Origin of the sequence: Enterococcus crotali, assembly GCF_000633635.1 — a bacterium.
In the GTDB taxonomy this organism is placed as follows: Bacteria; Bacillota; Bacilli; order Lactobacillales; family Enterococcaceae; genus Enterococcus_L; species Enterococcus_L crotali.
In genome coordinates this window covers 1-115,343 of the sequence record NZ_AYPQ01000007.1, presented here as the reverse complement: position 1 = coordinate 115,343, position 115,343 = coordinate 1, and the positions used below count along the sequence as shown (strand labels likewise).

The window sequence follows — 115,343 nt, the reverse complement described above, 5'->3', positions numbered from 1 at the left end:
TTAACTGGTACAAACTTTGCCGAAAGTTATTTGCGGGATTGTCTCTTTGAAGATTGTTTAGCAGACTATACTTCTTTCAGTGCAACCAATCAAAAAGTGGTTCAATTCAAACAAACAAGTTTAAATGATACAGAATTTGTTGAAGTTGCTTGGAATAACCTTTTGCTTGATGGCTGTTCAGTGACTGGTAGTAATTGGTTTCATACAAAATTAGCTGGTCTTGATTTGACCAAGAGTACCTTTGAAAGAATTGCTTTTTCTCAAGAGTTACTCAAAGGGTTAAAAGTAACACAAGAGCAAGCAATTACGATTGCTGCTGGCTTAGGCTTAGTTATTGAAGAATAAGAGAAAGTATACTTAGAGCTAAATTTAAGATTTTTGCTCTAAGTTATTTGTTTACAGATATTAATAAGAAATTAATTTTTTCCTTAATATAGAAACTATAAATTTTACTTCATATCTTTTTTTGGTAAACTAGTGTAGGTTGAGAACATTTCTCAGGTACATGAACTTCCATACTACTACATACTTTATTATCATGAACTATGACCGCCAAATGCGGATCTTAGCTAAAAAAATATTTCTCATAGGGTACTACCAGGTTTATTTGTTGGTTTTATTCTACTATTTGCTTATAACTAGACTGTTTTGGGTGTTTTACTGGTAAGAATCGTTTATAGTACTCTTAATAAAATAAACGTAAATTAAGGTGTTCAATCCATGATTTTTTATCTTATCCCTTGGATCATCACGCATCTGATATTTTAAATAAAAGGACTGTTTATTAAAATGAATAAAGAAAAAATCGGTCATGGGCAAGCCTCTGGAAAAATTATATTGATGGGGGAACATTCTGTTGTTTACGGTGAACCAGCGATTGCTTTTCCGTTTCAAGAGACCTTTGTTTCAACAAAAGTTGAAGCTAATCCTACCATGATTTTAGATTGTGATTATTTTTCAGGGAGACTTTCGGAAATTCCTCCCCAATTAAAAAGTATCAAAGAAGCCATCAGCCAAACCTTGATGACACTTCATCAAGAAGATGCGACGTTAAAGATTACTATTACTAGTACGATTCCCGCAGAGCGTGGTATGGGATCGAGTGCTGCAACTGCTGTTGCTATCGTTCGTGGACTATTTGATTATTTCAATACTTTTTGTGCGCCAGATACCTTGCTACAGTTAGTCAATCGTGCAGAAAAAATAGCTCACGGCAATCCTAGCGGAATTGATGCAGCGGCCACTAGCGGAAATGAACCACTATTTTTCATAAAAGGCCATCCATTAGAAACGTTCCCAATGAATGTTTCCAATGCTTTTTTGATCGTTGCTGATACGGGCATCAAAGGTCAAACAAGAGCTGCTGTTCGTGATGTTGCTCATCTTTTTGATGAAAATAGACCAGCAGTCGCTCGACATATTACTGAGCTAGGCCGCTTGACTAAACGTGCCAAACAGGTTATTTTAGCAGATGATGTTCATACATTAGGAAATGTCATGAATCAAGCACAAGAACAACTTAAAGCATTGACCGTTAGCAATGACCAATTAGATCAATTAGTTGCCGCTGCTCTAGAAAACGGCGCTTTAGGAGCAAAATTAACAGGTGGCGGCCGTGGCGGTTGTATGATCGCTTTGGCTGATTCTAAAGCATGCGCAGGAAAAATTGCTGCCGCATTAGGAGCAGCTGGCGCAAAAGCCACTTGGATTCAATCATTAGGAGTGAAAAATTAATGTACGCTGGAAAAGCACGAGCCTATACAAACATTGCGCTAATTAAATACTGGGGTAAAAAAAATGAACAGTTGATACTACCAATGAACAGCAGTCTTTCTTTGACACTAGATGCTTTTTATACGGAAACCAGTGTTCATTTTGATGAAACATTAACTGAAGATATCTTCTTTTTAGATGGGAAAAAACAAGATTCTAAGCAAACAGAAAAAATTTCCAACTTTTTAGATATGGTTCGCAAACAGAAAAATTTATCGTTATTTGCAAAAGTTGACAGTCAAAACTTTGTACCTACAGCAGCAGGACTTGCCTCTTCTGCTAGCGGTTTAGCTGCTCTAGCTGGTGCCTGTAGCGAAGCATTAGATTTACAATTAACTGAAACAGAGTTATCTCGCTTGGCTAGACGCGGTTCAGGATCTGCCTGCCGCAGTATTTTCGGGGGATTTGCCGAATGGCAAAAAGGCGACTCCGATCAGACCTCATTTGCTCAAACGGTTCCTTCGGATAATTGGGAGGATGAACTAGCCATGATATTCGTTTTAGTCGATGATGGTGTAAAAGATATTTCCAGCCGCGATGGTATGAAACGAACAGTTGAAACATCAAGCTTTTATTCTGGTTGGTTAGACAATGTTGAACCCGATTTAACAGCAGCCAAACAAGCAATCAAGGAAAAAGATTTTAATACGTTAGGTGAAGTTACTGAAGCCAATGGGTTACGCATGCATGGCACTACTTTGGCGGCCGTTCCACCATTTACTTATTGGTCACCTGAAAGTTTAAAAGTCATGCAATGCGTACGTTTAGCTCGTCAAGAAGGTTTGCCTTGTTACTTTACGATGGATGCTGGACCAAATGTTAAAATTTTAGTCGAAAAGAAAAACCTGACTGCTTTAAAGAATTTTTTAGCAGATCATTTGTCTGAGCAAAAGCTGATCACAGCGTACGCTGGACCAGGAATTACCTTGATGCCTATAGAAAGGTCGGAAGAATTATGATAGAAGTTTCTACACCAGGTAAACTGTTTATTGCTGGCGAGTATGCTGTTGTTGAACCAGGACACCCAGCGATTATCGTAGCCGTGGATCAATTTGTAATGGTCACTCTAGAAACAGCAGAAAATGTCGGTAGTATTCAGTCTGCTCAATACAGCTCGCTACCTGTGCGCTGGACTAGAAGAAACAACGAACTAGTTCTTGATATTCGAGAAAATCCTTTTCACTATGTTTTAGCAGCGATTCGTTTAACTGAAAAATATGCGCAAGAGCAAAATAAAGAGTTGTCTTTTTATCACTTGAAAGTTACTAGTGAGTTAGATAGTTCAAACGGACGCAAATACGGTTTAGGTTCCAGCGGTGCGGTCACTGTGGCAACTGTAAAAGCATTGGGGCTCTTTTATGGTTTAAATCTCACGGAAGAAGAGATCTTCAAACTTTCTGCACTAGCTCATTTAGAGGTTCAAGGAAATGGTTCTTGTGGTGATATCGCAGCAAGCTGCTACGGAGGATGGATCGCTTTTTCAACTTTCGACCATGACTGGGTTTCAGAACAAGTCCAAAAACAAGCGCTAACAGCGTTGCTTCAAGCAACTTGGCCAAAATTAATGATCCAACCGTTGACTGTTCCAAAAAAACTACGTCTTTTAATTGGTTGGACAGGCAGCCCTGCTTCCACTTCTGATCTAGTAGATCAAGTCAACCAGTCCAAAGAAGTGCAAGAAACAGCCTATCAACAATTTCTAGATGACAGTAAAACGTGTGTCGAAACAATGATTACAGGTTTTAATACGGAAAATATTTCTTTGATCCAAACGCAAATACGAAAAAATCGACAATTACTCCAACAGCTAACATCGATCACAGGCGTTACGATCGAAACACCTGCCTTAAAAAAATTATGTAATTTAGCACAAACTTGTGGTGGTGCAGCGAAATCTTCTGGTGCAGGTGGCGGTGATTGCGGTATCGTCTTGTTTAAACAAAAATCCGGCATTTTACCTTTGATGAGTTCTTGGGAAAAAGAAGGAATCACTCCTTTACCATTGCATGTATACTTTTACGGAAAGCAGGAAAAAGATGAATCGAAAAGATGAACACATTTCGTTAGCAAAAGCCTTTCATAAAGATAAAACCAACGACTTTGATCAAATTCGTTTCGTCCATCATTCCTTTCCAGAAATAGCAATGGATGATGTCGATATTTCAGCGTCTTTTCTTGGTTTTTCCTTGAAACAACCTTTTTATATCAATGCTATGACAGGCGGCAGTGAGCGTGCGAAAGACATCAATCAAAAGCTTGGCATCATCGCAAAAGAAACTGGCGTGATGGTGGCCACAGGATCAGTCAATGCAGCTTTGAAAAACCCTGACTTAGCAGAGAGTTATCAAATCATGCGCAAAGAAAATCCAGACGGTGTGATTTTGGCAAATATTGGTGCTGGACTTTCTTTAGAAAAGGCCAAAAGAGCGGTCGAGCTTTTTCATGCTGATGGACTGCAAATTCATGTGAATGTACCACAAGAGTTGGTCATGCCAGAAGGAGATCGAAATTTCCATGGCTGGCTGGACAATATTGAAGATATTGTTTCGCAATTGTCTATTCCAGTTATTGTAAAAGAAGTTGGCTTTGGCATGAGTAGTGAAACGATCGAACAATTAGTCTGGCGCGGTGTAAAAGCGGTCGACGTCAGCGGTCAAGGCGGAACGAGCTTTACACAAATTGAAAATGCCCGTCGAAAAAAACGAGAATTAGGATTTTTAACTGATTGGGGACAATCTACTGTTCTTTCCTTGTTAGAGTCAGTGAACTGGCAACGAGACATAACTGTTTTAGCTTCAGGTGGTGTTCGTCAGTCGTTGGATATCGTCAAAGCTCTTAGTCTTGGGGCTAAAAGTGTGGGCGTCGCAGGAACTATTTTAAATCACCTGATGACAAATGGGGTAGATGAAACAATCGAGCTTGTTCAGCAATGGGAAGATGAACTTAAAATGTTATATACCTTGCTTGGCAAAACAACCACAACTGAGCTTACCACAACGGATATTATTTTTTCTAGTGAGATTATTCATTGGTGTGAAAGCCGTGGAATTGCTTATCAGCCATTTGCTAAGAGAAGTAAATAAAGAAAGAGTGAGTGGGACATAACTCTTCGAGTCATGTCCCACTCATGTGGAATCTGGATAAACGGTGGGAGCAGAAGCAATCCTTTCGGAAATAAGTGAGAACGAAACCAACCTCTAATCTTAGAATATTTCTTATCCTTCATACGCTTTCTTCAACGCAGATATATCGATTCGTTTCATTTTATACAATTCTTGCATCACGCGATACGCTCTATCAGGATCAGAATTATCCAATAGCTCTTCTAAATCATTGGTCACTGTCTGCCAACAGACACCATACTCATCTTCCATCCAGCCGCATGGCCATTCTTTTCCTTTGGCAGTGACTGCTCCCACAATTGATTAATCTCTGTTTGATCCTTACAATAGATGTAAAATGACGTCGCCATCGTAAAAGTAAAATCATGTGCTTCACCACTATCCATGACACGAAACGGTTGTCCATGCATCGTAAATAAAGCTTGGGCTAGCGTGCCATCAGGATTTTTTTGAACATATTCTACCTGCCCTTCACCGAAAATATCGATCCACTGATGCATCGCTTCTTCTGCATTGCCAAATTGTTCTCCAGCAAACAAAAAGCTAGGAGCAATCGATTGCGGTGTACCTGCTAAAACTAATTGCCATGAAACACCATATCGATCATTCAACCAACCATATTTTTTGCTAAATGGGTACTCACCAAATTCCATCAAGACTTCACCATTGTGACTTAAGGTTTCCCATAACTTATTGATTTGCTCTTCTGTCTCACATTCTACGAAAAATGAAATTGCAGGGGTCAACTGGAATTCTGGCCCACCATTTAGTAAAATAAATTCTTGTCCTGCAAGTGTCAAAGCTATCGTCAGTACTGATCCTTTGGGCTGATGTTCACTATCTACATAGTAATCAATCTTATTAACTTTTCCCTCTTCAAATGCATTCACATAAAACTCAGCTGCTTCTTCTACTTTTCCATCAAACCATAAACAGGGAGAAAATTTAGGCATCTTCGAACCATCCTTTCTTAAATAGGCTTTTCTATTTCAGTAAACACTGATACTGTCCCCCCATTATATACATCAAATGATTTTTTTGAAAAAGCAACGCTTTTGATCATGTCAACCCTAAAATTTTCTCTCATTTCGTTCTTTTGAATAAAACTATCTGTTCAAATCCACGCCTCTTATCCTTTAAAATTATACAAAGGACGGATCACCTCTTGAATATCCATCGTATCCTTCACATCTTTCATTAATTGTTTCATCGGCTTATACGCTTTTGGTGCTTCGTCAATCGTTTTTTTTGAAACAGAAGTCGTCCATATATGCTTCATAGCATGCTGATAGCTTTCTAAACTGATTTTTGCTTTGGCTTGAGAACGGCTCAATAAACGTCCCGCTCCATGAGGGCCAGATTGATTCCATTCCGGATTCCCTTTCCCTGTAGCTAAAATACTCCCGTCTTTCATATTTAACGGCACAATGATTTTTTCACCTAATTTTGCCGAAACTGCCCCTTTTCTTAAAAGATGATTTTCTAAGTCAATATAATTATGAGGGCAATCGAATACTTCTATCGCAGCCTTTTTCCATTTCATCCCTTTAAGTATGGTTTCAGCCATTATTTTGCGATTCATAGCAGCATATTCTTGAGCAATTTTCATATCCTCTAAATACCTACTTAGATTATTCGCCGTTACATAAGAAAGCTCATAAGGTATTTTCACTGCTTCTCGTGCGGCTTGTAACTCTTTTGCTTGCTCTATCTCTTTATTTTGCTTGGCGTGCGTTGCAGCTATTTTTAGTTCTTTTCTTTTTTGTGCTAATGCTTGGTAGGCAACTTCCTGATGATATTCAGCAATCTCTTTACCTAAAACGCGACTGCCGCTATGGATCACTAAATATAAACCGTCTGTTCCTTCATTGACTTCAATAAAATGATTTCCACCACCAAGTGTCCCTAAGCTTCTTAATGCCCAACCTTTATGGATAGGCGCATGGATCATTCCTAATTCAAATTCATGTAAGCTTTTATCATGAGACTGAGAGCCGCTTGGAATTCTCGTACGAATAATTCTATCTAGTTTATCGAAATTAGTTTTAATCGATTTTTTTAACTTTACAACGTATAAACCACAACCAATATCCACCCCAACTAAGTTTGGTACAACTTTGTCCGTGATCGTCATTGTGGTTCCGATCACACAACCTGATCCACTATGGGTATCCGGCATGATTCTGATTTGGCTTTCTTTGGCAAATTCTTGATTACATAAAGACATGATTTGTCCAATTGTACTGTCATCTAACATATCCGTAAATACTTGTGCTTCGTTATATTTTCCTTTGATTGTTAACATTCTGATTCCTCGTTCTTTTTTATAGTTTGGAATGCAAAATGTCGGCCACATTCCTTAGCCGGTTTGATTTTTTCCTTTTCTTCCACTCATTGGGTTCACCTCCAAAAAAATTAACAAAAAAACCACCAATCAAAAATGATTGATGGCTTATCTTTTAAAGAACCTTGCTTAAATAGTTCTATATACTGAAAGAGAGAACAAAAAAACATGATTTTTGCAATTGTCTCAATCTAAGATAACGTTCTACAACCCATTTTTGACTATTACTTGCTTTGAATTGATTCATTGTCATTTTGCTCCCTCCTTTCTTCTTTGTTATTTTTCTATGGTATCATTTTATAATTTCATTTGTCAACATACAATTTTATTCTTTACGACTGATATTTTTATTCAACTATTTTTCTGAAATTAACTTGATTCTTCACTCTTACATAGCCTTGATGTTCGTAAAATTTATGTGCTTCAGTTCTTTCTACACCTGAATTTAATCGAATTCCTTTCGCACCTTGTTCCTTTGCCCATTGCTCAGCATATTCAAGTAAAGCTTTTCCTATCCCTTGACTATGAAATTCCTCAGCTACTACAAGTGCCAATACATTCATTAATTTCGGAGCATACGTACAAACATATTCACTTAGTTGAATATAGCCAACCACCTTTTCATCTAACTCTTTCACAAACAATTTATTTACTGGTGAGGATAATAAATAGCTCAACTGGTTTTGGGCTTCTGCCAATGGATATTCATGATTCAACGGACTAGTATTTAACTGATTGATTGCCTCTACATCTTCTAATTTCGCTTCTCTAATGGTCATTTCTATCGCTCCTACTTTTTTACCTTTATTATAACTCCTAAATAGAAAAAAGAAGAGCAACTTTTACGCCGCTCTTCTTCATTTATTCAATTAACCATTATAGGCATCAATGATGATTTGTTTTAATTCACTGATCAATGGTTCTTTTGGATTTGCTGTAGTACATTGATCTTCATAAGCAAGTTCTGCCATGTGATCAACTGTAGAATCAAGAATTTCTTGTGTAACACCTTGTGCTTTCAAGTTCATATCGATTCCAACAGATACACCTAAATCATAAACAGCTGTTGCTAATGCATCCACTAATTCTGCTGTATTTTTTCCTTTAAGACCTAAGAATTTCGCAATATCAGCGTAATCTGTGTCTGCACGGAAGTAGTCATATTTAGGGAACATTGCATGTTTTGAAGGATCTTTGGCATTGTAACGGATGATATGCGGCAATAAAATCGCATTAGTACGTCCGTGAGGAATCCCATATTCTCCACCAATTTTATGTGCGACTGAGTGACAAATTCCCAAGAATGCGTTGGCAAAAGCCATACCAGCCATTGTTGATGCGTTATGCATTTTTTCACGACTTTCTGCATCTGGACGTTTCACTGAGTTTTCTAAGTGTTCAAAGACTAATTTGATTGCTTGTAAACTTAATCCACGGGTGTAATCAGAAGCCATTACTGAAACATAAGACTCGATTGCATGTGTTAATACATCCATACCTGTATCCGCTGTTACAGAAGCTGGAACTGACATCACAAATTGAGGATCGATGATCGCAACATCTGGCGTCAATGCGTAATCAGCTAATGGATATTTTACATGAGTTTCACTATCTGTAATAACCGCAAATGGTGTTACTTCTGATCCCGTACCTGATGTTGTTGGAATACATACGAATTGTGTTTTAACTGCTTTTTCAATTTTGTACGTACGTTTACGGATATCTAAGAATTTTTGTTTCGCGCCAAAGAATTCTGTATCTGGGTGTTCATAGAACATCCACATGCCTTTAGCCGCGTCCATTGCAGATCCGCCACCTAAAGCGATGATTGTATCTGGTTCAAAATCAACCATGACTTTTGTTCCAGCGTAAACTGTGTTTGTAGATGGATTTGGTTCTACAGCTGAGAATACTTCGATTTGAACGTCGTTTTTACGTTTTTGTAATTCTTTACGAACTGTATCAGCATAGCCAAATTGAACCATTCCTGGATCACAGACGATCATCACACGTTCAACATTTTCCATTTTTTGTAGATATTGTAATGAATTTTTTTCAAAGAAAATTTTTGGCGGTAATTTAAACCATTGCATATTATTTCTCCGTTTCGCTACAGTTTTGACATTGATCAAGTTTACAGCAGATACGTTTTTAGAGACTGAGTTTTTACCGTAAGATCCGCAACCTAATGTTAATGAAGGAATCATTTCGTTATAGATATTACCGATTCCACCTTCTGCTGATGGAGAGTTCACTAAGATACGGCAAGCTTTCATGCGTAAACCAAATTTCACTTGTAGATCTTCATCTTCTGTATGGATCACAGCAGTATGACCTAAACCACCTAATTCAAGCATTGCTTCACATAAATCAAATGCGTGATCTGTATTTTTCGCTTTCATCATCGCTAATACTGGAGATAATTTTTCACGAGAAAGTGGATATTCAGCTCCTGCACCTTCAAGTTCAGCAATTAGAATTTTTGTTCCTTTTGGTACTTTGATTCCTGCTAAGTCAGCGATATGTTCAGCTGAGTACCCAACGATTGCTGGATTAACTGCATATTTGCCTTCATTCATCACAGCATCTTCTAATTTTTGTAATTCGTTTGGTTTAACGAAGTATACTTGATGTGCTTCAAATTCTGCTTTTACAGCTGCATAAACTTCTTTGTCTACGATCACAGCTTGTTCAGAAGCACAGATCATACCATTATCGAATGATTTAGAAACAATCAAATCGTTAACTGCACGTTTGATTTTTGCTGTTTTTTCAATATATGAAGGAACGTTACCTGGTCCAACACCTAAAGCTGGTTTACCAGTTGAGTACGCTGATTTTACCATGCCGGCACCACCAGTGGCTAAAACAATGGCGATTCCAGGATGATTCATCAAACCTGATGTAGCTTCCAATGAAGGTTGTTCGATCCATTGAACACAGTTTTCAGGAGCACCTGCTTTGATTGCCGCATCACGAACGATACGAGCTGCTTCTGCAGAACATTTTTGTGCACTTGGATGGAAAGCAAAGACGATCGGGTTACGTGTTTTGATTGAGATCAATGCTTTAAAGATTGTTGTTGATGTTGGGTTTGTTGTTGGTGTAACACCACAAACCACTCCAACTGGTTCAGCGATTTCAATCAAGCCAGTTTGATCATCTTTATTGATAACTCCGACTGTTTTATCGTGTTTAATGCTGTTCCAGATATATTCAGAGGCATACATATTTTTAATTGCTTTATCTTCATAAATTCCGCGGCCAGTTTCTTCAACAGCCATTTTTGCTAGAGGCATATGTTGATCTAAAGCAGCCATTGCCATTTGGTGCACAATATGGTCAACTTTTTCTTGATCGAAGTCTTCCATTTCTTTTAAAGCAACATTTGCTTTTTTTGCTAACTCGTCGATCATTGCTGATACATCAGTTGTTTTAGTATCTTCTTTCTTCATTGTTTTAGCCATTGTGATCCTCCTAGAAAAATAAGTTATTTATTTTTGTTTGTTAACTATTTCACATACACATCATACAACATTATTTTTTCCTTGTAAATAGTTTTATTGTGATTTTTTTCACATTTAAATAATTTTTTTTCTCCAAAACACAAACAAGCGCTTTCTATCTTACAAAAAGAAAAAAAGGACCTATTCACTATTAGAATAGGTCCGTTAAATCATGCCAATCTTTGATCTTTAAACTACTTGTTTGCGCAAGTAATTGTTGATAATCAAAAAATTCATTTGGCTCAATATGTAGAATATCTTCCTTGCACTTTTTGATCGATGCTGGAGATTGCTTTTTCCAACGATAAGAAACCAGATAATTCATCAATTCCGTCTCGTTGACAGATGAATACCCCAGTTGCTGAAAAGATCGGCACTTCGTCTTTAATTCTTTTTTTAATAAGAACTTTTGATGCCACGACAGCTTTTCGATGGCTCTCCCCTTCTTTCTGAAGAATGATCTATGTATATTTTCCTGATAGGTTAGAAAGAAAAAATCCCAGCAAGCTGGAATTTATTCTTTCGTTTCATCGTTTTCAGAAGTTGTTGGTTCTTCAACAATTGTTTCCTCTGCTTCAACTACAGTTACATCATTGTCATTTGTAACAACTGTTCCTGGTTTCACTGTTTTGATCGCTGCACGATCAAATTCAAGGATAATTCCTTCACAATCGATCAATACAGTTCTCTTGTCAGTGTCAATTTCAGAAATCACGCCGTGTAAACCACCGATCGTTACAACTCCATCGCCCACTTTCATTGCATCTAAAAGTGTTTGACGTTCATTTTGTTGTTTCTTTTGCGAACGTGTCATAAAAAACATCATTCCCGCTAAAAGAATTAATGGTAAAATAAACGAAAGTCCTCCGCCCATTATCTATTCACCTCTCTATCGTATAATCACTAGTTTACTGTAACAAAATTTCTTGTACAACACTAGTCTTTTGATCATTTTTTTAGAAACTTTTCGCATTCTCTTTATTGAAGCCATATTCTTCAAAAAAGGCTTGTCTAAATTCTAGTAAATTATCATCCATGATTGCTTGACGAACTTGTTTCATCAGATTCAATAGGAAGTATAAATTATGGTAAGACGTTAAACGAATCCCAAATGTTTCATCCGCTTTGATCAAGTGGCGAATATACGCTCGAGTATAGTTTTTACATGTATAGCAATCACATTTCTCATCCAATGGACGGAAATCTCTTGCATACTGCGCATTTTTAACAACCAGACGACCTTTTGAAGTCATACACGTTCCATTTCTAGCAATTCGAGTTGGCAAGACACAGTCAAACATATCGATCCCACGAATCACCCCATCGATCAATGAATCCGCAGTTCCTACACCCATTAGATATCTTGGTTTATTATCAGGAATCAACGGTGTTGTAAAATCTAGCACACGGTTCATTTCAGCTTTAGGTTCACCAACTGATAAGCCACCAATAGAATAGCCTGGAAAATCCATACTGATCAAATCTTTTGCGCTTTGACGGCGTAGATCTTCATATCCAGCACCTTGAATGATTCCAAATAAGCCTTGACGGTCTGGATTAGCATGAGCTTTTAACCCACGTTCTGCCCAGCGTGAAGTACGCTCGATCGATTTCTTCACATAATCATAGCTTTCATCAAACGGCGGGCACTCATCAAAACTCATCATAATATCAGAGCCTAGATTATTTTGAATGTTGATTGCTTTTTCTGGTGAAAGGAACAGTTTAGATCCATTCAGATGATGTCTAAAATGAACACCTTCTTCAGTGATTTTACGCATATCACTTAATGAGAATACTTGAAAACCACCAGAATCTGTTAAAATCGGTTGGTCCCAATTCATAAATTTATGTAAGCCACCTGCTTCTGCAATCAAATCGTCTCCAGGTCGAAGCCATAAATGATAGGTATTGCTTAGAATCACCCCGGCTCCCATCTCTTTCAAATCTTCTGGTGACATTGTTTTTACTGTCGCTAACGTTCCTACAGGCATAAACATTGGTGTTGGAAATGTTCCGTGAGGTGTGATGATTTCTCCTAAACGGGCACCAGTATGTTTTTCTTTCTTTATTAAACGATAACGAATGGCTGGTTCTGTCATTCATTCTCCTACTTTCTTTTGTAAATTTACACTTTCCTCATCATACTTTTTTTTGTTTGTATTTGCAAGGTTTTACAGGCTTTCTTTAGGATATCCTTAGACAATAAAAACTGGAGATACGAGTTCAACGTCTTCGGTCTCCAGTTCTTTTATTTTTTTCAGCTTCACTTATCTACTGCTCATCGCCTCTTCAAGTTCGATCATTGCTGTTTTGACAATTTCTGGTGTAATCTTTTCTTTCATATAATGAATAGTTTCATGCGGCTCAGCAGCACGTTCAGCAACACGCTGATAATCATCCTCTGATAAATCCATCTTCATTTCTTTTAAAGAAATTGGTAAATCTAAACTGTGGTAAAACGGAATGAGTTTCTCGATTTCCGACCATTTATTTTCGATCACTAACTGAACCAAAACACCATACGCAACTTTATTGCCATGAAGTTGGTGGTGGCTCTCTGGTAAAATAGTCAACGCATCATGAATTGAATGGGCCCCGGACGTTCGACCATAGTCATCACCGAATCCGCCAACCATTCCGCCAAGTAAAATATTCGTTTCTATAACATTTAAAAAGGCTTGATTGATTTCTTTTTTCTTGATGGCACTAAGCGCTTCTTGGCTATCTGCAAGTAAAACATCTCTACATTTTTTCGCGGCAAATGCGGACACTTGGATTTCAATCGGCTGTACCGCTAATTGCGAGATCATCGCATCTGCTTCGTACCATTTAGCCACAGTATCTCCGATTCCTGCAATCATCAGCTCGATCGGTGAATCCAAAATAACTTTAGGTTCAATTAAAACTAGCGCATTACTTCGAGCAAATACATCATAGCGATCCATTGAGCCATCCTTATTATAAATCACACTCAGTGGTGTATACGCAGCACACGTCGCAGCTAAGGTTGGTAAAATCAAAATCGGTGTGCTGCATTGATCAGCAACAGCTTTCCCCAAATCCGCAATTTTCCCACCGCCGACAGCTATAATTCCTTCTAGTTGTTCTTGCTCAAATAAGCTTTTTAATTCCAGCGTCTTCTCATCTGTACATTCTCCACCATAATAAACGAAATGTGCATCTATATTCACTAGTGTAGGAAAATAGGGTTTCGCTGCTTCCCATGACTCTTTCCCATGTAAAACCATTACTCGTTTGATTTTTCTTCTATTTAAATGTTCCTCTAAATCATCCCACGCACCAACTCGGCATTCATACTCTTGCGGTGCTCCTCTTACTATCAATGATTGATTCATTCTTCTCGACCTTTCATTTTTTACTAATTTTTATGCAAAAGTGAACTTTCGTAAATTCTTTGATAAAATTCACTTTTCCTTTCCCTTAATCTATGATATGATAAAACACATCCAAAAACAATAAATTTTTATACATTTATTCATGTTTTTTAGAATATTTATTGAAAAAATAAGCAGTTGTACTTACTCAACTGTTATCATTCTATTATAAAGGAGAAGAACAAATGAAATTATGTAAAAAAACTTTAGCACTTATCATTCCCGTATTGCTGGTACTACTCACTTTTATCCCTGTAGCTACAGTAAGCGCAGAAGAACCAGATCCTGTCTATGACAGCATCATGAAACGAGGAGAACTTATTGTCGGTTTATCAGCGGACTATGCGCCGTATGAGTTTCACGCAGATGTTGATGGTAAAGACCAAGTCGTTGGTTTTGATATCTCGATTGCACAAAAAATTGCAGATGATCTTGGCGTGAAATTAAAAATCGAAGAATTGGGTTTTGATGCATTATTAGGTGCATTGAAAACAGGCAAAATCGATTTGATCATTTCAGGTATGGCACCAACACCTGAACGACTACAAGAAGTTAATTTTTCGACTCCTTATATGACGGTTCAACAAAAAGTTGTCGTTAGAAAAGCAGACAAAGATCAATTTCAATCAACAAAGGATTTTGATGGTGTAAAAGTTGGCGTTCAAAAACAAACGACACAAGAGGAATTGGCGAAAACAGAACTTGTTGGTTCAATTCCAACTTCTTTACAAAAAGTACCAGACATCATCATGAACTTAAAAAATAAAAAAGTGGATGCCGCTGTTTTGGAAGGTCCTGTTGCTGAAGCTTATGTTGATCGTGATCAAGAATTAACATTTGCAGACGTTTCATTTGAACAAGGTCAAAAAGATGCTGCTGTTGCGATTCCTAAAAATGCCCCTATTTTAGAACAAAAAGTCAACGCTTCGATCAAAACGATCAATGACAATAATTTATTAGATGGTTATAAAAAAGAAGCGGGTAAATTAATGTTTACAGACGATGAAAGCTTCCTTGGAAAATACGGAAAATTTTATATCAGCGGTGCTGGTTATACGATTTTCTTAGCCTTTATGGGCGTATTGTTTGGCGCGATTCTTGGTGGTTTATTGGCCTTGATGAAGTTGTCTAAATCAAAGATTTTGCGTGGTATCGCTATTTGCTATATCGAATATGTTCGTGGTACACCTCTATTAGTACAAATCTTTATCGTCTATTTCGGTACAGGTGTTCTAGGTCTTGATTTATCGAAAATCGCTGCTGGTTGTATCGCTCTCGCATTGAATAGTGGTGCTTATGTGGCTGAAATCGTTCGTGCTGGAATCAATGCGGTGAACAAAGGACAATTAGAAGCCGCTCGTTCTCTTGGTATGAATCAACCACAAGCAATGCGTTACATTATTTTGCCACAAGCAATCAAGAATATCTTACCTGCTTTAGGTAATGAGTTTGTAACGGTCATCAAAGAATCTTCTGTCGTTTCAGTTATTGGAGTTTCGGAATTGATCTTCCAAGCTGGCAATGTTCAAGGAGCTAGCTTTAAACCATTCTTACCATATCTTGTGGTATCATTGATTTACTTTGTTTTAACCTTTACTATTTCTCGCCTGTTAGGTGTTGCTGAAAGGAGAATGAGCACTAGTGATTAATATAAAAAACTTACACAAAACTTTCGGAAAAAATGAAGTCTTAAAAGGTATTGACTTAGATGTAAAAGCTGGAGAAGTAGTCGTAATCATCGGCCCTTCTGGCAGCGGAAAAAGTACCTTCTTGCGTTGCTTAAACTTATTAGAACAACCAACAGACGGAACGATCGAATTTGAAGGTAAAAATTTATTGGATAAAGATACAGATATCGATGCTCTTCGCCAAAAAATGGGTATGGTATTTCAAAATTTCAATCTATTTCCTCACAAAACAGTTTTAGATAATTTAACGATCAGTCCAATCAAAGTCAAAAAAGAAACAACCGACGCTGCAAAAGAAAAAGCGCTAGCTCTGTTAGAACAAGTTGGCTTAAAAGATAAAGCTTCTAGTTATCCTTCCAGTTTATCTGGCGGACAGCAACAACGGGTAGCAATTGCACGTGCCTTAGCAATGAATCCTGATGTGATGCTCTTCGATGAGCCAACATCTGCACTAGATCCGGAAATGGTCGGTGAAGTTTTAGCAGTTATGAAAGCTTTAGCAGTTGAAGGGATGACGATGGTCGTTGTAACACATGAAATGGGCTTCGCTCGTGAAGTTGCCGATCGTGTGATTTTCATGGATGCTGGCATCATTCAAGAAGAAGGAACCCCTGAAGAGATCTTTGGTCAACCGAAAAACCCAAGAACGCAGGACTTTTTAAGAAAAGTTTTATAAAAATCGAAAGAGGACAAAACAAGTATAAACAAACTTGCTTTGTCCTCTTAAAAAATAGTATAGAATGAATAAAGCAACAAGTAATTGGAGGTAAAAACATGGATCGTTCAAACATTGCAAAAAAACATCAACAACCCGCTGAGAATATCTTAATGGACATTGCTACCTTAGCGAAACAAGTACCAGATTTACTGGATTTATCGATTGGTGATCCAGATTTGATTACTAACGAAAGAATCATTGATGCCGCTTTTACGGATGTCAAAAATGGGCATACTAAATACACTGCTTCTGGTGGCAGTCAGGAATTTATCGATACAGTCGTTGCCTTTTATCAAAAACAATATGGATTATCCTTTGAACCTAACCAAGTTCGGGCAACTGTTGGTGCCTTACATGGCATGTATTTAACGTTACAAGTTCTATTAGATCCAGAAGATGAAGTTATCATTCACGAACCGTACTTCTCACCTTATAAAGACCAAGTGATTTTTGCTGGTGGCAAACCAGTATTTATCCCAACTTATGAAGAAGATGGTTTTCAAATCAATATCGATGTATTGAAAGCAGCTATTACAGATAAAACAAAAGCGCTTATTATCAATTCACCTAACAACCCGACCGGTGCTGTTTTTTCTCCTGAAACGTTTAAAGCAATTGCTGATTTGGCGATCAAACATAATTTTTATATTCTTTCTGATGAAGTATACGAAGCCTTCTGCTTCTATGATGACTTTGTACCAATGGCAACTTTTGCTCCTGACAACACAATCACATTCAGCAGCTTCTCAAAAGCCTTTGCGATGACTGGTTGGCGAATTGGCTATATGATTGCGCCTGATTATATCAACGATGCGGCCAAATTGATCAATGAGAGTATTACCTACTCAGCGCCTAGCCCTTCTCAACAAGCAGGTATCTACGCTTTAACCCATGCTGAATCCCTAGTACCTACTGTGGTTACTGTCTTTAAAGAACGACTGGAATATCTTGAACAACGAATTTCTACTATTCCGTTTCTTTCACTTCACCCCGTCAAAGGCAGTATGTATGCCTTCATTAATATTTCTAAAACAGGTCTTACCTCTGTCCCTTTTGTTGAGAAAGTCTTGAAAGAAACTAATGTATTGATGATTCCTGGAAAAGCTTTCGGTGAGACGACAGGTGATGAATATGTACGTCTAGCAGCGACACAAGATATTCAAATTTTGAAAGAAGCTTTTGATCGAATAGAAAAGATGACTTTTTAAGCTAAATAAGAATGTTTTTTGATGTTCAAAGATTCTTTTTAGTGAGAAAACGCAATAAATGAACGACTTATAGCTAAACGTCTGTCATTGATATGAGCAGGAGTTAGTTATAAGTCGTTCATTTTTATTCTATCGCTTATTTCTATGAGTTTTTCCTTCTCTAATGAATAAGCCCAACTAATCTAACTTGATTAAATAATTTTTTGATACTATTGTTGATCCTTCGGCATCTAAAAAATCTAATCTCAGGTCTTTATCTGAAACTGTTTTATAGACAGTGGCCATCGGAACTGCTTGCCCTTGTTCTTGCTCCTTTGTAGATTCATCCGAAAGCTTTTTAATCTGTTCACTAATTTCAGGATGCTCTATAAATAACGTCTCCATATTGTCTTTATTTGATGCCTGATTCGCTAACAAATACTTTTCAAATACCTCTTGACCTGTTTTAAAGACATTCGTTTTATTCGTAAAGGTATAAAGGACGACAAGATAAGTTATATTATCATCTCCTTGAACAACATTTGATCCTGTCAACTTTGCTTCAAAGTCTGGTGTAACAAAATTTTCATTGTTTACAGTAAATGAATTATCGGCTGAAGCATAATTATTTTCTGATACTTCTTTCTTTTCAGTTTTTTCCTGATTGTCTTTTTTTCCCTTTGATTCACTCTCAGTATTTGAACTACATCCAGCCAGCAGTATAGAACATGCAAGAATTGCAAATCCTGTTAGTTTCTTTTTCATTTAAGTTCCTCCTATTTCACTTGAGTCAAACGACCTAGCTCATTTGTTTTATAGTCCCAACTATACGGTCGAGGTTCTTTCTCTTTTTCCTCGCTAGAGGTGGTTCCCATTTTTGGCTCGATAAAAACAGTTACCCAATATTCACTCGATTTACTATAATCTACTGTAATAGGATTATTTTTTTCTATTTCAGAAGAATTATCAAAAGAGTGTTTTTCTCCAAGATTAATATCATCTATTGTTGCAATAGCTCCTTGATACGTATAATATTCTGGTATCAAATCAATAATCTGAAGTTTATCCACTCCAACAGGAATGTTTACTGTTGTAAAAAGTTCTTTTGTAATCTCTGTTGGTTTATTCTTTATAGTTGAACCAGTTACCAATTGATACGTGTTTATTGTATTGCCAGAATTTTTAAATTGATCCAACTTGAAATAGCCTGAGCTAGGAATGACTAAAGCTTCATTCTGATTTAGTACAACTTGTCGTAAGTGAAGCCTGATAGGTCTATTCTCGACTTGATATATTGTTGTTTTTCCTTGAACCACAGTTAATGGTATCCAACCTTTTTTTATGATCTGATAGCCAGCTGGGGGAGCTGTTTCTCGGATATAATACGTGCCAGTTGCAATAGTTGGAATCGATATTTTACCTTCTGAATCAGTTTTTTGGTTTCTGTATAGGATGTTTATTCCTTTCTCATCACTCGCTATATCAAAAACAGCTCCTTTTAATTTTCGTTCTTTGTTTTCTTCATCTACTTTGATGATCTGTAGTCCGCCTTTTTGACGCACATTTTCAAACTCTACAATTTGAGGATTGTCACTCATTTTTAGGTTGATCGTCTTACTTGATGGCGATGCCAATTCATAATTTGTCGGGGCAGCAGTTTCGATTATCTTGTATTCTCCTGCTGTGAGAAAGGCACTCGTTACCCAACCGTTACTATTCGTTTGTAATTTTTTTTGTACTTCTTTACCTGTACTATCAAAAATACTATACTCTGCTCCAGCTAAGGCTGCTTTGCTTTCTTTATCGATTTTATGAATGGAGATCTTTCCCTGGCGATTATTGGTGAATGTTAGGGTCGCTGTTTGATTTTTGACTATATCAATGGATCGATTATTTCCTTCTACAGGTGTTCCAACATGACCTGCTGGGGCAGCGGTTTCCATAACGGTATATTTTCCAGTTGGTAAGTTTGCCACTGTATATAGACCATTAGCGTTGGTTTTACCACTTCCTACTTGTATTCCTGATGCATTTTTTACGATATATTGGGCGTTAGCCAACCTTTTTTTTGTATCATCTTGTTTGATGATCTGTAAACTACCTTTTTGGCGTTGGTTTTCAAACACGACTTCTGGCGTGGTTTCTCCCATTTTTACCGTTACTTCAACGCTTGACGGCGTCGCTAATTCATAGTTTGTTGGGGCGGCACTTTCTTGGACTCGGTATTTCCCTGCTGGCAAGTAGCCTGTTGTCACCGTTCCATCCGCTCCTGTTTTGATACTCGCTATGACTGGTTTGCCTTGACTATCGCTGACGCGATACTCCGCTCCTGACAAGACTGCTTTACTTTCTTTATCCAGTTTCTTGATTTTTATACGCCCCTGGCGATTATTCGTGAACGTTARCGTCGCYGTTTGGTTTCTTACTACTTCTATCGTTCGATTATTTCCTTCCACGGGGGTTGCCACGTGCCCCGTTGGGGCCGCTGTTTCCATAACGGTATATTTTCCAGTCGGCAAGTTTGCCACTGTATAGAGACCATTGGCATTAGTTTGACCACTTCCTACTTGAGTGCCTGATGCGTTCTTTACGATGTATTTAGCCCCAGCTAGTCTTTTTTTCGTGTCATCTTGTTTGATGATCTGTAAACTGCCTTTTTGACGTTGGTTTTCAAACACGACYTCTGGSGTMGTTTCTCCCATTTTTACYGTTACTTCAACGCTTGATGGCGTCGCTAATTCATAGTTTGTCGGCGCAGCACTTTCTTGGACTCGGTACTTCCCTGCTGGCAAGTAGCCTGTTATCACCGTTCCATCCGCTCCTGTTTTGATGCTCGCTATGACTGGTTTGCCTTGGCTGTCGCTGACGCGATACTCCGCTCCTGACAAGACTGCTTTACTTTCTTTATCTAGTTTCTTGATCTTTATGCGTCCTTGGCGATTATTCGTGAACGTTAGCGTCGCTGTTTGATCTTTAACTATATCAATGGATCTATTATTTCCTTCCACGGGAGTCGCCACATGCCCCGTTGGGGCCGTTGTTTCACTTACCGTGTATTTCCCCGTTGGTAAATTCCATACTGTATAGACGCCAACGGCGTTGGTTTCTCCTCTTCCTACTTGGGTTCCAGAAGCATTTTTTACGATGTATTCGGCCCCAGCTAGTCTCTTTTTCGTATCATCTTGCTTGATTATTTGGAGTCTACCTTTTTGGCGTTGGTTTTCAAACACGACTTCTGGCGTGGTTTCTCCCATTTTTACCGTTACTTCAACGCTTGACGGCGTCGCTAATTCATAGTTTGTCGGGGCGGCACTTTCTTGGACTCGGTATTTCCCTGCTGGCAAGTAGCCTGTTGTCACCGTTCCATCCGCTCCTGTTTTGATACTCGCTATGACTGGTTTGCCTTGACTATCGCTGACGCGATACTCCGCTCCTGACAAGACTGCTTTACTTTCTTTATCCAGTTTCTTGATCTTTATGCGCCCCTGGCGATTATTCGTGAACGTTAGCGTCGCTGTTTGGTTTCTCACTACTTCTATCGTTCGATTATTTCCTTCCACTGGTGTCGCTACATGCCCCGTTGGGGCTGCTGTTTCCAGAACGGTGTATTTTCCGGTCGGTAAATTCGCTACTGTATAGAGACCAGTGGCGTTAGTTTTACCACTTCCTACTTGAGTACCTGAAGCGTTTTTTACGATGTATTTAGCTCCGGCTAGCCTTTTTTTCGTGTCATCTTGTTTGATGATCTGTAAACTGCCTTTTTGACGTTGGTTTTCAAACACGACTTCTGGCGTGGTTTCTCCCATTTTTACCGTTACTTCAACGCTTGATGGCGTCGCTAATTCATAGTTTGTCGGAGCGGCACTTTCTTGGACTCGGTACTTCCCTGCTGGTAAGTAGCCTGTTGTCACCGTTCCATCCGCTCCTGTTTTGATACTCGCTATGACTGGTTTTCCTTGACTATCGCTGATGCGATACTCCGCTCCTGACAAGACTGCTTTACTTTCTTTATCCAGTTTCTTGATCTTTATGCGCCCCTGGCGATTATTCGTGAACGTTAGCGTCGCTGTTTGGTTTCTTACTACTTCTATCGTTCGATTATTTCCTTCCACTGGTGTCGCCACATGCCCCGTTGGGGCTGCTGTTTCACTTACTGTGTATTTCCCCGTTGGTAAATTCGCTACTGTATAGAGACCAGTGGCGTTAGTTTGACCACTTCCTACTTGAGTACCTGAAGCGTTCTTTACGATGTATTTAGCTCCGGCTAGCCTTTTTTTCGTGTCGTCTTGTTTGATGATCTGTAAACTACCTTTTTGGCGTTGGTTTTCAAACACGACTTCTGGCGTAGTTTCTCCCATTTTTACTGTTACTTCAACGCTTGATGGCGTCGCTAATTCATAGTTTGTCGGGGCAGCACTTTCTTGGACTCGGTACTTCCCTGCTGGCAAGTAGCCTGTTGTCACCGTTCCATCCGCTCCTGTTTTGATACTCGCTATGACTGGTTTGCCTTGACTATCGCTGACGCGATACTCCGCTCCTGACAAGACTGCTTTACTTTCTTTATCTAGCTTCTTGATCTTTATGCGTCCTTGGCGATTATTCGTGAACGTTAGCGTCGCCGTTTGGTTTCTTACTACTTCTATCGTTCGATTATTCCCTTCCACCGGAGTCGCCACATGCCCCGTTGGGGCTGCTGTTTCACTTACTGTGTATTTCCCCGTTGGTAAATTCGCTACTGTATAAAGACCAGTGGCGTTAGTTTGACCGCTTCCTACTTGAGTGCCCGAAGCGTTTTTTACGATGTATTTAGCCCCAGCTAGTCTTTTTTTCGTGTCATCTTGTTTGATGATCTGAAGGCTCCCTGTTGCTTGTTTCACGCTTAACGTAGCCGTTGCTTTTAAAGAATCATAGAGCTTTCCTTTTTCTACTAGATTCACTTTATTTAAATCATATTTTCCACTACCTATTGCTGTATTCACCAAAGAAGGTTTCCCCACTGTGGACGCATCAGCCACAGCAGTAAAGCTAACTACCAATTTCCCCTTTTTTTGGCTGATAATAGGCGACTTGGAAGTTGAGTCAGGTAATCCTTTTGTATTTAATACTGTTCTTGAAGTATTCCATACCAAAGTGTCTGCAACTTTATTACTTGTACCACCATTCAATGAGTATGTTGTTGTTCCTGCTTTTGCTACAATCCCAGCTGGCAATTTATCGTCAATAATCATTGAACTGTATAATGTATCATCTCTAGTTACATTTTCCATCGCAATGGTATATACAAACTCTTCTCCATTTACAACTGAAGCTTTATTTACTGTTTTAGTTATTTTAAGTTCTGGTTTTAGTACGACTATATCAGCAGTACTCATAGGTACAGTTCCTTTCAAATTAGACCCATTCACTGATCCTTCATTTCTTCTTACCGTCCCATCATTTGCTTGACCAACGATCGCTTGGATTTTTATAATATATGTTTTGTTTCTTTCGTGATTTTTTCCTGGTGCATAATTATAATTAGTAAGATTATTTCCTACCCATGCTGAATTTGGTTTAGCTTCATTATTTATAGACCACGACTTTAAAGTAACTCCTGCTGGTAACTTATCTGTAAATGCTGCATCTTTCAAACTAGACATATTCACATTTGTACTTTCATTTTTCAATACAATTTCATACTCTACTACATCATCATATTTTGCTTTCGCACTCTTTTGATACACGGTCTCTCCAGTAGTTATATTTCTCACTTTCTTTTGAATCGTTGGCTTTGGAGAGTCAAGTGGAACTTTTGTCGTCACTGTATTCGATACTTCATTACGCTGACTATTATCAAAAGTTTGAGTAATAATGGTCGCCTTATTTGTTATTTGTGCAAAACCATCTATTACTGGGTAAGAATTCAAATCTATTTTTGAATTTAACTTTACAGGAACAGTTACTTCAAGAACTCTATCATAAAAATTTGCTTGCTTTGTATTGATAGCCTTCACTGTCAAATTATTATTCACATCAATACTCGAAGTGAACTGAGAAGTCAAATTTTCATTCCGCACACTGTCTCTTACAACAACAGAACCGTTTGTTTCAATACCATTGGGTAATTTATCGGTAATTTGAAATGAGTTATACCACCACTCTTTACGTTCATTAGGGATTCTAGTTTCAAAAGTATAAGTGAAACTTTCTTCTTTTGAATTTAGCGTATTTGTTGTTGTTTTTGTTTCATTACTATCGCTGACCTGTTTTTTTATCACAGGTGTTTTAAACGGACGAGCATTGGTCGTCATTAGTATAAAAGTGTATCCTTGCCCTCCATTACCTGTCGGCCATTTCGTTACAACATTTCTATGTTTATCCTCATATTTGATTGAGACAGAGGTTCCTTGAAAAATACCCGTGGCGAATGCTTGAGGAGTATTTTCTTTCTGTGCATCCTTTCCCCCACCAACAAAACGTAATTCGTTCCCTGTCATTCCGTACCCTAATTGGTTTTGATGATGAACGTATGCTTTATGCCAATTTGAAGTATCAAAATTCGGAAATACTAATTCTTCTGCATAATCAATATCCCCAAAAGTAAGTGCCCCTTTTACATTGATTGGAGTTGAAGTTCCGCTTTTATAGAAACTAAATGTTTCGCTAATATCATAAATACCAAAAATATCCTGTGTCATTTCTTTTTCAAAAAACCTAAGTACCCCAAACGGCTGTGAGCCTGTCCCTAAATTCAAAGTATAAGAGTCCAATGTTACTTTTATATCTATCCGTTCACCATTATACATTCCTATATTTCTGTACCATAAACCCAATGCACCTTGTTTATTCTTAGGAACTTGCATGACCTTTTGATTGGGCGCCTCTGTAGCAACGACTCCTCCCCAACCTTCAACTTTGGTATCAGGTGTAAACTTTATACTTAAATTATAATCAGATGGTATCCATGTATTGTAATCTCCTAAACCACCACTTGTAACTCTATTTCCAGAAGGTCTTAATGTGCCTCCAACAGCATAGCTTTGCCCATACACGCTGTTTCGTTTTCTTAATTCAGAGAAAAACATTTTTTCTTCTTCTGTAAATTGCTCTGTTTCATCATCTGTTTCTTCAATAGATTCAGAAGGTTCTTCTTCATCCCCAGAGTCTTCTATCTGCTCATTTATTGTTATATCTTGCTCTTCAGCTTTTATATTACTTATATTTTTTAGAAATAGTACTATTCCTAAACTTCCTAATAAGAAACCAACCACAGCTATTACTTTCACCCATTTATTTTTCATTTTGTATCCTTTCTAAAAAAAAATGAATCTATCTCACAGAATTATCGCTTTAAATTTGCAGTTTCAATTGATCATCTATTTTTTTTCTAGGATTTTGTGTAGGACTAGTACCTTGCCACCACGCATCGCGATAAGCATAAGCTGTTGAATTTACTCCTTCTAGTTTAATTTCAATCTTTACTTCTGCATTTAAATACTGCTGATCTAAATTCTTTGAAATAATCGTCACTTGCTTGAACAAACTGGGACTTGTTTCATTTTTTTTCAATTTCCTTATATAATAAAAGTAACCATCGTCACCATCTATCCAATTAGCTGTATCAAAGGGAATCGCTATCTGAGCATCTTCTCCTTTAAATTTAGCAGGAAGTACTAAGTCCTCTCCTCCAGAACTCGTTGCTAAAATTGTTGGTAGGACCAATACTCTAATAAACATATCTTGATTTTGGTCATTTTTGATTGCAACATTTTTGGTGATCGGAGTGTCTATTTTTAATTCCTTTGATGGGGTAAATGTTTCTTTGATTGTCCCTCTTAGATCGCTCCATCGAAAATTGTTCACTTCTTCATCGATCGATTTATTCGCTGCATAAACATCACGCAAAAACATTCCAATTGTCACTAACAGAACTAATGACAAAACGATCAACATCCACTTTTTAGAGTAACTGATTTTTTTCCCTTTATTTTTTTTCGTCCTCATTATTTCCTCCATCTCTCACTCAAAGTTGGCATCATTTATTATTTAGTTTAGCTTATCTTTAAATAATCCATAAACTAAACTATTCGTTCCAATACCCCATTCTTTAATAACCGTTTTTACAGGGTCATGCGCTTCTAAATAGGGATTCAACTGATATAATGCCCCTTTATAAGTATTTGATGCACTTGAGGAAAGTGATACATTATCTACCAATGGTTCACTTATATTTCCAGGTGGTAAAACTTCAGAGTAGTAAAAATAACCATCTTCATATAGCCAATAATTCTTGACTTCTGGTTTGGGAAGTGACGTATTCAGATATGCTGAAAAATTGATTTCAATGAAGTGAAATGGTAACGCCTTTCTTGCGGGATCATTTAACTTATATCGATCTTTGCCATTCTTTTGATCTGCTATATAAGCTTTATTAGCTACATAATGAAGTGAGCCATCCTTATATGTGCCACCTCTTTCTGAGGCTGGTTGCCAAGTAGATAAATCTTTCCAATTAACAACTGGTTTTTGTTCACTTGAAACGGTTATTAAATTTCCATTACCTATTTTATCTCTGACGTCTATTTTGAAAGTTAGCAAATATTCATACAGAGAAACTCTCACAAGAGCAGGTGATTGTCCTGTGTTTTGAACACGAATTTGTTTTGTAGTATCTTTCCCAGGCTGCCAAGCTAAATTCGGTTTAAAAACTTCAGTTAATTCAGCTTGAAAACGTCCGCTTTCAAATTTATTTGTAACTGAATCAGCTGATGTAAACCACGCATAGGTACTTCCAAGAATCAACAGGCTAGAAAATAATAACGCAAAGAGCGCTAAATATAAGCGGAAACCTCTTTTAGCAACTCTTGCCTTCTTTTTATATTTTACAGATCTACGTTTCTTCTTTTTCAAGAGGTGTTCCCTCCTAACTTCCTAATTCAACCACTATTTGATCAGTCATTTTATTTATGAATGTTTCTTTTGATCATCGTATTTCTTTTTCAAAATCAGAATGACTATCAACACTATAAATAAACCTAAACAAATATAAATCAATACCTCCCGCCATTCTTCTCCTGTCTGTGGAAAAAGTTGCTTTCGCTTTGTTCGTTTTTTGTCTTTTATTTGTTCAGGCTCTTGATTTTTGATTGCCCGAAATTTCCAAACATTCTCCATCATACTTTTTACCTGGAAATCATTTTTAGTGTATGTGTGATCCATTTCGAAAAAAACACGTAAACGCTTACTATCCCCTGGTTCAAATGTTCCTAAAAAATATTCAGATTCTTGTAAATTCGTTTTACTACTAATACCAGAAGCTGGGCCATCATAAATTTTTTTTCCTTCATAATTCATCACCATATGAATGGCTTTGGAAAGGTCAATCGGGCCGCTTAATATCGGCTCAAAAATTTGCATACTTAAGTCATACGGCGCTCCCTTATCTACGCTCATTAGATCAATGTCAATCGTCCACTTTTTTCCCGGTAGTACATCTTTGACTTCAACTAGATATTTTCCATCGGATTGAACTTGGATCCCTTTATTGTCACCAATGACAATACCAGAAGGCAATGGTTCTCCTTCAGCCCCATGGGCAAAATACGGAGAACCACTGATGATGGATAAACTTATAATAATCAAACTGAATAGCTGACAAAGATATTTTATCTTTTCCATTCTATATCACCATTGTTTTCTATTTATTAGTAGTCACAAAATTCCACTAATTTATTGTACAAATCTGGGTTACTTTCATCTGTTTTCCATGAGTCTTTGATTGATTGTTGTGCATTTTGAATTCCATTGGCATTTACTATCAAATCAAATTGAAGTAAGCTATAGCTATTGTCTGCTTTCTCCATTAATTTCACACTATCCAAAAGTTGAGGCGTTTGAGTGCCACGTAACACTTTTCCAACAAAATAAAAATACCCATCCGCTATATTGTAATACCATTTGTTGTTAGTAATCTCTTTTGCTAACTCTGTAAACCCTAACTGAATAAGATCATCTGCAAATGCTTTATATGTTATTTCATCCACAGCAGGTTTATTATATAGTTTACTAGGATCGGCCCAGTTTTCCTTTATTTCATTGTAAGTTGCATCAATCATAGAAAGATATGCTGGATTTACTAATGTTAATTTTTGAGTAGTTCGATCACGTTCGATACTACCTGACGTGTTGCCAATATATGCTTTTGCTTTAGTACCATCAGACGCTTCCCATTGTGCCACATAGGAATATTCTTCTGGAATAGGCTCCCCAGATGGTTTGTTTCCAGCTGCTTGTACTTCTTTTTCATATATTTTAAAATGATATTCTTTATTAGCAACTGTAATATTTTTTACTTCAGTTGATAAATTTGCAGTTACGTCTACATAGCCTAAACTTACATAGTCTGATTTAGAAGGCATAGCTTTAGGTACTACTGGGGGATTTGATAACTCATTCCCTTTATTTGGTCCAGATGCCCAAATATATTTCCCTGTTCCATCGAAATAAATCTCATTGTTATCTCTTAGCTTTTTGAATATTTCTTCAAAACTTACGCGAATCAATGCGTCATATTCCGACACATTTGCTACAGAGACTTTCTTTGCGACTCCTTCGCCTGGCGTCCAATTCTCTTCAGGTGTAAATGTCTCAACTATCTGAATATCATTTCCGGCAATTTCACCCTCAAAATGATTGGTAACTGAGTCCTCACTAGTAAACCAGGCAAAAGTCCCAGCACCCAAAGCTAGTAAAGCTAATAAACCTGCAATAATCAACAACTTTTTATTTTTCATTTTTACTTCCCCCATATAATTTTTATCTAACACTAATCAGTAAATTAAGAAGCTATTTTGAGAATATATACATCTTAATTACCAATATAAAACCAAAGACAGACAGCATAAAAATAACAGACACAGCGAAGTTTTTTCGAATGAACTTTAGAACTGCTCCAACTTTTGGAAAAACAATTATTTTTTTCCCTACTACTTGTTTTTCACTAATCGGCAAATCTTCCGTATCGTTGTTATCCCCTTTGGTAATATAATAAGTTCCTTTTACTTTATCCAAATGATCTAATTTTTTAACCACTCGATGTGTTAAAAAAGCTTCGCTTTTCATTGAAGGCCGATAGGTAATCACCTCACCTTCTTTTGCGGTATCTCCTTGGATATCTTTTACAATGATGACATCACCAGCATAAAATCCACCAGATTTCTGATCACGTTCATTAGGTGCCATTGAATTTGTTAAAACATTAAATATCCGATAACCAAAAATAGTCTTGTTCTGATCATCACTAAATGCAAAAAGAATCGACATGCAAATCAACCCTAAAGTAATGATATAAAATAGCAGATCTAAAAATTTTTTTAACCTCTTACTTTTTAGAGAAGACCGATTTTTTTGTACATTCGAGCGCTGTTTCTTTTTTTGCGTCTTCTGTCGCGGCAGCGATTGAAGACTTTTTTGATTTCTTCCATTTACACTTGATTTGTTGTGTGACTTCTTCTGTCTGCTTTTAGAACTAGAAGAAGGCTTCTTCTTTCTTGGTCTCTCATCAGATGAGCTCCTATGTCTTTTTACTCTTCGCTGTTCCATGTTATACCCTTTCCTTCAATCAGTTCAGAAACTTACTAAATAACAAATCAAGTACCTTTTAAAACAGAATGAATCTTTTTTTTTTGGAAAAAACATTAAAAAAAGCACTAAATCTACTTTTTTCATTTGAAATTTCCTAATAAAAAAACACAAAACCAATATAAATAATCCTAACTATAAAAATACAAAAACCAACCAAAAGAATTATATTCTAACCATTTTACAAACTTAAGACTATAGTAAATAATAACAGCGTAATGTGTCAACCTCACAAAACACTACCATTTTCACCTTTTTTTTATATTATTTTCATATTTAAACCTATATATAAACAGTTGAAAAAAATGATAAATATTACCTATGAAAAATAACGAGAAAAACCGATAAAAATATTATTATTCTCTTTAAAATCAATTGTTACAAATATATTTCTTTCGCAAAAAAACTTGTTTATATAATTTCTCGCCATTTTTGAAGCATTTCTTTTACAAGTAAGAGGCACTAAAAGGCATACTAAACAAAAATATCATTGACTAAAAAACAGCCTAGATTCAGACTATTTTTAAATCAATGATATTTAATGACCAGTCAGTGAGACCTAACTCTTCGAGTCAGATCCTCCTCACGTGGAATTCCTATAATCGGCGGGATCAAAAATACGCCCTTCGAAAATAAACGTCTCCGTCCACCTATTTAATACTTCCTAGCTATGCGTCAAATAAACTACGAGTTGCTTCTCTGATTTTTTGCGCTACATAAGGGTTGTTCATGGTGTATAAGTGAATACCATCCACTCCTTGTGCAACCAAATCGACTATTTGGTTGATTGCATATGCAATACCAGCATCCCTGATTGCTTCAGGGTTGTGTTCATAACGTTCCATCATTTTTAAAAACTTCATTGGTAACGTCACATTAGACATTGTTACCATCCGCTCAATTTGCTTTTTATTGACTACAGGCATGATCCCTGCCTGAATCGGTACAGTTATATCCGCAATCTCACACTTTTCTTTAAATGTATAAAAATAGTGATTGTCAAAAAATAACTGTGTGATCAACTGATTCGTTCCAGAATCGACTTTCCTTTTCAAATTTTTGATGTCATCTACTGAATTGACTGCGTCCCCATGCGTTTCAGGATAGCAAGCTCCGATAATATTGAAATTTCCTTGTTCTTGAATAAAAGCAACGAGATCATTTGCATACATAAAATCTTTTTTAGGTTGCTTATCCGGCAAGATATCCCCTCTTAAAGCTAAAATATTCTCCACCTTTTTTTGTTTTAGTTCCTCTAAAATGACAATGACTTCCTCTTTTGAAAAATTCACAGCAGGCAAATGCGCCACACTTGGTAAAAATTGTTCTTCTTGAATTTTCTGAGCAATATCTACGGTGCTTAAGTTTGCGCCTATACCGCCAGCACCTAAAGTCACACTGATAAAATCAGGCTGCTGTCCTTTCAAACGATCCAAAGTATGGTAAATGGTATCGACTGGTGCAGTTCGTCTAGGAGGAAAAATTTCATAGGAAAAGACGGTTTTTTCTTTGAACAAGGTATCTGTCCTCATTTACACCCCTCCACGTACCTTTTTAGCTGCAAGTACTAGATTTTCCAAACTAGCTTTTGTTTCTGGTACTCCGCGTGTTTTTAACCCACAGTCGGGATTGACCCACACTTTTTCAATCGGTAACTTCCTTAAAATATTATCAATCGTTGTCTCGATTTCCTCCACTGATGGCACACGCGGTGAATGAATGTCGTAAACGCCTGGTCCAACTTGCGTTTGAAAATCAATGGCCTTTAAAGCATCTAAAATGTCTAAATTTGAACGGGACGCTTCAAATGAAATGACATCTGCATCCATCTTATCGATATCTTGAATGATATCAGCAAACTCGCTATAACACATATGCGTGTGGATTTGAGTTGTCGGCTGCACTTTACTATGAACTAAGCGAAAAGCAGGTATCGCCCATGCTAGGTATTCAGAATGCCAATCTGTTTGGCGTAATGGTAATTTTTCCCGTAATGCCGCTTCATCTATTTGAATAATTTCAATTCCATTCGCTTCTAAATCCAATACTTCTTCTTGAATCGCTAACGCTAACTGCAATGTCGACTCTCTTAAGCTGAGATCTTCACGAGGAAATGACCAATTCAAAATCGTCACAGGACCTGTTAACATCCCTTTCATTGGTTTATCCGTCAAAGTCTGAGCATATTTTGAGTACGCTACGGTGATTGGTTTTGAGCGTGAAACATCCCCCCAGATAATTGGTGGTTTTACGCAACGAGTCCCATATGACTGAACCCAAGCTTTTTCAGTAAATAAATACCCATCTAAGCTCTCACCAAAGTATTCCACCATATCATTACGCTCAAATTCACCATGAACTAGAACATCTAAACCAATGTCTTCTTGAAAAGCAACGCATTCTGCAATTTTCTCCTGATTAAAAGCTGTATATTCTGCTTCTGTAATTTCACCTTTTTTAAATTTTGCACGATTTTGCTTCACTTCTTTTGTTTGTGGAAAAGAACCGATTGTAGTTGTTGGTAAAATCGGTAACTTCAATCTTTCTTCTTGAATAGTTGCCCGTTCAGCCAACGCCGGTAGTCGAATAAAATCTTTTTCTGTCAACGCTTCGATTTGTTGGGCAACGTACTCGTTTTTAGAAAAACGCTCCTGAGCAAACAATGCAGCATTGACGCTTAGCAACTCATGATTCGTCTGTTTGTCCGCAACTATTTTCTTTAATTCATTTAATTCAGTTAATTTCTCAACAGCAAAAGCAAAATGACTTGTTACTGTTTTTTCTAATGCAGATTCATTCGCCAGTGTAAAGGGCACATGGAGTAATGAGCAGGATGTATTCAATACGATATTGCCAAATGTTTGAATCTTTTCAAGAAGTGACAGCGTTTCTTGGTAATTATTTTTCCAGATGTTTTTCCCATTCACAATGCCCGCAAACAACAGTGTCTCTTTTGGAAAGCCATACTCTTCAAGCAAACTTAGCGTTTTTCTACCTTCAACAAAATCCAATCCAATTCCATCAAATGGCAATGCAATCAATTCTTGGTACGCATCTCGAACGTCTCCGAAATACGTTTGCACCAATAGATTTAAGTTGCCTTTTTTTGCCAATAATTGCTGGTATAATTCTTTAAATTGTCGAACTTCAGCTGGTGATAAATCCAAAACTAAAGCTGGCTCATCAATTTGAAGCCATTGGCAACCTGATGCAGCTAATCGATCAAAAATTTGTGCATAAGCTATAATTGCGGCTTCATAGAAATCAGCTGCCTGCTTGGAACCATGATACGTCGCCAATTTTAATAAGGTAAATGGTCCTAAAATCGTTGGTCGAGTAATGATGCCATGCTCTTTCGCTTCATCAAATGATTTAAATATGCTCTCTCCAACAAGTTTAAGTTCTGTCGTATCATCAATTTCAGGAACCATATAATGATAATTGGTATTGAACCACTTTTTCATCGCTAAGGCGGTAACATCACCTGCATCGCTTGATAGCCTCTAGCTAATGCAAAATATGTTTCTAATGGGGGTAACTGTAAAGACTGATATTTTTCAGGTACAAGGTTCAATAAAAGTGCTGTATCTAACGTTGTATCGAAGAAAGAAAAATCCCCGCTCGGTATAAAATCGATTCCCTGATCGACTAATAGCTGCCAATGCTTCTGTCTTAATTCTTTGCCCTTTGCTTCTAATTCTTCTGCTGTGATTTCCTTTCTAAAATAGCTCTCTGTTGCAAATTTTAGTTCTCTTGATTCTCCCACCCGCGGGAACCCGATAATCGATGTTTTCATACTTTTCCTCCCTCAATAAGGTATTTCAACTACTTTACCACGTGAAAGGAATATAGAGTAGAACTTATTTTCTATCAATATATATAGTTTGAAACTATATTAAAATGTCTTTTAGCAGAAAAAAAATCGGAATATAACTCTGTGAGTCATATCCCAATCTCGTCTTTTTTATCATGTTTTTGTTCTGCTAAAAATTCTTTTGCTTCTTTATTTACAGTTTTTAGGTCAACACCTTGTTTAGTTGCTGCAAACATACAACCACAATAGCATTGACGGTACACATCATATTCTTTACATAACTCAATCGAGCGTTTGTAGCCGTTATTTTTCTTAAAATCACTTGGTAGGTAATTAGTCGCATAAAATTTTTGAATATCGATTCCGATCTCATTGATCAATTGACTATTTTTCTTTGGTGACAGCGTTAGCGCACTTCCAAAATAATCATAGCCTAATTCTTGTGCTTTTTCCGCAACGATATCTAAGCGCATTTGAAAACAAGCGGAGCATCGTTTGCCACCCTCTGGTTCTTCTGCCAATTCTTTTTCCTGCACCATTTGGATAAATTTATTTGGCTCATAAGGAGCTGCTAAAAATTGGACCTGATTCTTGGTCTGCTCATTAAAATCCTCTACAAATTTTTTCTGAACAATTTCTCGACGCTGGTATTCAGCTCTGGGATGGATATTGGAGTTGGCAAAGAAAATCGTAACATCTGCATATTGTGTCAAGTACTCAAGTGAATACGTACTGCAGGGCGCACAACAACTATGAAGTAAAATTGTAGGTCGGATATCTGATTTTTCCCATGCAGCAATAACTTTTTGTAAAACACGATCATAATTTATTTTTTGATTTGGAGACATCTTCTCCGTTATTTCTGTTAAATTTATCAATAAACTGCCTCCATGTTTAGTCGAATCATACATCTTATTTTACTGCTTAAATGGGAGATTAGCCAGTCCATTTTTGATAATGTCAATCGAATGTGCTAGGGAATCATTTTCTTTTTCAGTCAGCGGGCAATGAACGAATGCCTCTATCCCATTTTTTCCGATCACGACTGGTTGTCCATAATATACATCTGCTTGTTTGTTATATGCCGAAACGGGCACGATCGTTTTAGAGTCATTTAAAATCATCCGAATCAGACGAGCCGCACAAGTTGCGATACCATAACTTGTATAGCCTTTCCCAGCAAATGCATTCCAGCCTCCTGCTCGAACAGCTTCATCTAATATTTCTAAATCCAGTTCACGATCCCAAGACAAAAGCGGGCGATCTCCAACAGTCACACTCGACCAAGCAACAAATTGGGAGTCCCCATGTTCACCATAAACATAGCCACCAACATTGCGGCTGTCGATGGATAGATTGCGGCTTACTGCCTGTTTCATCCGTGCTGTATCCAACATCGTGCCTGTTCCAAAGACTTTATTGGTTTTGAAACCTGTTAATTTTTGCATATAAGCTGCAATGACATCACATGGATTTGTGATCGTCACTATAATTCCATTAAACCCAGACTGCTTGATTTGAGGTGCCGTTTCTTCTACTATTTTACTTGTGATTTCAAGTTCTTTAAAACGATCTCCATCATCTCCCAGCGCACTGATTTGTCCTGCGCAAAAAACAATGACTGATGCATCTTTTAATGCTTGATAGTCCTGAATGATGATCGTTGTTTTGCCTGTTAAAAAAACTTGTGCATCTAATAAATCATATTGTTCAGACATTGCTAATTTTTCATTCTTATCGATCAAAACAAGTTCGTCAACTAAATTTTCAGTGACTAATGTATAAGCAAGCGTTGCACCAACATGACCTAACCCAATGATTCCTACCTTACGCATTCAAACACTTCCTATTTTCATTTTTTCTTAATCCTAGCTGAATAATTAGTTTCCGTCAATCTTATTTACCACTTCAAACTAAAAAATCGAGATTGTGACATCACTCTTCGAATCATGTCCTAATCTCGATTTACTCTTTTATTCAGTTGTTTTTTTACTTTAAAATAATCAATATGTGCATGTTCATAGTCCATCACTTCAAAAGTAAAATCATCGATCTCGATTTGATCTCCTACAGCAATTTGATTATTTTTTCTTTCTACAATAAAACCAGCTAATGTAGACATTTCTGATTCCTCAAAAGCAGCAATTTTGACTTTAAAATACCGTTCGAAATCATCCAGCGTAATCTTTCCTGAAACAATATATGAATGATCCGACTCCTTAGCAATCAAGGCGTTTTCCAAATCCGTCTCATCCCGAATGTCTCCAACCAGTTCTTCTAGAATATCTTCGATCGTGACCATTCCGGTGGTTCCACCATATTCATCCTTCAAAATCGCGATATGCTTGCCTTCTTTTCTCATCATCGTCAATAGACTTTTGATTGGAATAGTCGCTAACGCAATAATCGGCTCTTCTACAAGTTCGCTGACTTTTCTTTGGCTGTCGATAAAGGATTCTTTGATCAAGGCAGGTAGCGTCACGTAGCCTAATACATTATCCTTAGATTCTTCGATCACAGGATAACGTGTATGTCCCCGTCTTAACGAATGCTGAATCGCTTGCTCTACGGTTTCATCTGCTTCAAATACTTCCATAGAAGTACGATCGACCTGAATCTCTTTAGCTAAAGTATCATCAAATTCAAAGACATTCTCCATATAATGATATTCTTCTTTTGTTAATTCACCTTTTTTATAGGAATCCACAGCTACAAATAATAACTCTTCTTGGGTCAACGTTTCTTCCCCTTCAGAAACCAATTTTATTCCTAATAGCTTCCCTAATTTTGCGGCGGAGTGATTCAATAACCAAATAAAAGGATACATCACTTTATAAAAATAGTGCAAAGGTTTAACGATTGCTAGAACTACTTTCTCAGTTTGCGCGATGCTATAACTTTTCGGTAATAATTCCCCGACAACAACATCGACATAGGTCACAATGGCAAAACCTAAAATAACTGAAATCGTTCGACTAAGGGCTGCGCTAATCGGCAAATTTCCAATCAATGGATGTAACAGTGCCGCCACAGATCCTTCACCGACCCACCCAATAATTAGTCCAGTCAAGGTGATCCCCAATTGACTAGCAGACAGATAGGCATCTAAATGATGGGTAACATGGATGGCTAATTCCGCATTTTTCACATTATCCTTTTTCAATTGTTCCAATCTGGACATTCGAATTTTCACTAAAGCAAATTCACTTGCTACAAAAAATGCCGTGATCGCAATCATTAAAAATAGGATTAAAAAATTTATTGCAAGCATAGTTTACACCTCGTTTTTCTTCTCTTCTTATTTATTATACTTGTCCTAATGCAATAGAGCGAATATGAACTATTGACTAATAGAAAAAATGAGACCGGCATATAACTCTTCGAGTCATGCTCCAGTCTCATGAATATAGCTAATCAGTTGGATCAGAAACCACCTTTGCTCAAATAAATACTTCCGATCCAACTTCATTTTCCTTTATACTAAAGTTTTTCTTTCTCTTAACCTTGTCTTACGGGCATCTCCAATAATCAACGGAACAGATTCATATTTCACTTCACTATATTCCAAACCAAACCAGTTTTCTGGAGTAGTTGTTCTTTTTTTGATTGCTAATTTCAGCTGCATGATTTGGCGATCCCACTTCTTCAATTCCGTTACTTTCGATAATTCTTCACGAATAATAATGAATTGGAAGTCACCAACTTCACGTCCAGGCGTTAATGAATATTTCTGCGGCTGCTTAGGTAAGCGTCCTTCTTTCATTAAATCATAAACGATCTGACGAATGTAGACATTCACTTCCTGTGCTACATGAAACCCTAGATATAATTGTACTTGGACAATAAAATCAGTGCCCATCATGTCTACAGAATATTCCTTCGTAAAAGGCTCATCCGTTACTTCAACATTGACAAACCAGTACACATTGGCTCTTTTTGGCTGTTTATCTAAAATCGAATAAATAATTTGACGGCCGATTTCATCCCCGATCGTATCTGGTGTCATGAAAACGACGTTGGTTTGAGATTTTGGAACTGTTGTGTCATCTTTTAACATTCGTAATTGTTCAACATATTGATTCAATGGAACTGTATCAGAGGTTTTCTCTTTGATGATATTGCCCCATTCCCAAATCGTCATAACGGCCAAAATCAACAGAGCAATCCCAACAGCTACATAACCGCCATGGAAGAACTTCGCAATACTTGAAACAAAGAAAATCGATTCAATACTACCAAAGAATAAGGTAACCAAATATGCAACCCATCTTGGCGCACCTTTTTGTAATAGATAAAACATTAATAATATCGTTGTCATCAGCATGGTCACAGTAATCGAAAGGCCATAAGCGGCTTCCATATGCGTAGATGTTCTAAAGGTGATCACGATCAATGAGCAGACAATCCATAACATCATATTAACTGCTGGAATGTACATTTGCCCAATATTGGCACCTGGATAGATGATTTTTAATCTAGGCAAAAGCTTTAATTTGATAGCTTCAGAAACTAATGTGAATGAGCCTGAGATCAATGCTTGAGAAGCGATAACGGCCGCAACTGTGGCAAAAACAACACCGATCAGCATAATACTATTTGGCATCATTTGGAAGAATGGATTTAAGTTTTCAATGGCTAAAATCGATGGATCATTTTTTGCACTCAAGATCCATGCTGCTTGTCCTAAATAGTTAAGGATCAAACAAACTTTAATATAAGGCCAACTGGCACGAATATTGTGTTTACCAACATGACCTAAGTCAGAATACAAAGCTTCTGCACCAGTCGTTGCTAGAAAGACATTTCCTAAAACAAAAATCCCTAATTTATTTTCTGGACTAAGCAATAGATGAATTGCATAATAGGGGTTCAATGCACGAAGAACCGTCCAGTCTTGTCCAAAATTGATCAGCCCCATCACACCTAGAAATGTAAACCAAGCGAACATAATCGGCCCAAAAGCTTTACCCACAGCATCCGTTCCAAAACGCTGAACAGAAAATAAAATAAGAATAATGACTAAAGTAATCATCACAATAATGTTTTGATCACTGCCGAACCGATCAAAAAACACTGGAATTCCCCGCAGCCCTTCAATCGCCGTTGTTACCGTTACAGCAGGCGTTAACACCCCATCAGCTAATAACGCTGCTCCACCGATCATTGCTGGAATGATCAAATATTTTCCTTTTTTACGTACAAGCGTATACAAAGAAAAAATTCCGCCTTCGCCATGATTATCCGCATTTAAAGCAATCACCACATATTTGATCGTTGTCAAAATCGTTAATGTCCAAAAGATCAATGATACCGCACCAATAATGAAATTCTCTGAAACATTTTGAAGACCACCATTGTCCCCAACGATCGCTTTCATTACATAAAGCGGACTTGTTCCGATATCACCATAAACGACACCCATTGCTACTAAAAGACCAGCAGCGGTCAATTTCTGATGATGCGAAACTTTTGACTTCTCTACCACAAAATTCTCCTCCAATTTAAAAGCTGAACAGGCTCGGTCAACCTTGACAGGAAACCCACCTAACCCAGATCTCACTTTTTAAGTAAAACAAGAGACCTAAGTGAAACGACACTCGGCCCTTACACTTAGGTCTCGCAATTTCATTCTTAGACCAGTGTTTACACACTTGCTGTTGATCTAAAAACATAGATGAACTATGCTGCTACTCCCCTAAGATTTTTATTTGGGCATCCAAATAAAAATATCGGTTGTTAGTTATAATTAAATTTAAAAAATACCAGCTAAAAAAATAAAACAACTGATTTTGATAACAACTATAATACTCCTTCATCATTTTAGCAAGTCTTTTATGTAAATAAATTCAATAGTATTTTCAAGATAGTTTTTCAATCTATCCAAAGTGATGAAAAAGAACGCTTGACGTATAGATTTCTACTAAGAAATCAACACGTCAAGCGTTGCCTTTAAGCTGATTTTATTCTGTGTCTTCTTCCACTGAATAATGGAATTTGATCATTTCATTAACAAAAATCGGTATGATCGATAGTCCCATTACTAATAACCAATGATTCATTCCAATCGGAACTAAACCAAATAGCTCTTGCGTGAATGGTAACAACGCAATCACTGTCGTAATAATAACAGCTAATACAGCCATTTCAAACAATGATTTATTTGTCGATAATTTTACTCTAAAAATGGATTCTGTACTTCTTACATTGAACACATGCAAAATCGATGAATAAGCTAAAATCAAGAATGCGACTGTTTGACCAATTTCATGACTTGCTTCAAAAAAGTAAGAAACTGAATCAACATTTGCGCCTAAATAGAATCCAAACAACGTAATTACTGTAAAGACAAAAGCATTGATTCCGATTTTTTGCCATAAACCACGTGCAAAAATTCCTTCATTCCTTGGAATCGGTGCTTCATCCATGATTCCATTTTCAGCAGGTTCTTTCCCTAAAGCAAAACCAGGCAGTCCGTCCGCAACAACGTTTACAAACAATAATTGAACTGCTGTAAACGGTGCTCCCCAGCCAAGCAGCATAGCAATCAATACAATAAAGATCTCCGAAATATTACAGCTTAGTAAAAAGTTTACCGCTTTACGAATGTTTCGGTAAACCGCTCGACCCTGAGCAACCGCATCAACGATTGTTGCAAAATTATCATCAGTCAAAATCATGTCTGCTGCTCCTTGAGCAACATCTGTTCCAGTAATCCCCATAGCACAACCAACATCACTTGCTTTTAGGGCAGGTGCATCATTAACACCGTCTCCTGTCATCGCAACAACAGCACCTGTCCGCTGCCAAGATTTAACGATACGAATTTTGTCTTCTGGTGTTACTCGAGCATAGACAGAGAGTGATTTCACACGTGAATCTAACTCGTCATCAGACATTTTTTGCAATTCTGATCCTGTCAACGCTTCGCTTTTATCTGTTAAAATCCCTAATTCTTTGGCAATCGCTCCAGCGGTCACGACATGATCTCCTGTAATCATGACTGTTTTGATGCCTGCTTTTTTCGCTCTCGCAATAGCGCCTTTACTCTCTGGTCTTGGTGGATCGATCATACCAACCAATCCTAATAGGCGCAGGTTCTTCTCTAAGGCCTCTGAGGTGATATCTGTGGGTTCTTCATCATAGATGGCATAACCCACTGCAATCACTCTTAAAGCACGTTTTCCAAAGCGGTCGTTTACTACTGCAGCTTGCTCAACATCACCAAAACGGAAGCGAGTCAATAAAACATCAAACGCACCTTTGGTTACAGAAATATATTTTTTCCCCATTTTATGAACAGTCGTCATCATTTTACGTTCAGAATCAAAAGGAATTTCTCCGATTCTTGGGTATTTTTCTTCTAGTTCAGCTTTCGTGTGATAATTTTCCTCCACTGCACGAACAATCGCAGCTTCTGTCGGATTTCCTTGGATGACTAAATCGTCTCCATCTTTATCTACGATAACATCTGTACAAAGCGAAGCCATTTTTAAGACTTCCATTGCTTCATCGGTCATCGCATCCTCTGTATCTGTTACTTCATCGCCACGAGACCAAACTCGTCTAACGCGCATTTTATTTTGTGTCAAGGTTCCCGTTTTATCAGAACAGATCACGTTGGCAGTTCCAAGTGTTTCAACAGCTGGTAAACGGCGAATGATCGCATGTTTTTTCGCCATTTTTTGTACCCCGTAAGCCAATGTCAAAGTCACGATCACCATCAATGTTTCAGGTACCGCTGCAACAGCTAATGATACCGCCGTCATAAACATTTCCAATATCGGCTCGCCTTGTAGTTCACCAATGATAAAGACTAACGCCGCAGCGCCTAATGCAATAAAACTGATTCGCTTTCCTAATTGGTTCAAACGTTTTTGTAAAGGCGTTTGCTGAGTTACATCGTCATTTAACAAGCCAGCGATTTTACCCATTTCAGTTTGCATCCCAGTTGCAGTAACAATTGCTCGCCCACGACCATTTGCCACTGTACAGCCTTTAAAGACCATATTGATTTGATCGCCGATCGGTGCATCTTGTTTCCCTATGTACTCCGAATCTTTTTCAATAGGTTCACTTTCTCCAGTAAGTGCTGATTCTTCTACTCTAAGTTGTGATGCTTGGATCAAACGGGCGTCAGCTGTGATCATCGACCCTGATTCTAATACAAGTATATCCCCAACAACAACATCTTCTGCATCGATGGTCTCCACTTTGCCATCACGTAAAACCGAACTACTTTGTTTGTTCATATCCTGCAGTGCTGCCAATGATTTCTCAGCATTTCCTTCTTGAACGATTGCTAAGACTGCATTGATGACCACGATGGCGATAATCAAAATCCCTTCAAAATAATCCCCATGATCTGTAGCAATAGCTGTGTAAAAAGAAATGGCTGCAGCAACTAATAAAATGATTGTTGTAAAATCAGATAAGCTATGAAGAAACTTCTTTACTATCGATTCTTTCTTGGCTTCATGGAATTTATTGGCACCATGTTCAGCTAGTCGCTTCTTTACCTCTTGTCCGGTTAAACCTTGCTCTTTATTTGTGTTCACTTCTTTGATAATTGTCTCGATAGGTTGTTTGTATGCTTCCATCCTATCCCCCCATTCTTATTTTTTCCTTCTATTAATATAGTATCTATATTCACTATACCATGTTTTTTTTTCAAACTTCAATAAATATGGCTAAATTTTCATTTTTTTCTGGCAATTTCTTTCAATAAAAAAGCTGTCGTTCATCAAAAAGAAATTGTAAAAAGCGAAGTCTTTTAATTTGAAAACGCTTACCTTATATGTTACTATATTTATAGAAGGAAGGAGGAAATGTCAGTTGTATTGAAGAATTTCTCGAAGTAGACAAGAGTAAACACAAAATTGTTAGCAGAACACGATTCACCTTTCATCAAGATATATGTGTAAAGTATATAATCATAAAAACATCTTTAAAAATAGTGAATATGTGTAAAAAGTTGGACAGTCGATCCAAATAAAACAAAAAAACACGTATAAAGATAGTTTGATTGAAAAAATTTTAAGAAAAGAAATGTAGAAAATGTAATGAAGACAAGATTTGGTTTATGAACAAGAAATTCAACTAATTACTTTACATGTATAACGAAAAGTAAAAAATCATCATTCAATACACTGATTCCTTCCAGTAACAAAAGCCAAGCTAGTCGAGAAGCTTGGCTTTTTTCTTTATATTTTATCTGCATGATATTTGTAAGTGAAAGTAAGATATGGTATATTGACTATGCGCTTTTTATTTTATACATAAATTAGACTATTGGAGGGATTTGCATTGCCAAAAAAGAAGAACTCATCTTTTGAGAGTTCCATTCACGTCTACAGAGCCATGAAACGCATGACCCAACAGGAACTTGCTGACAAGGTGGGAGTATCTAGACAAACAATTATTCAGTTAGAAAGAAATAGGTATAATCCTTCCCTTTTACTGGCTCATGACATAGCGGACGTATTCGAAGTGCCGATTGAACAAATCTTCACTTTCAAAAAATTAACAGAAGACGAGCAAGCAAACGACGAAACCGACTAACGGAAGGAAAGGATAAATTATGACTGAATCACTTAAATCTTTTTTTGATAACTTGCCTGTAAATCACTGGAGCAGTTTACTGATAGTTATACTTTCTATTGTATTTATTGGATACTCTGTTTACTTTTTCTTTAGCAAAGAGGGAAAAGACGAACGCGGAGAAAAAATAATGTCCAAAGCTAGTTTCGTAACTTTCATCGTTACATTTATTTTATTAGCAGTGTTAAATAATGTTTTTTATGATATCGCTACTTATAGTGCAACATCATACTCTTGGCTATTAAACTTAGTAGTATTTTTAATATCAGGAACTCAAGCTGTTGGCATACTTATTTTAAGAAAAATAAAATAAAATAGAAAAAGCTGAAAAGAAAACAATTAAATTGTTTTCTCTTCAGCTTTATTTATTTTAGTCTACCAACAAATAAAACGAGACCAACCTGCTAGTGAATTTGGTGTAGCTTCCTCAAGTCGATTAAACATCTCATCAGTCTCTTCATTTCTTTCGAAAGAAGTACCTACAAACTTATCCATTTTTTGTGTGTCAGTTCTTGCTTCCATTTTTTCAATCGATAATTTTCTCATAATATTATTTCTCCCCCTTGCATTAATACCTAAATTATAAAGCGTTCTCTCAAATAAGTAAAGTTCTTTTTTCAGATTGTGTTACTTAATAAATAACAAGGAGTGGACATTGAGTGGATCGTATGCTCTTAAGACTTGATAACCAACTCCAGTTAATCCGCAGAAAAGTCCCACTGGAATACTTTCTGTATCAGCTTTCAGCCGAATAACATCGTCAATTAATATATTAATATCATTTAAATGGTTGTCTTTATTTCCATAGGTTCCATGACAAAGACAATCATCTTCCCTATTCTTATCCTCTATTTTTCTGTCTCTTTCATTGAATCTTATATCCAACAATTGACAGACTGTTTCGAGTCCAATTATTCCTTTACACCAAGAGTGATTAAGTGTGTCGTTTTTTTCAAGTTTTTTTTCAAATGCTTTTTGATACCATTTTAGTTTTTCTTTAATTGTGGTCTCTTTAAGAACCTGATCAGCTTTGCTTAATCCGTAGCAAACACCCGCGTAGCCATGAGCAAAACTATTGTCTGTCATTTCTTGGTAAGTCACTGCTTTTGCACAAGCTAAAAGTACTTCATAGGCCTCTTCACTAGCATAGGTTTGATAGATAGCTGCTAAAACAGCTAATAAACTAGCTTTGCCGTAAAGCCATTCATTCGACTGATTTTCTGATACTATTTGACGTGTTTTTAAGGCTTGTAAACTAGTTTCCATATAAGAACGATGCTTGGTATCATTGAGCAGTCTTGAGACGTAAAAGGCAACGGTCAAACGCATCCCTTCATCAAAAAAAGCACTCTCGTAAACTTGTTTTTTCCGCTCACCGAAAAAGATTTCTTTTTCCAATAAATCGATGACTTCCTGATAGCTCTCTTTCGGGACAAAATGATTTAGATAAACGAAAAATAAATACACACCTGCACTGCCTCCGTAAAGATCTGTATCTGGATAAACAATACCGATTTCACCATCAGACTCTGGAAGAACAGAGAGCCAATCTACTTCACCATGCTCAGGCTCCAAAACAAGCTGATCAAGGATGTTATCTCCAATATCAGCGGCCTTTTGTAAAAGTGGCTCTTCAATCGATTCGTTTTTCGCTGGAATTGTGATTTCTTGCGTATTATATTTTAGAGTAGCTAAACTTTCTTTTAATAAAAGATAGGAAAAATGACTCGTTTTCTCTGTTATTTGCTCCATATGCTCCACCGTATCCTGTAAGGGCGACTTTGCCAAAACTTGATGCAGCTCATGACCATTTGTATAGATATTCGTTAAAGAGGTATTCGCCGTAATCAATGGAACATCATGATCTAACATCGCTTGAATTTCAAAGGGAATCAGGCTTCCGGAATGATTTGGCTGGCCCATAAATTTTCAATGATTTTTTCTCGCTCAATATAATTAGCCATGCTATCGGTGTGTAAGGTAAAGTTCAATAAATTGCCATAATCTTGTGTATCTCTATAGATCAGCCGAATCGTTGTATCCGTAAATAGCTCTTTAACCTTCTGGATAAATCCAGCTTTATTTTTTAATAATAACTGATTCATCTCTTTAAAGGCATCTTGGATTTCATGACGGTAGACTTGATAATCCACTTCTTTTCCTGCTAGGCGCGGAATATTTTTTGCACCATCCATATAGGCTTCTTCTAGTTGAAAAGCAATATCACTAGAACGATCGTTTCTCAGTCTTCTGACCTTTTTAGGCAATTTCTGTTTAGTACCAGATAAAGCATCCATTTCCAAATCACGTTTCCATTGTTTTTTTTGAGGCAACAAACCTGTAGCAATGACCGAATGCTTTTCTATTCGAGTTTGTCTTGTTAATTTTTTGGACAGTTTAAACATGTCCGGGCGAATCAACGTCTCAACATCGATCAACACAGGATAAGAGCCGCTAGCAATCAAATTTTCCATATGCAAATCCGTTGATCCTAACCAATAAACGATTGCCAACAACTGACCATAATTGTGATAAAAAGCTGTTACGTCACTTTCTTCTAGACACTCTTGATAAGCAACTTCTTCCTCGATCGTAAAGGTTGGTTGTACAATCCGCTTGATTTTATAAAAAGACGAAGTTGGATTTAATTCTTCAATATACGTCAATAACGCATTAAACCGCTCACCAATCTCAAGATTTTTAAATTTAAAAATCAATGCCTTGTCTTGTATTTGAAACTGAATCACCGTTTTCCCACGCTCATGACTATCCCCTTGTCCCAGCTTGATTTGAGTGAGATGCATTGGAGTAGTGATAGCAAATACCTCCGCCAATTGTTCAGTAGAGTCATTCAAAGAAGAAACAAACGCTTCGATCATTTCGCATGCAAATGTCAACCTGACAGCAAGAATTCTAGCAAGTGTAGGGTATTCGCCATAAAAAAGATAGGTTCGTTGTTTATCACCGAGAAATTCCTTGATATAGTTAGCAAATTCTTCTTCTTTTGATTCGGCTTGTAATTGATACTCTTCGATCATCTGATGTACATCCCAAACCAGTGTCTTTTGGGCTATGAAAAAGAACTCATCAGATAACTGAGCGATCAGATCCTCCATTACTTCTGTTGAGATCTGGATGGATGGATATTTTTGTATCAGCGTCTGAATATGCTTCTCATAGTAATCTAGATGAAAACGTAATGCAGCGCTTAAGCTAAGGTCTTTGATCGGAATCTCAGCTATAAATAAGCGTCTATGTAATTGAAACCAGTCACTTTTTTCGATCATCGGTAATAATAATTGTGCTCGTTCTTCAGTAAACGGCATCAGTCCCACACTAAAAGTCGATTCGTCCCAATGGTAATGCTGCAACATTTTCTGATAATCAGGGGCTTTCAACAAGCTTTTACGTGCTCGCCATTGCTCTAGATAACTTTCTTTATCTACTTCTATCGTTTGATTTTTCCAACAATCGATTCGTTCTGACAGTGTTGCTGCATAACTGTATGTCACTTCTTCAATCATCACACGTTCTCCTTTGGCATTCTTTGTACCTCCTCTTTATAATAATAAAAAAATAGCAAAAATACTATGTTATTTTTATTTTCGCTTTTAGAGATCGATCCGGTATCCTTTGATCCTAAGGCTAAAATTTAGTGAGATCAAACGATTGTCTACTCTACTAGCTATTTTTGATCTCACTACATTTATTCCAGCCGCTCACAGAATCTAAATAAATAGAAAAAAACAAATATGTCCTTCTTTTTTCGCAGTTGAGCCTTTTATACCTGTCTTACTCACAGTTTTTCTACTGACAAATAACATTGCCGTAAAAACGATTTATTCATTAAAAAATCTTTAGGAGCTAACAGATAAGTTCCTATCGTCACCCATTCAGATTGGGCAACAGTTGAAGAAATCATACTGTGCGCTGCGTCTTTAATCTTAAAAACGGTCAACAATTCTTTAGGAATTTTTTTTGAATACGTTTTTTCAGTTTCTAAAACATCGACATTTTCATCATGATCAGCAAGGAATACATCCACAGGGACTTCAATCTGTTCTAAGTCCAATTGAGCATCTGAATATAGGTTTTTTTTAACAAAAATCCAACGATCTTTTGACATCGGCTCTTGTTCCGGTGTATTTGCTAGATATTCTTGATAAGATGTGTTCTTTTTCAGCAATGAGACAATTTGTTGTTCTTCTTCTAAAGATTGTTGGATTTGTCTTTGCGTCTTACCTTCACGCTTTAATTTTTCAGTTGTATAATAATCATTTTGACTCAGCCAGTTAATTGCTGGGGAAACTAAGATCACCTTAGATATCGGCACCTTCTTTTGCGCTGCTACTTTTGGCACGACCCAGCCACCTTGGCTTACTCCCCATAAAATAATTTTTTCTGTATTTAACTCTGGTTGATCCATGGCCCATTGAATGACTTCGGTCACTTCTGCCGCTCGTTCATCCATCGATTGATGTAACCAGTTTCCATAAGAGCCAGCTACTCCAAGTTTTGCCCAGGAAATTGTCGTAAATCCGGCTTTAGCAAACTGTTCCATCATTGGTCTATAGCCGCCCTCGTTCGTAGCATCAACTGGTGCATCACCATGGACAAGTACAACGATCCCTTTTGAACGCTGCTTCACGGGCTCTATCACTACAGCTGAGACCTTCCCTTTAGACAATGGGATCCATTTGCTCGTCTCTTGCATCTCGTAACAATGTTCATACCAAACAAATATTCCTAAAGCGATCATCACACCTAGTAAACAAACTAAACGTTTTCTACCTCGCCGCATATTATTTGCTCCATTCCATAAAAAGCCAATTTGCTTCATTCACTAACAGACCTAAAATAAGCTTTCTTTTCTTTTTGACGATGGTAAAACCACACTTTAAGTACAAACGTAGTGCCTGATGATTATTCGCTGAAACTAGTAATGTGAGCTTCTCTCCTTTTTTTACTTCTGCTTGTGCGGCCTTGATCAAAGCTTTAGCAATCCCTTGTTTTTGATAGCTTTGATGAACAGCAATATTTTCTATATAATGTTCTTTTTCACCTGGTGAATACTCCAAAGCTGTCAATAATACAACATATTTAAAAATAGTAAACAAGCCATACTTCTTAGATAGCTCAAACGGATAGGCAGTTTTTTTAGGTATCGCTGGTTTTCCAGAAACACTTAAAATACCGATAATTTCATTTTCATCTTTCACGATGTAATCAGTGGGACTTGCTTGAGGTAACGCATAATGTTGCTCAAAATAAAGCAGTGTAGCTAACTTGTCCTTTGCCGCTAACCGAATTCCGGAAAATTTATCTGCAAACGAGGTCAGAAGCAACTGTAGAAGCTGTCTTACTTCATGTTCAGGCAACTGATTTCGAGCAACTAACTCTATTTTATGATCCATGGGGTACTCCTTCTTTCACCGAAATAAAGTATTGTAATTCATATAAAAGTTTATTATTCATCAAAATCGAAGAATAAGCAGTCTCTTTAACAATGATTTCAGCTCCCTCAAAAAACGGAATGTTGACTTCTTTACTAAAAACGTTGATTGCTTCTAACAACTCCTCTTCTGTTGCAATCCAAACTCTTTTCACTAGATAATCCCCGGCTTGTAACATTCGCTGACCCGTTGAACCCTCACCTTCGACATAAACCTCGATTTGTTGGGCATTCACTAAATAGTAAAATGATTCCCCAAATAGTGAACGATTTCTTTGACTATTTTTTATTGCTTTATAGAATTCCGAGATATTCAACTTCTCCGTCATTGGATACGAATAAATTTTATTCAATGTTCTTTCTGGTAAGTTAAGATAGCTTTCATCTTTTTGCTCGATTTCTGGTAGCAAACGCTCGATCTGCTCTTTGGCTGAGAGCAGCTGTTGTAATTTTACCTCTGTTGCTTTCAAGGTTTCCTTTAACGTCTCTTCTGCCCAAACATCATCCTGATTCGTCATAAACTGCGCTATTTGAGCTGTTGATACCCCTATATTACGCAGTAAGAGAATGTTTGACAGCTGATACACCTGATCCATGCCATACTTATGATAGCCATTCACATCGATCAACGCTGGTGTTAGCAACCCTTTTTCCTCATTGTAACGAATCTGATGTTTAGAGATAGACATCAACTCCGCTAATTGTCCCATAGTTAAATACGTTTCTATTTTCCTCTCCTCCTCACTGTGATTGTGTTCTAGCATAAACTATCAGGTCACCCAACAGTCAAGTTGTATCTTATGAAATAAAAAGGAACGTCTCAATTTTTTTTCGATCCACTTTTTTGAAAACGTTTATAAATGATCGTAGAGAATATCCTGATGACGCTAAATTCTTACATAACAAAGTGAATTACTCATCATCATCATCGATATTGTATTTTGTTCAACAAAAATAACAAAAGTTTGTGAATTTTTAGCTATTTCTACCTTTTGATAGAAATAAACAGCTATTTTGTAAGCATTTATTTTGTGATTTTTTTACTTTTCGTATATTATAGTTATTAAGAGGTATGTACCAATATTTTCGAAAGGACTGAAAAATATGTTAAAATTGTATACGACAAATAGCTGCACATCATGTAGAAAAGCGCGGAGATGGCTGATCGATCATGAAATTCCATTTGAAGAAAAGAATTTTGGCACTACTCCTATTACATTAGATGAACTAAAAAATATATTGATCCTTACTGAGGAAGGAACGGAAGATATCATTTCGATTCGTTCCAAAGTTTTTCAAAAATTAGATATAGATATCAACGAATTGCCGTTACATGCTCTATTGGAATTGGTTAAAGACAATCCAGGACTGCTTCGTCGTCCAATCATGATCGATGAAAAAAGATTACAGATTGGTTTTAATGAAGATGAAATTCGCTGTTTCCTGCCTAGATCAGTTCGTAAAAGAGAATTATCTCAAACATTACTTTTAAGCGGTTTATAACTGTTACTGCCTCGAATCCAAACTAATCAAAAAACTCATTCTCTTCTAATCTTGAACGAGTGGGATAAATGTATTAAAAATGCATTTATCCTACACTCCGCTCGATTAGAGGCAGAACGAGTTTTTTATTTTCTGCAATTACTTCACAAACATGGCATCACCAAAGCTAAAGAAGCGATAGCGTTCATCGATTGCATGCTGATAAGCAGTCAGGGTCAAATCTCTACCCGCAAAGGCACTGACCAACATTACCAATGTCGATTTAGGTAAATGGAAATTCGTTGAAAACGCTTGGACAATTTTAAATTCATAGCCCGGCGTAATAAAAATATCTGTCCAGCCGCTATCTGCTTTGATTTGTCCGTCAAATTTCGTTCCGATCGTTTCTAATGTACGAATCGATGTTGTACCTACGGCAACGATTTTTCCACCATTTTGACGAACATCATTTAATTGAGCCGCGGCTTCTTCTGTTAACCGATAAAATTCACTATGCATTTCATGTTCTGATATGTTATCTACACTAACCGGCCGGAATGTGCCTAAACCGACGTGTAAGGTCAAATAAACGAGCTTCACGCCCTTTGACTGGATTTTACTAAGTAGTTCCTGCGTAAAGTGTAAACCCGCTGTAGGGGCAGCAGCAGAGCCATTTTCTTTTGCATAGACTGTTTGATACCGGTCAGGATCTTCTAGACGTTCTTTAATATAAGGTGGCAAAGGCATTTCTCCTAGTGATTCTAAAATTTCCAAAAAGATGCCGTCATATTTAAATGTCACGATCCGTCCGCCATGTTCTAGTTCCTGAATAACAGTTGCGGTTAGGCGACCATCACCAAAACTGATTTGGGTACCGACTTTCGCCCGCTTAGCAGGTTTAATCAATGTCTCCCAAGTATCACCTTCTGTATTTGTTAAAAGCAGCACTTCTAAATGCCCGCCGGTTTCAGGTTTTTCTCCATATAATCGAGCTGGCAACACCCTTGTATCATTCATGACCAAAGCATCTCCTGCATTTAATTCATCAATGATTTCATGAAAATGTTTGTCTTCTATTTCTTTTGTTTCCCGATTTAAAACTAAAAGACGGGAACTTGTCCGATCTTTCAAAGGCGTCTGAGCAATGAGTTCCTCTGGTAAATCAAAATCAAAATCTTCTGTACTAAGCATATTTGTCACTCTTTCTACTTGATTTGTCTTGGCTATTCTACCATTTTTTATGCTATCTGGCTATGAAGAAAACCCCTGTTAAAAAGCGAAATACTTGAACTATTTATTTATACACCTTATACTTACTTTTAGTAAGTGAGTTAAAAATGTAAGGAGGCTTTCCAATGTTCGCACCTATTCATCATGTTTCACTATTAACAAGATTTGCTGAGGAAAATCATTTCTTTTATACAACTATCCTTGGATTGCGTTTTGTAAAGAAAACCGTTAATCAAGATAATCATAAGATGCTGCATTACTACTACGGTGACTATGCTGGCACACCTGGTTCCGTTATTACCTTTTTTGTGGTTCCATCATTAGCACAACGCTATGATAAGATTAGTTTTTTAAGTACGATCGGATTAAAAATCCCTAAAGGTAGTCTGCTTTTTTGGGAACAACACTTAACTGATGCTCAGATTGAATTTACTAAAAAACAAAATAGACTTCATTTTACAGATAAGGATCAAGTAAAGATCCATTTGGTTGAAGTTGAGCAAGAACCACTACCACAAGAGCTGCAGGTGGATAATGCTATTCCAGGCGACAAACAAATTCTAGGGCTTTTATCTACTGAATTTCACGTTGCCGATCCTAAAAAAACGGCTGATTTCTTTTATCAACTAGTAGGCTGGAAAAGCGAACAAGGAAAAATCCAACTCAATAAAACGGATCATATTCAACTTCTGCCAACCGCAACAGCAGATAAAACACGAATGGGCCGAGGAAGTATGGATCATGTTGCTTTTTCAGTTCAAGATGAAAAAAAATTGGATGAACTATATGAAAAAGCGAAAGAACAAGGATGGGACATTGAAAAAATCGTCCATCGCGGTTATTTTAAAAGTCTCTACATCAGAGAACCAGGAGGCACTCGAGTTGAGTTTGCAACCTTGACACCTGGATTTACGATTGATGAACCATTAAGCTCCTTAGGCGAGCACCTTGCCTTACCGCCATTTTTAGAAGAAAAACGTTCTGAAATCGAAGCAACTATCTATAAAGAAACATAACTTATCCAACAATTAAAAGCTGAATTAAAAACGATGATATACTATCAAAGGGGGTCTTCCTTTGCATCAACGCTCTTAGTTCAGCTTCTCTATATCTTTCATTTAATTATTCTCACTCAACGGTTCACAGATGAACTGTTCCCAACTAAAAATACAAACAGGCGCTCAAGCTAAAATAAATTGACTTGTCTAGAATTCATCAATTTCTCTATGCTCTCACTCCCGTTTGTATCCTTTGAACCACCAAAGACTACTTTTTACTAAACAGAACATTACCACCTTAACGATTCTATAAGTATTTGTAGGTCTTTGGCTCTTCAGTCTGGCAAAGTTCCTATTTACTAGCTAGCTAAAGCATGTCGGCTTCATTCATCAGCCAGCAGCTCATACAAATCTTTACCTTCAGATAGAAACAAAATAAAAAATGGTGTTGGCAAAGTACACCAACACCATTGCATGTTCAACAAATAGACATCACATTATCCATCTTCAACTCTGACAAAGAAAGTTCTAGATATTTCTCCCAAAATTGAGTAAAATGGAATATGTCGATGTTACGCATTGACACGGGCAACTTGATTGGTCAGCATTCTCTGACTTCTCAGGGCTTCATGGATCAGCGCCAACTGATCTGTGAAGTGCCTTTTTTTATTCTATTCGTTTCTATCTATTACTCATTTTAAAGAAAAACAATTTCATAGTCAACAAAGTGTCAGAATCTTTTTTGTTTATCTGGTTTTATTGTGAAAATACAATAACGTTTTCTAACTTTTTTGTAGCTTAACTAAAAATTTTGTTGTTTGTCCATTGAAGCAAAAAACAGAGCGAAATTCGAGAAAATCGATTTTCAAACCCTGCGTTTTATTCCCTTTGGTTGTACTATTTACATACTAGGTGAATCTAAATACTCTTCATACATCCACAAAGACTCCACATCAAATTCCTCTACTGTTGCCTTATTTATTTCTTTAGAAGAGGTCCTTCTTAGATAATTGATTTCTCCTTCTTCGATGAGGAATGTCCAATTTTTGCTGTCACTCGCTTGGATAATATCTGTGGAATCGATCATATTTTTTTTCAGCCATTCTTTTCTGTCTATTTCATAGCTTGAATCATCATGAAATAGCTCTTTTTTTAGTAAAACAAATTTTGCTGAGAAATCCATTCCTGCAGCCATTCGATACAGTTGGTCTGCTTCTTCAACGCATTGTTCCTCGTTATAAATATCTCCCAATAAAACAAACGAACTAAAACATTCATTTAATTGGATACCACCATTTTTGATGCTTGTTTCAATAACCAATTTGAAAAAGTAGACAGCTTGCTGCAGCTGATTTTCATTCAAAGCTTGCTGAGCATGTTCAAACCATTTTTTTATTTTCCTTTTTTTAAACATTTTTTCTCCTTTAAAAACCTTTTTTCTAGAAAGTAGTGAGCCAACGTCCCTCTTCCTACTCAATCATTTCATTTTTAAGGAGAGCTAGACAAAACTTGTAGCGTTTCGCCCAACTCTCCTTTTGAATAATTCAAATCAACGCAACATTTACCAGCATCGCTCTAAATATTATCTTCGATTGATTTTATTCAACTTTCTTTAGAATCTTGACATCTCCCGATTTTGATTTTACGTCAATGCTATATTTTTCGTTCCCTGATACATCAGAGAAATCATTTTTCAATTCACCCGTCTCTGTATTTACAGTAACTTTAACTAGTTGGCTAGGATCTTGCAGCCATTTGATGAAACCTGATTGACTAGAGACACGTGCATTTAATTTGCTGCTTTGGACAGCGATTGTTGGACCGGAACCATTTTTCAACTCTAACGTTCCTTTATTTTCTTCTGAGACAATCTTCCCACTATCATTGACTAATGAGAGGTCGCCATTTGTTCGTTTGACAATTACTTGACCGTTTGTTGCAGTCGCTGTAAGTTTTTTTGTTTCAGAATCTTCTAAAATCATCCGCCCCGAATGATTATTTAATACGACATTATCTGAACGCAAGAATTTTAAAATAGAGAGACCTTGATCCCCCTCAATTGTCAGGTCTCCTAACATTCCGGTGATAACCGTTTTTCCAGAAGTACTCTTAACATCTAAGTTCATAGCAGATTCCTCTATGATTACATCACCATAATCACTTCTGATCTTCCCTTCATCTGCGATAATATTTTTCGCATAAACATCACCTGAAATCAAATCTAAATCGAAATTCTTTGTTTGAATATCCAACAGCCGCAAATCTCCCCGACTTAGCCCTAAGTGGAAATCATCCAAGATCGTTCCTTTTGGTATAAAGAAAATCACTTCTGAACGTCCTGTTCGAGTGAATGTATCAAAAAGATTTTCTTCATCTAAACTCAAGTTGACCTTGTTATCATACAGACCTTCTTCAATTTTCTTAATATCACTCTCTTTAAATCTGCCTTTGACCATCAAACTTGGTTTATCTGCACTAGATACTTCTACAGTCGTGATTTCAACATCTGCATCTGAATCAAAGCTAAATGCAGCATGATCGTTAGAAGAAAGACTGATTTCTTTATAATATTGTCTGCCCGTATACATTAATTGACCTGTGACAGAAAAAAACAATAGCATCATAGTTCCTATTAGCAGTAAGCCAAGCGATAAACCATTGATCAATTTCCTTTTTTCAAAGACCCAGCCTTTTATGACTTGCAAAATAAGTGCTAGCGATAAGAAACATAAAATCGTTGGAATCCCAGCTAAATTTCGTTCTTCATTCAATTCTTTAACCGTATAGATCAAGAAAAAAGCAAACGACGCTACTAATAACAAAAGTAGTAACGGTTTCAATACTTTAAGCGTTGCTTTTAGAAGCTTCTGCATTCTCTTTTTCTGGGATTGAATGAATACCTCTTTAATTTCTTCTCTGGGAACAACAGAGGTTTTGGCATTGATCGCAGCATCTAAGCTTAAGTCTGCATAATAATCTGCTGCCACCTCTTCTGGCGGGGCAAGCCCGGCAACGACTTCAGCTTCTGTCTGTCCTTCTTCCAAACAGATATCTAGCTGCTCCAACAAGTATTCTTTCAACTCATTAAAATCTTCTATATCCTCTTCCGCAAAAGCAGCCTTTAGTCGGTTTAAATATTCTTCCATCGTGTTCACTAATCTGCCTCCCTCAGTTTACGTACTTGTTCAACGAATTCATCCCAATCATGCTCTAAAAGTTCCAAATATTCTTTTCCTTTATCTGTCATTTGGTAATACTTTCTGGAAGGACCATCAGGCGATTCTTTTGTGTAGATCACACAATATTCTTCTTTAACTAATCGACGCAAAACTGGGTAAAGCGCCCCTTCGGTAATTGGTATAAACTGATTCACTCGCTGTGTTAACTCATAACCATATCGATCTTCTTTTTCTATAAAATGAAGTACACACATTTCTAAAGCACCTTTTTTAAATTGGCTGGAAGCCCTCATTGCTCAATCCCCTTATCACAGTTTTGATTGACAAATTACCCACCGTTTTTATAAATGTCCACTGAAATAAAATGACGATGAAAAGAGCAATTATGACCAAGTTCATCTCTATGCTGCCCGTCTGAAACAGACTACTTTACTGTAACCTTAAAAATCTGTTTTTAGTGCATGCAAAATCAGCCACGTACAGAAGTACTTTATGCTTTACAATAAAATATTGTTTCGTCTTTTATTAGTGGTTATTTCGGTTGTAATTCTTTTTCTCTTGAATGATACCTTGACGCTCTTCCGGTGTCAAATTAGGATCTCCCAATTGCTCCCCCCATTCGCGATTTTTTTGACCTCTTTCCTGACCATTAGCAGAAGCTCCCGAAACAACCTCAGGGGCAGCCGCATTTTCTGGTGTCTGAGGTGCTTGTCCTTCTACCGGTGGTTGAACTGCCGCTTGCTCTGCTACTACTGCTTGGGCTTCTTCAGCCGCTTGAGCTTCTTGAGCTACTGCCTGACTTGCTGTCGTTTCTGCTTCGGCTTTTTTAGCAACTTCTTTTTGACTTTTCTCTGCTTCTTGTTTTTGGACTTTCTTTTTTTCTTGGTCTTTTAGTTTTTTCTTGATTGAGTTTTCAACATGAGCGATCTTTTTTGATACGACCTCAGCCAATCGTTCTCTTTTTAATGCAAAACGTTCTCTAACAGCTTCATCTTTAGAAAATGCCGCATCTGCAGTATTTATTGTCTGAGTCGTCCCAATACCGATCATTAAAAAAGCTATGCAAAATACTATAAATTTTTTCATTCTAACTTCTCCTTAATCAACATATTTCTTTTCTATTGGTTATCCTTGAAAAGCATCTAGCAATTCATTAAACCGTTTTTCCTCGTCTACAATGATCCAATATTTTTTCTCTTTTTTATCCGGCTCCAATTCTAAATGAATTATTCTCGGTTCTTTCGCCGCTTTCAACTCTTTAAATGTCTTCTTTAGTGCTTCAAATTGAATTTGATTAAGGTCTTTGTCTGTTAATGCATTTAATTCTTTTAAAATCCCGTTTAATTGCTTTTCATCAGTGATTTTATCAATATCATCTAGCTTTTTGATGGTATCATAGCCTTTATTCTTTAACCATTGTACCAGTTCTTCATCGGTTTTTTGATCAATGATTTGATCGAATTTAGTTTGATCCAATCCAATGACCGCAACCTCAGCTTCTTGCTTTTTTGCCTGACTATCTTTCATCTTTACTGTAAAACTGGTTTCTTTTTCTAGTCTTTCCTGATAGATCGTTACTACTTCCTTTGCTTGCTCTTTTGAAAGCTCGAACAGCTCAGAGAAATCTTGAATTAAATCCTCCTGACTTGGTGCATCTAATTGATAAAAATATTTTTCTGCTTCTTCTTTATCTCGCTCGTAAATTACATTATTGATGAAAGCTGTAGCAACTTCTTTAGGATCAGCGTTCTTTGCGCATCCTGTAAAAACAACAACTATAAAAGCTAACATGATAATTATTCTCTTATTTTTCATACGTCTAATTGGCTCCTTTTATGACAATAACTGTTGATTTTTTTGTGCATCTTTTCTATTTTTGAAGATATACTTGAAAATCGTGTAAAACTTAACTCTGATGGAATGGATATCCCCCACACCATATTTTGGATCTGAATAAATCAACCCTAACCAACGGTAGTGATTTTTACGTGAAAACTTCTGGGTTTTGAAGGTAATTTCAACTTTCCCAGTTAAATTAATTATACGCGAACGAACCATTTTTACATTTTTTATTTTTTGAAAAGAAAGAAATCCCTCTTCTTGATTCAGCAATATACTTAAAAATGGATCGTTTTGATCGGCTATGATCGTTACACTTCGTTCACCTAGGTAATTGATTTTAACAGGGATCACTTGATCCTCTTTGACTAGTTTCCCATCGTAGTCAACTGGTATGATCATTGGTAAACGTGGACGTTCATATGCCACACTTACTGCAACAGTCAAGCTAACAATATTGTAGAGTAGCCAATAAATATTGATAGAAAAAATATTCCACCACTGCAGATGAGCAAAATCTAATTGCACGATATAATAAATCAAGGCAAAACAATTTGCGCTCAATAATAAGATCTGAACTTTACAATTGCGCCAATCAAAATAGCCTTTTTCCCCCTGGATTCCTTTGATCGTTACATGGAACTTTTTATTCTTTTTAGGACTAAACAGTGTCTCTTTCCAAACAGCCCAGGAAACTTGAGGTGCAGTCACTAATTCATAAATATTACTGATAAATGAATTGTATTTTTTTCTGGCAACTGATTTATACATCAAACTACCTGATAAAAAGGCCGGTAACCAGAACACCACTAGATGTGGCAGTGTCGTCTTCAAGCTTGAAATATTAAAAACTAAATATAAAAATGGGCAAAGTAAATAAATCAGTTTATACATACCCGAATACCAATACATCACACCATCCAGATAAAACCATTTTTGAATAAAGGTTAAATTCTTCAACGTTTTCAACGTATACTTTTTAGCAACTTGCACATTGCCGCGTCCCCATCGGTCCCGCTGCTTTACATAATCGGCTAACGTTTCTGGCGAAAGACCTGAAGCCAGGGCTTCATTAACGAATACACCTTGCCAGCCATTGTTTTGCAGCAATAAACCAGTAGCCATATCTTCTGTGATCACACCCGTCGTGAAGCCACCGATCGAATCTAATGCTTCACGTTTAAACAAGGCATTGCTTCCTACATAAAGAACGGCATTGAATTGATCTTTGCCTTCTTCTAAACTACGCATAAAAAAGTCTTGCTCATTATTGATTTCACTATCTAAATATAGATTATGCTGAAAGATATCCGAATTAAAAAATGTTTGTGGTGTTTGGATAAACCCTACGTTCTCCTTCGCAAAATAGCCCAGCGTTCGTTGCAGAAATTCTCGTTTAGGTACCATATCCGCATCTTGCGTTACGATGATTTCTCCATTCGTTTTAGTTAAGGCATAATTCAGATTGCCTGCTTTAGCATGCTCATGTGTAGGACGAGCAATAACTTGTATATGATGTTTTTCAGCTAGCTTTCGTACCATCGAGCGGTCACCATCGTCACAAAGATAAATGTTCAGTAATTCTTTCGGATAATCAATCGATAAACAACCAACAACTGTTCTTTCTAAAATCTCAATATTTTCATTATATGTAGCGATTAAAATATCAACTGTAGGCAAATTCTCTAATTCATCCAGTGATTTTTCAGTCCGTTTATATGGTTTCCAAAATAAGACGACCAAAGTAAAAGCCTGAACAAATCCCATAAATTCTGCCAAATACAATAAACTTCCTGCAATCAGCTCGGCAACATTTTCAGTAGGAATCGTATAAAAAAATCGCCAAATCAAGTAAACAAACTGGATCACCACAAAACCCGTCAATACAAATTTTCGATAACGTTCCATTTTCTTTGAAATAAGATAAAACAAAAATAAATAACTTAAACTAAATACCAAATATCCTAACCCAATTTTTTCCATTTCGTTCTCCTTTTCACTCCCTATTATTCATAAAATAGTAGCAACTAGTCAACAATATACTAAGGTTTCCTACTATTGTCAATAGAATAATAGTTATTTCGAAGATCTTGTCCGACTTTTTCAGTGTTTTTATTATGAAACCGTTACTATCCCTTTATTATTTTTGACCTTAAAAAACGAAAAAAAACATCTGATTTGTCGAAATCATTGTTTTGTAGCATACTAGTAGTAGAAACATTTAGTAGGAAACACTAAAATCGGTTAGAAAATGAGACACAGAAAAAAGAATTTGGGGTGAGAAAGTTGATCGAATTTCAACATGTTTCAAAAATTTACAAAGGCGGCAAAATCGCTGTAGATGACATCAATCTGTCTTTTGATAAAGGTGAATTTATCTGCTTTATCGGAACCAGTGGTAGTGGTAAAACAACTTCTATGCGGATGATTAATCGAATGACTGATCCATCAAAAGGAAAAATCTTGATCAATGGGGAAGATATTCAAACCATCAATCCAGTCGAATTACGCCGAAAAATTGGTTATGTTATTCAAAGTATTGGCTTGATGCCGCATATGACCATCAGAGAAAATATCGTATTAGTACCAAAGTTATTAAAAGTTGATGTAGAAGAACGGAATAAAATTGCTGAAAAAATGATCGATCTAGTTGAATTACCAAGAGAAATGTTGGATCGTTATCCAAATGAACTTTCCGGTGGTCAACAACAACGAATCGGAGTTGTTCGAGCTCTTGCAGCAAATCAAGATATTATTTTGATGGATGAACCTTTCGGGGCGCTTGATCCGATCACCAGAGACTCTTTACAAGATTTAGTAAAAGATTTGCAGGAACGTTTAGGGAAAACTATTGTTTTCGTTACACATGATATGGATGAAGCATTAAAATTAGCTAATCGAATTGCTATTATGAGTGAAGGAAAAGTTATTCAGTTTGATACACCAGATAATATTTTACGTCATCCAGTCAATGAGTTTGTTGAAGAGTTGATCGGAGAAGACCGCTTGATTCAAGCGAAACCAGATATCACAACAGTTGGTGAAGTGATGCTAAATAACGCGATCACGATCACACCAGAAAAATCATTATCAGAAGCGATCAAACTAATGAGAGAAAAACGTGTTGATACACTGCTAGTTGTCGATGGAACAGGTGTATTAAAAGGTTTTATCGATGTTGAAACGCTTGACCGTCGCAGAAAAGCTGCTACAAGTGTCAGTGATATCATGAATCCAAAAGTATTCTTTGTAAAGAAATCTTCTTTATTACGCGACACGTTACAACGAATTTTAAAACGTGGTTTAAAATATGTCCCTGTTGTGGATGATCAACAAAAAGTCGTTGGTATTTTAACTCGTGCTTCTTTAGTAGATATTGTTTACGACGTTATCTGGGGTGAAGAAGAAACACCAGAAGACGCTCCAAGTGAAACAGAAGCAACAGATGCGCCACAACCTCAAGCGGGGGTGTAAGAAAATGAATCAGTTTCTTTTAGAAAGAGGAAATGAACTTGTTACTAAAATCGGAGAACATATTTTTATCTCTAGTGTAGCACTCATTTTAGGCATTTTGTTTGCAGTCCCGATCGGGATTTTATTGACAAGAACCAAAAGAACGGCAGCAATCGTCATCGGTTTAACCAGTGCGCTACAAACCGTACCTTCTCTAGCTTTGCTCGCCCTAATGATTCCAATTTTTGGCGTTGGAAAAATTCCAGCGATCATCGCATTGTTTATTTACTCCTTGTTACCTATTTTACGAAATACGTATATCGGGATCAAAGAAGTCGATCCTAACTATAAAGATGCAGCCAAAGGCATGGGCATGACCAATGTACAGTCGATTTTCATGGTAGAACTACCAATTGCAATGCCGACCATCATGGCAGGGATTCGATTAGCAGCTGTATATGTTATCGCTTGGGCAACGTTAGCCTCTTATATCGGTGCCGGCGGGCTTGGAGATTTTATTTTCAGCGGGTTAAACAATTATCAGCCAGATCTAATTTTCGCTGGAACGATCCCTGTTACTATTTTGGCTTTAGCAGCGGACTTATTATTAGGCCTGTTGGAGAAAAAATTAACGCCTAAAGCATTAAGGGAGGCGGAATAAGCATGAAGCAAAAATTAAAATTGTTCTTTATCGCATTTTGTAGTGTCTTGTTATTATCAGGCTGTTCTTTGCCTGGACTAGCTTCTAACTCAGATGACTCGACCATTTCCATTACTGGAGGAATTACCTCTGAAGCGCAAATATTAGCGAGTTTAGTTGCTGGAATGATCGAACATTATACCGATGAAAAAACTACGATTATCAACAACTTAGCTACAACTACAATCAACCATCAAGCGATGATGAATGGCGATGCGCAAATTTCAGCTGCTCGCTATACCGGAACTGATTTGACTACTACGTTGAATCTAGAGCCGATCAAGGAACCAAAAAAAGCCTTTGATGTTGTACAATCTGAATTTCAAAAAAGATTTCAGCAAAAATGGTTCAATTCTTATGGATTTGCCAATACGTATGCCTTCATGGTTACTCAAGAAACCGCTAAAAAATATAATTTGAAAACCATCAGTGATCTAAAAAAAGTTGGTGATCAATTAACTGCAGGTGTGGATACTTCTTGGATCGACCGCAAAGGAGATGGCTATAAGGGCTTTACTGAAACTTATGGTTTTGACTTTAAACGTGTTTTTCCGATGCAGATCGGTTTAGTTTATGATGCTGTTGCGGCTAACAAGATGGATGTTGTTTTAGGTTATTCAACAGATGGTCGAATCGGCAGCTATGATCTGGTTATTTTAGAAGATGATCTGCACTTCTTCCCACCTTACGATGCCTGTGCTGTTGCAACAGATGAAGTCTTAAAGAAACATCCTGAATTGAAGGATGTCCTTGCTAAGCTATCAGGAAAAATTTCAACAGAAACCATGCAAAAACTAAATTATCAAGCGGACAACGATTTAATGGAACCTGCAACTGTTGCTGATAATTTCTTAAAAGAACACCATTTCTTCGAATCTGAAGGAGGTGGAAAATAATGCAGAATTTACAAGATATGAATTTACTGCAGCAGTTTTTCTATTATTTTGAGCAAAACGGCAGTTATGTATTAAGTCAGTTTGTTCGGCATTTTCTAATTTCCATTTACGGTGTATTATTTGCTGCAATCATCGGCATTCCAATTGGTATTTTCATCGCTCGCAGAAGAAAGATGGCTGGTTGGGTCGTTAGTATTGCTAACCTGATCCAAACTGTTCCATCCCTTGCTATGCTTTCGATCTTGATGCTGGGCCTTGGTCTTGGAGTTAATACTGTGATTGTTACAGTCTTTCTCTATTCTCTTTTACCGATCATCAAAAATACCTACACTGGCATGATCCAAGTCGACCGAAATATTTTAGATGTAGGTAAAGGAATGGGTATGACGAAATGGCAACGTCTTTATATGGTGGAATTGCCGCTATCCGTTTCTGTAATCATGGCTGGGATTCGCAATGCCTTAGTTGTGGCGATCGGAATCACAGCGATCGGTGCTTTTGTTGGTGCTGGCGGTCTTGGTGATATCATTATTCGCGGAACCAATGCAACAGACGGTACAGCGATTATTCTTGTTGGTGCTTTACCGACTGCTTGATGGCGATCATTACAGACTGGGTATTAGGCATGATCGAACGCCGCTTAGATCCAGCGAGTAAACATTCAGCAAATTGATATTTAGACAGCTTACTCTTTTGTCTTTTTAACCAGAAAGCATTCCTTGTTTTGTAAGTAAATTAGATAATTAAAGAACGACCTTCACGACTTTTCTGCAAACTAACTGCAAAATAGTCGTGAAGGTCGTTTTATTAAGTTATAGCTTTCAATTATTTGTCTTTCCTTATTACCAAATAATTCTTCAGTTTTAATCGTTGATTACACAGCTTTTTCTATCACTTCTTCAAATGATAACTATACGTTGCCACAACAATATTCTCTCGCCAAGATAATCGTAGACGTAAACGCAAACTCGTTTGATTATGCAAGATATTTTGCCAGCGGCGATTAGGGACAAACTGGGGAATCAAGACCGTCGTTGTATAATTTCGTTTTGCTGAATTCTTACTCACCAAATCGACATAACGGAGAATTGGATTCGTGATCGACCGATAAGACGAATGAACGACTGAAAAACGAATATCGGGAAAATGTTGTTTAAATTCCGCTTCGATTTCCTTTTCTTTTTTGACATTTTCATCTAATGACACATGCATCGCAACCACGTAATCGCCAATTGAGCGAGCATAATTGACCGCTCCCACATTCGCTTGAGTTGCATTACCTACTAGAACGATGACTGTGTTCCCATAAAATTCCTGCTGCTTAACAGTTTCTTCTAAGCGCAGTTGTTCTGCAACATTTTGATAATGAGCATGAATACTGTAAAAAACAAAAATCAACACAGGCATAATAATGAAGAACGGCCAGATATCCCCTAAACGATACATGAATAAAATAACGATGATCGCATAAGAAATGAATGCTCCCACAATGTTAGCTATCGATTTTGACAACCACTTTTCAGTCTCTTTCCGCCATTTAATGACCATTCCTGTTTGAGATAACGCAAATGGAATAAATACACCAATCGAGTAAAGCGGAATCAAGCGTTCAGTCGAGCCTTGAAAGATCAATAACAACACTACAGACCCAGCAGCCAATGTCAAGATCCCATTTGAATACCCCAAACGATCTCCACGATCCATATACATATGCGGCATAAATTTATCTTTTGCTAAATTATAGGCTAGCACAGGAAAAGCTGAAAATCCTGTATTAGCAGCAACAGCTAAAATCAAGGCTGTTGCGAATTGCAGAACATAATAAAGGATATTCTGTCCAAAGACTGCCTTTCCAATCTGAGCTAACACAGTCACCTCTGTTTGAGGAACGATTCCATACCAATAGTTTATGAACGTGATCCCAACAAAGAAAAAGCCTAATATTCCAGCCATCCAGGTCAATGTCCCAGCAGCATTTTTTGCCCTAGGCTTTTTGAAAAAAGGCACCGCATTACTGATGGCTTCCACCCCTGTCAATGAAGACGAACCAGAAGAAAATGCTCGTAAAATCAAGGCAATTGTAATGCCGGGCACAACTGTCCCGGGTATTGCCGTTGCATGTAATGGTACGGCACCCGTAACGATCTTAAATAAACCTGTTGCGATCAATAATGTAATGACTGCAATAAAACTATAGACAGGAAACATCAAAAAGCTAGCAGACTCTCTTAATCCCCGCAAATTCATCAGCATGATCAATAAAACAATAACGATCGAAATCGCCACCTGGTGACCGTACAAAGCAGGTACTGCTGAAATAATCGCCTCAGCTCCGGCTGAAACTGAAACAGCAACGGTCAACATATAATCAACCAACAACGAGCCACCAGCTACTAACCCTGCATTCTTCCCTAGATTCTCACTACTGACAACATAGGCTCCGCCGCCATGAGGATACGCATGAATAATTTGCCGATAAGATAAGGTTAATGAAATAAGCAAAATAATAACAAAAGCAGCAATCGGTAACGAATACCAGATGGCAGCCGCGGATAGTGTAACAAGTACAACTACGATTTGTTCTGTACCATAAGCAATTGAAGATAATGCATCGGATGATAATAACGCCAGCGCTGCAAATCGACTCAGCTTATGCTCATCATTTTCAGTAGATTTTAACGGTTTTCCGATAAACAGTCGTTTTAAATAGTCCACTTTTTACTCTCCCTTTCTCTATTTTTTTCTGCTTCATTTTCAGAAAAAGTATGTTTTTTTCGCAAACAATCACATATGCTACGCTTCTAAATTACGTTTGTCAATTATTTACCTGTTAAACTATTCAACTATTTATTCCCTCCTCTTTATCTATTAAAGAAACTCTTAGACTGTAACTTTTCTCCATTTTAGCAAGATTATGTTGTCAAAAAAAATATTTCGTCCTACCTTAGTTTCCCAACCAAAAAGAGGTGATCAGCTCATAACTCTTCGAGTCATCCCCTGATCACCTGGAATTCATATATACAATAGAAATAGAAACAACTTCTATCTATGTCTAGCCTTGTCTTTTAATTATTCTAGTGTTTGCCAAGTACGATGTTCATCAAAATAATCAGCTTCTTTTTTCGCTTGCTCAACGACCATTTTAGGATAATTCAATACATGTAACAGTTGAATTGCATTTCTAGTAGTAGAAGGCCCTTCCCTCAAATAATAATCAAACGTCACTCCTTGTTCTTCGGTCACTTGTTCTTCAAAATGAACATTTGAGCATGATTCTTTTAAAATTTCTGTCAACTCGATATCATGTGTTGCAACAAAAGCTAGTGATGGATAGGACTTTAGCCAATCAACTATACTGGACGATGCTGCTATTCGTTCAATTGTATTTGTCCCTTTTAGGATTTCATCAATAAAACATAAGCACGGCACGCCTGTTTCGACGAAGTCCAGCACCCGTTTGACCGATTTCGTTTCTGCAACAAAATAGCTATCTCCTTCAAAAATATCGTCTTCGACCGCCATCGAAGTTAACACATGTCCAAACGGCAGTTGAAACTTGGTTGCTAAAGCTGTATGGATCGTTTCAGATAGGATACAGCTGATTGCTACACTCTTGACATAGGTTGACTTGCCTGAGGCATTAGAACCTGTTACAAGGGTGTTTTTGACCCAATTCACATCATTTGGCACTGGTGTTGCCAATAAGGGATGATACACTTCTTCTCCTAGTACTTGAATATCCTCAGAAAAAATGGGCTGGCTGGTATCAGGCATCACTGTTCTAAAATTCAACACAGCAGCAGCCACTTCCAATTCACCAAGCAAACGCCACATCTCTTTGGCCTGATTCTCGTAGTTTTTTAATTTTGCCAAAACAAAATTATACGAAATAAACGGCAGCATAAAAATCATAGCTAAATAATCAAACATCAACTCAGCATCACTGTTAGACTTCATTCTAAAAGAAATACCGAATTTTGTCATTGAAGCAAGCGGCTTGAGATTTTTCGTCAGCTCTTCTTGAAAGGGGGTATTTATTTTCGCTAATTTCTTTGCACAAGCTACCGATTGGACCAAATACCCCATTGAAGCCAATTCACGCTGCAGTTTTTCCTTTTTTACCATATAATAAACAACATTGAATAAAATCGATCCTAACAATAGTAAAATCGGCAGTGTGGATGGAAATAGCACGAACAAAACCAATGCAACGAGCGGTAACAAGCCTAAACATAAATACAATTTAGTATTCGGCAATTTTTGACTTCTTGTTTCACTCAAATAGCTTTCCACATGATTGCTATCTTTTTTGCCTAAACAAGCAAATTGAAATTGGATGTTTTCCCTGATAGCAGGATTTTGCTGATAATACTCAATCAATAGCTCCAAACGCTCATGGCTTTTTTCAGAGAAATTGAAATTTCGTAGCCGCTGATACAACGCCTCTGAACCTACACTTGAATAGGTTGCATTGATTCGTTCAAACAAAGCAAACCCATCTAAATCATACCAAGTAATATCATCAATCTCACTATCATACGTTCGATATTCTTTAGCCTGCTTCCACGCTTCTTTTAAACTTTTTTCTTTATCAAAAAAACGAGCACTAGGAAAAGCACCCCACTTACTTTTGACCATCGCTCTTAATTTTAAGCGGTTGTAAATCTCCATTGCTGTGATAATCAAAGTAATCAGTCCAACAAAGCCAAGTACAATCAATTGAGCTTCCACATAGCATCCCTCTTTTCAGTTTTAGTATATGGTTTTATCGCTCCACATTCAAGAAGAAATTAGCGAACGACGGGCTTTCACTTTGAAAACAAAAAAGTAACTGAAAGAGAACTATCACGCACTCTTTCAATCACTTTGGTTTTGATTATTGATTCTTTTTTATGAATGGTAATACTCTCGATTCATGCTCTCATACTGGTCTAGATCCCACTCCTGTACGATTGGCTCTTCTTGCATATTCTTTTCTGAATAATTGATCCCGATCCGTGTAGTTGTGCTCAGCATATGCGCAATCGTTTCATCTTGCATCTTGATTATATGTTTCAAACGGACTTTTTCTAACATCAGCTCCGTGATTTCTTCTTGCTGTGAATCTTTTTTGTTCAGTAGACTTCGCAAAAACTGTTTATCTCTGACTATAACTAATGTTAAAACAACGATAATCACAACAAAAAAATATAAAACAAGCAGTAAGTTTTCATCCATCCTTTTAACTCCCCCTAACATTCAATACCTATGTTACCACGTTAGAGAGCTATATTTTTTCATCTTTTTAGTTAAAACAGCTAGTTTTATACATTTTTTTGAGAAAATTTTTGGTTAATATGTTTTTTCTATCTTTATTTGCATATATTTAAAGAAGATAATTGTGATCAAAAACGATGTCCACCATGTAATCCCCAATTTTTCTATAGACTTGCTCTTGAATGCGAATCTTTAATTCTTGATCTGTTGCTTTAAAATGGTTAGGAACAACCAAATCAAATAAAATACGGGGCTTCTCACCATGGTCCACTAGGCGAATATCGTGTCCTCTTAATTCACCGTTGATTCCCTTAATGATTTTTTTAAGCTCTTGATGAATAAATTGCTGTCTTTGGTCATGCAAGTTCACAGGATCAATATGGCAAACCAGATCCACACCTAATTTCTCTTTAAAACTCTTTTCAATCCCGTCGATCGTTTCATGCGCTTGTGTTAAATCCCAGCGGTCGTCAATTTCAATATGCACAGAAGCAAAGGTTTTATTTGGACCATACTGATGGATCAACAGATCGTGGTAACCGATAATCTCTGAAACCGATGATAAATATAGCTTCATCTCATCAATAGCAGCTTGATCTGGTCTTAGCCCCATCAACTCATTTACAAATTCTCGGATCAACTGTAAGCCGCTGAAAATAATGTAACATGCTATCAGCAAGCCGACAATTCCATCAATTTTTAATCCAGTCATTCCTTCAACCGTTGCCGATACTAAAACAGCAATGGTTGTAAACACATCATTTAAGCTGTCCTTGGCTGTAGCAATAAGCGTATTAGAATCGATCTTTTTGGCAACACGCTGATAAAAAACACTTTGCCAGACTTTGATTAAGATAGATAATAACAACACGATCAAGATGACAGGCGTTACCTTAATACTTTGCGGATCTTTGATTCGTTCGATCGATGTCATAAAAAATTGAAAGCCGACAAATGTGATCAATAATGAAACCAACATACCACTAATATATTCAAAACGCTCATGTCCATATGGATGTTCTTTATCTGCTGGTTTCCCAGAAATGTAAAAACCAACCAAGGTCAAAACCGACGACACTGTATCTGACAAATTATTCATTGCATCTGCCATGATCGACACACTACCAGAAATCAATCCAATCAATAGTTTACTGACAAAAAGCAGTAGATTGGATATTAAGCCAACAATTCCAGCAAAAATCCCAAATCCTGTCCGAATATCCGAATTTTTTTGTTGTCTTTTTTCAAAACGATTTATTAAAAAATTTATCATCTGTAATCCCTACCTCGTTTTTTAGCATATCTTAAGACTATAAAATGATTTCACGGATTTGTATAGTAAAATAGTGCTTTTTTTAGTGACTTTTTATTGTTTAGAAAGACCCAAGTTGATTGATTGGACTCATTTGTTTTTTTGTTAGGGATACCTTGAAGTGACTCCCCTTCAGAAATAGACGCAAAAACAAAGCTGGAACATAACTCTATGAGTCGTATCCCAGCTTTCTTGTTCATCTTATTATTTTTTAATGGAAAATATGGCTCTCATGTGAAACCTTCGCTAATTTTTTCGTTTTTTCTTCGATATAAGGATACAAAAGAATCCCTAGTACACAGAAAACAATCGAAATACATGTCAAGATGATGATCGCCTTCCAAGCGTTCGGCCAATAAATCCCGCCAGCTGATTCCCGCAGTAAATTCACCGCATGTGTGAACGGTAAAAACGGATTGATAAGCTGGAAGAATTTACCAGAGACTTGGATCGGATAATTTCCTCCACCGCCGGAAATAGACAAGACTAGGATAATGATCGCCGCACCTTTTCCGACATTCCCAAACAATGCTACGAGCACATAGACCATCATCATAAAGGCAAAAGCGATCAACAATGCGAACAAGACACTATAAAATGGTTGTCTTACATCTACGCCTAATAAAAAATAGTTTCCTAGAGTAACGATCAATCCTTGAGCTAGTCCCATAACTAAGAATGTTAACATTCTTGCTGAAAATTGTTCTCGTTTAGAGTATTTTCCACGGTCTTTTTCATCTAAATAGAAATCGGTCGTCGCCACACTTGAAAATAATACTGCCCCGACCCACAGACAAAGTGCTGTATAAAATGGGGTACTTGCTGACCCATTGTTGGCAATTGGATAAATTTTATTTTCAGAAACTTCAACTGGTTTAGCAAAGAAGTCACTTTCCGCATTTGCGTCTAATTTAAGCAATTTTATCACTTGCCCAAGATCAACATCCTTTTCGCCTTTGCGGATCGCTTCAGCCGCTTTATGAAGCCCTATTTTGATATTAGGCCAATCGTTTTGAACTAAATCATTCGCTTTGTTTAAAGCATCTTCTAAATCCGGCATTTTTTCATTGACCGTTTTTAAAGTCCCTGTGATATTTTCTTTGATTCCTGGATAATCATTTTTAATAAAATCTGCTGCTAAGCCGAGTTTTTCATCTATAATAGGTAATTCATTATTATAGAGTTCTGCCCCTTTGTTAATACCATTCACAATCGTCTCCATATGACCGTTCAGTAATACATTTGCATCATGAACTTCTTGTTTGATCGCTGGTAATTCTGCTTGGTATTTTTCTAAGATGCCGATTGCATTAGACACAGTTGCCTCTGTGGAACTTAGTAGAGAAGTAAAATCGATTTGTTTCGCTTGATTGAGTAGTCCTTGCGCTGTTGATATCGTATTGATCAGTTTAGTCAAAATATCCTTTACATCCGTTGCAACTGCATCGACATTGATACTGCCTGCTATTGAAGCAATGTTACTGGCCATACTTTCAATTTCACCTAAAACAGCTCTTAGCTGATCAACAGAGATCGAGTCTGCATCGATACTATCTACTCGAGCTTTTAAGCCACTAATCAAGGTACTAAGATTATTTAGGTTATCAATGATCGGTTGAAGCTCTTGATTTCCTGATGAATTTTGAATATCTGTCAACATCACGGCTAACTGGTCGATCGCTGCTTGTTGCTTCCCTAGGCTGTCGCTAAATTGCTGCAGCAGTTGTTTTAATGCTGCACGTTCTTCTGGTGTCAATTCGTTGTCTGCTAACAATTGATCGATTTGTCCTGCTATAGCTGATACATTTGAACCGATTGTTTGAACAGACTCTAAAGTTACTTTGATACTACTTGTAATACTTGGTAGTGCTTCTTGTAGTTTTACTGCACCTTCGTTCGTTGCAGTCGCTAATTGATCTGCTTGGTTGCCAAGTTTTTCAATGTCTGGTAATGCTGTTTGAACTTGCTGAATAATCGTTAAACCTTGTTTGGCTTCATTGATTCCTTCAGTCATCGTTTGTTCGACTGATGCAAAATCTTCATCGATCATTGCTAATTGTTTTCCGGCATTTTGAATTTCTGGAATTTTCTCTTGCAAGGTTAAAATAACTTTTGCTTGTTCCTTGATCGTCGGCATCTTATCATTTAAATCGACTAGTTTTGCACCCAAAGCATCGACTTGGGGTAAATAATCGACAAATTCATTAGCCTTGGCCAATTTCGTTTTCAATTCTGGCATTTTGCCGTGTAGCGCAACAACTTCTTGCGTATACTTATCGATTTGGTCAATATTCTCATCGGTTGAAAGAATCATGTCTTTTACTTTAGTGATACTAACTAAATTAGAATCTAAATTATAGCCAATGTCATTGAAAACACCAACGAGAGTGCTACTTGCTGTCTTAGTAAATTCGTCTGTGATTTGCGCTTGTAAAGAAGATGCGCCTTTTTCAGCGATTTTTGGTGCGATCGCGTTGATTTTCTCATTGATGGAATAGTCTATTTTAGGTTTGGTGATCTCTCCTGTTGTAAAGCTTAATAAGTCTTTAGAGAAATCCTTAGGCAAATAAATACCTGCATAATATTTACCTGATTTTACCCCTTTGTCTAATTCCTGTTTAGAGTCGACAAAGCGCCAGCCCAATTGCTTATTCTCATGGAGATTTTTCAGGACTTCCTCTCCGATGTTAACTTTTTTGTCTTTGAAAGTCGCTGCTTGATCATCGCTATATACTGCGATCGGCAGCTCTCCTGTATTCGCATATGGATCCCACAAAGCTTTGATATTGAACCATGCATAAAGTGATGGAATAATCATCAGTGCAATAATCAAAAATGTTGCGATTGGGTTTTTAAAAATGCGTTGCCAATCTAATTTAAATAACTTCAATGTATTTTTTATATGTTTCATCCTGCTCACCCACTCTTTTTAATGACTGATATACTTTAGCATAATTTTTTTATCAATAACAAATGAAAAATGCTTTTTGTGTCTATTTCTACGACAGGTTTCTTAAACTGTCGTAGAGATTTCCTTTTGGTTTTATTAACTAACTGGCTAACTGATTTTTTCCACTTTTAATTCGCTACTTTCCAGCACCTAAAAAAAGACAAACTCATCCGATTGAATCAGCTTGTCTTGATTTTTTTGCTTATAGTTTTGCTGAAAACTCTGATACGACTTTTTTTACTTCATTTACTGAATCAGGATCTAAATAAGAAAGCGCTCTAGGAACCACACTCATAAGATACATCTTATCAAGTTTATCCGTTGATTTTCTTTCCATCAATTCTGCTAGCAAATGTTTCATGTCTTCTTGATGATCCGATTTTGTTCGGTCCATTATAAAGTCATAAAATTTCTTTTCTTCTGCTTTCATCAGCGATGCCTCCTAGAATTTTATTCTATTATAAGCTTAAATAACAATAAGTTGTAGTATTTTGCTTTTTATTCCAAAAATGAATATCTATATAAAAAACAGTAAAACAAAAAAGACTTCGTTTCACTGTTTTTATTTCTAATTAAACCTTCTTCAGGTACACTATATGTCGTATTTTCTTAAACTAAAAGATCTTTGCGCAACCTTATGTCAAAGCTCATCTTCTGTTATGCTTTATATTTTCCAATCAGAAATTCATAGGCTGCTCGACTAATGATGCCCATCGGCTGATTGATTCCTGGATTAAAATAAAAATCCATCGTGACTAATTCTTCTAATGTTGTCTCTTTATCGATCGCTAAAGATAACGTGTTGATTGATTGTGTGATATCTTTTTCTGACATCAATTGACCGCCGATCAATTTGTGCGTTCCTTTTTCGAAAACCATTTTAATATGTACTTCTTCTTGAAGTTCAAGATAAGGTAATTGACATGGTAACGTTAAAAAGATGCTTTCAACTTCAAGCCCTTCAAATTTTGCTTCGACTGCCGTCAAGCCCGTACTAGCAACATAGTTATTGAAGATTTTAGTAGCTGTTGTTTTTTGTGTCATATTGTATTTCATCGTATGACCTAAGACGTTCATCGCAGCGACCGTAGCACTTCTTACCACATTGTTCACTAACGGAATAAATGACTTGCGGTAGCTGTTACGCACAGGATAGGAAATCACATCTCCTAAAGCATAAATATTAGCATCACTTGTTTGCATATATTCATTGACACGAACCGTTCCATTGGTATTCAAATCTAAAAATTCTTTGACTAAAGATGTATCTGGTCGAGCATTCACAGCGATGATCACGCAATCATTTCTGATCTCTTCATTTGTTGTTTTTGTAATAAATAGCTCTTCCTCTATTTCTGAAAAACCAATCACACTTTCGCCTAAATGAAGTTTCACTCCAGAATCTACAATTTTTTGTTTGATCAGTGAAGAAATTTCATCATCTAGATAACGGAAAAGAACAGAGTCCGCACTTTCGATTAGATGGACTTCCTTCCCTAGTCCTTTTAACGCATCACACAACTCTACCCCAATATATCCACCGCCAATAATTGAAATGGCTTGCGCTTTTTCCAATTTTTCCAATACTTCTAGGGAACTGGGATAACTTTTAAAAACCTTCACCTTCTCTTCACTTGGCAATGTCAGATTTGTTGAAAATTGATTTGAACCTGTTGCAAGAATCAATTTATCATAATTTACTTCCCCTTTTGTTTGGGAAGCTCCTTCATAGATAATTGTCTTTTGATCTGGATTGATGGTGGTAACTTCTGTATTCAGTAAAACCTCTACACCTTTATTAGCCAATTCTTCTACGGTAAGATATCTCACTTCGTCCAACTCATTGACTAATTGATTCATTTTCAAAACGATCCCACTTGAAACGAAGCTAATTTCACTTCTTTTTTCAATTAGCACTACCTCAGTCTGAGAATTTAATTTTTTTAATGTTAATGCGGCATGAAGCCCACCATGTGAGGCTCCGATAATGACTACTTTCACTAAGGTTCGTTCTCCCTTCACTCAACTAGAGCATCGTTATAATTATATAAACACAAAATAAAAATAACATTCCATTCCATTATATATAAAATTTCGCTTTTTTTAAATAATAATAACTAGTAAATTTCTTTTTATAAGTTGCGTATTGCCATTTTCATGTGAATCAAGTATCCTTAAAGTGAGGTGTCTATTATGCTAAAACGAGATTTTTTAGAAAAGCCCTTCGATTATATGAATGATATACTATTATTTTTATACAACAATCAAGGCAATGCGACAAAAAACGAGCTAGTCAGTGAATTTCAAATTAGCTTGCCAACATTAAATGAATATTTGTCTTTCTTACAAAGTTTTCTTGAAGAAAACCATGTAAATGAACAAGTAAAAATAACCCTGCAAGGTGAAAATATCTCTTTGAAAAAACAACCGACTTTTCCATTAAAGAAAGTTGTGGTCCTTTTTCTAGAAAAATCAATCAAATTCCAGATGGTCAATCAATTATTTACTAAAGGTGAATTGACTTGCGATTATTTCCAGTTGAATTATGCAATCAGTTCTGCGACTTATTATCGCAAAATAACTGAACTTAATGACCTGCTAAAAGAGTTTCGCCTACAAATCAAACGTGGAAAACTTCTTGGAGAAGAAAAACAGATCCGCTATTTTTTCTTTAGTTTCTTTTGGTTTCTTTTTGAAGATAAAACCAGTTTGGAAAAAGAAACTGCGAATCAATATCTTGGCTTTGTGGATATTTTAAAAGATTCTCTTAATTTGGTTTTTGATCCAACTGAGGTATTGCAGATAAAATTATGGATGAAAATATCCTTCCGGCGACTGACTAGTGAATACAATCCAGTCATCAGCCCTAACTATGATTATCCAGATCGTCCTTTATTTGAAGAAATCAATTTAGCCTTACATACATATATGAAAAAAATCGACCGTCCATACACTATTTATGAAGCTTACATGTTTTATGACTTTTTTTGTTCTATGCATAATTTTTCACCTAACTCATCTTTTGCTTTTAGATTGGCTGAAAAACAACGTAGAGAAAGTTCTTACTTAAATTATATGAATAAAGTTATCTTAAAGTACCTAAAGCAACAAGGCTATCTCTCGAGTTACGCTTCATCAGCTAGATTGCTTTACATCGAAAACCTGTTGTTCCAGCTTCATTCACAACTCTATTATTTCGATGGTTTCATCCTGCCTTTTGACAGTTGGACCATAAGATCTATTGTTAATGCACATCGCCATCCATTTTCGGGTAATGAAGTGTTTGAATTAATGGATATCGCTACTAAAAAGTTTGATCAAGATGGCGATAAGGGGAGCTATAAAAATAAATTTACTGAGATTCACTATACGATCATCTTAAATCATATTGCTGAATTAAATGAAGAAAAAATTGCAATCGGTGTTTATCATTCACTAAATCCTTCTATCGGTGAATTAGTTATCCAACATTTAACGAATGTTTTAGGGCATAAATACCCAATCAAAGCAGAAGCGTTCAAAGAAGACAGTCATTATGATATCTTACTTTCCAATATTTACAGTGAGTTGATTTCTGAAAAACAAGAACTAGTTTATATTTTTTCCGACATTGGCAATAGCTATGATATGGCTGAGGTCGAAAACTGATTATTCAGTTGATCGATACAAAATAACTAGCATTTATGATTTGTGCTACTATCTGAAATTATAACAGAGAACTCCCTCTTGATGTTCTCTGTTTTCTTTGCGTCTAGTAAATTTAATGAGAATAGTAATTATGATAATAATAAAATGATAATGATTTTTTTATGCTCTTTTTATCATTTATAATAATTAATTATAAATAAAAAAACGATAAAAAATTATCGTTTTTATTTAATCCAACCAATATTGTTAAATGGAGCAAATCGGAATGAAACAACTCCTTCGATCGCCTGGCCATCGACTAAACCAAAAGCTCTACTGTCGCTGGAATTATTTCTGTTGTCTCCTAAAACAAAATAATACCCTTTAGGAATTTTTTTTAATTGTGACATTTGAGCCAAACTATCCTCAGAGATATTTACTTTGATCGTTCCATCGGGCAATTCATTTGCAGCAGATAATTCTGAGGCTTTTGGCAAAGCTTCAGCTTGATGATTGATGAATAAGTCGCTGCCTTCAGTCCAAACTAAGTCCCCGGGCATCCCGATAATTCGTTTTACATATTGAAAATCACTTTTTACAGGCGGCTTAAATGTGATGATCTCATATCTTTTTGGTTCCTTCGTACGACGGACAATGACCCGATCACCATTTAAAAGTGTTGGCTTCATTGAATCGCCATCAACCATATGAGGGGAAGTATTTAGGATAAAGAAAAAAACAAAAATGGCAAACAATACAACTGGCAGCATAAATTTAACGATTTCGACAATACTTTCTTTTCTTTTTTTCTTTTTCTTTTCTCAAACTCTTCCTTCGTTAATTTCTTCTTTTTTCGCTTTTTATTCGTTGGTGTTGCGTTTCTGATCTGTTCTTCTTTTGGTCTTGGTCTATTTCTTGGTTCTTCTCTAGTTGGTTCAATTCGCTCTCTTGGTTGAGGCCGTTTCTTTTTGACTCCTGATTGGGGGCGTTTTCTATTCGTATTTGTACGTTTATTTTTTGATTTATTATTTTTACTGAATTTCCTTTTTAATTGTCGTTTTAATCTTTCAAAACGCTCTATTATTTCATCCATAATACACCTCATTATACCGATTAATACTCTCCATTAAGAATAACAGACTGCTGTATATTTTTCCATACAAAAGAAAAATCAACTCACTAGAAGAAAATTCTACCTCTTAGTTTCCACAGACTTCTCTTATATTGAAAAAGTGAGCAAAGCAAAACATTTATTGTTTTGCTTTGCTCACCTAAAATCCGCTCTGTAACTTCTCACTAACGATCGAATACTAATTCTTGTCCTTCAACGATGACGCTACTACTAAGCTGATTTTTATTCATTAATGTTTGAACTGATAAGCCAGAATCTTGAGCAATCTCCCATAACGTCTGACCATCTTTTACAACGTAGACTTCTTTAGGAACTTCTTTTGCTTTGCTTTGGGTAGTAGCACTATTTTCGGTTGTTTCCCCCGTAGATTGTTCTACTTCCGGAGCTACTGGAGCCGATTCAGGTGCGACTGTCGTTGTGTCTGCTACCGGTGCAGTTCCAGCCTCACCGCCTACTGATGCCCCTAATACTAATGAATCAGACATGAAATAGCCCGCAGTACTAAACAATATTATAGAAAAAACCAACGGTATCAGATGTTTTTTTTTGATTCGTTTTTTCATATTGTTCTTCCCTTCATTTGTTTTATGATCGTTTAGTTTCCAGTTTTATCTAAGCGTGATAATTTACTTAAACGTTCTTCTAGTTCACGGTAAATCGTCATTACTTCATTTTTAGACTCTTCTACTTCATTAGAAATATTTTTCGCACGATTGCCAATGTTCAGCATTTCAAGTTCGGCTGAATTGACCATGTGTTTTGCTTCAACTTGTGCTTCACTGATGATACGATTGGCTTCTTTCTTAGCAGAAACCATTACTTCACCGATCTCTTGTTGTGATTTCAATGCTTCTTCTTGTAAAGATTGATTTTTCAACAATAGGTCGTTGATTTGTTGTTTCGCTTGTAACAGTTCAGCTAATTGATTTCCTGTAGCTTCGCCTGTTGCAGACATGCTGCGCATTGTTTCAAGTTCAGCATTTAAGTTTTCTAGTTCTTCTTCTTTTTCTTTATAGATGCTTCTTAAGCCAGCTAATTCAGATTCAAACACATTTTTTTGAATAGAATATTTATCGTTTAAGCCTTGGATACGTCCTAGGTTTGTTTCCAATTCGCTTTTTTCTGTTAGAACTGTTTCTAATTCTTTTTTCAATTCTTCAACGCGGCTGTTATCAACCGAAACATCACTATTTGTTGATAAAGTGATTTCTTTATCTTTCAATTCTTGATTTTCTTGTTGTAAACGACGCATTTGTTCTTGAAGATCAGCAAGTTTTTGTGTTAATTCTTGATTTTCTTTATCAGTAGTTTGAAGTTTTTCATTCAATGATTCTAATTCCATCTTCACCGTCTCCAATGCTTCTTGTTTTTCTCCGATTGTTCCTCGGGCTGCTAAATCAGCTTTTAACTGCTGTATTTCTTTTTCTTTTTCAAGAATTTGTGTTTCCAATGCTTTATCTTTTTCAATAAGTGCCGTTTCTAGATAAGCAATCTGTTCTTGGCCACTCACGTTTTCTTTTTTCAGTTCTTCGATTTGTGCCTTCAAGCGAGTGATTTCTTCTGAAGAATCAGCTGCTTCAGTTGCTTCTTCCAGTTCAAAAATTTCTGTTTCTTTTTGATTAAGCTGTGTTGCTAGTTCATCGTTCTTCTCTTTCAATAATTCAAGTTCATCTTGATTGCTTTCAACCTTGATTACTAATTGTTTATTTTGTTGAGATAAACGGAAATTTTCTTCTTTGTTTTGTTCAAATTCAGATTCCTGCATTCTGTATTCTTTGATCAATTCTCTTAAGCGCGTAATCTCTTGTTCTTGTTCAGCCAGTAGGTTGCTATTATTTGTAGTTGTTACACTAACAGGCGGTTGTTCATTATCTGAATTGAAATCTACATCTTGTGTTAATTCTTCTTCGGAAACTTCATTTATTTTTTTTATTAGCCGTCTCTTTGCCATGCCTTTTACACCCCGTCTTTTTGTTCTTTCTTACTCTATTTGTTCAGTTCTACTTTTTCTAAGTTACTGTCTTTTAATTCTCTTGTGTAAACGATCGATTTTTTAGATAGTTTGTTTGATTTATCTCGATATGTAAAGTTAAAATCCATCATTTTGATTTCTTTCACTGGCTGTAATTCTTTGATAAATGGCTCGATATTTTTTTCAGCCGTTTGGAAATCACTAAATGTCAAAGCTGTTGGAAAGACTGAAATTGTCAATGTCTCCGTTTTTTGACTAATCAGGATCGTTACATTTGCTTCACCAAAAAAGGGCTGCCAATCTCTTACAAATGAAAGTTCGTAGTTATCTAAACTTTGTGCATCTCGGCTTTCGACAACTTTTTTCCAAGGAAATTCGGCCAGTTTCAAGGTGTTTTCTTTGTAACTCTCAATCTCAGCGCCAGAAGCTCCGCCTCTGGCCTCCTTGATTTCTCCTATCTTCAATTCTAAGTCTTTATTATCTTTTCTTAAAGCATCTTGATTATACAATATCCCAAACAATATTAAGCAAAAAATAATTGCAGCAATCATCAAAAATAATATTGATCGGTTGTTCTCTTGGTACTTATAAAAGTTAATTTTACGTTTCATCTTTGGACTATCAGAATCCAAGCTCTCCAATTGGAATCGAACATAAAGCTGATAGCAGAAAAAAAGAAACAGCAATACTACTAACACGAACATGAAAATCGTCATCAAATATAAACTCCTTTATCCCTTAATAAAAAAACACTAAATATATCTATTTTTTTGAAAGTTATCCACTTTCCACCCAATTATACATAGTTTATTGTAACATTACGTTGAGCTATTGCCAACTTTTTTTTATAAACGCATGAAAAAGTCAATAAAAATAGCCGCTCACTTGATAAATTTTAGTATTTTTTTATTATTGGAATCGAATAAAGTCATTTATATTTCAGCTGTTTCCCTTATGTTTGTAGTAGGTATCAGTATTTTGGCGACTATTTACTAAAGAATGAAAAATAACAATATAAGTAAGTAACAATGTGACTACAAGGATAATTTCATTGTCTCAGGCATCTTTTTTTGCGTTGCTGACAAAAATCGACTATGTCTTATGTTCTTTCACTAATACCCGATACTTTCAACGATATGTACCAAGATTTTCTTCTTCTAGTTCTGTTTCATGAATTCCTACGCTGACTCCCAAAGCTCGGTCAACAGAATCCATGATTTCTATTCCTAAATGACAAACTTTTTCTTTTAATCGTATTTTATCAATGGTGCGGATCTGTTCTAATAAAATGACTGAGTCACGTTCGATCCCAGTTTCTTCGGAATTAATTCCTATGTGTGTCGGTAATTTTGGCTTAGCCATTTTTGCTGTAATCGCCGCTACGATGATCGTCGGACTAAAATGATTTCCTAAATTATTTTGTATGACTAGTACTGGACGTACTCCCCCTTGTTCTGATCCTACAACAGGGGATAAGTCTGCAAAATATATGTCACCCCTTTTGACCATTTGAAACCTCCTATTCTATTTGTATTCCCTTGGCATACGTTCAGAAAACGTACATGCTACTTCATAGTGGATCGTCTCTAATTTATCTGCCACCATCTGCATTGTGATATTTTCCCCATGATCCTGTCCGATCAGTGTGACGCGTGTTCCTATTGTCATTTGTTCCGGTAAGCGAATCATGCATTGATCCATACAGATTCTCCCGATAATTTCGCATTTCTTACCATTTACTAAGACTGAAAAACCTTGTAAATGCCGCAACCAGCCATCTGCATAACCAATTGGTACAGTGCCGACCCATTCATTTCTACCTGTCGTATACGTATTTCCATAACCAATTCCTTCACCAGCTGAAAGTTCTTTGACCTGAATCAATTCAGATACTAGGCTAAGTGCAGGTTTTAACGGATACACCTCAGGCAATACTTGTCCCGATGGATTTAATCCATACATTGCTATACCAAATCGAATCATATTCCCCACATTTTCAGGATGCCAAAGCGCTGTTGCACTATTGCTGACGTGAACATATTTTGGCAACTCAAAAAGTACTGCTAAGACTTCCTTAAAACGCTGTGCTTGTTTTTCAAAATAGCTTGTATCTTTTTCATCAGCTGTAGCAAAATGAGTGAATAAGCCTTCCCAAAAAAGTGATTCGGTTGATTGTACCAATTCAACGATTTGTTTTACAGCCATCGGTGTAGTAAAACCAATGCGTCCCATACCTGTATCGACTTTTATATGTATTTTCAATGGTGTTTGTATCTCTATATGCTTCATCTGCTCGATTGCTTGTTCCAGCCATTCCTGTGTTGCTACTGTGACGGATAAATCGTATTTCAGCAGCAAATCTATGTAAGAAACATCTACAACACTCAAAATGAGTATCGGCTCTGTAATGCCGGCTTCACGTAGTTCTATTGCTTCATCTAAGATTGCTACACAAAAGCCAGTAGCACCTCCCTGAATGGCCGCCTTAGCCGTTTGAACAGCTCCATGTCCATATCCATTCGCTTTGACTACCGCAAATAATTCTGTCCCTTGCGGCATTCGTTTGACCTCATTGTAAACATTCTCTTTAATCGCCTGTGTATCGATCACTAATTTTGTGGGACGATGCCATCCTACTGCCATATGTATTGTGTCCTTCTTTCTTTTATGATCGAAACGGAAATAATTTTGCTATCGAAGTTTACCTTTCACATCGTATAAATTCTAGTAAACGCTGAACGACAGCTTTCGTTTCAACCTTTATTCCATAGCTTTTTAATCAACTTCTAAAATAATTTGTGCAACTGCAAAAGTATCCGTGTGTGAAATTGAAACAAATACCGTGCCTTCATGTGGAGATTTTGTCACCTTAGGCGCTCCGCTGGCTTCTTTTAGGATTTCGATATCCTGTAATCCCACACTGCCGATTCCAGTGCCCCATGCCTTAGAGAATGCTTCCTTACAAGCAAAACGTCCGGCTAAAAACTCAACTTGACGTTTATGCGGTAATTGTTGAAAAAGGACATATTCATCATTGGTGAGAACCCGTTGGATAAAAGAAGGCTTATTGTTGATAATTTTTTCGATTCTTAAAAGTTCTACCATGTCTATACCAATTCCTTTGATCATTCTTTCAAGCCCTCTCCTTTATTTTATAAATTACTCTTATTCTATCAAATTTTAACAATTTTTCCACATAATAATGTAAAAATTAATAAAAGAAGGGAAAACAAAGCATAAAAGCTTTGTTTCCCCTCTTAAAATCCAATTATTAGTAAAACGAAAACCAATTACTTTTCATTGCTACTATCTATAGATTTATTAATTTGAGTTGTCTCTAATAACAAAGCTACGTTTTTTATCGTTGTGACGTTTTGCTGAACGATTGTCTTTGCTCTTATTGTAACCGCCGCCGTTTCCACTGCCGCCAGCTCCAGTACCTTTGTTATTTTTGTTGCCACGGTAACCGCCGCCACCGTTTTTATTACGGTTACGGCTATTTCCACCGCCACCGCTGCGATTATTTTTATTGAAGCCTTTTTTATTTGATGGTAATGGACGTTCCGGTGTAATTTTCACTGGTACAGCATCTGATGGGTCTTTGGAAATTGTTTTTAGTAATAATGCTGCTAAATCTTCAGCAGAATATTTTTCTAAAAGACTTTCAGCAGAAGGTAAGTAATTTTCTAGACCATTTTCTGCTAATTTTTCTTCAACCGTTTCAAGCGCTGCTCCTAATTGTCCTTTGAACGCTTCTTGTTCACTTGGTGGACGTAATGGTGTCATGCGTTTTTTCGTTAATTCTTCGATGACATGCAAGTAGCCCATTTCGTTTGGTGTAACGAAAGTCACTGACATTCCGCCTTTACCAGCACGACCAGTACGGCCGATACGGTGAACATAGCTTTCTGGATCTTGTGGGATATCGTAGTTATATACGTGTGTAACACCTGAAATATCTAGTCCACGAGCTGCTACGTCTGTTGCAACTAAAATATCTAAGTTACCGCTCTTGAATGAACGTAAAACGCTCATACGTTTTTGCTGTGATAAATCACCATGAATTCCTTCAGCTTTGTATCCGCGTGCTTCTAGGCCGCGTGCTAATTCATCTACACGACGTTTAGTACGACCAAAAACAATTGTTAGCTCCGGTGTTTGAACGTCAAGTAAACGAGTCATGATATCGAATTTTTCGAAATCTTTTGAGCGTACGTAGTATTGATCGATCAAATCAGCTGTCATTTCTTTCGCTTTGATTTTCACGTGTTCTGGTTCTTTCATGAATTTCACGCCAATGTTTTTGATTGCTGGCGGCATTGTTGCTGAAAATAGCAATGTTTGACGAGTTGACGGAATTTTAGAGATGATTTTTTCGATATCTTCTAAGAATCCCATGTTCAACATTTCATCTGCTTCATCTAAAACTAACGTTTCAATTGTATCTAGTTTTAGTGTACGACGATTGATATGATCTAATAAACGTCCAGGTGTTCCGACAACCACATGTGGATTTTCTTTTAGTCCACGGATTTGGCGACTAATGTCTGCTCCGCCGTATACTGCTTGCACACGAATTTTTTTATCGCGGCCTAAACGGTATAATTCTTCTTGCGTTTGGATTGCTAACTCACGAGTTGGAGCAATAACGATCCCTTGTAACATACGTTTTGATGTATCGATTTTTTGTAACATTGGAAGACCAAAAGCAGCTGTTTTACCAGTTCCTGTTTGTGCTTGTCCAATTACGTCTTTTCCTTGTAATGCTAGAGGGATTGTTTCCTCCTGGATTGGTGTTGCTTCTTCAAATCCTGAGCGCTCGATCGATGCCAATAAGTCTGGTTCTAAGCCTAGTTCTTTAAATTTCAAATGATATCCTCCTAAATAGTGTTTGTTGCAGAAGAAAATTTTTTTCTTCTAAAAATGATGTTACAGGTGATTTGACTTTCACTAACTTCGAAAATGTTCATGGAATCAGTAACCTTTCAACATAGGTTTTGCTTATTTTCTCATTAGTGTTACCGAAAAATCCACCTTATGAAGCTACAGGCACTAGAAAAGCCAAACGAGTTCGTTCAGCTTTTTTAATCTTTATATGATAGAAAAGTATCTTCAATAGGTACTTTCGATTTATCTACTTCGATCTTCCGGCAATAGGTTATTTTAGCATAGTTTTATATTTTCAGCAAGTTTTATGAAAGCTCGCTACATTTCGAGAAGTTTCGTAACAACTTCATTTAAACCCATGCCATTACTTGCTTTTAAAACAACCATATCTTTAGGTTTTAGAATCGATTGTATGGTATGGATCAAGCTTTCTTTCTCTTCTTTTTTAAAGTAGTGAATATGACTTTCTTGATATTTTTTCGTTAGTGCATCATACAAAGCCTGCATCTGCTCTCCATACAATACAACTTCTATGACCTCAGAGGGGTTTAAATGCTCACTGACAGAGGCATGCATCTTAGCTGAATCTGGACCTAATTCAAGCATATCCCCTAAAACCGCTACTCGTTTTCCTTGGGTAGGCATCTGGCTGAAGCTATCCAGTACTAGATTCATTGCCGTTGGATTGGCATTATAGACATCACTTAGAAGCTCGATCTCTGAGCTAGTTCTTAGCCATTCAGTCCGATTTTTAGTTAATTGAAAATCAGCTAACCCGGCTTGGATTTTTTCTTCCGTAAGATTAAACCATTGACCAATAGTAATTGCAATCAAGGCGTTGCCAACATTGTATTTACCTGGAACTGGGATCGTAAACAACGTATCTGATCCACTGATTTTAAATGTTGTATATTCTTTTTGTGCTTCAATGATCGTAGCTTTACAGTCCGCGTGATCTAAGCCGAATGTTTTGATTGTTTGCGGCACTTCCTTAATTAAAGGCAAGAGCAAAGGTTCGTCTGCTGGAATGATCAGCAAACCATTTTCAGTGAGTCCTGAAGTGATTTCCATCTTTGCTTGTGCAATTCCTGCTCTTGATCCGAGATTTTCTATATGAGCCTCACCGATCATTGTAATTGCAGCTACCTCTGGCTGAGCCAATTTCGATAAAAAATCAATCTCATCAGCATGATCCATCCCCATTTCTAAAATCAGCTTTTCTGTATCATTTGGCATATGTAAAATAGTATACGGCAAGCCAATGTCGTTATTGTAATTTCCTTGGGTTTTATACGTTTTAAACTGTTGAGCTAAAACGGCTTCGGTCATATCCTTCGTTGTTGTTTTACCATTGCTTCCAGTAATTGCGATCACTGTTGGCTGCATTTTCTTTAGATAATAGACAGCCAAGTCTTGCATCGCTTTCAACGTATCCGCTACTTGTAAGATTGGTAGTTGTTCGGGAGCCGCATTTTTTGAGCTCCAAAACGCAGCTTGTGCCCCTTTATCTACGGCACTTTTGATAAACGAATGGCCATCATTTTCACCTTTTAACGGAACAAAAAGATTCCTTGGTGTAATCAATCGGCTATCAAATTCGATACCTGTCAATTCAAAATCTGTCCACTGTTTCCAATCATTTGTGGCTTGTACTGCTTTGGCTACTTCCCAAAAAGTTAGTTTCATCAGTCTCTCTCCTTAAATTTGCTTTAAACTTATAGCTCTTTTAAACAACAGATCATATATAAAAGGGCTGAAACAAAACCAGCTACGTTTTGTCTCCTCCCTTTTAGTGTTTTATCTTTCGTAAAAACTTTGTCTTTGTTTGAAACGATTTAAAGCTAATTGGATCAATTCTTCAATCAAATCGCTGTATTTCAAGCCCATATTTTCCCATAATAATGGATACATGCTAAATTCTGTAAAACCAGGCATTGTATTTAGCTCATTTAAGAACAACTCATTTTTACTAGTTAAGAAGAAATCGCAACGACTTAAACCACTGCCATCTAAAATAGTATAAGCTTTTTTAGCAAATTCCTGTGCCTTTTGATGCACTTCTTCCGGCACTTCCGCTGGAATTTTCATCGTAATTTGATTATCGATATATTTTGAATTGTAATCATAAAATTCAACATCTTTAACAATCTCACCTGGTAATGTTGTTCTGACGTCCTCATTACCTAAAATCGCTACTTCGATTTCACGTGCTTCGATCCCTTGTTCAACGATCGCTCTAGAATCATAGCGGTAGGCTTCTTCTAAAGCGTGTTGCAGCTCTTCACGATTTTCAGCTTTGCTGATTCCAACACTAGAACCCATATTAGCTGGTTTGACAAAGACTGGATAAATCAATGAACCTTCACATTGCTCAAATACTTTCTTAGGATTTTCTTTCCAATCACTTTTTAAGACTGGTACAAATGGCACTTGAGGAATACCTGCTGTTTGTAATAGATATTTTGTCATGATCTTGTCCATTGCATTAGCACTTGCCAAGACACCGGCTCCCACATAAGGCATCCCGATAGTTTCTAAAAAGCCTTGGATCGTGCCATCTTCACCGTTAGGCCCATGTAAGACCGGAAAAACGATAGCTTCTTCTTCTTGAATATCACAAGGTTGGATCAATTTACCAGTAAATTCGCCCCATTTATCTATTTCCCCATCATCAGACCAAGTTAGCTTAAGAATGTCCTTACTTTCAGGTTTCTCTGACAAAATCGGGCCTTTGACCCATTGTCCTTCTTTACTAATAAAGACCAGCTGGACTTGATAGTAATTATAATAAATCGCATTTAAAACGGAATAGGCAGATAATATAGAAACATCATGTTCTTCACTTCTCCCACCATATAGCAAAATAATCTTCAAATGCTTTTCCTCCTAATTTTTAAAGCTGAAAGAGCTCATTTAACCTTGACTGGAAAATAGGAAATCATGACTGTGATGCCCTTTTCACATTCAGGATTTATCTTTTTCCCGAAAGGTTAGCTCTTGAAGCTAGATAATTTTTATGATTGCCTCCAACAGGGATATTCAAAATAGCTCTTTCATATTTTAGCATAAAAGCGTTAGTCCGAATAGAAACAAATCACGAAATAAGGTAAAAAATTTTAGTAATGCTATTCTAGCCAACTTGATGACTATTTTTATTTACTCAGCTGAATACAAAAATAAGACATTCAAGTAAGGATGTCTTATTATAGAACGATCATTGATACAGATTGGCTAACGTGTTGCTTCGATCAATTCAACAAGTTTTACTTTAAACTTTTCTCGATCTGCTTGTGTAAAGGCTTTTGGCCCTTTTGTGCGTCCGCCACTTTTTCGAACCTTTGCACTAAAATAACGTTGCTCCAACAAACCGTCCATATTTTCACCTGTATATTCATAACCTAGTTGATGCAAAACTCGAACACCCTTTGGCAGAACCAAGGACGCTAATCCATAATCTTGCGTCACTAAAATGTCATTGTTTTTAATCAATTGAACAATTTTATAATCAGCCGCGTCAGCCCCTTTATCTACATAAACAAAAGAAACCAGTTCAGGATATTCTTTCAACGAATAATGATCAATACTTGTGACAATCACAACATCGATTGAATACATAAGGGCGATTTCAATTGCACTATCTTTAACTGGTGAACCATCACCATCAATAAAAATTTTCATGTTTTTTCCTTTCAGCACTGCATACTTAGCTTAAATACCAAGCCGGATGTCGTTTCAAAAAGATCGATACATCAGTAAATACAGCTTCTTTAACGATTTTATACAGCTCAGGATTTCTGATTTTCTTTTTGACAGCGCCAGTGTACCTTGGGCGTTTGACTTTAATTGATAGAACAACGTCAAAACGTTCAGAAAAATTATCGGTCGTTAGATATTTTAATCGGTTTGTTTCCTCTAAAAACTGATTGATCGCATCGACTGTTCCTTGAATAAACCCATCGAGATGTGTCCCGCCGTCTGCTGGTAAATGTCCATTGACAAAGCTATCTTTGATGCTAGTAGAGCCATTTTTTGAAATCACCGCTTGAATCGTAACGCCTTCACTAACTGTATTAATGATTAACGGCTGGCCGTTTCGCGTGATGCTATCATCTTTTTGGAAAATGTATTCAACCAGTCCTTGCTCGTAGTGAAAATAATTTTTCTGTTTTTTCCCATCTGTCAGCGAAATCGTCAACCCGCTGTTCAACAGCGCCAATTCCTGACAACGGTTAAATAAAATAAAGTATGATAATGCTTATTGCCGAATAATGTTTCATCTGGCGTAAAGGCCAATTCAATTCTTTGTCCTTCATCTTCTGAAGGAATCAAGGCTTTTTTGTTCAACTGACCATTCTGATAGATCTGAATGGTCCGCTTGCCTAATTTTTCTACTCCAAAACCCAACTGCTCTGATAAAGCATTGACGACAGAAAGAAAAAGATAAGGGGGAGTGTACTGTTCTTCCGGACTTTTATCTAAGAGAAATCCTTTTTTACTGAAAAAGGAAAAAATAAATTGCTTTTCTGATAATTCGATTGATAGTTCTGCCTGCTTTAGATCAACTGCTAACTGCAATAAATGGTCTAGCACTTGTAGTAGCATGCTTTCTAAACCAGTAGGACCAATCCCACCAATGTACATACCTGGCCGTTTTCGAATACTATCTTTCAAAACATCATCATCTAGTGCTTTCCAAATATTTTCATCGGTCACGTTGATCTCCTCCTGTAAACAGACTTTTATCTATAAAATAACATGTAAATGCTAGCTGATACTTCCTAAGCATACCAATTAATCTGAGCCACGTAAATGGTTACGCTAAATTCCTTACCTATACTCATTATAATGAAAAAAAGACTAGAACGAAAGTAGTATAAACGCATTTATACTTTTTCATTCTAATCTTTCATTTAGCGAATCAAATCAACTGTCGGCTGCTCCATGATATGTCTGACTTGCTTGCGTGTTGTAAGCGGCACATCCCCTTGAATTGTATGCGCCAAAACACCATTAGCTGTGGCAAATTCAACTGTCTCCAGCAGCGACCAAGCTTCGCTATAACCAAGCAATATTCCAGCGGCATAGCCATCTCCTGCACCGATTCGATCTAAATTAACGATTTCCCGCGGTGCTGCTTTTACACTATTTTCCTTATCAAAAAGAAAACCCGTCAAATAATGTTTGTCTCCTTCACCTTGGCGAATCGTTCCAGCGAATTCTTCGATTTGGTATTGCTTCATAAAGCGATGAACTAATTCTTCAAATTGTTTAGAAGAATCCAATGCGCTATCAAGCACCATTCCTAATAGATCCGTTAAATCACGCTGACTACCAAACACTAAATCACAATATGGAAGCATTTTTTCATATTGTTCTTTCATAAACGAAACACCATTAGCTTCATTTAAACTAGGGCGAAAATTAAAATCAAAGCAAACTTTTTTTCCCATAGCATGTGCTTTTTTAGCTAAAGTAAATGCTGCATCTCGTGTTTCTTGAGTTAAGCTCAATGAAATCCCACAGATATGCACTAAATCCGTTTCAGCTAAAAATGCATCGAAATCATAGCTATTAGCATCACTCACACCAAATGAGCTATTACGGCGATTTTGGTACGTTACTTGTGTTGGTCTTGGGCCAAAACCCATTTCAGCGAAATAAGAGCCGATATGATCCCCAGCGTTCCCAATCCAATGATCTTGAATCCCCAACTGACGAATGCTTGCTTTGGCAGCTTCGCCTAGTCGATTATCCGGCACATTCGTGATTAAGCTTGTTTGACAGCCAAAATGAGCTAAATTACTTAAAATATTTACACCTGTACCTGTAAAATCTAACCGTAATTCCTTTGTTTGTTCCAACATTAGATATTCCGGTGGCGTTAAACGCATCATTATTTCACCAAAAGCTGCAATTTTCATCATGATCCCTACCTATTATCTAGCTTCACGAACTAACCCTTCGGAAAAAAGATAAAACATGAGTAAGGCATAAAGCGCCTTAGTCATATTTTCCTATTTTTCTGTCAGCTCTGGACGAGTTCGCTCAGCTTTTATTTGTCTAGCTTCACGAACTATCTCTTCGGAAAAAAGATAAAACTTGAGTAAGGCATAAAGCGCCTTAATCATATTTTCCTATTTTTCTGTCAGCTCTGGGCGAGTTCGCTCAGCTTTTATTTTTTCAATGTATTTTTCATCATACCAAGTAGTGTTTTCACATCTGCTGGTCTTGTATCGCCTGTTTCAGAATCGATGATTGAACTGTACACATGAGGGATAATCTTTTTAACGCCTGCATCCACAGCAATTTGCACGATTTCTTCAAAGTTTTCTAAATCGATACCGCCAGTTGGTTCTAGATAAAAATCATATTTAGCACAAGCTTCAGCGACTGCTTTGTATTCTTCAATGTGTGCTAAGCCTTTCATTGGGAAGAACTTTATCGAGCTGCCGCCCATGTCTTGTAATAAACGAATGGCTGTTTCGATCGTCACTTCGCCTGCTGGTGTTTGTGAGCTTAACGGACCTGTCGCAATATTGACGATGCCGACTTTACCAGTTGGTGAGACTAAACCATTGACGATCGTTTCATCTTGACCTAGTAATGCACGAGAGGTGCCTACACCTGTAAAAACTTGGTTGACATGTTGAGGTTGCAACTCTTTTGAAATTCTTGATACCATTTGACTTTGATTTGGATCACCTGCACCTAAGCCCACAGATAACGCATTGTTGGTTTCTGCTGCATATTTTTTCATATCTTCGATTGCCGCTTCATCGGTTGAGTAGTTTTTAGATAAAACACCTAAAACGATATGACCTTCGGCTGCTTCATAACAGTCTTTCGCATTTTCTACTGAGTTGGCCAAGACGTTTAGGCAAATACGGTCTTCTAAATAATTTGGTGTTAATGTCATGATTGATTCACTCCTGCTTTTAGTTTTTTAGTTCATGATTTCGGTTAAACGAATCACGATTTTATTCATTTCTTCTTCGTTGACAGAACGGATATCGAATTCGATGATGCCGTTGTTTGCTTGGTATTCACGCGTATAGATCGCGGGGCTTTCAGCTTTCAGTTCTTGGATCACTTCTTTAGCTGATTTTTTCCCACTAACGTTGATACTAGCGCGGTAAATATCTCTTCCAGCTCCATCTTGCACGATTTTAGCTTCGATGTTTGGGATCTGATTCAAACGTTCAATAAACGGTGCTAAGCGTGCTTGCATCGAATCGCCTGCTTCACTGCCGTTTCTCACATAATCTTCTACAGCTTGGGTGAAGCCTAGAATGTTGTCCTTGCCGATTTTCATGGCACGACCAATGCCTTTTCCTTGTAGACGAATCCATTCAATGTACTCTTTTTTCCCAATCACAAGTCCTGCACTAGGGCCTTCAATGGCCTTTGCACCACTATAAATCACTAAATCTGCACCTGCTTCGATGTACTTGAATAGATCTTCCTCTGCTGCAGCATCAACAATCAATGGTAGCTTGTGTTTTTGAGCTATAGTTGCGGCCTCGTCTACACTTAACATACTTTTTTGAACCGTATGATGACTCTTGATGTACAAAATAGCGGCAGTTTGGTCTGTGATCATCATTTCGATATGTTCTGGTGAGCACATATTCGCATATCCTGCTTCTACAACATGACCACCGCCTTGTTCCACCATGACTTCCACTGGTGTGCCATAATCGACATTATGTCCTTTGGGTAAAATGATTTCACGTTTGCTAATCTTATCTGTATACGGATGATAAGCATGATATACCGAACCTTCACCGATCAAAGCTGCCACACTTTGGGCAATTCCAGCCGATGCAGATGAGACGATTTGAGCATCTTCAACATTTAATAATTTTGCTAAATAAGCGCCCGTTTGAATACTTAGTTCACTCATTTCAAAAAAATGTTCACCGCCAAATTTTTGAGCAGCTAAAACATTTTCTGATACCTTGGAAACACCTAAAATTGTCATCCGTCCTGAGGCATTGATGACTTCTTTTAGATTGAATTTTTCATAACTAATTGTCATAAACTGTTCCTCCTATAATGGTTTTTACAGGTTTGATCAATTCTGTTGCTTCTCTGGTAAATCCGTTAGAATCAGTCAATGTCTTTTGACCTGCTTGGATCGTAAAGATCGTGATGTCTCCGTCGTAACCTTCTTTTAAATGACCTTTTGTCTCAAAATGGAAATTTTCAGCAGGTGCCGCGGTTACTTTTTCAATAATTTCAGACCACTTATAGCCTACCACACGCAATTTTTCCATGGTAGTGGCTAAATCATGGACGGGACCTTTTTCACGGTTACGGATATAAATATCTGTACTGATCGACGTTGCTTTCATTCCTTCTGCTAAAGCTGTCTCAGCAACATCAAAGTTAAAGCTATCTGTCCCATGACCAATATCAAATACAACGCCTTTGTTATATGCGGCCCAAGCAAACTCTTTAATTTTATTTGTTGATTGATCCAAAATACCATTAGGTTTTCCATTGAAACAATGAGTCAAAACATCTCCCTTTGTCATATGCGCTAGGATTTCATCTAGCTTTGGAGGCGCAGAACCAATGTGTACCATTAGAGGTAAATCATGATTTTCTTTTTGAATTTTCTTAGCCATGGTTAATGGAGTGATCCCATTGTCTCCGATCACTGTTTTACTCATCCGCGCTTTGATTCCTACGACAAAATCAGGTAGTTCAGTCAACGCTTTGTGAACTAACTCTTCTTTCACCTTACTTAAATCAGCCAGCTCGTCTTGCTCAACGATCCCCCATTTTGAAATATTCACTAACGCATAGACGTTGGTTTTTGCTTGTTTTGCTAGGTCGTAAAATTCATGGATGTTTTCAGCACCTGTCGTACCTGCATCGATTACTGTTGTTACGCCTTTTTTGACACCAATTTCATCTGGAAAATCATAGTATAAAGTCATTTTTTCAAAGCAATGAACATGATCATCAATCCAACCAGCCGATACATAGGTATCCTCAGCTAGTTCAATCAACTCTTTACTATCTGCTTCGATTTTATCTGCAACTTTTGCTATTTTCCCAGCGTTGATCGCTATTTCTATTGGTTTACCTTCAATGGTTTTGCCATTTTTTATGATTAAGTCGTAACTCATTTTATCCCCTACTTTTCTTTAAATCTAAATTTCGTCCAGGGTTTTACAAAATCCAACAACAACAATTCTTTCTCTGTTATTTGGCCCACTTTATTTTTACGGGCATCTGAATGTGGCTGTAAAACAATTTGCAGTTCATTTTTGTATTTTCCAAAGGAATCATTGCCGATCACAATATCACCGATTTGAAACTCTTGTGTATTGTCATGTGCTGGATTCTCTTCATCTTTATACTTCTTACGAACTTCAGTTGAACGAACAACTTGATCTGTGATATCGCCACGGCGGAAGTGTTGCTCCGTCAATGTAATTGCCTTTTCAACTTCACTAGCGTTTTTCGTAAATTCAACGGCAAATTCTAATTGATAACGATTTAAGTTCCCTAGTAATTCTAATTCTTCATCTGACGCATAAGCATTTCCAATGATCACATCATCGATCAGACCTGTCGCAAACAAATGCTTCGTTTGGATATCCACTGGTAAATGTCGATGCATTTCTAATGTCGGCAATCCATCATTCACGTCCCAAGGACCAATCTTGCCTGTCTGAGAATTAATGAAAGCAGCTGTCCGAATCCCATGTTTTTTAAAACGAACGCTACAACGCTCAAAGAAATCATACGGCAGTGCCGTCCCCTCTTGTGGATAAAAATTATGACAGCCATAAAGAAACGGAACATTGGCCTCATAAGTTAAAATATTATCCAAATAAGCCACATCATTACTCATGTTCAATTCGATTGCTAAATCAAATGGATTAAACGTTAATTTTGCTTCTTTATTGCCATCAAACCCAACATCTAAACGAATTCCATCAGCACCCGTTTCATAAAAGAAGGTCAAATCATCATATGAAATTTGTAACTCATCAAAAATATTTGGTGCTACATCCAAAATTGTTTCATAGCCTAAGCTTTTTGCATATGAGATCAATGATTTGAACCGCTCTTTTACAACTTCTTTGCCTTCTGTTACTTCTAGCATACTCATAAAGATTCGTGAAAATCCACATTCACTAGCTTTTTTTAAATAAGCTTTATCTTTTTCTATATCACTATGATCTGGATAAACAGATACACCTAATGCTCTTTTCATTCCTATTACCCTCGCTTTATATGGTCGAATTTATGTCTGTACTTCCAAGAAATGACTGAACTGCACAATATAGTGACAGTTCCTACTATGAATAAAGGTTGTCTAACTAAAATTCCAATTACGATCGATAAGAAAATCAAACCGATCGAAGTAACACATAGATGCAACAATCTTAAATCCGTAAATTTTGTAGGCAGCCATTTTCTTTCAATCATTACCTGACTAAGAATAAAAAATACGATGAACCAAATGATCATGACCTTCATCACCAAAGAGAGGTTGGGACAAAAGCATCAAAGTCCTCTTATTTTCGAAGCCTTCAACTCTTAGTGCTTCTAGCACTTAGTCAACAAAGGATGGTGCAAAACTGTTTTTTGTTTTGTCCCATCCTCTCCTCTCTCCCTTTCTTTTCTCGATTAAGCCGCAGCGTTTGCTTTTTGTTCAGCTGCTAATTCTTCTGCTTCTTTGTCCAATTGTTGTTTTTCATATACTTTGAAGAACGGGTAGTAAATCGCCAAAGTAATCGCGAAATTGACACAGACCAATAACGCTGCCGGAACACTCCAGTTGGTACTCATCCAAGCCGCAATCGGCGCAGGTATGGCAAATGGTAAACGCGCTGCCATCATCGGAATCACATTTGTGACAGTTAAGAAATAAGAAAAAGTTGTCGTGATCAAAGGTGCCACGATAAATGGAATCCCTAAAATCGGGTTCATTACGATCGGTGTACCAAAAATCACTGGCTCATTGATATTGAATAATCCTGGTAAGAAAGACAAACGGCCTAAACTTTTCAGATATGTTGATTTAGAAAACATCATTAAAACGACTAAAGCTAAAGTAGTACCGGCACCGCCGATCCAGATAAACCATTGTAAAAATTGTTCCGTAAAAATATTTGGCAAATTATGAACAGACGCACCTTCTTGAAAGGCAAGTGTATTTTCTGCAATCGACATATCCCAAAACGGTCTGATAACAGGACCCATGATTGCTGGTCCGTGAATTCCTAAGACCCAGAAGAAACAAATCAAGAAGACTGTAAGCAGTCCGCCAAATAAGCTATTTCCTGCCAAGGTATCTTTCAACGGCATCAATAATGTACTTAAGAACCCATTTAAATCAAAGCCAATAACGTGACGAATCACCCAAAATAGTAATAAAATCACTGCGCCTGGAATCAATGCGATAAATGAATTAGACACTTCAGGTGGAACACCATCAGGCATTTTGATCGTAATATCTTTTTGAATAAAGAAACGATAAATTTCTACAGAAACAAGCGCCGTAACGATTGCACCAAAGAGTGATGCTGAGCCAATGTTTGCTAAATTGATGTAACGACCTGCCCCAATCACATCTTTCACATCTTCAAACACTCTTGTAGGCGGTGCTGCTGTGACTAAAAATGCCATAACAGCTAAGATCCCGCAAGTCAGTGAATCCAACTTATAACTTGTCGCTAAAGAAGAAGCGATCCCAAACGTTGCATATAAAGCTAAAATCCCCATCGTATAGCGTGACGGAATATCCAACACCGCTTGATACGGCTCAATAAATTTCATATAAGCATCGATCGGGATATTCTGAAATACTGTAAAGAAAGCACCCACAATTGTCAAAGGCATCGTCGCGATAAGACCCTTTCTAATCGCTGTCATATGTCTTTGAGAGCCAAATTTATTGGCAATCGGCATCAATTTTACTTCCATCCATTGCACAAAACCATTCATTCCTATTGTCCTCCGTTCAAAAAATTAGTATGAATAAAAAATCAAATTATTTCCCATTCATAATAACATGGTAACATTATAATGTAAACGGTTTTCAAAAGAAAAGTGCAACTTCATTGAATTTTAACTAGGTAAATCAACCGGGAATATTGCACCAAAGATCATTGCGCCTAAAATCGCACCACCAGCAATCGGTTTTTTCCACACATAGAAAATCACGGCACCGATAACTGAACCGATCCCAATTGGTGCAGAGGCTCCACATGCACTGATAATAATTAACGGACCTAAGAAACGACCAGAAGCGTTACCTGCTCCCATCATGACGTCTGCACCAAATGTAGAATTAGACTGATTAATAGTAAATTTACGAATCATAATGATAATGCCGCCAATGATCAACCCAAGAACCATTCCAGTTAATAAAGAAAGGCCGAAGTTTTCAACTGGTGCTGAGATCCCCATACTCAAAAGAATCGCTGGAACTCCGATCCCTACTCCCGTTAAGATTGCGCCGCCAATATCTAGAATGCCGACTAATGAGCCTTCTAAAATACGAGCAAATAAGAAACTTGCCCCAAATGCCGCGGCCGCACCATAAGAGCCGCCGTCCATCCCAGCCTTCAGCATGGCAACGATTGCTACTTCATTAAAGGCTCCCACGCCATGCTCCATATACATATGTGTTCCAGCAAACACTCCTGCCGACAATAAACCAACTAAAATTGGAAATGACCAGTCAGCAAACCAAAAACTCTTTTTTTCTTGTAAGTCTAATGTTTCTTCCATTGCAGTTTCCTCGCTTTCTTTTCAATTATTTACCAATACTGAATACATCATGCATACTTTGCAGCCAACCTGGAATTTGTAAACGGAAACTTTCAATCATTTGTAAATCGAAACCACGGAAAAAGGCACTGAATACAAATAATAAAATGATTGCAGCCATCATACTTTTCGTCACTTTATTCCAACCGATTTCATCGACACCTTTACCAATCAAAATCCCTAAAACAACACCGGGAACAGCATTACCCATGATCATCGTTGCAAGACCGCCGAAAATTGTTGCCCAAAGTCCAGAACGCTTGCCAGCATCGATCGCCGCCAACCAAAATAATACCGGCATTACTGTATTGATTAATAAATTTGCAGCCGGCACTAAAACAGCGATTGCGGTTACTTGTAATGACTCTGGAATGGCGGACGCTGTTGTATTCAAGAAAGCCACGACCAGCATTCCGACAATAGCCCCTGAAATCCCCATTTTCTTAGGATTGTGCATTGTTTCAGCAACATTTTTATTTTTTACTAATAATGCTGCAGCAGCCCAGTTGGGAATAACTCGATGATCCACATCTTGTGTAAATGCCCCAGCTCCAACAGTTGAAGCCCAAGCATTAAAGAAGAAACCTAATCCAAATGAAAAGTGACTGGCCGCATCTCCTTCACAAGCATTCATTTCCCCTAAGGTTCTAAAAGCACCTAACCCTTGTGTACTTGGTGCATGAAACATTCTCGCTGCTCCTGCTCCTGCTGCAAACCCAACTAATCCCCCAATCAGTAACGACTTGAGTAAAACGACTAAAACATCCATTTAATTTACCTCCTTATGCATTCTTTTTTTCTTTCCGAAAGGGATGGGAAGACCATTTGGATCAGCAACTTTTTTCTCTACAAACGGGATTGTTTCCATCTCGATCAAGGTAATTTCTACTTCGACGCCTAACAATACTCGATAATCCACACGCGTACGCGGTAAAAAGAAAAAGAAAAAACGTTCAGTATAGGTTTCTTGTTCAGCCTTTACGATCTGAATATCCAACGGTTCGATCCGGACGATCACATCGTCTTTTTCCTTTAATACTCGATTATGAATTTGATTCAGCGCATTCGCAAAAGCCAGATTTTTCTCTTTCCCTGTTCCTTCAACTTGAATGATCTGACGTTTTTTAGTGGTTACTTGTTCCATTGGTTTTCCCCTTCCTATTTTAAAAAAACTGAACAGGCTTATTCCGCTTTGACTGGAAAAGAAGAAAAACGATTGAGATACTTGTTAACTCATCCTGTTTTATCTTTTCCCCAAAGACCAGCACCTAAGTGCGTAGTGCTAGTCTTATAAAGCTAGCTAGTTCCAATGATTAGCCGTTCTTTTTCATATACGCTTCAACAATACGCTTACCTAGTTCCTCTTGATCCATAAACCCAAATCCTAAAACTGTTTTACCATCATTGATAGCGGTCACTCCTTCATCGATCGAACGCATACCATGACGTTCTGGATAGCCATATTTTGTTGCTGCTGTTAAAGCCCCAGCTCCACCACTTCCACAAAATGAAATGCCTAAGTCTGCGTTTTCTTGCTGCATCACATCACCTAAACGCATATCTGCTCCCATTCCCGGTACAACGACAGCCTTGCCGCCCGCTGCTTCTACTCCTTTTGCTACATTTTGTCCTTTTCCTAAACGATCTGCGATTACTACTGTTATCATCATAATTCCTCCAATTTTTAAAGCTGAACAGGCTCATTTAGCTGTTCTCGCTTATTCTTCGTTTTGTCTTGCCGCTTCAAAATGAATCGATAATACATACATTTCATCTTGCGGCAAATTACCAATATGCTGAACCACTTGATCCGCAATTGTTAAGGCCTCTTTAGACACTTCTTCAAACATTATTGGATCAACACCTGACATTTTTTCTCCAGCAATTGAGCGTTTGATCATTTCATTGACATGATTGATCAAAATCGTCCATTGCAACTCAGTCGGTTGAATCATCTGTTCTACTAACAATGTGCTGATTTTTTCCAGTGATGCTTCCAACTCAACTTGATTTGAACTTTCATCAATGATTTTTTGAGCATCGTCATTCAACTTCATGCGTGCTCCTCCTCTCTTATATAATTCAATAAAGCAGTAATTTCTGCTTGATTAACCATTAAATCATTTTTAGCAAAAATCCGTTCAATTTGTTCCACTAATTCTTGCTGTGCCAACAAGGTTTCTTTGACTACATTTCCCTCATTTTCGTATTGACTATCAAACGTGATCCGATGGACCATCAACATCACATGAAGCAAAAATGCTTCTTTATATTCTTGTGTCAATTTTTCGGCAAATGCCTTTAGCAATTCTTCATAAATCACATAAGCTCGTACGAGAATATCTCGGCTTTCCACTTCGATTCCTTGTTTTTCTTTAATTTGCTGACGTGGGATCAAACGTGGTCCCTTGCCAGTTTTTGCATGTGTCAAAATTTTATTGACTTCTTCTTGGATGCTATGAATATCAGATTCCGTTGGTAATGGATTCACTTTTACGAACGGTCGATTTACGATTTCAATTGGAAAAATACTTAAGACCAAATCTGGATTCTTTTCCTCTATTGTATCCACCGCATTTAAAACAGAAGCAAAACCTGCAATCTCAACATTAGCGACTTCCTCTAGAATTTTCTGTTCAATCAGGCTGGTTACACCCAACCCTGTTGAACATACATAAACGATCCGAACTACATTGACTTCATGCTGATTTTTTTCGTAAGCCACTAAAAAGTGCAGCGCAATATAAGCAATAAATGAATCGTTAATCAACAATGCCGAACCTACAATGTCGCTTTGACTAGCAAGTTGGATTGCAGAAAATAATTGTGGGTACTTGGCCTTGATGTCATCAACAAACGGATTATATTCATTTATAAAAAGATGTTTCTTTGTTAATCGCAAAGATAAATGAGCAAAAAGATTGGTAAACAATTGCCGATCACGGTAAAAAGGAAACTTGAGTTCTTCTGACACGTCCTTGATCAGCTCTTCAGTCAAACTAACAATATCCTGCTGATTATTGGCTACAAACACATCACTATAAATATAGAAATACTCATCTGCTAAAAGTGGCAACTCATAAAAGTCGAAAACCTTTTTCATCAATAGAAAGGGCAATTCTTGTTTTTGCTGGAGTACATTTTGATTCGTCAACATTTTATAACCACCAACAGTATGGTGTAGCTGCATTCTAGAAGTTGCGATCGCTACTCGTAATGTGATCGACAGAATTTCTGCATAATTAAACTGATCAAATAAAGAAGGATCTAAAAGGTTTGTCATTTCTTTTAACGCAACTTGATAAATTTTTTGAAAGATCGTATTGACGCCAACATGAACTTCCTGCATTTTTTTCTGTTGCCCAGATTGAACAAAATAGCTCATAATTTGATAAATATCATACTCTGTTATTTCTTTTTGTGTGATGTATTCCATCAACAAGCGGATTTTACTTTCTTCTCCTATGATTGAAAATCCTTGACGACTTTGCCTGTTCAGTACAAGACCATACGTCTGGATCAACTCTTGTACACGATCTAAATCACTGACAATTGTATTTCTGCTAACTTGGATTTCATCTGCCAACTCCTGAGAAGTTAAACAATCAGGTGCCAGCAATAAACGGAAAATCAATTGATTTACTCGTAACTCCTGATCAGGATAGGTTTCAAAGCGCTCCACCTCGATAATTTCATTTTTCAAGGTCAATCGTTCTGAATCAGGTAGTTCCAGCCAAATACCTTTATTACGGCGCGTCTGCAGTAAAACATTCTGTTCTTTAAACCAATCACGAACATTCTCCAAATCATATTTGATCGTTCTTACGCTGACTTGAAACGTTTCTGCCAATTCTTTTGTAGTAACACTTTCTTCTAAATCTAAAAGCAATAACAAGATTTTTATTTCTCGTTTTGATAAGTGCAGTGACATAAACTCACCAACTTTCTTTCCCTTACACTTGAACTATAGCTTGATTTTTATTGCATAACAACACAAAAAAGTTGCACTTACACAAGTGCAACTTTCTTAGTATACTATTTTTATTCAACGATTTAAATTTCTTTATTCGTTATTTTATAATGCTTCATCCAAATTTTCCATGCGTAGATGCTGGGTTTTCAAGTGATTTTTTTAGTGCAACAAAATTTATCTATTATTAAATAGTTTTTGCACCAACTCTTGTCACAGCAAAAAAGAAGACCGAAGTCTTCTTTTTTACCACAGTATTTATAAAAATAAATAGATAACATCTTCTCCACAAAAATATTTATCCGACACGCCTACATCCGGTAGGTATGATTTAACATATGTGCCTCTGTTGTTTTGTTAATCACTAGCCGTCAAAACGGAACAGCCTAAGCTGTCTGATTAAGTCAACTCGTCGCATGAGAATTACTTTAACACAGATAACCTATGATTGCAACTGCTTCTATATATTATCTGCTTTGAGCCATTTTGTATAAAGTTGTTCTACCAAGCGGACAGTGTCTAGCGTCATCTGTTTTGTCATAATCGGACTTTCAATCAACTGTTCTTGTAGACAGTCATTCACATGATCCACTTCAAAAACAAACTCACTTGCAAATTCACCCAGCAACTCCTCTTGACTACCATCTGCATAGTAAACAACCGCCTGCTTAGCTTTCCAAAAATAAGGAATTTCGATGCGGCCTTTCTCACCATAAATCGTCATTTTACTTGGAATATCTACTTTTACGGAAATAAAAATATTCCCCAACACTTGATTTTGAAACTTTAGAGCCAAAGTCACTTGATCATCTGTTGTACCTTTGTTTCTCGTTACGCTACCACTATACTCTTCAATAGAATGGCCCAACATAAATTGCATATACTGAATTGGATAACTGCCAGAACCACGCAAAGTGCCCCCGCCTGCTTCTAATGAATGAAACCAACTGATATGCTCTACATTTGGATAAGAGGTCGTCGATTGCATCCAACGAACCTCGCCGATTTTATTTTGCTGGAGGATATGTTTTACTTGTTCGCTGATCGGTAAAAAAACAGATTTTTGTGCTTCCATTAAGAAACAACCCTTTTTTTCTGCCAATTCAAACAGTTCTTCTGCTTGTGAAACTTCTAAAGTAAAAGGCTTTTCAACTAAAACATGTTTCTGATGTGTTAAAGCCATTTTCGCCGCTTCATAGTGTCCCTTGTTATAGGTAGCCACATAGATAATATCTATAGCTTCATCTTTACACAATGCCTCATAACTGCCATATGCTTTGGAAATCCCCAATTCCTTTGCCATTCGCTCTGCTTTTTCCAAACTTCGTGAAGCAATCGCCGTAGCTTCTCCTACTTTACTTTGCTTGATTCCAGCCACAAAGCGAGGCACGATTTGCGCTGTACTTAAAATACCATACCGAATCGTCTTCATCCATATCGTCTCCTTCCTTTATACTATAACGATAAATTCTAAAAAATTCAAAAAACTCTCTTACCATAACTCTCACTATATCTAAATAATACAACAGCAGATAACTAAAAATCGTTCCGTACCTCTTCTCACTCAGTCTAATTTCTATACACTGAAATAGACTGAGACAAACGGTGAAAAACACCCTCATCTCAGCCTAGCTCGTCCATTTTGATTATCCAAAAAGCATATTCGCGAATTGCTCGGTCTACTTATTACCCTAATTATTTCAATCCTTTGTTTACGAATATTTATGTATATCTTTACCTATGTACTACTCCTTATTCAACGAATACCAATACTTATTTTCAGTGCTTGGTTGACCTTCAACATATCGTCTTCTTGTAACTGACAAATTTTGTGAAGGATTCGTTCTTTATCCAATGTTCGGATCTGTTCCAGTAATACCAACGACGGTGTCATTCGATCGTCATGAGGTATATCCACCTTGACCTGTGTCGGCTGCATTTTTTTATTTACATTTCTAGTGATTGGTGCAACGATCAACGTTGGACTAAATAAGTTCCCCTTGTTATTTTGAATAATCAATACTGGCCTAATCCCTCCTTGCTCTGAACCAACAACAGGCGAGAGGTTCGCATAAAAGATTTCTCCCCTTCGCATCATAATAGTTTATCACCTCTAATCTAACAAAAACTTCTTCTGTGTAAATTATATCATGCTTTTATAGTAAAATTTTTCAATATTTTATACTAACCTCTGAAAACTTTGATAATCTCTATAAAAAGGAGGATTTCATGAGAAAATAAGCAAAATCCATTTTATCTAAAAAACAAAAAAAATAAGTATTTTTCTGCTTTTAAAAACTTTAAAAATTCAAATAGACACTATAATTCCAAATATAAAAAATAAAAAAAGACCAATAAATAAACTAAAGCGCTCCATAACTTTATTTAAGTAGAAAATAAAACCACTCAAAACCAATCCTTTTATTTTTTTATTCTTAGTAAAAATACAATTTACATTTAAATAAACTAATTAAAAAAACTGCTCCATTTTCCTGACATCTAACACAGGAAAACCCTTCTCATTGAATTCTTATTTTTCAGGTGAACAATTGCTTTGTACTAAAAAAAGAAACCAGATGAAAACAACACCTGATTTCTTACTTTACGATTCTATTTATATGCTAGTGTGACTTTTCTTTCGAATCTGGTTCCTTGGCAGAATCATTACCAGAAGCTTTAGGTGATTGATTTTCTGCTCCCTCTAAATTCCCTAAGCTGATATCCAAAGCGACTGTATAGTCTAGTGGGACATACAGATTATACGCACTCATTCCAACAACTGTTCCTTTAGGTTCTGCCGAGTCAACATACCTGACCGTATACTGAATATTTGCACCTTTTGATTGAAATTCCTCATAAAATTGTTTTTGTAAATCACCTTCTAAGGTATTTCCTCTTAAATCTTTAAGGTACGGTTGACCTGCTGAATAGTAGACTTTCACTTTCAAGTCATCCTTACTTGTTAACTGAGTTCCGGCTTCAACACTTTGGGAAATCAATTGTCCATAAGGCACATTGTTCGTAAATACACTTTTGGCTTGAATGGTCAATCCTTCTACAGCACTTCCTGCTTCTTCTTGTGTATAGTCTGCAAAATTCGGTACAATAAATCCTTTACCAAGCGATACGGTGACAGTTAAGCTATCTTTCTTAGCAACTTTTTGATCTTTAGCAATACTTTGAGAAATAATGCTTTCTACAGGTATTTCTGCTGAGCTGGCCTCTTCATAGGTCACTTTGATATCATTTGTTTTGGCCCAGCTTTCAACTTCCGTCTTCATTTTTTTCGTGAAATCAGGAACAGAAATATTTTTTTCATAAGTTTCTTTGCCTTTAGAATAATACATATTGGCTTTGTCTTTGCGTTTGTAATTTTCCTTCGTGACTTCTTTATTAACAATTTCAAAGCGCGCAGCTTTGCCTTTTTCCAAGGTATCACTATATTCATCTATGAGCGATATGTTCTCTGCTTTATTGTCCTTGATCCATTTTTCAGCTTCTGATTTTTTCATCGCCATAAAGTCAGGCAACGTCAATTTTTCTTCTGGATCAGCACCGGTGCTTGCTTCGACTGTTAATTCCGCTCCTTTTTTGATTTTACTGCCTTTTTTTACTTTTTGTGAAATTATTTTGTTCGCTTCTACCTTGTCACTATATGTTTGATCCACTTTTAATTTCACTTTATTGTCAGTCGCCCATGTACGTGCTTCCGCTAAATCTTTTCCTGCAAAGTCAGGGAGTTCCACATGCGTCATTTGATAATAACCAAAATACAGGATACAAAGTGCCGCAAAGCTACCTATACTGATCAGTAAAATTTTTTGTTTTCTTTTCTTATGATACGTAGGATCTATTTCTGTTTCATCTTCTGACTGACTTCTTCTTGTCTGTGAAGTCGTTGGTTGTTCCGCTTCAGAAGAAGCAGAGAAGCTATCAACTTTTCGGTCAGCCATATTGACTGGTCCGATCCTTGTTTGAGGTTCATTTGATGAAGAAGCCGTTGCTTCCTGTTTTGTTGCTTCTTCTTTTTCAGAGCCTTCCTGCAGCTTTTTTTCCTTTGTACTATCATAATTTGATTTATTGAAATTAGATAGAAAATCACTCATTCAACATCAACTCACCTTGCTTAAGAAAATAGGTTTTATCTGATTGTTTTGCTATTTCATTGGAGTGGGTAACAACGATCACACATTTATTATGTGTTTCAGCCAAATCTTTAAAGATATCCACGATTTCTTGTTCCATGCCTTCGTCTAAATTTCCTGTTGGCTCATCGGCTAGTATAATATCGACATTGGTCGCCAACGCTCTAGCAATTGCCACACGTTGTTGTTCTCCACCTGATAATTGCCCGACTAAACGATCTGCTTTGGCTTTATTGATGCCGATATAATCCAATAAATTATACGCTACTTCACGGTTATCTTTAGGCATATCGTTATCTGTGATCGACATTGCTACTAAAACATTTTCTAACGCTGTTAAATATGGGACTAAATTGTAACTTTGAAAAATAATACTGATATCATCTCTACGATACTTTTCTAGTCCAATGGTTTTGATATTTTGACCTTTGTATAAAACCTCACCAGATTTCGGTTCATCCAATGCACTGATCAACGAAAGAAAGGTTGTTTTTCCTGAACCAGACTGGCCTAGAATCGTGTAAAATCGTCCTTGTTCAAAATTGATCGATGTATCTTGTAAAATCATTCGACGTTTGTCTCCGTCTTGATAAAAATAGCTCACGTTTTTTGTTTGTAAAATTGTCATATTGTTTTCCTCCTACATCATGATTTTCTTTGGATTCAAGCGCAAAACATACGTCAGAGGTAAAACCGCAGACAGTAAAACTGTACTTAATCCTGCAATCAAGAACGTCACGATATAGCTAATTGAGAACTTCACTTCATAGGCACTAGAGACATCTTCGGTTGTTAACGTTGGCAAACTAGAGCCTCCACCGACCATCATCATTCCACCATTACTTGCTGCATCTCCAGTTTGTGAAAATGCATCACTGGCAATCAAAGATTCTGAGACCATTTTCCCAAGAATATTCCCTGTAACTAAAGAAAGACACATAGCAACAAGACTAATCAGTAACAATTCAATCAAAATCTGTTGCATTACTTTAACTCTTGTTTCACCTAAAGATAGATAGATACCTAATTCATGTTTACGGTCACGCAAGAAGAGAATGACTACTAGTGAAATGATCAGCAAAGTTGCACCGATAGCTAAAAGCACTACATAACCGGAAATTTGTGACATTTTTTTGAATGTCCCACCTACTTGATCATATTGATCAGTCGAAGCATTCAACTTGAAGCCTTCTGGAATCAACGATTTTGCTTCTTCCTTAAAGACTTCCACATCCTCTGGTGATTTTAGAACATATACAGGCGTGATTTGATTCATCTCTTCTTCTGTCACATCTGTACCGTCAGCTTTTTTATACCGATCTGGTATCAATGATTTCCCTTTTTCAAATTCAGCTTTGTTGATATTCATCACAGCCTCATTTGGCATATAAACAGTATTGAACTGCTCTGTTTCCATAAATTGCTCGTCCATCCCTTTTTTATCTTTGCCATCTGATTTTTTCTTTTCAACACTTGTCGGTTCAAACAGACCAATAATTTCTACTGGATGATCTTGGCTGCCTAGCTCTTCCAATGAACCATCATCTTTATAATCAACGATGGAACTATCCAGCACAACTTTATCTCCTACATTAAACCCATTTGCCTCTGCTACTTTTTTTGAGAGGATTGCAACATCTTTCCCGCTGTTGATCTCATCTTGCTTAAATGTACGTCCCTCAACTAAGTTTACTTTTTTATCTTTAAAATCCATTGGTTCTACTAAGTTGTTCCCTTTAAGATTCAATACTTTTGGCATGTTAACTGCTGCTGTACCATTTTCCATTTCATAACTTTTGACTTTTTTTACCATTAGACTGGTTTTCACATTGTAGTCAAATTCTTTAACATAGGACGACGACCCTATTTTTTTGATATCTCCGACCGTTAAAGCTTCAGGCGAAAAGGATTGACCTTCATCCATCAACTTTTCATAATCTAACTCAACAGTTACAGTAGCACCTAAATCATGCTTGATTTTCTTTTCAACATTTGCAGTAGATTGCTGAATCGCGATCGATCCGGCAATAACATTACCTAATATAAAAATAACTGCAAATAAAATAAGTGATTTTCCTTTTCTCCTTGTCACACTACACAATGCTCGATTCCAATAGTTCATATACTCTTCCTTCCTACTTAAAAACAATGTAGAAATCACTCAAGTAGCTATCATTACACTATTTCACCAAGCTCACAACAACCTTGATCTACTCTAAAGTTTTTTATTTTCTACATTATCCTTGATAAATGATAGTTTCCCACCATTCAATCCCCACAGCTCATCAACATATGCTGCAATTGCTTTTGATCGCGAGCTGATGATGATACACTTGTTTTCATTTTTCGCGTATATACGTATGTACTCCATGACCATTTCTAATGGCAGTTCACTTAATGACACAACAGGTTCGTCGATCAAGACAATTTCAGGATCATTGATTATTGCTTTAGTCAAATAAACGCGTTGTTGATTGGAAACAGATAATTTTTTTATTTTTTGATTTGCCAACTTTTTATCGATCCCGACTTTTTTTAAAGCTTCATACAACGGATCATTTCCTTGTATACAAGAATTAAGCGTACACAATTTAAGAGTTGTCAAAGCTGTTTCATTTGGGAGTAGATTATACTGTTGAAAAACTGTGCCAATTTCCTGCTGGCGGTAGTGATCTCGATCGATTTTTTCAAGGCTTTGATTGTTGAAAAGGATCGTACCCGAATCAACTGTATCTATTCCTGCGATCAATGCAAGTAATGCCGTTTTTCCTACTCCTCTTTTCCCCAAAATGCCATAAACCTTCCCCGGTAAAAAATCGATCGTCACATCATCCAATACAGTCACTTTGTTTTTTTTATGCGTATATACTATATTTTTAAGAGAGAGAATCATTATTCATTTATGTTCCTTTCTAACAAAAAATCAATAGGTTCAAATTTGAAAATCTTATAACTTTCGACAGAAATGATCGTAATCAAAAAGAAACATGCAATTCCGATCATCATGAGAATAGCATCATTGTTGATTACCATAGGAATCGATGTGATAGCTTTGGTTTCCCCGCTCCCCATAACACTAAACAACTGGTCAACATTTCCCATCACCAGTTTTTGATTTTTCAATTGCCAATCGGCAATCGGTTGTACGATCCATTTAGCAATCAATAATGCGAAGCTGAAGCTAAACACTGTAACAACTATCAATTCGATTAGTCGACTACTGATCAGTTGCTTTTGTGTGATTCCTATATTACGCATCACACAAATTTCTGTTTGCTTTTGTTTAAACGTCCGAATGGAAAATAATGCCACACTAAAGTTGCCAAATAGTAATAACCCTAATAAAATCGTTCCAGCCAATGTTCCTAAGCCATTAACTGGACTTAAGAGCATCTGCATATTCGCCTCATTGGTCATGACCTGATACTCACTAGGTAGACCTTTGGCTTGGATTTCTTTAAGAAATGCATCAAAATCATCCGTTTTTTTTAATTCATAGGACACGCTGCTGTATCCGAAACGGTTAAAATTTTTTATTGCATGCAACGTTTCCCAGTTCGTAAAAACATCATTTTCCTGAATGTTCATCCATTCACTGGCTCCATTTGATTGGGTCTGTTTTTTAGGACGATACATCCCAGCGATTACCAACGTTTGCTTCTCTACCTGCTCATTTCCTGTTACCGTCACTTGAATCGAATCACCTATCTTAAGCTGATTCATCTGCGCTAACGCTTCACTGATCAAGCATTCATTCCTTTTTAGATTGGTGCTTCCTGCACTGATTTCCATACCGCTTTCTGAGAGATGTTTTGTAAGCTCTGTTGCTCCAGCACCAAACCAATTAGCTGCGGTTTGATAAGAAGTTTGTGTCAATACATCATCTTCTACCCTCCGAACTGGACTTGCAGTTGCAACTGTCTTTAAGGTTTCAAAAGATACTGGAACACTTGCTGTCATTTGTATGTTATTTACATACGCCGATTCTCCAAATTTGAGATACTGTTCTTTTGTTAGTTTTTCTTCATGCGTTAAATTACTTAAACCTGATTCAAGAATCGTTACTAGCATCGTAAACTGCTTACTGTAATTTTTTGCAAATAATTTAGCAGATGTATACATGGTGTTTGTCACCATTGAACTTAAAATCAAAAGAAATAAAATGATGCCGACTAGTATATAATTCCAAGTGTTTCTTTTAAGATTTAAGAAAGCATGTTTAAAGACGAACATGTTCTTACTCTCCCCCTTCCTTGTTCCTACAATACCAAATCAATTGTTAACTGAATGTTAACTTTCAGAAATTTGTGGAAATGATAGATAAAAAGTGGACCCTTGATCTTTTTCACTTTCAACGTAAACAAACCCTCGACATAAGTCACATACATGGGAAACCACTGACAAACCAATACCATAGCCATCTTGTTTTAAGCCATTGATTCGATAATTATGATTAAAAATAGTCGCATGGACTGCCGGATCGATTCCTTTGCCATGATCTTTGATCTCAACGATAATACTACCTTTTCGGTTATTGACAGATACTTCAATCGGTTTGTTGTCCCCATATTTGATTGCATTATCCACTAAATTTGAGACTGCTCGGTAAATCCAGCGGTTCTTCCCTAAAATCAGCGTTGAATCGATCTCATCAAAAGAAAATGTCAGCATAGGATAGCTTTTACGGTATGTGTCGCAAACCTCTGCACAGATCATAGAAACATCGACAGATTCACTCATGGTTTCTTCCGTACTGTTTGAAAGCGTCAAGATATCATCGATACTATCAGTTAACCGATCCAAAATATGTAGATTACCTGTATCATTTTGCTGCAACTCTAGATTCGCTCTTAAAATTGCAATGGCATTTTTTTGTTCATGAGTCAGATAACTGCTAAGCCTTTTATAATCATTTAAATTTCCATCAACTTTATCTTTTAATTGTTTGAAGGCTTCGGCAACAGATTTATCTTCGACTTTTTCCTCTGAAAACTTTTCTAAAAACTGTAAATCATGAATGATCGAAACCATTTGCTTTGTATAAATCCTTCGTAAAACAACCCACAAGGTCATAGTCAAAACTAAAATAGCTGAACAGACCACTAGAATGATCATCGGCAAATACTTTAATAAACTATTTAAATAAATATCATCCAGTGCTTGTGTACTGACTAATTCAGAGGCCTTAAGTTCAATTGTTGCCGTCGGTTGAGCCATTGTTTCATTGACCACATACACAGCGGAACCGATCGACTGACCTATATTTAGTGAATGCCAGTTACTTTTGATTGCAAAAAAACCACCACTGATAATCAAAATAATAAAAAAGGCAAAGCTCAAAACAGTTAAACTGATTTTTAAATTTACTCGCATAATTGATATCCTTTCGCTCTAATCGTTTTTAGTAAGTCTTTTCCAGACGCTTGAGCAAGTTGCTTTTTTAAACGAGCAAGATGAACTCGTAAAACGGAGGAAAATGGATCAAAATTTTCATCATAAACGTGTTCGGCTATCTCTTCGGTCGAAACAACTGCTGGATGCTTTTGAGCAATGCACAATAAAATATCAAATTCTTTTGGCTTTAATATAACTTCTGAATTTTCATAGCAAACAAAGCGCTTCACTGGATCGATCATTAACAGTCCGATCTTGATATGGGGCGAAGTTCGTCCATGGAAACGTCGAACAACGGCACGAATACGTGCGACTAATTCTAATAATTCAAACGGTTTTACTAAATAATCATCTGCTCCAAAATCAAGCCCTTTTGCCCGTTCTTCAATTTCGTCTCTAGCTGTAGTAATAATAATTGGACTATCTATATTCGATTCTCTTAAAAAGTTTAAGATCGATAACCCATCTTTATCAGGTAAATTCAAGTCTAATAAAATAACATCATATGTATTGACATACGCTTTCTCTTCACCATCCACACCAGAAAAAGCGAGATCTACCGAAAATTTTTCCCGTTCTAATCCTTTTTGTACAGATAACGCTAATTCACGATTGTCTTCAATAATTAAAATTCTCATCTAATTCGTTCCTTTCAAAATAACTGCCCTGTGCTCATAGTTATCTCATAAGATACTATATCTAAGAATGATTTGTCTATGATTCATTTTTTTAAATCAAAATAAAATAACAAATAAGCAGCCATTGTATTTGATAAATCCAAATACAATGGCTGCTTATTCACTCTTTTTCTACTGATAACTCAATTTAAAATACTGGCTACCTTTGTCGTGATCAAATCAATCGCTACATGATTTTCTCCACCTTCTGGAACAATCACATCTGCATAACGTTTCGTTGGTTCGATAAATTGATGGTACATTGGTTTTACCACAGTCAAATATTGTTCAATAACAGAATCTAAGGTTCTGCCTCGCTCTTCCATATCACGTTTGATTCTGCGGATAATACGGATATCGTCATCTGTATCCACATACAGTTTAATATCCATCAACTCTCTTAAACGGACATCTTCCAAAATCAGAATCCCTTCTAAAATAATCACTTCTTTTGGTTCTTGAATAATAATATCCGAACTTCGCGTATGAGCAACATAATCATACACTGGTTTTTCAATTGACTGATAGTTTATCAGTTGTTGTAAATGTTCGATCAGTAAATCCGTATCAAAAGCAAACGGGTGATCATAATTAGTCGTTAATCTTTCTTCAAAACTCAGATGGCTTTGATCTTTATAGTAGGAATCTTGTTCCAGCATCATGATCGAATGATTTGGGAAATGATTGAAAATCGCCCGACTGACACTGGTTTTCCCACTACCTGAACCACCAGTAACACCAATCACGATTGGTTGAGTATTTTTCATTCAACGAAACCTCTCTCTTATCTGTAATAGTCATAATAACCTTTTTCTATTATAATAGAAACGAGCCAGAAAGCTACAGTTTTATCTATTTATTTTTTAAACTTTTTCATTTATTGAATCGGTGTATCAGAAAGGAAAATATAGCATGACAATTAAAGAAATTCAGACTCTGCAAACAATTCATTATGACTTATTATTATCGGCTGATCCAGATAATCATTTAGTTGATGACTATGTAAAGCGCGGCCTGTGTTTTGACCTCGTTTTTAATAAAACCATAGCTGGTATTTTAGTCTTACTTCCGACTAGACCAGAAACACTGGAAATCGTCAATATTGCTGTAGCTGAAAATGTTCAAGGTCAAGGGCTTGGTGAAAAATTGCTCCAGTTTGCTTTAGCTTATGCCACAAATAATCATTACAAGACCGTAGAAATCGGCACTGGCAGTACTAGCTTCGGACAATTGTATCTTTATCAAAAATGTGGGTTTCGTCTAACAAGTATCGATCGCGACTTTTTCCTTCGTCATTATAAGGAAGAAATCATCGAAAATAAGCTTGTTTTAAAAGACATGATTCGATTAAGTATCGATCTATAAACAAAAGATAGCGACTACGAGAGGTTTTCAAGATTCGTAATCGCTGTTTTTTTTATTGTTCTAATACCTTAAAAATCTCATCTAGCTGACTGATTTCATAAGTGGGCTGAATATCCGTCAGCGCTGGTTGCTTCGATGGATTTAACCAAAGCGTTTGAATATTTGATACGTTTCCACCTTGAATATCAGAAGCAAGTGAATCGCCAATGATCAGCGTTTTTTCCCGCTCAAAGCTAGGAATTCGCTCAAAAACATAATCAAAGTATTCCTTCATCGGCTTTTGATAACCTACTTCTTCTGAAACAAAAATATCATTGAAAAATGCGGTCATTTTTGAATCATTCAACCGCTGATATTGCGTTTTTGCGACACCATTTGTCACAATATATAAGTCATAATCCGGTTGAAGTCGTTCGATAATTTCTTTACTGTTCCCTAATAAATCATGACCTTGACTTAAATGATAGCGATATTGCTCCCCCATTTTTTCCCATCAACATTTTTATTGAACTGAGCAAATAACAAGCTAAAACGAGTATCTGTCACTGTTTTTTTATCTGTTTTGCCTTGCTCAAATTCACGCCACAACTGACTGTTGATTTTTTTATAGGTTGCTTCTATTTCATCCGTTAAGAAAAGTCCTTCTTCTTGAAAAAGGGCCTGTAAAGCTTTTTTTTCTGTTAATTGAAAATCTAACAACGTATCATCAACATCAAATAATAAGGTTTTAAATTTCATATTCCACACTCTTTTCTTTTTTATGAATAGTAAAATAAGGTAATAAAGCTTGTAATTCTTCTTGATTTAAAGGGCGGTACTCCCCTAAGCTCAGTGTTGGATCTAGTTGGATCGGTCCCATCGATAACCGTTTTAAGTAAATCACTTTTTTCCCTACAGCTAAAAACATTTTTTTGACCTGATGAAATTTTCCTTCGGTGATATCTAAATAGGCACGGCTTTCATTAATCTCTGACGATAAAATCATCAGCTCTGCGGGCTTACATTTTTTTCCATCAGCAAACACGACACCTTCAGAAAACGCCTTACAATCAACTATCGTTAATGGCTCATTCACGATGACTTCATAACGCTTTGAGACTTTTTTATGGGGTAATAATAATTGATAGCCCAACTGGCCATTATCTGTTAACAGCAACAATCCTTCTGTATCACGGTCTAATCGACCGACAGGATATAAGCCCGATCTTTGGTCACTTGCACTGATTAAATCAATAACTGTTGTGTGTTGGGTATCTTTGACCGCAGTCACGACACCTTGAGGTTTATTCAGCATGTAATAGACATGTGTTTTTTGCTGAATTTTTTTATCACCAACAAAAATATCTTGCAATGCTGCATCTACATTTAAGCTTTCACTCAGAATGATTTGCCCATCAACGGTCACTTGTTTGCTGCGGATAAGAGCTTTGACTTTTCTTCTAGATCCAATTTTTTCTTGTTCTAATAGTTTATCTAAACGCATTTTTTTTCCTCATTTCAATTAATAGTTTAGTATAAACGCCGTCGAATGAAAAGCAATCAAGATAATAAAGTCGTTGATTTTTTTGCTAGAGCAATCTTTAAGTAAAAATTAAAAGACTTCACTTCCCTTGACTTAACTTTAGATTCGCGTTATGGTTGATATAGAAAGTGAATAAGGTTTCTCAAAAACAGCGTAATGACCTGGGAGAGAATAAAGTATCATATGGAATTTTCCCCTGGATAATTGTGCACAATTATTCGGGATTTTTTGTCTTTGCTGTCCTTTTTTTGTAGAAGCAACTTGTTCGTTTAACAAATGAACAGGAGAACTTTAGCTAAGTTAACGGCTTTTACAAGTTTATACGAAGCGTCAGTGAAACTCCTTTTTTACATTATTTTGCTTTTTGTAGATAACCAAATATAAATTCATTTTGATTTATCAAGCGATGTGGAATAGTTCTTCGGAGAAAAAGATAAAATATGCCTGTGACAAAAAATATCACAACCATGTTTCTCTATTTTTCTATCAGAATGAAATGAACCCACTACGCTTTAAATTTAAGGAGGATTTTGGTTATGTCAGTATCGTTAGAAGTTAAAGAAAGAGCTGTCCGTCCACGTTCCCTAAGAAATCAACTACGTCACACAGGTCAAGTTCCCGCCGTCGTTTATGGATATGAAATTGAAAGTACGCCTATCTCAGTTGATCAAAAAGAATTAACGAAAGTTTTACGAGACAATGGTGCCAACGCTGTAATCACAATGACTATTGGTGGTAAAAAAATCAATACATTGCTGTTTAAAGCACAATTGGACACTTTTACAAGCCAAATGAAACACGTTGAATTTTTAGCTGTAAACATGAAAGAAACAACTGAAGTAGAAGCTGAAATTGTTCTTGTGGGTGAATCTGAAGGTGTGAAATCCGGTGGTGAACTAACACAAAACTTATACAATGTTTTAGTTTCAGCTACACCAGATAAATTACCAGAACGTGTAGAAGTTGATATTACAAAACTTGCAATCGGTGACGCATTAACTGTTGCTGATTTACCAAAAAATAAAGATTATGACATCATTACTGATAGTGAAGAACAAATCGTAGCAGTCACAGAAGCCAAAGCAGCGACTGAAGAAAGCTCCGAAGAAGCAGCTGAACCTACAGTGATCGGTGAAAAACCAGAATAACTGGTCAATTAAATATATAATGAAAGAGATAAGGCAAAAATGAACCGACCCCAAAAAGTTAGACCAAAAATCTAATTTTTTGGAGGTCGGTATTTTTATGTCTAAATATAACTTTGAACTTAAACTAAAAATTGTTCAAGAATATCTGGTAGGGAAAGGAGGAATACAAGCTTTAGCAAATAAGCATGGGGTTAAAACAATGGAACAAGTGCATAGGTGGATCAATGCTTATCAAGAATTCGGTGAAGAAGGTCTTTTACGAAAACGCCAAAATCAGAATTATTCTGTTCAATTCAAGCTAAATGCGATAGAGTTATATCAAACAAGTGAGTTCTCCTATCGTGAAGTTGCCAATATTCTTGAAATGAATAATCCAACTCTTATTGCCAATTGGATGCGAAAATTCCGAAAAGAAGGAATCGATGGGCTCTCAAAAGAGAAAGGGCGTCTATCTGCCATGCCAAAAAAAGAAGAAAAGACAAAGAACCATTCAATTAAAGAAACGCTAGAAGAGCAGAACCGCATCAAAGAATTAGAAAAGCAGGTTCGTACTCTTCAAATTGAAAATTCCTTTTTAAAAGAACTGAGGAAGCTGCGAAAACAGGGAGCTCACCAACGACGAGTGAATCAATCGCGCGAATCATCGCAAGCCTCCGAGGACAGTTCAAATTAGTTGAGCTTCTTAAAGCATTGAATTTTCTAAATCAACCTTTATGTATTGGCAAAAACGGTTTGACCGAAAAAATCCAAATCAGGAAATTGAAACAGAGATGCTTCATATTCGTCAAAAGCATAAAGATTACGGCTGTTTACGAATGACGAACGAACTAAGGAACCGAGGATTCCATGTGAATAAAAAGAAGTTCAACGCTTGATTCGAAAGCTAAGGATTGAAGTCCGCTCTTATACACGGAAATCCCGTCGCTATAGCTCGTATCGTGGAAAAGTTGGAACGATTGCCAAGAACCGAATCCGACGTCGCTTTTACACGAGTGTTTGTCATCAAAAAATGACGACAGATACAACAGAATTAAAGTATTTTTACTGTGATCCCAAAGATCATTCGTCAAAGAAGTTATACTTAGATCCTTTTATGGATATGTATAATAGTGAAATTCTTTCTTATCGTATCTCAGAAAAACCAWMGTTAAGAAAAAAAGAACGTACCTTACATATGAAGGGTTGCAAGATCG

General features: G+C 36.8%; 96 protein-coding genes and 5 pseudogenes (1 of these 101 running past the window's edge). 21 read left to right on the top strand and 80 right to left on the bottom strand.

The window, feature by feature from the left end; translation table 11 throughout:
- The 5 genes from V192_RS0115430 to fni all read left to right on the top strand — a co-directional run.
- Window positions 1-345: the 3' portion of a pentapeptide repeat-containing protein gene (locus V192_RS0115430; protein ID WP_025873233.1), read on the top strand. 291 nt of this gene lie to the left of the window's left edge; only the last 345 of its 636 coding nucleotides appear in the window; its start codon lies off the left edge, out of view; it ends in the stop codon at window positions 343-345.
- A gap of 444 nt (window positions 346-789) precedes the next feature.
- Window positions 790-1,734, top strand: a complete 945-nt coding sequence (gene mvk / locus V192_RS0115425; RefSeq protein ID WP_025873232.1) for a mevalonate kinase — start codon at window positions 790-792, stop codon at window positions 1,732-1,734.
- Window positions 1,734-2,732: a diphosphomevalonate decarboxylase gene (gene mvaD / locus V192_RS0115420; protein WP_035011501.1), complete on the top strand. Its 999-nt coding sequence runs from the start codon at window positions 1,734-1,736 to the stop codon at window positions 2,730-2,732. Before mvk ends, mvaD begins: the two co-directional genes overlap by 1 nt.
- Window positions 2,729-3,826 carry a phosphomevalonate kinase gene (locus tag V192_RS0115415; protein WP_025873230.1) on the top strand — a complete coding sequence of 366 codons (1,098 nt, stop codon included), beginning with the start codon at window positions 2,729-2,731 and terminating at the stop codon, window positions 3,824-3,826. Before mvaD ends, V192_RS0115415 begins: the two co-directional genes overlap by 4 nt.
- Complete coding sequence (fni, locus tag V192_RS0115410; RefSeq protein WP_025873229.1) at window positions 3,810-4,856, top strand: type 2 isopentenyl-diphosphate Delta-isomerase; 1,047 nt, start codon at window positions 3,810-3,812, stop codon at window positions 4,854-4,856. The genes V192_RS0115415 and fni overlap by 17 nt, the downstream gene beginning before the upstream one ends.
- Window positions 4,857-4,988: 132 nt before the next feature.
- Here the strand turns inward: fni and V192_RS20415 are convergent.
- The 8 genes and pseudogenes from V192_RS20415 to V192_RS0115360 all read right to left on the bottom strand — a co-directional run bounded on the left by V192_RS20415 (window position 4,989) and on the right by V192_RS0115360 (window position 14,104).
- A pseudogene (locus V192_RS20415) lies at window positions 4,989-5,848 on the bottom strand (VOC family protein).
- A 176-nt stretch (window positions 5,849-6,024) separates the two neighbouring features.
- On the bottom strand, window positions 6,025-7,200 hold the full coding sequence (locus V192_RS0115400; protein WP_025873228.1) for an RNA-splicing ligase RtcB: 1,176 nt from the start codon (window positions 7,198-7,200) through the stop codon (window positions 6,025-6,027).
- 386 nt (window positions 7,201-7,586) lie between these two features.
- Window positions 7,587-8,018 (bottom strand): GNAT family N-acetyltransferase, encoded by a 432-nt coding sequence (locus V192_RS0115385; RefSeq protein ID WP_025873227.1) that lies wholly within the window; start codon window positions 8,016-8,018, stop codon window positions 7,587-7,589.
- 90 nt (window positions 8,019-8,108) lie between these two features.
- Complete coding sequence (gene adhE, locus V192_RS0115380; RefSeq protein ID WP_025873226.1) at window positions 8,109-10,706, bottom strand: bifunctional acetaldehyde-CoA/alcohol dehydrogenase; 2,598 nt, start codon at window positions 10,704-10,706, stop codon at window positions 8,109-8,111.
- 190 nt (window positions 10,707-10,896) lie between these two features.
- On the bottom strand, window positions 10,897-11,103 hold the full coding sequence (locus tag V192_RS0115375; protein WP_239644717.1) for a post-transcriptional regulator: 207 nt from the start codon (window positions 11,101-11,103) through the stop codon (window positions 10,897-10,899).
- Window positions 11,104-11,259: 156 nt separating this feature from the next.
- Window positions 11,260-11,619, bottom strand: a complete 360-nt coding sequence (yajC, locus tag V192_RS0115370) for a preprotein translocase subunit YajC (protein WP_025873224.1) — start codon at window positions 11,617-11,619, stop codon at window positions 11,260-11,262.
- A gap of 82 nt (window positions 11,620-11,701) precedes the next feature.
- Window positions 11,702-12,847 carry a tRNA guanosine(34) transglycosylase Tgt gene (gene tgt / locus V192_RS0115365; RefSeq protein WP_025873223.1) on the bottom strand — a complete coding sequence of 382 codons (1,146 nt, stop codon included), beginning with the start codon at window positions 12,845-12,847 and terminating at the stop codon, window positions 11,702-11,704.
- A 168-nt stretch (window positions 12,848-13,015) separates the two neighbouring features.
- Window positions 13,016-14,104, bottom strand: coding sequence for an iron-containing alcohol dehydrogenase family protein (locus V192_RS0115360; protein ID WP_025873222.1), 1,089 nt, complete (start codon window positions 14,102-14,104; stop codon window positions 13,016-13,018).
- 224 nt (window positions 14,105-14,328) lie between these two features.
- Here V192_RS0115360 and V192_RS0115355 point away from each other — a divergent pair, with 224 nt between their 5' ends.
- The 3 genes from V192_RS0115355 (at window position 14,329) to V192_RS0115345 (ending at window position 17,757) form a co-directional block, all read left to right on the top strand.
- The gene (locus V192_RS0115355; protein WP_025873221.1) at window positions 14,329-15,792 is read left to right on the top strand and encodes an ABC transporter substrate-binding protein/permease; all 1,464 of its coding nucleotides are present in this window, start codon (window positions 14,329-14,331) and stop codon (window positions 15,790-15,792) included.
- The gene (locus V192_RS0115350; protein ID WP_025873220.1) at window positions 15,785-16,507 is read left to right on the top strand and encodes an amino acid ABC transporter ATP-binding protein; all 723 of its coding nucleotides are present in this window, start codon (window positions 15,785-15,787) and stop codon (window positions 16,505-16,507) included. The genes V192_RS0115355 and V192_RS0115350 overlap by 8 nt, the downstream gene beginning before the upstream one ends.
- Before the next feature lie 98 nt (window positions 16,508-16,605).
- On the top strand, window positions 16,606-17,757 hold the full coding sequence (locus V192_RS0115345) for a pyridoxal phosphate-dependent aminotransferase (protein ID WP_025873219.1): 1,152 nt from the start codon (window positions 16,606-16,608) through the stop codon (window positions 17,755-17,757).
- Between the two features lie 177 nt (window positions 17,758-17,934).
- Here V192_RS0115345 and V192_RS0115340 read toward each other — a convergent pair whose 3' ends face one another.
- The 14 genes and pseudogenes from V192_RS0115340 to V192_RS0115275 form a co-directional block, all read right to left on the bottom strand.
- Window positions 17,935-18,501 (bottom strand): DUF5067 domain-containing protein, encoded by a 567-nt coding sequence (locus V192_RS0115340; RefSeq protein WP_025873218.1) that lies wholly within the window; start codon window positions 18,499-18,501, stop codon window positions 17,935-17,937.
- Window positions 18,502-18,512: 11 nt separating this feature from the next.
- Window positions 18,513-25,016, bottom strand: coding sequence for a SpaA isopeptide-forming pilin-related protein (locus V192_RS0115335; protein WP_025873217.1), 6,504 nt, complete (start codon window positions 25,014-25,016; stop codon window positions 18,513-18,515).
- 49 nt (window positions 25,017-25,065) lie between these two features.
- On the bottom strand, window positions 25,066-25,719 hold the full coding sequence (locus V192_RS0115330; protein WP_025873216.1) for a hypothetical protein: 654 nt from the start codon (window positions 25,717-25,719) through the stop codon (window positions 25,066-25,068).
- A gap of 42 nt (window positions 25,720-25,761) precedes the next feature.
- Window positions 25,762-26,625, bottom strand: a complete 864-nt coding sequence (locus tag V192_RS0115325; RefSeq protein ID WP_025873215.1) for a BsaA family SipW-dependent biofilm matrix protein — start codon at window positions 26,623-26,625, stop codon at window positions 25,762-25,764.
- Window positions 26,626-26,679: 54 nt separating this feature from the next.
- A complete protein-coding gene (locus V192_RS0115320) occupies window positions 26,680-27,393 on the bottom strand; it encodes a hypothetical protein (protein WP_025873214.1) in 714 nt (237 codons plus the stop codon).
- 26 nt (window positions 27,394-27,419) lie between these two features.
- Window positions 27,420-28,508 (bottom strand): BsaA family SipW-dependent biofilm matrix protein, encoded by a 1,089-nt coding sequence (locus V192_RS0115315; protein ID WP_025873213.1) that lies wholly within the window; start codon window positions 28,506-28,508, stop codon window positions 27,420-27,422.
- Window positions 28,509-28,560: 52 nt separating this feature from the next.
- Entirely contained in the window at window positions 28,561-29,316 is a 756-nt protein-coding gene (locus tag V192_RS22650) for a signal peptidase I (protein ID WP_025873212.1), read from the bottom strand.
- A 707-nt stretch (window positions 29,317-30,023) separates the two neighbouring features.
- Window positions 30,024-30,887, bottom strand: coding sequence for a methylenetetrahydrofolate reductase [NAD(P)H] (metF, locus tag V192_RS0115305; RefSeq protein WP_025873211.1), 864 nt, complete (start codon window positions 30,885-30,887; stop codon window positions 30,024-30,026).
- A pseudogene (gene metE / locus V192_RS20410) lies at window positions 30,888-33,151 on the bottom strand (5-methyltetrahydropteroyltriglutamate--homocysteine S-methyltransferase). It lies immediately after the preceding gene.
- A gap of 146 nt (window positions 33,152-33,297) precedes the next feature.
- Window positions 33,298-34,047: an epoxyqueuosine reductase QueH gene (locus tag V192_RS0115295; RefSeq protein ID WP_025873210.1), complete on the bottom strand. Its 750-nt coding sequence runs from the start codon at window positions 34,045-34,047 to the stop codon at window positions 33,298-33,300.
- Window positions 34,048-34,086: 39 nt separating this feature from the next.
- Window positions 34,087-35,004, bottom strand: coding sequence for an L-lactate dehydrogenase (locus V192_RS0115290; RefSeq protein WP_025873209.1), 918 nt, complete (start codon window positions 35,002-35,004; stop codon window positions 34,087-34,089).
- Between the two features lie 119 nt (window positions 35,005-35,123).
- Entirely contained in the window at window positions 35,124-36,440 is a 1,317-nt protein-coding gene (locus V192_RS0115285; protein ID WP_025873208.1) for a hemolysin family protein, read from the bottom strand.
- A gap of 204 nt (window positions 36,441-36,644) precedes the next feature.
- A complete protein-coding gene (locus tag V192_RS0115280) occupies window positions 36,645-38,591 on the bottom strand; it encodes a KUP/HAK/KT family potassium transporter (protein WP_167331083.1) in 1,947 nt (648 codons plus the stop codon).
- Window positions 38,592-39,129: 538 nt separating this feature from the next.
- The gene (locus V192_RS0115275; protein WP_025873206.1) at window positions 39,130-41,766 is read right to left on the bottom strand and encodes a calcium-translocating P-type ATPase, PMCA-type; all 2,637 of its coding nucleotides are present in this window, start codon (window positions 41,764-41,766) and stop codon (window positions 39,130-39,132) included.
- Window positions 41,767-42,472: 706 nt separating this feature from the next.
- On the opposite strand from V192_RS0115275, the gene V192_RS0115270 reads away from it, so the two are divergent.
- On the top strand, window positions 42,473-42,727 hold the full coding sequence (locus V192_RS0115270) for a helix-turn-helix transcriptional regulator (RefSeq protein ID WP_025873205.1): 255 nt from the start codon (window positions 42,473-42,475) through the stop codon (window positions 42,725-42,727).
- A 19-nt stretch (window positions 42,728-42,746) separates the two neighbouring features.
- The gene (locus V192_RS0115265) at window positions 42,747-43,079 is read left to right on the top strand and encodes a hypothetical protein (protein WP_025873204.1); all 333 of its coding nucleotides are present in this window, start codon (window positions 42,747-42,749) and stop codon (window positions 43,077-43,079) included.
- 62 nt (window positions 43,080-43,141) lie between these two features.
- Here the strand turns inward: V192_RS0115265 and V192_RS21665 are convergent, their stop codons facing one another.
- The 6 genes from V192_RS21665 to V192_RS0115240 all read right to left on the bottom strand — a co-directional run bounded on the left by V192_RS21665 (window position 43,142) and on the right by V192_RS0115240 (window position 48,982).
- The gene (locus tag V192_RS21665; protein ID WP_167331082.1) at window positions 43,142-43,312 is read right to left on the bottom strand and encodes a hypothetical protein; all 171 of its coding nucleotides are present in this window, start codon (window positions 43,310-43,312) and stop codon (window positions 43,142-43,144) included.
- An 81-nt stretch (window positions 43,313-43,393) separates the two neighbouring features.
- The gene (locus V192_RS22420) at window positions 43,394-44,638 is read right to left on the bottom strand and encodes a lanthionine synthetase LanC family protein (RefSeq protein ID WP_239644709.1); all 1,245 of its coding nucleotides are present in this window, start codon (window positions 44,636-44,638) and stop codon (window positions 43,394-43,396) included.
- A gap of 20 nt (window positions 44,639-44,658) precedes the next feature.
- Window positions 44,659-46,290: a type 2 lanthipeptide synthetase LanM gene (gene lanM / locus V192_RS22415; protein ID WP_239644708.1), complete on the bottom strand. Its 1,632-nt coding sequence runs from the start codon at window positions 46,288-46,290 to the stop codon at window positions 44,659-44,661.
- A 272-nt stretch (window positions 46,291-46,562) separates the two neighbouring features.
- Window positions 46,563-47,567 (bottom strand): alpha/beta hydrolase family protein, encoded by a 1,005-nt coding sequence (locus V192_RS0115250; RefSeq protein ID WP_025873203.1) that lies wholly within the window; start codon window positions 47,565-47,567, stop codon window positions 46,563-46,565.
- Between the two features lies 1 nt (window position 47,568).
- Complete coding sequence (locus V192_RS0115245) at window positions 47,569-48,180, bottom strand: GNAT family N-acetyltransferase (RefSeq protein ID WP_025873202.1); 612 nt, start codon at window positions 48,178-48,180, stop codon at window positions 47,569-47,571.
- Window positions 48,170-48,982, bottom strand: coding sequence for a MerR family transcriptional regulator (locus tag V192_RS0115240; RefSeq protein ID WP_082266047.1), 813 nt, complete (start codon window positions 48,980-48,982; stop codon window positions 48,170-48,172). The genes V192_RS0115245 and V192_RS0115240 overlap by 11 nt, the downstream gene beginning before the upstream one ends.
- Before the next feature lie 340 nt (window positions 48,983-49,322).
- On the opposite strand from V192_RS0115240, the gene spxA reads away from it, so the two are divergent.
- Window positions 49,323-49,721: a transcriptional regulator SpxA gene (gene spxA / locus V192_RS0115235; protein ID WP_025873200.1), complete on the top strand. Its 399-nt coding sequence runs from the start codon at window positions 49,323-49,325 to the stop codon at window positions 49,719-49,721.
- Between the two features lie 138 nt (window positions 49,722-49,859).
- On the opposite strand, the gene queA is transcribed toward spxA, so the two are convergent.
- Window positions 49,860-50,891 (bottom strand): tRNA preQ1(34) S-adenosylmethionine ribosyltransferase-isomerase QueA, encoded by a 1,032-nt coding sequence (queA, locus tag V192_RS0115230; protein WP_025873199.1) that lies wholly within the window; start codon window positions 50,889-50,891, stop codon window positions 49,860-49,862.
- A 164-nt stretch (window positions 50,892-51,055) separates the two neighbouring features.
- On the opposite strand from queA, the gene V192_RS0115225 reads away from it, so the two are divergent.
- Window positions 51,056-51,946 carry a VOC family protein gene (locus V192_RS0115225; protein WP_025873198.1) on the top strand — a complete coding sequence of 297 codons (891 nt, stop codon included), beginning with the start codon at window positions 51,056-51,058 and terminating at the stop codon, window positions 51,944-51,946.
- Window positions 51,947-52,829: 883 nt separating this feature from the next.
- Here the strand turns inward: V192_RS0115225 and V192_RS0115220 are convergent.
- The 6 genes from V192_RS0115220 to V192_RS0115195 form a co-directional block, all read right to left on the bottom strand.
- Window positions 52,830-53,342 (bottom strand): hypothetical protein, encoded by a 513-nt coding sequence (locus V192_RS0115220; RefSeq protein WP_025873197.1) that lies wholly within the window; start codon window positions 53,340-53,342, stop codon window positions 52,830-52,832.
- Window positions 53,343-53,526: 184 nt separating this feature from the next.
- On the bottom strand, window positions 53,527-55,074 hold the full coding sequence (locus tag V192_RS0115215) for a DUF4097 family beta strand repeat-containing protein (RefSeq protein WP_239644715.1): 1,548 nt from the start codon (window positions 55,072-55,074) through the stop codon (window positions 53,527-53,529).
- An 8-nt stretch (window positions 55,075-55,082) separates the two neighbouring features.
- Window positions 55,083-55,400: a PadR family transcriptional regulator gene (locus V192_RS0115210; RefSeq protein ID WP_025873195.1), complete on the bottom strand. Its 318-nt coding sequence runs from the start codon at window positions 55,398-55,400 to the stop codon at window positions 55,083-55,085.
- 232 nt (window positions 55,401-55,632) lie between these two features.
- On the bottom strand, window positions 55,633-56,193 hold the full coding sequence (locus V192_RS20400) for a hypothetical protein (RefSeq protein ID WP_025873194.1): 561 nt from the start codon (window positions 56,191-56,193) through the stop codon (window positions 55,633-55,635).
- 39 nt (window positions 56,194-56,232) lie between these two features.
- Window positions 56,233-56,898, bottom strand: coding sequence for a hypothetical protein (locus V192_RS0115200; RefSeq protein WP_239644707.1), 666 nt, complete (start codon window positions 56,896-56,898; stop codon window positions 56,233-56,235).
- Between the two features lie 42 nt (window positions 56,899-56,940).
- Window positions 56,941-58,929: a glycosyltransferase family 2 protein gene (locus tag V192_RS0115195; RefSeq protein ID WP_025873192.1), complete on the bottom strand. Its 1,989-nt coding sequence runs from the start codon at window positions 58,927-58,929 to the stop codon at window positions 56,941-56,943.
- Between the two features lie 303 nt (window positions 58,930-59,232).
- Here V192_RS0115195 and V192_RS0115190 point away from each other — a divergent pair, with 303 nt between their 5' ends.
- From V192_RS0115190 to V192_RS20395, 4 genes and pseudogenes are all read left to right on the top strand, one after another.
- On the top strand, window positions 59,233-60,420 hold the full coding sequence (locus V192_RS0115190; protein ID WP_025873191.1) for a betaine/proline/choline family ABC transporter ATP-binding protein: 1,188 nt from the start codon (window positions 59,233-59,235) through the stop codon (window positions 60,418-60,420).
- A gap of 4 nt (window positions 60,421-60,424) precedes the next feature.
- Window positions 60,425-61,060 (top strand): ABC transporter permease, encoded by a 636-nt coding sequence (locus V192_RS0115185; RefSeq protein ID WP_025873190.1) that lies wholly within the window; start codon window positions 60,425-60,427, stop codon window positions 61,058-61,060.
- A gap of 2 nt (window positions 61,061-61,062) precedes the next feature.
- Entirely contained in the window at window positions 61,063-61,995 is a 933-nt protein-coding gene (locus V192_RS0115180) for an osmoprotectant ABC transporter substrate-binding protein (RefSeq protein WP_025873189.1), read from the top strand.
- Window positions 61,995-62,668 (top strand): annotated as a pseudogene (locus tag V192_RS20395) (ABC transporter permease). The gene V192_RS0115180 and the pseudogene V192_RS20395 overlap by 1 nt, the downstream one beginning before the upstream one ends.
- 218 nt (window positions 62,669-62,886) lie before the next feature.
- Here V192_RS20395 and V192_RS0115170 read toward each other — a convergent pair.
- The 7 genes from V192_RS0115170 to V192_RS0115140 form a co-directional block, all read right to left on the bottom strand.
- Window positions 62,887-64,710 (bottom strand): APC family permease, encoded by a 1,824-nt coding sequence (locus tag V192_RS0115170; RefSeq protein WP_025873188.1) that lies wholly within the window; start codon window positions 64,708-64,710, stop codon window positions 62,887-62,889.
- A 354-nt stretch (window positions 64,711-65,064) separates the two neighbouring features.
- Entirely contained in the window at window positions 65,065-66,666 is a 1,602-nt protein-coding gene (locus V192_RS0115165; RefSeq protein WP_082266060.1) for a MutS-related protein, read from the bottom strand.
- Window positions 66,667-66,885: 219 nt separating this feature from the next.
- Complete coding sequence (locus V192_RS0115160; protein WP_025873186.1) at window positions 66,886-67,212, bottom strand: hypothetical protein; 327 nt, start codon at window positions 67,210-67,212, stop codon at window positions 66,886-66,888.
- Window positions 67,213-67,360: 148 nt separating this feature from the next.
- The gene (locus V192_RS0115155) at window positions 67,361-68,524 is read right to left on the bottom strand and encodes a cation diffusion facilitator family transporter (protein ID WP_025873185.1); all 1,164 of its coding nucleotides are present in this window, start codon (window positions 68,522-68,524) and stop codon (window positions 67,361-67,363) included.
- A gap of 250 nt (window positions 68,525-68,774) precedes the next feature.
- Window positions 68,775-71,474, bottom strand: a complete 2,700-nt coding sequence (locus V192_RS0115150; protein ID WP_025873184.1) for a YhgE/Pip domain-containing protein — start codon at window positions 71,472-71,474, stop codon at window positions 68,775-68,777.
- Window positions 71,475-71,715: 241 nt separating this feature from the next.
- Window positions 71,716-71,943: a hypothetical protein gene (locus tag V192_RS0115145; protein WP_025873183.1), complete on the bottom strand. Its 228-nt coding sequence runs from the start codon at window positions 71,941-71,943 to the stop codon at window positions 71,716-71,718.
- A 227-nt stretch (window positions 71,944-72,170) separates the two neighbouring features.
- Window positions 72,171-73,514, bottom strand: coding sequence for an FAD-dependent oxidoreductase (locus V192_RS0115140; protein ID WP_025873182.1), 1,344 nt, complete (start codon window positions 73,512-73,514; stop codon window positions 72,171-72,173).
- Window positions 73,515-73,706: 192 nt separating this feature from the next.
- Here V192_RS0115140 and V192_RS20390 point away from each other — a divergent pair, with 192 nt between their 5' ends.
- Window positions 73,707-75,161: an AcpB/EbpR/MafR family transcriptional regulator gene (locus tag V192_RS20390; RefSeq protein ID WP_239644706.1), complete on the top strand. Its 1,455-nt coding sequence runs from the start codon at window positions 73,707-73,709 to the stop codon at window positions 75,159-75,161.
- A 224-nt stretch (window positions 75,162-75,385) separates the two neighbouring features.
- Here the strand turns inward: V192_RS20390 and lepB are convergent, their stop codons facing one another.
- The 36 genes from lepB to udk form a co-directional block, all read right to left on the bottom strand.
- The gene (gene lepB, locus V192_RS22410) at window positions 75,386-75,910 is read right to left on the bottom strand and encodes a signal peptidase I (protein WP_025873181.1); all 525 of its coding nucleotides are present in this window, start codon (window positions 75,908-75,910) and stop codon (window positions 75,386-75,388) included.
- Window positions 75,862-76,233, bottom strand: a complete 372-nt coding sequence (locus tag V192_RS22405; RefSeq protein ID WP_025873180.1) for a hypothetical protein — start codon at window positions 76,231-76,233, stop codon at window positions 75,862-75,864. Before V192_RS22405 ends, lepB begins: the two co-directional genes overlap by 49 nt.
- Before the next feature lie 203 nt (window positions 76,234-76,436).
- A complete protein-coding gene (locus V192_RS0115120) occupies window positions 76,437-76,835 on the bottom strand; it encodes a LysM peptidoglycan-binding domain-containing protein (RefSeq protein WP_025873179.1) in 399 nt (132 codons plus the stop codon).
- Between the two features lie 32 nt (window positions 76,836-76,867).
- Window positions 76,868-78,223 carry a coiled-coil domain-containing protein gene (locus V192_RS0115115; RefSeq protein WP_025873178.1) on the bottom strand — a complete coding sequence of 452 codons (1,356 nt, stop codon included), beginning with the start codon at window positions 78,221-78,223 and terminating at the stop codon, window positions 76,868-76,870.
- A gap of 35 nt (window positions 78,224-78,258) precedes the next feature.
- On the bottom strand, window positions 78,259-78,855 hold the full coding sequence (locus tag V192_RS0115110) for a hypothetical protein (protein WP_239644705.1): 597 nt from the start codon (window positions 78,853-78,855) through the stop codon (window positions 78,259-78,261).
- 517 nt (window positions 78,856-79,372) lie between these two features.
- Window positions 79,373-79,753, bottom strand: coding sequence for a type II toxin-antitoxin system PemK/MazF family toxin (locus V192_RS0115105; RefSeq protein WP_025873176.1), 381 nt, complete (start codon window positions 79,751-79,753; stop codon window positions 79,373-79,375).
- Window positions 79,754-79,768: 15 nt separating this feature from the next.
- The gene (gene alr, locus V192_RS0115100; RefSeq protein WP_025873175.1) at window positions 79,769-80,887 is read right to left on the bottom strand and encodes an alanine racemase; all 1,119 of its coding nucleotides are present in this window, start codon (window positions 80,885-80,887) and stop codon (window positions 79,769-79,771) included.
- 132 nt (window positions 80,888-81,019) lie between these two features.
- Window positions 81,020-81,373, bottom strand: coding sequence for a holo-ACP synthase (gene acpS / locus V192_RS0115095; protein WP_025873174.1), 354 nt, complete (start codon window positions 81,371-81,373; stop codon window positions 81,020-81,022).
- A 192-nt stretch (window positions 81,374-81,565) separates the two neighbouring features.
- Window positions 81,566-83,113, bottom strand: coding sequence for a degradosome RNA helicase CshA (gene cshA, locus V192_RS0115090; protein ID WP_025873173.1), 1,548 nt, complete (start codon window positions 83,111-83,113; stop codon window positions 81,566-81,568).
- Between the two features lie 336 nt (window positions 83,114-83,449).
- Window positions 83,450-84,817, bottom strand: coding sequence for a UDP-N-acetylmuramoyl-tripeptide--D-alanyl-D-alanine ligase (locus tag V192_RS0115085; RefSeq protein WP_025873172.1), 1,368 nt, complete (start codon window positions 84,815-84,817; stop codon window positions 83,450-83,452).
- Between the two features lie 111 nt (window positions 84,818-84,928).
- Window positions 84,929-86,005 carry a D-alanine--D-alanine ligase gene (locus tag V192_RS0115080; RefSeq protein ID WP_025873171.1) on the bottom strand — a complete coding sequence of 359 codons (1,077 nt, stop codon included), beginning with the start codon at window positions 86,003-86,005 and terminating at the stop codon, window positions 84,929-84,931.
- A 357-nt stretch (window positions 86,006-86,362) separates the two neighbouring features.
- A complete protein-coding gene (locus tag V192_RS0115075; protein WP_025873170.1) occupies window positions 86,363-86,809 on the bottom strand; it encodes a YaiI/YqxD family protein in 447 nt (148 codons plus the stop codon).
- 25 nt (window positions 86,810-86,834) lie between these two features.
- A complete protein-coding gene (locus tag V192_RS22400; protein WP_239644704.1) occupies window positions 86,835-87,338 on the bottom strand; it encodes a hypothetical protein in 504 nt (167 codons plus the stop codon).
- Complete coding sequence (locus tag V192_RS22395) at window positions 87,335-87,844, bottom strand: DNA topoisomerase IV subunit B family protein (RefSeq protein WP_239644703.1); 510 nt, start codon at window positions 87,842-87,844, stop codon at window positions 87,335-87,337. Before V192_RS22395 ends, V192_RS22400 begins: the two co-directional genes overlap by 4 nt.
- Before the next feature lie 197 nt (window positions 87,845-88,041).
- A complete protein-coding gene (locus tag V192_RS0115065) occupies window positions 88,042-89,052 on the bottom strand; it encodes a sugar kinase (protein WP_025873169.1) in 1,011 nt (336 codons plus the stop codon).
- Between the two features lie 251 nt (window positions 89,053-89,303).
- Entirely contained in the window at window positions 89,304-90,047 is a 744-nt protein-coding gene (gene dagF, locus V192_RS0115060) for a 2-dehydro-3-deoxy-phosphogluconate aldolase (RefSeq protein WP_025873168.1), read from the bottom strand.
- A 27-nt stretch (window positions 90,048-90,074) separates the two neighbouring features.
- Window positions 90,075-91,169 (bottom strand): DgaE family pyridoxal phosphate-dependent ammonia lyase, encoded by a 1,095-nt coding sequence (locus V192_RS0115055; RefSeq protein ID WP_025873167.1) that lies wholly within the window; start codon window positions 91,167-91,169, stop codon window positions 90,075-90,077.
- On the bottom strand, window positions 91,159-92,268 hold the full coding sequence (locus tag V192_RS0115050; RefSeq protein ID WP_025873166.1) for an amidohydrolase/deacetylase family metallohydrolase: 1,110 nt from the start codon (window positions 92,266-92,268) through the stop codon (window positions 91,159-91,161). Before V192_RS0115050 ends, V192_RS0115055 begins: the two co-directional genes overlap by 11 nt.
- Before the next feature lie 8 nt (window positions 92,269-92,276).
- Window positions 92,277-93,365, bottom strand: a complete 1,089-nt coding sequence (locus V192_RS0115045; protein ID WP_025873165.1) for a DUF871 domain-containing protein — start codon at window positions 93,363-93,365, stop codon at window positions 92,277-92,279.
- 416 nt (window positions 93,366-93,781) lie between these two features.
- The gene (locus tag V192_RS0115040; protein WP_025873164.1) at window positions 93,782-95,101 is read right to left on the bottom strand and encodes a PTS sugar transporter subunit IIC; all 1,320 of its coding nucleotides are present in this window, start codon (window positions 95,099-95,101) and stop codon (window positions 93,782-93,784) included.
- 123 nt (window positions 95,102-95,224) lie between these two features.
- Window positions 95,225-95,890, bottom strand: a complete 666-nt coding sequence (locus V192_RS0115035; protein WP_025873163.1) for a DUF4310 family protein — start codon at window positions 95,888-95,890, stop codon at window positions 95,225-95,227.
- A 25-nt stretch (window positions 95,891-95,915) separates the two neighbouring features.
- Window positions 95,916-96,698 (bottom strand): DUF4311 domain-containing protein, encoded by a 783-nt coding sequence (locus V192_RS0115030; RefSeq protein WP_025873162.1) that lies wholly within the window; start codon window positions 96,696-96,698, stop codon window positions 95,916-95,918.
- Window positions 96,699-97,073: a DUF4312 family protein gene (locus V192_RS0115025; RefSeq protein WP_025873161.1), complete on the bottom strand. Its 375-nt coding sequence runs from the start codon at window positions 97,071-97,073 to the stop codon at window positions 96,699-96,701.
- A gap of 169 nt (window positions 97,074-97,242) precedes the next feature.
- Window positions 97,243-97,596, bottom strand: a complete 354-nt coding sequence (locus V192_RS0115020; protein ID WP_010771052.1) for a glycine-rich SFCGS family protein — start codon at window positions 97,594-97,596, stop codon at window positions 97,243-97,245.
- A gap of 51 nt (window positions 97,597-97,647) precedes the next feature.
- Window positions 97,648-97,986 (bottom strand): PRD domain-containing protein, encoded by a 339-nt coding sequence (locus V192_RS0115015; protein WP_025873160.1) that lies wholly within the window; start codon window positions 97,984-97,986, stop codon window positions 97,648-97,650.
- A complete protein-coding gene (locus V192_RS0115010) occupies window positions 97,983-99,860 on the bottom strand; it encodes a BglG family transcription antiterminator (protein WP_035011491.1) in 1,878 nt (625 codons plus the stop codon). The genes V192_RS0115015 and V192_RS0115010 overlap by 4 nt, the downstream gene beginning before the upstream one ends.
- Before the next feature lie 499 nt (window positions 99,861-100,359).
- Window positions 100,360-101,331, bottom strand: coding sequence for a Gfo/Idh/MocA family protein (locus V192_RS0115005; protein ID WP_025873158.1), 972 nt, complete (start codon window positions 101,329-101,331; stop codon window positions 100,360-100,362).
- 324 nt (window positions 101,332-101,655) lie between these two features.
- Window positions 101,656-101,997, bottom strand: a complete 342-nt coding sequence (locus V192_RS0115000) for a type II toxin-antitoxin system PemK/MazF family toxin (RefSeq protein WP_025873157.1) — start codon at window positions 101,995-101,997, stop codon at window positions 101,656-101,658.
- A 523-nt stretch (window positions 101,998-102,520) separates the two neighbouring features.
- Complete coding sequence (locus tag V192_RS0114995) at window positions 102,521-104,005, bottom strand: PASTA domain-containing protein (protein ID WP_025873156.1); 1,485 nt, start codon at window positions 104,003-104,005, stop codon at window positions 102,521-102,523.
- Window positions 103,998-104,672: an ABC transporter ATP-binding protein gene (locus V192_RS0114990; RefSeq protein ID WP_025873155.1), complete on the bottom strand. Its 675-nt coding sequence runs from the start codon at window positions 104,670-104,672 to the stop codon at window positions 103,998-104,000. Before V192_RS0114990 ends, V192_RS0114995 begins: the two co-directional genes overlap by 8 nt.
- 12 nt (window positions 104,673-104,684) lie before the next feature.
- On the bottom strand, window positions 104,685-106,166 hold the full coding sequence (locus tag V192_RS0114985; RefSeq protein ID WP_025873154.1) for an ABC transporter permease: 1,482 nt from the start codon (window positions 106,164-106,166) through the stop codon (window positions 104,685-104,687).
- A gap of 93 nt (window positions 106,167-106,259) precedes the next feature.
- Window positions 106,260-106,889, bottom strand: coding sequence for an ATP-binding cassette domain-containing protein (locus V192_RS0114980; protein ID WP_239644702.1), 630 nt, complete (start codon window positions 106,887-106,889; stop codon window positions 106,260-106,262).
- A gap of 47 nt (window positions 106,890-106,936) precedes the next feature.
- Entirely contained in the window at window positions 106,937-108,277 is a 1,341-nt protein-coding gene (locus V192_RS0114975; RefSeq protein ID WP_025873152.1) for an ABC transporter permease, read from the bottom strand.
- A gap of 57 nt (window positions 108,278-108,334) precedes the next feature.
- Window positions 108,335-109,417, bottom strand: a complete 1,083-nt coding sequence (locus V192_RS0114970; RefSeq protein WP_025873151.1) for a sensor histidine kinase — start codon at window positions 109,415-109,417, stop codon at window positions 108,335-108,337.
- Entirely contained in the window at window positions 109,408-110,076 is a 669-nt protein-coding gene (locus V192_RS0114965) for a response regulator transcription factor (protein ID WP_025873150.1), read from the bottom strand. The genes V192_RS0114970 and V192_RS0114965 overlap by 10 nt, the downstream gene beginning before the upstream one ends.
- A 182-nt stretch (window positions 110,077-110,258) precedes the next feature.
- The gene (gene udk / locus V192_RS0114960) at window positions 110,259-110,882 is read right to left on the bottom strand and encodes a uridine kinase (protein WP_025873149.1); all 624 of its coding nucleotides are present in this window, start codon (window positions 110,880-110,882) and stop codon (window positions 110,259-110,261) included.
- A 145-nt stretch (window positions 110,883-111,027) separates the two neighbouring features.
- Between udk and V192_RS0114955 the strand changes: the two genes are divergently transcribed.
- Window positions 111,028-111,480, top strand: coding sequence for a GNAT family N-acetyltransferase (locus tag V192_RS0114955; RefSeq protein WP_025873148.1), 453 nt, complete (start codon window positions 111,028-111,030; stop codon window positions 111,478-111,480).
- A gap of 52 nt (window positions 111,481-111,532) precedes the next feature.
- On the opposite strand, the pseudogene V192_RS20375 reads toward V192_RS0114955, so the two are convergent.
- Together V192_RS20375 and V192_RS0114945 are read right to left on the bottom strand one after the other, a co-directional pair.
- Window positions 111,533-112,218 (bottom strand): annotated as a pseudogene (locus V192_RS20375) (YjjG family noncanonical pyrimidine nucleotidase).
- Window positions 112,208-112,963: a 16S rRNA pseudouridine(516) synthase gene (locus V192_RS0114945; protein ID WP_025873147.1), complete on the bottom strand. Its 756-nt coding sequence runs from the start codon at window positions 112,961-112,963 to the stop codon at window positions 112,208-112,210. Before V192_RS0114945 ends, V192_RS20375 begins: the two are co-directional and overlap by 11 nt.
- Before the next feature lie 575 nt (window positions 112,964-113,538).
- Between V192_RS0114945 and V192_RS0114940 the strand changes: the two genes are divergently transcribed.
- The 3 genes and pseudogenes from V192_RS0114940 to V192_RS22885 all read left to right on the top strand — a co-directional run.
- Complete coding sequence (locus tag V192_RS0114940) at window positions 113,539-114,150, top strand: 50S ribosomal protein L25/general stress protein Ctc (RefSeq protein WP_025873146.1); 612 nt, start codon at window positions 113,539-113,541, stop codon at window positions 114,148-114,150.
- Window positions 114,151-114,247: 97 nt separating this feature from the next.
- Window positions 114,248-114,823 carry an IS3 family transposase gene (locus tag V192_RS22890; protein WP_025873145.1) on the top strand — a complete coding sequence of 192 codons (576 nt, stop codon included), beginning with the start codon at window positions 114,248-114,250 and terminating at the stop codon, window positions 114,821-114,823.
- Between the two features lie 198 nt (window positions 114,824-115,021).
- Window positions 115,022-115,343: pseudogene (locus tag V192_RS22885) on the top strand (hypothetical protein); the annotation flags it as partial.

Excerpts from the sequence above, each read along its gene's own strand:
- mvk (WP_025873232.1), top strand. The coding sequence starts at position 790 with ATGAATAAAGAAAAAATCGGTCATGGGCAAGCCTCTGGAAAAATTATA.
- mvaD (WP_035011501.1), top strand. The coding sequence starts at position 1,734 with ATGTACGCTGGAAAAGCACGAGCCTATACAAACATTGCGCTAATTAAA.
- V192_RS0115415 (WP_025873230.1), top strand. The coding sequence starts at position 2,729 with ATGATAGAAGTTTCTACACCAGGTAAACTGTTTATTGCTGGCGAGTAT.
- fni (WP_025873229.1), top strand. The coding sequence starts at position 3,810 with ATGAATCGAAAAGATGAACACATTTCGTTAGCAAAAGCCTTTCATAAA.
- V192_RS0115400 (WP_025873228.1), bottom strand. The coding sequence starts at position 7,200 with ATGTTAACAATCAAAGGAAAATATAACGAAGCACAAGTATTTACGGAT.
- V192_RS0115385 (WP_025873227.1), bottom strand. The coding sequence starts at position 8,018 with ATGACCATTAGAGAAGCGAAATTAGAAGATGTAGAGGCAATCAATCAG.
- adhE (WP_025873226.1), bottom strand. The coding sequence starts at position 10,706 with ATGGCTAAAACAATGAAGAAAGAAGATACTAAAACAACTGATGTATCA.
- yajC (WP_025873224.1), bottom strand. The coding sequence starts at position 11,619 with ATGGGCGGAGGACTTTCGTTTATTTTACCATTAATTCTTTTAGCGGGA.
- tgt (WP_025873223.1), bottom strand. The coding sequence starts at position 12,847 with ATGACAGAACCAGCCATTCGTTATCGTTTAATAAAGAAAGAAAAACAT.
- V192_RS0115360 (WP_025873222.1), bottom strand. The coding sequence starts at position 14,104 with ATGAATCAATCATTGATAGTAAGAGGAGCACCGCAAGAGTATGAATGC.
- V192_RS0115355 (WP_025873221.1), top strand. The coding sequence starts at position 14,329 with ATGAAATTATGTAAAAAAACTTTAGCACTTATCATTCCCGTATTGCTG.
- V192_RS0115345 (WP_025873219.1), top strand. The coding sequence starts at position 16,606 with ATGGATCGTTCAAACATTGCAAAAAAACATCAACAACCCGCTGAGAAT.
- V192_RS0115340 (WP_025873218.1), bottom strand. The coding sequence starts at position 18,501 with ATGAAAAAGAAACTAACAGGATTTGCAATTCTTGCATGTTCTATACTG.
- V192_RS0115330 (WP_025873216.1), bottom strand. The coding sequence starts at position 25,719 with ATGAGGACGAAAAAAAATAAAGGGAAAAAAATCAGTTACTCTAAAAAG.
- V192_RS0115320 (WP_025873214.1), bottom strand. The coding sequence starts at position 27,393 with ATGGAAAAGATAAAATATCTTTGTCAGCTATTCAGTTTGATTATTATA.
- V192_RS0115315 (WP_025873213.1), bottom strand. The coding sequence starts at position 28,508 with ATGAAAAATAAAAAGTTGTTGATTATTGCAGGTTTATTAGCTTTACTA.
- V192_RS22650 (WP_025873212.1), bottom strand. The coding sequence starts at position 29,316 with ATGGAACAGCGAAGAGTAAAAAGACATAGGAGCTCATCTGATGAGAGA.
- metF (WP_025873211.1), bottom strand. The coding sequence starts at position 30,887 with ATGAGGACAGATACCTTGTTCAAAGAAAAAACCGTCTTTTCCTATGAA.
- V192_RS0115290 (WP_025873209.1), bottom strand. The coding sequence starts at position 35,004 with ATGCGTAAGGTAGGAATCATTGGGTTAGGTCATGTTGGTGCAACGCTT.
- V192_RS0115285 (WP_025873208.1), bottom strand. The coding sequence starts at position 36,440 with ATGCTTGCAATAAATTTTTTAATCCTATTTTTAATGATTGCGATCACG.
- V192_RS0115280 (WP_167331083.1), bottom strand. The coding sequence starts at position 38,591 with ATGGGTGTCGTTTATGGTGATATCGGAACAAGTCCGCTTTATGTAATG.
- V192_RS0115275 (WP_025873206.1), bottom strand. The coding sequence starts at position 41,766 with ATGGAAGCATACAAACAACCTATCGAGACAATTATCAAAGAAGTGAAC.
- V192_RS0115265 (WP_025873204.1), top strand. The coding sequence starts at position 42,747 with ATGACTGAATCACTTAAATCTTTTTTTGATAACTTGCCTGTAAATCAC.
- V192_RS21665 (WP_167331082.1), bottom strand. The coding sequence starts at position 43,312 with ATGAGAAAATTATCGATTGAAAAAATGGAAGCAAGAACTGACACACAA.
- V192_RS22420 (WP_239644709.1), bottom strand. The coding sequence starts at position 44,638 with ATGTTAGATCATGATGTTCCATTGATTACGGCGAATACCTCTTTAACG.
- lanM (WP_239644708.1), bottom strand. The coding sequence starts at position 46,290 with ATGATTGAAGAAGTGACATACAGTTATGCAGCAACACTGTCAGAACGA.
- V192_RS0115250 (WP_025873203.1), bottom strand. The coding sequence starts at position 47,567 with ATGCGGCGAGGTAGAAAACGTTTAGTTTGTTTACTAGGTGTGATGATC.
- V192_RS0115245 (WP_025873202.1), bottom strand. The coding sequence starts at position 48,180 with ATGGATCATAAAATAGAGTTAGTTGCTCGAAATCAGTTGCCTGAACAT.
- V192_RS0115240 (WP_082266047.1), bottom strand. The coding sequence starts at position 48,982 with ATGCTAGAACACAATCACAGTGAGGAGGAGAGGAAAATAGAAACGTAT.
- spxA (WP_025873200.1), top strand. The coding sequence starts at position 49,323 with ATGTTAAAATTGTATACGACAAATAGCTGCACATCATGTAGAAAAGCG.
- queA (WP_025873199.1), bottom strand. The coding sequence starts at position 50,891 with ATGCTTAGTACAGAAGATTTTGATTTTGATTTACCAGAGGAACTCATT.
- V192_RS0115225 (WP_025873198.1), top strand. The coding sequence starts at position 51,056 with ATGTTCGCACCTATTCATCATGTTTCACTATTAACAAGATTTGCTGAG.
- V192_RS0115220 (WP_025873197.1), bottom strand. The coding sequence starts at position 53,342 with ATGTTTAAAAAAAGGAAAATAAAAAAATGGTTTGAACATGCTCAGCAA.
- V192_RS0115215 (WP_239644715.1), bottom strand. The coding sequence starts at position 55,074 with ATGGAAGAATATTTAAACCGACTAAAGGCTGCTTTTGCGGAAGAGGAT.
- V192_RS0115210 (WP_025873195.1), bottom strand. The coding sequence starts at position 55,400 with ATGAGGGCTTCCAGCCAATTTAAAAAAGGTGCTTTAGAAATGTGTGTA.
- V192_RS20400 (WP_025873194.1), bottom strand. The coding sequence starts at position 56,193 with ATGAAAAAATTTATAGTATTTTGCATAGCTTTTTTAATGATCGGTATT.
- V192_RS0115200 (WP_239644707.1), bottom strand. The coding sequence starts at position 56,898 with ATGTTAGCTTTTATAGTTGTTGTTTTTACAGGATGCGCAAAGAACGCT.
- V192_RS0115195 (WP_025873192.1), bottom strand. The coding sequence starts at position 58,929 with ATGGAAAAAATTGGGTTAGGATATTTGGTATTTAGTTTAAGTTATTTA.
- V192_RS0115185 (WP_025873190.1), top strand. The coding sequence starts at position 60,425 with ATGAATCAGTTTCTTTTAGAAAGAGGAAATGAACTTGTTACTAAAATC.
- V192_RS0115180 (WP_025873189.1), top strand. The coding sequence starts at position 61,063 with ATGAAGCAAAAATTAAAATTGTTCTTTATCGCATTTTGTAGTGTCTTG.
- V192_RS0115165 (WP_082266060.1), bottom strand. The coding sequence starts at position 66,666 with ATGGAGATTTACAACCGCTTAAAATTAAGAGCGATGGTCAAAAGTAAG.
- V192_RS0115160 (WP_025873186.1), bottom strand. The coding sequence starts at position 67,212 with ATGGATGAAAACTTACTGCTTGTTTTATATTTTTTTGTTGTGATTATC.
- V192_RS0115155 (WP_025873185.1), bottom strand. The coding sequence starts at position 68,524 with ATGATAAATTTTTTAATAAATCGTTTTGAAAAAAGACAACAAAAAAAT.
- V192_RS0115150 (WP_025873184.1), bottom strand. The coding sequence starts at position 71,474 with ATGAAACATATAAAAAATACATTGAAGTTATTTAAATTAGATTGGCAA.
- V192_RS0115145 (WP_025873183.1), bottom strand. The coding sequence starts at position 71,943 with ATGAAAGCAGAAGAAAAGAAATTTTATGACTTTATAATGGACCGAACA.
- V192_RS20390 (WP_239644706.1), top strand. The coding sequence starts at position 73,707 with ATGCTAAAACGAGATTTTTTAGAAAAGCCCTTCGATTATATGAATGAT.
- lepB (WP_025873181.1), bottom strand. The coding sequence starts at position 75,910 with ATGCTGCCAGTTGTATTGTTTGCCATTTTTGTTTTTTTCTTTATCCTA.
- V192_RS22405 (WP_025873180.1), bottom strand. The coding sequence starts at position 76,233 with ATGGATGAAATAATAGAGCGTTTTGAAAGATTAAAACGACAATTAAAA.
- V192_RS0115120 (WP_025873179.1), bottom strand. The coding sequence starts at position 76,835 with ATGAAAAAACGAATCAAAAAAAAACATCTGATACCGTTGGTTTTTTCT.
- V192_RS0115115 (WP_025873178.1), bottom strand. The coding sequence starts at position 78,223 with ATGGCAAAGAGACGGCTAATAAAAAAAATAAATGAAGTTTCCGAAGAA.
- V192_RS0115110 (WP_239644705.1), bottom strand. The coding sequence starts at position 78,855 with ATGAAACGTAAAATTAACTTTTATAAGTACCAAGAGAACAACCGATCA.
- V192_RS0115105 (WP_025873176.1), bottom strand. The coding sequence starts at position 79,753 with ATGGTCAAAAGGGGTGACATATATTTTGCAGACTTATCCCCTGTTGTA.
- alr (WP_025873175.1), bottom strand. The coding sequence starts at position 80,887 with ATGGCAGTAGGATGGCATCGTCCCACAAAATTAGTGATCGATACACAG.
- acpS (WP_025873174.1), bottom strand. The coding sequence starts at position 81,373 with ATGATCAAAGGAATTGGTATAGACATGGTAGAACTTTTAAGAATCGAA.
- V192_RS0115085 (WP_025873172.1), bottom strand. The coding sequence starts at position 84,817 with ATGAAACTAACTTTTTGGGAAGTAGCCAAAGCAGTACAAGCCACAAAT.
- V192_RS0115075 (WP_025873170.1), bottom strand. The coding sequence starts at position 86,809 with ATGAAAATTTTTATTGATGGTGATGGTTCACCAGTTAAAGATAGTGCA.
- V192_RS0115065 (WP_025873169.1), bottom strand. The coding sequence starts at position 89,052 with ATGAAAATTGCAGCTTTTGGTGAAATAATGATGCGTTTAACGCCACCG.
- dagF (WP_025873168.1), bottom strand. The coding sequence starts at position 90,047 with ATGACATTAACACCAAATTATTTAGAAGACCGTATTTGCCTAAACGTC.
- V192_RS0115055 (WP_025873167.1), bottom strand. The coding sequence starts at position 91,169 with ATGACAATTAGTTATGAAAAATTCAATCTAAAAGAAGTCATCAATGCC.
- V192_RS0115050 (WP_025873166.1), bottom strand. The coding sequence starts at position 92,268 with ATGAGTTACGACTTAATCATAAAAAATGGCAAAACCATTGAAGGTAAA.
- V192_RS0115045 (WP_025873165.1), bottom strand. The coding sequence starts at position 93,365 with ATGAAAAGAGCATTAGGTGTATCTGTTTATCCAGATCATAGTGATATA.
- V192_RS0115040 (WP_025873164.1), bottom strand. The coding sequence starts at position 95,101 with ATGAATGGTTTTGTGCAATGGATGGAAGTAAAATTGATGCCGATTGCC.
- V192_RS0115035 (WP_025873163.1), bottom strand. The coding sequence starts at position 95,890 with ATGGAAGAAACATTAGACTTACAAGAAAAAAAGAGTTTTTGGTTTGCT.
- V192_RS0115030 (WP_025873162.1), bottom strand. The coding sequence starts at position 96,698 with ATGGATGTTTTAGTCGTTTTACTCAAGTCGTTACTGATTGGGGGATTA.
- V192_RS0115025 (WP_025873161.1), bottom strand. The coding sequence starts at position 97,073 with ATGGAACAAGTAACCACTAAAAAACGTCAGATCATTCAAGTTGAAGGA.
- V192_RS0115020 (WP_010771052.1), bottom strand. The coding sequence starts at position 97,596 with ATGATAACAGTAGTAATCGCAGATCGTTTAGGAAAAGGACAAAATGTA.
- V192_RS0115015 (WP_025873160.1), bottom strand. The coding sequence starts at position 97,986 with ATGAAGTTGAATGACGATGCTCAAAAAATCATTGATGAAAGTTCAAAT.
- V192_RS0115010 (WP_035011491.1), bottom strand. The coding sequence starts at position 99,860 with ATGTCACTGCACTTATCAAAACGAGAAATAAAAATCTTGTTATTGCTT.
- V192_RS0115005 (WP_025873158.1), bottom strand. The coding sequence starts at position 101,331 with ATGAAGACGATTCGGTATGGTATTTTAAGTACAGCGCAAATCGTGCCT.
- V192_RS0115000 (WP_025873157.1), bottom strand. The coding sequence starts at position 101,997 with ATGATGCGAAGGGGAGAAATCTTTTATGCGAACCTCTCGCCTGTTGTT.
- V192_RS0114995 (WP_025873156.1), bottom strand. The coding sequence starts at position 104,005 with ATGAGTGATTTTCTATCTAATTTCAATAAATCAAATTATGATAGTACA.
- V192_RS0114990 (WP_025873155.1), bottom strand. The coding sequence starts at position 104,672 with ATGACAATTTTACAAACAAAAAACGTGAGCTATTTTTATCAAGACGGA.
- V192_RS0114985 (WP_025873154.1), bottom strand. The coding sequence starts at position 106,166 with ATGAACTATTGGAATCGAGCATTGTGTAGTGTGACAAGGAGAAAAGGA.
- V192_RS0114975 (WP_025873152.1), bottom strand. The coding sequence starts at position 108,277 with ATGTTCGTCTTTAAACATGCTTTCTTAAATCTTAAAAGAAACACTTGG.
- V192_RS0114970 (WP_025873151.1), bottom strand. The coding sequence starts at position 109,417 with ATGCGAGTAAATTTAAAAATCAGTTTAACTGTTTTGAGCTTTGCCTTT.
- V192_RS0114965 (WP_025873150.1), bottom strand. The coding sequence starts at position 110,076 with ATGAGAATTTTAATTATTGAAGACAATCGTGAATTAGCGTTATCTGTA.
- udk (WP_025873149.1), bottom strand. The coding sequence starts at position 110,882 with ATGAAAAATACTCAACCAATCGTGATTGGTGTTACTGGTGGTTCAGGT.
- V192_RS0114955 (WP_025873148.1), top strand. The coding sequence starts at position 111,028 with ATGACAATTAAAGAAATTCAGACTCTGCAAACAATTCATTATGACTTA.
- V192_RS0114945 (WP_025873147.1), bottom strand. The coding sequence starts at position 112,963 with ATGCGTTTAGATAAACTATTAGAACAAGAAAAAATTGGATCTAGAAGA.
- V192_RS0114940 (WP_025873146.1), top strand. The coding sequence starts at position 113,539 with ATGTCAGTATCGTTAGAAGTTAAAGAAAGAGCTGTCCGTCCACGTTCC.
- V192_RS22890 (WP_025873145.1), top strand. The coding sequence starts at position 114,248 with ATGTCTAAATATAACTTTGAACTTAAACTAAAAATTGTTCAAGAATAT.